The 114,027-nt window shown below is 70.7% G+C and carries 101 protein-coding genes, 3 tRNA genes and 4 pseudogenes (2 of these 108 running past the window's edge); 74 read left to right on the top strand and 34 right to left on the bottom strand.

The features are described from left to right. Positions 1-421, bottom strand: partial view of an SIP domain-containing protein gene (locus AC3D3D_RS10730; RefSeq protein ID WP_463662068.1) — the 5' portion only. 32 nt of this gene lie to the left of the window's left edge; 421 of the gene's 453 nt are visible here — the first part of the coding sequence; the start codon lies at positions 419-421; its stop codon lies beyond the left edge, outside the window. 259 nt (positions 422-680) lie between these two features. Here AC3D3D_RS10730 and AC3D3D_RS10735 point away from each other — a divergent pair, with 259 nt between their 5' ends. Next, positions 681-2,885, top strand: coding sequence for a malate synthase G (locus tag AC3D3D_RS10735; protein WP_463662069.1), 2,205 nt, complete (start codon positions 681-683; stop codon positions 2,883-2,885). 156 nt (positions 2,886-3,041) lie between these two features. Here AC3D3D_RS10735 and AC3D3D_RS10740 read toward each other — a convergent pair whose 3' ends face one another. From AC3D3D_RS10740 to AC3D3D_RS10755, 4 genes are all read right to left on the bottom strand, one after another. Next, positions 3,042-4,781 (bottom strand): ABC-F family ATP-binding cassette domain-containing protein, encoded by a 1,740-nt coding sequence (locus AC3D3D_RS10740; protein WP_463662070.1) that lies wholly within the window; start codon positions 4,779-4,781, stop codon positions 3,042-3,044. 239 nt (positions 4,782-5,020) lie between these two features. Then, complete coding sequence (locus tag AC3D3D_RS10745) at positions 5,021-5,983, bottom strand: MaoC/PaaZ C-terminal domain-containing protein (RefSeq protein ID WP_463662071.1); 963 nt, start codon at positions 5,981-5,983, stop codon at positions 5,021-5,023. Positions 5,984-6,143: 160 nt separating this feature from the next. Further along, positions 6,144-7,523 (bottom strand): 3-oxoacyl-ACP reductase, encoded by a 1,380-nt coding sequence (locus AC3D3D_RS10750; protein ID WP_463662072.1) that lies wholly within the window; start codon positions 7,521-7,523, stop codon positions 6,144-6,146. Further along, positions 7,520-8,842 (bottom strand): acetyl-CoA C-acetyltransferase, encoded by a 1,323-nt coding sequence (locus tag AC3D3D_RS10755; RefSeq protein ID WP_463662101.1) that lies wholly within the window; start codon positions 8,840-8,842, stop codon positions 7,520-7,522. The genes AC3D3D_RS10750 and AC3D3D_RS10755 overlap by 4 nt, the downstream gene beginning before the upstream one ends. A gap of 209 nt (positions 8,843-9,051) precedes the next feature. On the opposite strand from AC3D3D_RS10755, the gene AC3D3D_RS10760 reads away from it, so the two are divergent. The 8 genes from AC3D3D_RS10760 to AC3D3D_RS10795 all read left to right on the top strand — a co-directional run bounded on the left by AC3D3D_RS10760 (position 9,052) and on the right by AC3D3D_RS10795 (position 22,350). Continuing rightward, on the top strand, positions 9,052-9,939 hold the full coding sequence (locus AC3D3D_RS10760; RefSeq protein WP_463662073.1) for a TetR/AcrR family transcriptional regulator: 888 nt from the start codon (positions 9,052-9,054) through the stop codon (positions 9,937-9,939). After that, complete coding sequence (locus tag AC3D3D_RS10765; RefSeq protein ID WP_463662074.1) at positions 9,936-12,098, top strand: acyl-CoA dehydrogenase family protein; 2,163 nt, start codon at positions 9,936-9,938, stop codon at positions 12,096-12,098. The genes AC3D3D_RS10760 and AC3D3D_RS10765 overlap by 4 nt, the downstream gene beginning before the upstream one ends. Positions 12,099-12,527: 429 nt before the next feature. Continuing rightward, a complete protein-coding gene (gene purL, locus AC3D3D_RS10770) occupies positions 12,528-14,765 on the top strand; it encodes a phosphoribosylformylglycinamidine synthase subunit PurL (RefSeq protein ID WP_463662102.1) in 2,238 nt (745 codons plus the stop codon). A gap of 136 nt (positions 14,766-14,901) precedes the next feature. Continuing rightward, positions 14,902-16,236 carry an NADP-specific glutamate dehydrogenase gene (gene gdhA / locus AC3D3D_RS10775; RefSeq protein ID WP_463662075.1) on the top strand — a complete coding sequence of 445 codons (1,335 nt, stop codon included), beginning with the start codon at positions 14,902-14,904 and terminating at the stop codon, positions 16,234-16,236. 160 nt (positions 16,237-16,396) lie between these two features. Continuing rightward, entirely contained in the window at positions 16,397-17,167 is a 771-nt protein-coding gene (locus AC3D3D_RS10780; RefSeq protein ID WP_463662076.1) for a DsbA family protein, read from the top strand. 165 nt (positions 17,168-17,332) lie between these two features. Beyond that, complete coding sequence (locus AC3D3D_RS10785) at positions 17,333-19,915, top strand: 5'-nucleotidase C-terminal domain-containing protein (RefSeq protein WP_463662077.1); 2,583 nt, start codon at positions 17,333-17,335, stop codon at positions 19,913-19,915. A 299-nt stretch (positions 19,916-20,214) separates the two neighbouring features. Next, a complete protein-coding gene (locus tag AC3D3D_RS10790; RefSeq protein ID WP_463662078.1) occupies positions 20,215-21,612 on the top strand; it encodes an outer membrane protein assembly factor BamB family protein in 1,398 nt (465 codons plus the stop codon). A gap of 84 nt (positions 21,613-21,696) precedes the next feature. Continuing rightward, positions 21,697-22,350 carry a nucleoside/nucleotide kinase family protein gene (locus tag AC3D3D_RS10795; protein ID WP_463662079.1) on the top strand — a complete coding sequence of 218 codons (654 nt, stop codon included), beginning with the start codon at positions 21,697-21,699 and terminating at the stop codon, positions 22,348-22,350. Between the two features lie 20 nt (positions 22,351-22,370). Here AC3D3D_RS10795 and AC3D3D_RS10800 read toward each other — a convergent pair whose 3' ends face one another. Together AC3D3D_RS10800 and AC3D3D_RS10805 are read right to left on the bottom strand one after the other, a co-directional pair. After that, complete coding sequence (locus AC3D3D_RS10800; protein WP_463662080.1) at positions 22,371-22,907, bottom strand: HAAS signaling domain-containing protein; 537 nt, start codon at positions 22,905-22,907, stop codon at positions 22,371-22,373. Next, positions 22,904-23,284, bottom strand: coding sequence for a PadR family transcriptional regulator (locus AC3D3D_RS10805; RefSeq protein WP_463662081.1), 381 nt, complete (start codon positions 23,282-23,284; stop codon positions 22,904-22,906). The genes AC3D3D_RS10800 and AC3D3D_RS10805 overlap by 4 nt, the downstream gene beginning before the upstream one ends. A gap of 163 nt (positions 23,285-23,447) precedes the next feature. On the opposite strand from AC3D3D_RS10805, the gene AC3D3D_RS10810 reads away from it, so the two are divergent. From AC3D3D_RS10810 to AC3D3D_RS10830, 5 genes are all read left to right on the top strand, one after another. Further along, the gene (locus AC3D3D_RS10810; RefSeq protein WP_463662082.1) at positions 23,448-24,005 is read left to right on the top strand and encodes a hypothetical protein; all 558 of its coding nucleotides are present in this window, start codon (positions 23,448-23,450) and stop codon (positions 24,003-24,005) included. Beyond that, positions 24,002-24,607 carry a hypothetical protein gene (locus AC3D3D_RS10815; RefSeq protein WP_463662083.1) on the top strand — a complete coding sequence of 202 codons (606 nt, stop codon included), beginning with the start codon at positions 24,002-24,004 and terminating at the stop codon, positions 24,605-24,607. The genes AC3D3D_RS10810 and AC3D3D_RS10815 overlap by 4 nt, the downstream gene beginning before the upstream one ends. Before the next feature lie 333 nt (positions 24,608-24,940). After that, entirely contained in the window at positions 24,941-25,876 is a 936-nt protein-coding gene (locus AC3D3D_RS10820) for an AraC-like ligand-binding domain-containing protein (RefSeq protein WP_463662084.1), read from the top strand. Positions 25,877-26,093: 217 nt separating this feature from the next. Continuing rightward, positions 26,094-26,954 (top strand): isocitrate lyase/PEP mutase family protein, encoded by an 861-nt coding sequence (locus tag AC3D3D_RS10825; protein ID WP_463662085.1) that lies wholly within the window; start codon positions 26,094-26,096, stop codon positions 26,952-26,954. Positions 26,955-27,059: 105 nt separating this feature from the next. Continuing rightward, entirely contained in the window at positions 27,060-28,394 is a 1,335-nt protein-coding gene (locus AC3D3D_RS10830; RefSeq protein WP_463662086.1) for a sodium/glutamate symporter, read from the top strand. Here AC3D3D_RS10830 and AC3D3D_RS10835 read toward each other — a convergent pair. After that, entirely contained in the window at positions 28,391-29,539 is a 1,149-nt protein-coding gene (locus tag AC3D3D_RS10835; protein ID WP_463662103.1) for an acyltransferase family protein, read from the bottom strand. The two genes, AC3D3D_RS10830 and AC3D3D_RS10835, sit on opposite strands and share 4 nt — an antisense overlap. 101 nt (positions 29,540-29,640) lie before the next feature. Here AC3D3D_RS10835 and AC3D3D_RS10840 point away from each other — a divergent pair, with 101 nt between their 5' ends. From AC3D3D_RS10840 to AC3D3D_RS10855, 4 genes are all read left to right on the top strand, one after another. Then, complete coding sequence (locus AC3D3D_RS10840; RefSeq protein WP_463662087.1) at positions 29,641-30,021, top strand: sterol carrier family protein; 381 nt, start codon at positions 29,641-29,643, stop codon at positions 30,019-30,021. Next, the gene (locus AC3D3D_RS10845; protein ID WP_463662088.1) at positions 30,018-30,551 is read left to right on the top strand and encodes a hypothetical protein; all 534 of its coding nucleotides are present in this window, start codon (positions 30,018-30,020) and stop codon (positions 30,549-30,551) included. The genes AC3D3D_RS10840 and AC3D3D_RS10845 overlap by 4 nt, the downstream gene beginning before the upstream one ends. A 216-nt stretch (positions 30,552-30,767) precedes the next feature. After that, the gene (locus tag AC3D3D_RS10850) at positions 30,768-32,042 is read left to right on the top strand and encodes a nucleotide sugar dehydrogenase (RefSeq protein WP_463662089.1); all 1,275 of its coding nucleotides are present in this window, start codon (positions 30,768-30,770) and stop codon (positions 32,040-32,042) included. A gap of 48 nt (positions 32,043-32,090) precedes the next feature. After that, positions 32,091-33,209 (top strand): glycosyltransferase family 4 protein, encoded by a 1,119-nt coding sequence (locus AC3D3D_RS10855; protein ID WP_463662090.1) that lies wholly within the window; start codon positions 32,091-32,093, stop codon positions 33,207-33,209. Positions 33,210-33,227: 18 nt separating this feature from the next. On the opposite strand, the gene AC3D3D_RS10860 is transcribed toward AC3D3D_RS10855, so the two are convergent. After that, complete coding sequence (locus AC3D3D_RS10860; protein ID WP_463662091.1) at positions 33,228-34,208, bottom strand: beta propeller repeat protein; 981 nt, start codon at positions 34,206-34,208, stop codon at positions 33,228-33,230. A gap of 285 nt (positions 34,209-34,493) precedes the next feature. Here AC3D3D_RS10860 and AC3D3D_RS10865 point away from each other — a divergent pair, with 285 nt between their 5' ends. The 9 genes and pseudogenes from AC3D3D_RS10865 (at position 34,494) to AC3D3D_RS10905 (ending at position 46,067) form a co-directional block, all read left to right on the top strand. Beyond that, entirely contained in the window at positions 34,494-36,317 is a 1,824-nt protein-coding gene (locus AC3D3D_RS10865; protein WP_463662092.1) for a polysaccharide biosynthesis protein, read from the top strand. Between the two features lie 187 nt (positions 36,318-36,504). Continuing rightward, on the top strand, positions 36,505-37,320 hold the full coding sequence (locus tag AC3D3D_RS10870; RefSeq protein WP_463662093.1) for an MraY family glycosyltransferase: 816 nt from the start codon (positions 36,505-36,507) through the stop codon (positions 37,318-37,320). Next, positions 37,317-39,578: an NAD-dependent epimerase/dehydratase family protein gene (locus AC3D3D_RS10875; protein ID WP_463662094.1), complete on the top strand. Its 2,262-nt coding sequence runs from the start codon at positions 37,317-37,319 to the stop codon at positions 39,576-39,578. Before AC3D3D_RS10870 ends, AC3D3D_RS10875 begins: the two co-directional genes overlap by 4 nt. 420 nt (positions 39,579-39,998) lie before the next feature. Beyond that, positions 39,999-40,676, top strand: coding sequence for an ATP-grasp fold amidoligase family protein (locus tag AC3D3D_RS10880; RefSeq protein WP_488511988.1), 678 nt, complete (start codon positions 39,999-40,001; stop codon positions 40,674-40,676). 101 nt (positions 40,677-40,777) lie between these two features. Beyond that, positions 40,778-42,016: an O-antigen ligase family protein gene (locus AC3D3D_RS10885; protein ID WP_463662095.1), complete on the top strand. Its 1,239-nt coding sequence runs from the start codon at positions 40,778-40,780 to the stop codon at positions 42,014-42,016. 26 nt (positions 42,017-42,042) lie between these two features. Continuing rightward, on the top strand, positions 42,043-43,200 hold the full coding sequence (locus AC3D3D_RS10890; RefSeq protein ID WP_463662096.1) for a lipopolysaccharide biosynthesis protein: 1,158 nt from the start codon (positions 42,043-42,045) through the stop codon (positions 43,198-43,200). A 142-nt stretch (positions 43,201-43,342) separates the two neighbouring features. Then, a complete protein-coding gene (locus tag AC3D3D_RS10895; protein WP_463662097.1) occupies positions 43,343-43,468 on the top strand; it encodes a hypothetical protein in 126 nt (41 codons plus the stop codon). 30 nt (positions 43,469-43,498) lie between these two features. Continuing rightward, a pseudogene (locus AC3D3D_RS10900) lies at positions 43,499-44,685 on the top strand (IS3 family transposase). A gap of 371 nt (positions 44,686-45,056) precedes the next feature. Next, positions 45,057-46,067 carry a DUF3644 domain-containing protein gene (locus AC3D3D_RS10905; RefSeq protein WP_463663016.1) on the top strand — a complete coding sequence of 337 codons (1,011 nt, stop codon included), beginning with the start codon at positions 45,057-45,059 and terminating at the stop codon, positions 46,065-46,067. Positions 46,068-46,259: 192 nt separating this feature from the next. Here AC3D3D_RS10905 and AC3D3D_RS10910 read toward each other — a convergent pair. Beyond that, positions 46,260-46,759: pseudogene (locus AC3D3D_RS10910) on the bottom strand (IS1634 family transposase); the annotation flags it as partial. On the opposite strand from AC3D3D_RS10910, the pseudogene AC3D3D_RS10915 reads away from it, so the two are divergent. From AC3D3D_RS10915 to AC3D3D_RS10930, 4 genes and pseudogenes are all read left to right on the top strand, one after another. Further along, positions 46,738-47,658: pseudogene (locus tag AC3D3D_RS10915) on the top strand (amidohydrolase family protein); the annotation flags it as partial. The pseudogenes AC3D3D_RS10910 and AC3D3D_RS10915 sit on opposite strands and share 22 nt — an antisense overlap. Before the next feature lie 64 nt (positions 47,659-47,722). After that, positions 47,723-47,956, top strand: a complete 234-nt coding sequence (locus AC3D3D_RS10920; RefSeq protein ID WP_463663017.1) for a FitA-like ribbon-helix-helix domain-containing protein — start codon at positions 47,723-47,725, stop codon at positions 47,954-47,956. 124 nt (positions 47,957-48,080) lie between these two features. Beyond that, complete coding sequence (locus AC3D3D_RS10925) at positions 48,081-48,365, top strand: type II toxin-antitoxin system VapC family toxin (protein ID WP_488511991.1); 285 nt, start codon at positions 48,081-48,083, stop codon at positions 48,363-48,365. 634 nt (positions 48,366-48,999) lie between these two features. Further along, the gene (locus AC3D3D_RS10930) at positions 49,000-49,515 is read left to right on the top strand and encodes an O-antigen ligase family protein (protein WP_463663019.1); all 516 of its coding nucleotides are present in this window, start codon (positions 49,000-49,002) and stop codon (positions 49,513-49,515) included. Between the two features lie 5 nt (positions 49,516-49,520). On the opposite strand, the gene AC3D3D_RS10935 is transcribed toward AC3D3D_RS10930, so the two are convergent. The 4 genes from AC3D3D_RS10935 to AC3D3D_RS10950 form a co-directional block, all read right to left on the bottom strand. Then, positions 49,521-51,017, bottom strand: a complete 1,497-nt coding sequence (locus AC3D3D_RS10935) for a bifunctional PIG-L family deacetylase/class I SAM-dependent methyltransferase (protein WP_463663020.1) — start codon at positions 51,015-51,017, stop codon at positions 49,521-49,523. Continuing rightward, complete coding sequence (locus tag AC3D3D_RS10940) at positions 51,010-52,080, bottom strand: acyl-CoA dehydrogenase family protein (RefSeq protein WP_463663021.1); 1,071 nt, start codon at positions 52,078-52,080, stop codon at positions 51,010-51,012. The genes AC3D3D_RS10935 and AC3D3D_RS10940 overlap by 8 nt, the downstream gene beginning before the upstream one ends. After that, the gene (locus tag AC3D3D_RS10945) at positions 52,077-52,646 is read right to left on the bottom strand and encodes a CinA family protein (RefSeq protein WP_463663022.1); all 570 of its coding nucleotides are present in this window, start codon (positions 52,644-52,646) and stop codon (positions 52,077-52,079) included. The genes AC3D3D_RS10940 and AC3D3D_RS10945 overlap by 4 nt, the downstream gene beginning before the upstream one ends. A 128-nt stretch (positions 52,647-52,774) precedes the next feature. Continuing rightward, on the bottom strand, positions 52,775-53,503 hold the full coding sequence (locus AC3D3D_RS10950) for a glycosyltransferase family 2 protein (protein ID WP_463663023.1): 729 nt from the start codon (positions 53,501-53,503) through the stop codon (positions 52,775-52,777). A 134-nt stretch (positions 53,504-53,637) separates the two neighbouring features. Here AC3D3D_RS10950 and AC3D3D_RS10955 point away from each other — a divergent pair, with 134 nt between their 5' ends. Both AC3D3D_RS10955 and AC3D3D_RS10960 read left to right on the top strand, forming a co-directional pair. Continuing rightward, a complete protein-coding gene (locus AC3D3D_RS10955; RefSeq protein WP_463663024.1) occupies positions 53,638-54,738 on the top strand; it encodes an FUSC family protein in 1,101 nt (366 codons plus the stop codon). 83 nt (positions 54,739-54,821) lie between these two features. Beyond that, positions 54,822-55,664 carry a formate/nitrite transporter family protein gene (locus AC3D3D_RS10960; RefSeq protein WP_463663025.1) on the top strand — a complete coding sequence of 281 codons (843 nt, stop codon included), beginning with the start codon at positions 54,822-54,824 and terminating at the stop codon, positions 55,662-55,664. A gap of 47 nt (positions 55,665-55,711) precedes the next feature. On the opposite strand, the pseudogene AC3D3D_RS10965 reads toward AC3D3D_RS10960, so the two are convergent. Both AC3D3D_RS10965 and AC3D3D_RS10970 read right to left on the bottom strand, forming a co-directional pair. Continuing rightward, positions 55,712-55,909 (bottom strand): annotated as a pseudogene (locus tag AC3D3D_RS10965) (type II toxin-antitoxin system VapC family toxin); the annotation flags it as partial. A gap of 8 nt (positions 55,910-55,917) precedes the next feature. Beyond that, on the bottom strand, positions 55,918-56,145 hold the full coding sequence (locus tag AC3D3D_RS10970; protein ID WP_463663026.1) for an AbrB/MazE/SpoVT family DNA-binding domain-containing protein: 228 nt from the start codon (positions 56,143-56,145) through the stop codon (positions 55,918-55,920). 113 nt (positions 56,146-56,258) lie between these two features. Between AC3D3D_RS10970 and AC3D3D_RS10975 the strand changes: the two genes are divergently transcribed. From AC3D3D_RS10975 to AC3D3D_RS11085, 23 genes are all read left to right on the top strand, one after another. Next, entirely contained in the window at positions 56,259-56,576 is a 318-nt protein-coding gene (locus AC3D3D_RS10975) for an ArsR/SmtB family transcription factor (protein WP_463663027.1), read from the top strand. Between the two features lie 3 nt (positions 56,577-56,579). Continuing rightward, complete coding sequence (locus AC3D3D_RS10980; RefSeq protein WP_463663028.1) at positions 56,580-56,954, top strand: SRPBCC domain-containing protein; 375 nt, start codon at positions 56,580-56,582, stop codon at positions 56,952-56,954. 904 nt (positions 56,955-57,858) lie between these two features. Then, positions 57,859-59,154, top strand: a complete 1,296-nt coding sequence (locus AC3D3D_RS10985) for an aromatic ring-hydroxylating oxygenase subunit alpha (protein ID WP_463663029.1) — start codon at positions 57,859-57,861, stop codon at positions 59,152-59,154. A 33-nt stretch (positions 59,155-59,187) separates the two neighbouring features. Continuing rightward, positions 59,188-59,691: an aromatic-ring-hydroxylating dioxygenase subunit beta gene (locus tag AC3D3D_RS10990; RefSeq protein ID WP_463663030.1), complete on the top strand. Its 504-nt coding sequence runs from the start codon at positions 59,188-59,190 to the stop codon at positions 59,689-59,691. 14 nt (positions 59,692-59,705) lie between these two features. Then, on the top strand, positions 59,706-59,975 hold the full coding sequence (locus tag AC3D3D_RS10995; RefSeq protein ID WP_463647862.1) for a hypothetical protein: 270 nt from the start codon (positions 59,706-59,708) through the stop codon (positions 59,973-59,975). Then, on the top strand, positions 59,968-61,095 hold the full coding sequence (locus AC3D3D_RS11000; protein WP_463663031.1) for an ABC transporter ATP-binding protein: 1,128 nt from the start codon (positions 59,968-59,970) through the stop codon (positions 61,093-61,095). The genes AC3D3D_RS10995 and AC3D3D_RS11000 overlap by 8 nt, the downstream gene beginning before the upstream one ends. 37 nt (positions 61,096-61,132) lie before the next feature. Beyond that, positions 61,133-62,239, top strand: coding sequence for an ABC transporter substrate-binding protein (locus AC3D3D_RS11005; RefSeq protein ID WP_463663032.1), 1,107 nt, complete (start codon positions 61,133-61,135; stop codon positions 62,237-62,239). A gap of 139 nt (positions 62,240-62,378) precedes the next feature. Continuing rightward, entirely contained in the window at positions 62,379-63,287 is a 909-nt protein-coding gene (locus AC3D3D_RS11010; RefSeq protein WP_463663033.1) for an ABC transporter permease, read from the top strand. 3 nt (positions 63,288-63,290) lie between these two features. After that, positions 63,291-64,082, top strand: a complete 792-nt coding sequence (locus AC3D3D_RS11015; RefSeq protein WP_463663034.1) for an ABC transporter permease — start codon at positions 63,291-63,293, stop codon at positions 64,080-64,082. 62 nt (positions 64,083-64,144) lie between these two features. Then, positions 64,145-64,924 carry a creatininase family protein gene (locus tag AC3D3D_RS11020; protein WP_463663035.1) on the top strand — a complete coding sequence of 260 codons (780 nt, stop codon included), beginning with the start codon at positions 64,145-64,147 and terminating at the stop codon, positions 64,922-64,924. After that, positions 64,914-66,278, top strand: a complete 1,365-nt coding sequence (locus AC3D3D_RS11025) for an FAD-binding oxidoreductase (RefSeq protein WP_463663036.1) — start codon at positions 64,914-64,916, stop codon at positions 66,276-66,278. Before AC3D3D_RS11020 ends, AC3D3D_RS11025 begins: the two co-directional genes overlap by 11 nt. Positions 66,279-66,288: 10 nt before the next feature. Further along, on the top strand, positions 66,289-67,110 hold the full coding sequence (locus tag AC3D3D_RS11030) for an IclR family transcriptional regulator (RefSeq protein ID WP_463663037.1): 822 nt from the start codon (positions 66,289-66,291) through the stop codon (positions 67,108-67,110). A 54-nt stretch (positions 67,111-67,164) separates the two neighbouring features. Next, entirely contained in the window at positions 67,165-67,371 is a 207-nt protein-coding gene (locus AC3D3D_RS11035) for a ferredoxin (protein ID WP_463663038.1), read from the top strand. Further along, positions 67,368-68,618: an NAD(P)/FAD-dependent oxidoreductase gene (locus tag AC3D3D_RS11040; protein WP_463663039.1), complete on the top strand. Its 1,251-nt coding sequence runs from the start codon at positions 67,368-67,370 to the stop codon at positions 68,616-68,618. Before AC3D3D_RS11035 ends, AC3D3D_RS11040 begins: the two co-directional genes overlap by 4 nt. Positions 68,619-68,698: 80 nt before the next feature. After that, positions 68,699-69,922: an amidohydrolase family protein gene (locus AC3D3D_RS11045; protein ID WP_463663040.1), complete on the top strand. Its 1,224-nt coding sequence runs from the start codon at positions 68,699-68,701 to the stop codon at positions 69,920-69,922. Next, positions 69,919-71,172 (top strand): amidohydrolase family protein, encoded by a 1,254-nt coding sequence (locus AC3D3D_RS11050; RefSeq protein ID WP_463663041.1) that lies wholly within the window; start codon positions 69,919-69,921, stop codon positions 71,170-71,172. The genes AC3D3D_RS11045 and AC3D3D_RS11050 overlap by 4 nt, the downstream gene beginning before the upstream one ends. Positions 71,173-71,275: 103 nt before the next feature. Beyond that, the gene (locus AC3D3D_RS11055; protein WP_463663042.1) at positions 71,276-71,749 is read left to right on the top strand and encodes a RidA family protein; all 474 of its coding nucleotides are present in this window, start codon (positions 71,276-71,278) and stop codon (positions 71,747-71,749) included. Between the two features lie 38 nt (positions 71,750-71,787). Further along, positions 71,788-72,780, top strand: coding sequence for an ABC transporter substrate-binding protein (locus AC3D3D_RS11060; protein WP_463663043.1), 993 nt, complete (start codon positions 71,788-71,790; stop codon positions 72,778-72,780). Positions 72,781-73,172: 392 nt separating this feature from the next. Further along, positions 73,173-73,625, top strand: coding sequence for an SRPBCC domain-containing protein (locus AC3D3D_RS11065; RefSeq protein ID WP_463663044.1), 453 nt, complete (start codon positions 73,173-73,175; stop codon positions 73,623-73,625). A gap of 253 nt (positions 73,626-73,878) precedes the next feature. Next, positions 73,879-74,970, top strand: coding sequence for a 3-deoxy-7-phosphoheptulonate synthase (locus AC3D3D_RS11070; protein WP_463663045.1), 1,092 nt, complete (start codon positions 73,879-73,881; stop codon positions 74,968-74,970). 85 nt (positions 74,971-75,055) lie between these two features. Further along, a complete protein-coding gene (locus AC3D3D_RS11075) occupies positions 75,056-76,540 on the top strand; it encodes an RNB domain-containing ribonuclease (RefSeq protein ID WP_463663046.1) in 1,485 nt (494 codons plus the stop codon). Between the two features lie 321 nt (positions 76,541-76,861). Then, a complete protein-coding gene (locus tag AC3D3D_RS11080; protein WP_463663047.1) occupies positions 76,862-77,392 on the top strand; it encodes a helix-turn-helix domain-containing protein in 531 nt (176 codons plus the stop codon). 12 nt (positions 77,393-77,404) lie between these two features. Next, complete coding sequence (locus AC3D3D_RS11085; protein WP_463663048.1) at positions 77,405-78,001, top strand: PIN domain-containing protein; 597 nt, start codon at positions 77,405-77,407, stop codon at positions 77,999-78,001. Between the two features lie 286 nt (positions 78,002-78,287). On the opposite strand, the gene AC3D3D_RS11090 is transcribed toward AC3D3D_RS11085, so the two are convergent. Together AC3D3D_RS11090 and AC3D3D_RS11095 are read right to left on the bottom strand one after the other, a co-directional pair. Beyond that, the gene (locus AC3D3D_RS11090; RefSeq protein WP_463663049.1) at positions 78,288-80,318 is read right to left on the bottom strand and encodes a heavy metal translocating P-type ATPase; all 2,031 of its coding nucleotides are present in this window, start codon (positions 80,316-80,318) and stop codon (positions 78,288-78,290) included. A 128-nt stretch (positions 80,319-80,446) separates the two neighbouring features. After that, positions 80,447-80,683: a heavy-metal-associated domain-containing protein gene (locus tag AC3D3D_RS11095; RefSeq protein WP_463663050.1), complete on the bottom strand. Its 237-nt coding sequence runs from the start codon at positions 80,681-80,683 to the stop codon at positions 80,447-80,449. Between the two features lie 124 nt (positions 80,684-80,807). Between AC3D3D_RS11095 and AC3D3D_RS11100 the strand changes: the two genes are divergently transcribed. Both AC3D3D_RS11100 and AC3D3D_RS11105 read left to right on the top strand, forming a co-directional pair. Next, entirely contained in the window at positions 80,808-81,491 is a 684-nt protein-coding gene (locus AC3D3D_RS11100) for a Crp/Fnr family transcriptional regulator (RefSeq protein WP_463663051.1), read from the top strand. A 101-nt stretch (positions 81,492-81,592) separates the two neighbouring features. Beyond that, a complete protein-coding gene (locus AC3D3D_RS11105) occupies positions 81,593-82,342 on the top strand; it encodes a biliverdin-producing heme oxygenase (RefSeq protein WP_463663052.1) in 750 nt (249 codons plus the stop codon). A 193-nt stretch (positions 82,343-82,535) separates the two neighbouring features. Here the strand turns inward: AC3D3D_RS11105 and AC3D3D_RS11110 are convergent, their stop codons facing one another. Next, entirely contained in the window at positions 82,536-83,798 is a 1,263-nt protein-coding gene (locus tag AC3D3D_RS11110; RefSeq protein WP_463663053.1) for an O-antigen ligase family protein, read from the bottom strand. A 194-nt stretch (positions 83,799-83,992) separates the two neighbouring features. Between AC3D3D_RS11110 and AC3D3D_RS11115 the strand changes: the two genes are divergently transcribed. Both AC3D3D_RS11115 and AC3D3D_RS11120 read left to right on the top strand, forming a co-directional pair. Further along, positions 83,993-85,135 (top strand): MFS transporter, encoded by a 1,143-nt coding sequence (locus tag AC3D3D_RS11115; RefSeq protein WP_463663054.1) that lies wholly within the window; start codon positions 83,993-83,995, stop codon positions 85,133-85,135. A 109-nt stretch (positions 85,136-85,244) separates the two neighbouring features. Continuing rightward, positions 85,245-85,859 (top strand): histidine phosphatase family protein, encoded by a 615-nt coding sequence (locus AC3D3D_RS11120; protein WP_463663055.1) that lies wholly within the window; start codon positions 85,245-85,247, stop codon positions 85,857-85,859. Between the two features lie 32 nt (positions 85,860-85,891). On the opposite strand, the gene AC3D3D_RS11125 is transcribed toward AC3D3D_RS11120, so the two are convergent. The 6 genes from AC3D3D_RS11125 to AC3D3D_RS11150 form a co-directional block, all read right to left on the bottom strand. Next, the gene (locus AC3D3D_RS11125) at positions 85,892-86,467 is read right to left on the bottom strand and encodes a hypothetical protein (RefSeq protein WP_463663056.1); all 576 of its coding nucleotides are present in this window, start codon (positions 86,465-86,467) and stop codon (positions 85,892-85,894) included. A gap of 378 nt (positions 86,468-86,845) precedes the next feature. After that, the gene (locus tag AC3D3D_RS11130) at positions 86,846-87,850 is read right to left on the bottom strand and encodes a PfkB family carbohydrate kinase (RefSeq protein ID WP_463663057.1); all 1,005 of its coding nucleotides are present in this window, start codon (positions 87,848-87,850) and stop codon (positions 86,846-86,848) included. 92 nt (positions 87,851-87,942) lie between these two features. Continuing rightward, positions 87,943-89,433 (bottom strand): purine-cytosine permease family protein, encoded by a 1,491-nt coding sequence (locus tag AC3D3D_RS11135; RefSeq protein ID WP_463663058.1) that lies wholly within the window; start codon positions 89,431-89,433, stop codon positions 87,943-87,945. Between the two features lie 3 nt (positions 89,434-89,436). Next, complete coding sequence (locus AC3D3D_RS11140) at positions 89,437-90,468, bottom strand: ADP-ribosylglycohydrolase family protein (protein ID WP_463663059.1); 1,032 nt, start codon at positions 90,466-90,468, stop codon at positions 89,437-89,439. Next, on the bottom strand, positions 90,465-91,283 hold the full coding sequence (locus AC3D3D_RS11145; protein WP_463663060.1) for a GntR family transcriptional regulator: 819 nt from the start codon (positions 91,281-91,283) through the stop codon (positions 90,465-90,467). Before AC3D3D_RS11145 ends, AC3D3D_RS11140 begins: the two co-directional genes overlap by 4 nt. A gap of 278 nt (positions 91,284-91,561) precedes the next feature. Further along, positions 91,562-92,101: a putative glycolipid-binding domain-containing protein gene (locus AC3D3D_RS11150; protein WP_463663061.1), complete on the bottom strand. Its 540-nt coding sequence runs from the start codon at positions 92,099-92,101 to the stop codon at positions 91,562-91,564. Positions 92,102-92,327: 226 nt separating this feature from the next. Between AC3D3D_RS11150 and AC3D3D_RS11155 the strand changes: the two genes are divergently transcribed. Beyond that, on the top strand, positions 92,328-93,899 hold the full coding sequence (locus tag AC3D3D_RS11155) for an FGGY-family carbohydrate kinase (RefSeq protein WP_463663062.1): 1,572 nt from the start codon (positions 92,328-92,330) through the stop codon (positions 93,897-93,899). A gap of 106 nt (positions 93,900-94,005) precedes the next feature. Here the strand turns inward: AC3D3D_RS11155 and AC3D3D_RS11160 are convergent, their stop codons facing one another. Together AC3D3D_RS11160 and AC3D3D_RS11165 are read right to left on the bottom strand one after the other, a co-directional pair. After that, positions 94,006-94,944, bottom strand: coding sequence for a serine hydrolase domain-containing protein (locus tag AC3D3D_RS11160; protein ID WP_463663063.1), 939 nt, complete (start codon positions 94,942-94,944; stop codon positions 94,006-94,008). Between the two features lie 108 nt (positions 94,945-95,052). Then, positions 95,053-95,640, bottom strand: coding sequence for a GNAT family N-acetyltransferase (locus AC3D3D_RS11165; RefSeq protein WP_463663064.1), 588 nt, complete (start codon positions 95,638-95,640; stop codon positions 95,053-95,055). 293 nt (positions 95,641-95,933) lie between these two features. On the opposite strand from AC3D3D_RS11165, the gene AC3D3D_RS11170 reads away from it, so the two are divergent. From AC3D3D_RS11170 to purM, 4 genes are all read left to right on the top strand, one after another. Continuing rightward, positions 95,934-96,704 carry an SDR family NAD(P)-dependent oxidoreductase gene (locus AC3D3D_RS11170; protein ID WP_463663065.1) on the top strand — a complete coding sequence of 257 codons (771 nt, stop codon included), beginning with the start codon at positions 95,934-95,936 and terminating at the stop codon, positions 96,702-96,704. 74 nt (positions 96,705-96,778) lie between these two features. Further along, on the top strand, positions 96,779-97,318 hold the full coding sequence (locus tag AC3D3D_RS11175) for a hypothetical protein (protein ID WP_463663066.1): 540 nt from the start codon (positions 96,779-96,781) through the stop codon (positions 97,316-97,318). A gap of 120 nt (positions 97,319-97,438) precedes the next feature. After that, entirely contained in the window at positions 97,439-98,863 is a 1,425-nt protein-coding gene (gene purF / locus AC3D3D_RS11180; RefSeq protein ID WP_463663114.1) for an amidophosphoribosyltransferase, read from the top strand. Then, a complete protein-coding gene (gene purM / locus AC3D3D_RS11185) occupies positions 98,860-100,011 on the top strand; it encodes a phosphoribosylformylglycinamidine cyclo-ligase (protein WP_463663067.1) in 1,152 nt (383 codons plus the stop codon). Before purF ends, purM begins: the two co-directional genes overlap by 4 nt. A gap of 190 nt (positions 100,012-100,201) precedes the next feature. Here purM and AC3D3D_RS11190 read toward each other — a convergent pair whose 3' ends face one another. After that, a complete protein-coding gene (locus AC3D3D_RS11190) occupies positions 100,202-100,396 on the bottom strand; it encodes a DUF3073 domain-containing protein (RefSeq protein ID WP_463663068.1) in 195 nt (64 codons plus the stop codon). A 310-nt stretch (positions 100,397-100,706) separates the two neighbouring features. On the opposite strand from AC3D3D_RS11190, the gene AC3D3D_RS11195 reads away from it, so the two are divergent. Then, positions 100,707-100,919 (top strand): BldC family transcriptional regulator, encoded by a 213-nt coding sequence (locus AC3D3D_RS11195; RefSeq protein WP_463663069.1) that lies wholly within the window; start codon positions 100,707-100,709, stop codon positions 100,917-100,919. Positions 100,920-101,083: 164 nt separating this feature from the next. Here the strand turns inward: AC3D3D_RS11195 and AC3D3D_RS11200 are convergent, their stop codons facing one another. Beyond that, complete coding sequence (locus AC3D3D_RS11200; protein ID WP_463663070.1) at positions 101,084-101,959, bottom strand: sugar-binding transcriptional regulator; 876 nt, start codon at positions 101,957-101,959, stop codon at positions 101,084-101,086. A 221-nt stretch (positions 101,960-102,180) separates the two neighbouring features. Between AC3D3D_RS11200 and AC3D3D_RS11205 the strand changes: the two genes are divergently transcribed. Genes AC3D3D_RS11205 through AC3D3D_RS11215 form a run of 3 tightly spaced genes read left to right on the top strand, consistent with a single transcriptional unit; the run spans position 102,181 to position 105,408 of the window. Continuing rightward, positions 102,181-103,692, top strand: coding sequence for an FGGY family carbohydrate kinase (locus tag AC3D3D_RS11205; RefSeq protein WP_463663071.1), 1,512 nt, complete (start codon positions 102,181-102,183; stop codon positions 103,690-103,692). A gap of 29 nt (positions 103,693-103,721) precedes the next feature. Next, a complete protein-coding gene (locus tag AC3D3D_RS11210; protein ID WP_463663072.1) occupies positions 103,722-104,369 on the top strand; it encodes a class II aldolase/adducin family protein in 648 nt (215 codons plus the stop codon). Positions 104,370-104,382: 13 nt separating this feature from the next. Further along, positions 104,383-105,408, top strand: a complete 1,026-nt coding sequence (locus tag AC3D3D_RS11215; protein WP_463663073.1) for a 2-hydroxyacid dehydrogenase — start codon at positions 104,383-104,385, stop codon at positions 105,406-105,408. 211 nt (positions 105,409-105,619) lie between these two features. Here AC3D3D_RS11215 and AC3D3D_RS11220 read toward each other — a convergent pair whose 3' ends face one another. Beyond that, complete coding sequence (locus tag AC3D3D_RS11220) at positions 105,620-105,934, bottom strand: DUF3618 domain-containing protein (protein ID WP_463663074.1); 315 nt, start codon at positions 105,932-105,934, stop codon at positions 105,620-105,622. Further along, a complete protein-coding gene (locus tag AC3D3D_RS11225) occupies positions 105,931-106,416 on the bottom strand; it encodes a phage holin family protein (RefSeq protein ID WP_463663075.1) in 486 nt (161 codons plus the stop codon). The genes AC3D3D_RS11220 and AC3D3D_RS11225 overlap by 4 nt, the downstream gene beginning before the upstream one ends. A 291-nt stretch (positions 106,417-106,707) precedes the next feature. Here AC3D3D_RS11225 and AC3D3D_RS11230 point away from each other — a divergent pair, with 291 nt between their 5' ends. Next, a complete protein-coding gene (locus AC3D3D_RS11230) occupies positions 106,708-108,606 on the top strand; it encodes a peptidoglycan DD-metalloendopeptidase family protein (protein ID WP_463663076.1) in 1,899 nt (632 codons plus the stop codon). A gap of 181 nt (positions 108,607-108,787) precedes the next feature. Here AC3D3D_RS11230 and AC3D3D_RS11235 read toward each other — a convergent pair. The 3 genes from AC3D3D_RS11235 to AC3D3D_RS11245 all read right to left on the bottom strand — a co-directional run bounded on the left by AC3D3D_RS11235 (position 108,788) and on the right by AC3D3D_RS11245 (position 109,104). Beyond that, positions 108,788-108,860 (bottom strand) — tRNA-Phe (locus AC3D3D_RS11235). Positions 108,861-108,896: 36 nt separating this feature from the next. Further along, positions 108,897-108,970: transfer RNA gene (locus AC3D3D_RS11240), tRNA-Asp, on the bottom strand. Positions 108,971-109,031: 61 nt separating this feature from the next. Beyond that, positions 109,032-109,104 (bottom strand) — tRNA-Glu (locus AC3D3D_RS11245). 131 nt (positions 109,105-109,235) lie between these two features. Here AC3D3D_RS11245 and AC3D3D_RS11250 point away from each other — a divergent pair. The 4 genes from AC3D3D_RS11250 to AC3D3D_RS11265 form a co-directional block, all read left to right on the top strand. Beyond that, complete coding sequence (locus AC3D3D_RS11250; RefSeq protein ID WP_463663077.1) at positions 109,236-109,607, top strand: metallopeptidase family protein; 372 nt, start codon at positions 109,236-109,238, stop codon at positions 109,605-109,607. 132 nt (positions 109,608-109,739) lie between these two features. Then, the gene (locus AC3D3D_RS11255) at positions 109,740-112,811 is read left to right on the top strand and encodes a mechanosensitive ion channel family protein (protein WP_463663078.1); all 3,072 of its coding nucleotides are present in this window, start codon (positions 109,740-109,742) and stop codon (positions 112,809-112,811) included. Positions 112,812-112,892: 81 nt separating this feature from the next. Then, positions 112,893-113,348: a peptide-methionine (R)-S-oxide reductase MsrB gene (gene msrB / locus AC3D3D_RS11260; RefSeq protein ID WP_463663079.1), complete on the top strand. Its 456-nt coding sequence runs from the start codon at positions 112,893-112,895 to the stop codon at positions 113,346-113,348. Between the two features lie 20 nt (positions 113,349-113,368). Then, positions 113,369-114,027, top strand: partial view of an endonuclease/exonuclease/phosphatase family protein gene (locus AC3D3D_RS11265; protein ID WP_463663080.1) — the 5' portion only. Its footprint extends 325 nt past the window's final position; 659 of the gene's 984 nt are visible here — the first part of the coding sequence; its start codon is at positions 113,369-113,371; its stop codon lies beyond the right edge, outside the window.

Here is a 114,027-nt window from a genome sequence, read left to right on the forward strand (position 1 = left end):
GCTCGGCGCTGTTCTCGACCGATCGTCCGCAGTGGTGGTGGCGGCCGCGCAGCCGCACCTGCATCTGACGGTGCACGCCCGCGAGGCGGGGGTTCGCCGTCGCGCCCAGCCACACGACGAGCGGCGCGGGACCCTCGTCGTCGGGCGCCCACTCCGCGAGCCACCCGCGCAGGGAGCGGGCGAGGAGGTCGCCCTCGGGGACCGGGGCGTCGTCGGCGCGCCTCGTGCGCGCGAGCCACGTCGTCGTCATGCGCGCGGGGGCGTCGAGCTCGAGGGCCTGTTCGGGGGAGTCGATCTCGAGGAAGACCTGGCCGTAGGCGTCGGCCGGGAGGCGCTGCAGCGTGGCGCCGACGTACCCGACGTCGTCCCGGCCGCCGGCGAGCAGGAAGTGCGGCGTCGGATGGGCGTGGTGAAAGCGCATGAGTTCGACTGTAGGTAAGCCTTACCTAACTGGCAAGGGCGTCCGCTGCTTCCTGGACGCCCCCACCGGTACGTGGTCGGCGCCGTCGAGCCGGAACGCCGATTTCACGATGCGGATAGGAGGTCGCGGACGTGCCGCCTCGGTCCGTAGGCTGGTCCGACGGCGGCGGTTCGACGGTGCGCGGCCAGGTGACGGTGCCGTCGTCCAGCAGGTCGCCGTGCACGACCCCGCCGCCCTCCGCGACCCACAGGAGACACAGATGACGAGCACCGACCAGTCCTCCGCAGCCACCGGCGAGCGGGTCGAGCGGGCGGGGCTCGACGTCTACGCGCCGCTGGCCGCGTTCGTGGAGGACGTGGCGCTCACGGGCACCGGCATCGACGCCGACGCCTTCTGGGCCGGGCTCGCGTCGATCATCGCCGACCTCACGCCGACCAACCGCCGGCTCCTCGAGGTCCGCGACGAGCTGCAGGCTCGCATCGACCAGTACCACCGCGACCAGCCCGGCCTGCCCGACGCCGAGAAGTACAAAAACTTCCTCACCGAGATCGGCTACCTCGTCCCCGAGCCGGAGGAGTTCACGGTCACGACGACCGACGTCGACCCCGAGCTCGCCGATGTCGCCGGCCCCCAGCTCGTCGTCCCGCTGCTCAACGCGCGCTTTGCCATCAACGCCGCCAACGCCCGGTGGGGCTCGCTCTACGACGCGTTCTACGGCACCGACGCCATCCCCGACGACGGCGACCTCGCCCGCGGCGCGGAGTACAACACCGTGCGCGGCGCCGAGGTCATCGCCCGCGGCCGCGCCGTCCTCGACCAGGCAGCTCCGCTCGCGCAGGGCTCGCACGCGGACGCCACGCGCTACCACGTCGTCGACGGCGCCCTGGTCGTCGACCTCGAGGGCGGCGCCACCACCGGCCTCGCCGACCCCGCGGGCTTCGCCGGCTACACCGGTGAGCCGGACGCGCCGGACTCGGTCCTGCTCGTGCGGAACCGGCTGCACCTGGACGTCGTCATCGACCGGTCCGGGTCGATCGGCGCGGTCGACGGCGCGGGCGTGCAGGACATCGTCCTCGAGTCGGCCGTCTCGACGATCATGGACCTCGAGGACTCCGTGGCCGCCGTCGTGCCCGAGGACAAGGTGCTCGGCTACCGCAACTGGCGCGGGCTGGTCAGCGGCACCCTGACCGAGGAGGTCACCAAGGCCGGCCGCACCTTCACCCGCCGGCTCAACCCGGACCGCGAGTACACCGGCCCGGGTGGAGAGCCGGTCGTCCTGCCGGGGCGCTCGCTGCTGTGGATCCGCAACGTCGGCCACCTCATGCGCACCGACGCCGTGCGCGACGCCGAGGGCCAGGACGTCTACGAGGGCATCCTCGACGCCGTCATCACCGCGCTCGGCACCCTGCCCGACCTGTCGGGGGAGCGCGCCGGGACGAACTCCCGCACCGGCTCGATCTACGTCGTCAAGCCGAAGATGCACGGCCCCGAGGAGGTGGCCTTCGCCGTCGAGCTGTTCGCCCGTACCGAGGCCCTGCTCGGGCTCGCGCCGGGCACGATGAAGATGGGCATCATGGACGAGGAGCGCCGGACCACGGTCAACCTCCGCGCCAGCATCGCCGCCGCCGCCGACCGCGTCGCCTTCATCAACACCGGCTTCCTCGACCGCACGGGCGACGACATCCACACCTCGCTGCACGCCGGCGCCGTGGTGCCCAAGGGCGAGATGAAGGGTCTGCCGTTCATGGTGGCCTACGAGCGAGCCAACGTCGACGCGGGCCTGGGCGCCGGCTTCGACGGTCGCGCGCAGATCGGCAAGGGCATGTGGGCGATGCCGGACCTCATGGCCGACATGCTCGAGCAGAAGATCGCTCACCCGCGCACCGGGGCGAACACGGCCTGGGTGCCCTCGCCGACGGCGGCGACGCTGCACGCGCTGCACTACCTCGAGGTCGACGTCGAGGCCGTGCGCGCCGAGATCACCGGGCGCGAGCCGCAGTCGATCGACCCGATCCTCGTGCCGCCGCTGCTGGACAGGGAGCTGAGCGCCGAGGAGATCGCCTCCGAGCTCGACAACAACGTCCAGTCGATCCTCGGCTACGTGGTGCGCTGGGTCGACCAGGGGGTCGGCTGCTCGAAGGTGCCCGACATCCACGGCGTGGCCCTCATGGAGGACCGTGCGACGCTGCGGATCTCCAGCCAGCTGCTGGCCAGCTGGCTGCTGCACGGGATCGTCACCGAGGCGGAGGTCGACGACTCGCTGCGTCGGCTCTCGGCGGTGGTCGACGAGCAGAACGCCGGGGACCCGAACTACGAGGCGCTCATCGGCGCGGACGGTCCGGGTGTGGCCTACCGGGCGGCGCGGGCCCTGATCGTCGAGGGCGCCGCCCAGCCCAACGGGTACACCGAGCCGATCCTGCACCGCATGCGCCGCGAGAAGCTGGGCGCCCCGCCGCAGGTCTGAGGCTGCCTGGGCTGCGCGCCGCTTGCGGTGCCGCGCGCCGCCCTTGCCCTCGCAGACCCCTCGTGTCCTCGAGACATTGGGTTGTGTGTCGAGGCCATGCCCCCGGTCCGTCGTCTCGAGACACAAGGCATGTTCTCGATGAACGGGCGGGCCGAGTCAGTGGTCCTCAGTGAGGCGGCCCGCCGTCATCTGCCAGCGCCGCGTCGCCCGCATGCCGGCGAGCATCCGGCGGTCGTGCGTGACCAGCACGACGGTGCCGCCGAACGAGTTCACGGCCTGCTCGAGCTGCTCGACGGCGGGCAGGTCGAGGTGGTTGGTCGGCTCGTCGAGCACGAGCAGGTTGACGCCGCGCGCCTGCAGCAGCGCGAGCCCGGCACGCGTGCGCTCCCCGGGTGACAGGGAGGCGGCCGGCCGGGTCGCGCGGTCCCCGGCCAGCGCGAACTTGGCCAGCAGCGTGCGGGACTCCTCGGGATCCATCGAGGCCGCGTCGGCGAATGCCCTGGTCAAAGGTTCAGCCACGTCGAAAGCGTCGCGTGCCTGATCGATCTCCCCGACGACGACGCCCGACCCCAGTGAGGCCCGCCCCTCGTCCGGCGCGAGGCGTCCGAGCAGCAGACCGAGCAGTGTCGTCTTGCCCGAGCCGTTGGCGCCGGTGAGTACCACCCGGTCGCCCCAGGTGATCTCGGCGGTGACCGGGCCGAGGGTGAAGGCGTCGTCGGCGCTGCGGCGGGTGAGGGTAACGCCGTCGAGGGTGGCGACCACGGTCCCCGAACGCGGCGCCTCTGCCACGCTCATCCGCAGCTCCCACTCCTTGCGCGGCTCCTCGACCACCTCGAGCCGTTCGATCGCCCGCTCGGTCTGCGCGATCTTGCCCGCGAGCTTCTCGGTGCGGGCGCGGGCGGCGTGGATGATGTGCTTGTCGCCGTCGGTGGCCTTCTTGCGGGCGTTGCGGATGCCCGTCGCGGTCCACTCCTTCTGGCGCTGGTGGCGCGCCTTGAGCCCGGCCACCTGCTCGGCGTACTCCTCGTAGGCCTCCCGGTCCCGACGCCGTGCCAGCGCGCGTTCGTCCAGGTAGGAGTCGTAGCCGCCGTCGTAGACGGTGACCTTGTGCTGGGCGGCGTCGATCTCGACGATGCCGGTGGTGGTACGGGCGAGGAACTCGCGGTCGTGGCTGACCACGACGACGCCCTGCCGCGCGCCGGCGACGAGCTCCTCGAGCTGGGTCAGGCCGTCGAGGTCGAGGTCGTTGGTGGGCTCGTCGAGGAGGAGGACGTCGTAGCGCTGGAGCAGGAGCACCGCCAGCGAGGCGCGGGCGGCCTGCCCGCCGGACAGGGTGGTCATGTCGGCGTCGGGACCGACTCGCAGGCCGAGCCGGCCGAGGACCTCCTCGGTGCGTTCGGGCAGGTCGGCGCCCCCGAGGGCGAGCCAGCGTTCGAGGGCGACGGCATACCGGTCGTCCGCCGCGTGGCCGGTGGCCCCCTCGGCCAGGGCGGCCGCGGCGGCGTCCATCTCGGCCTCGGCGTCGGCGACGCCTGTGCGGCGCGCGATCATCGCCTCCATGGACTCGCCGTGACGGCGGTCGTGCTCCTGGGCGAGCAGTCCGACGGTCGCGGTGGGCGGCGCGAGGACGACCTGGCCGTCCGTCTCGAGGGCGTCGACCTCCGCGGACGTGTCCGCGCTCGCGGTCGGGAGGCCGGGACCGGAGGTGGCACCAGAGGTCGGCACGTGGCGGGCGTCCGCCGCGGCCAGCAGGGACAGCAGCGTGGACTTGCCCGCGCCGTTCGCGCCGACGAGACCCCAGACGTCACCGGGGGTGACCGTGAGGTCGAGGTCGGCGAACAGCTCGCGCTCGCCGTGGCCCGCACGCAGGCCGATCGCGCGCAGGGTGGCAGACATGGGTCAACCGTAGGTCGCGGGGGAGGCGGGGCCCCACCTTATTGCCGGCCACCGGGCGCCGGTGCGAACACTCACAATGCGGTTCGATCGGCGCCCGGTGGTGGAGACCCGCGCCACGTTCCCCCAGGTGTCCTCAGGGTGTCCCCGGGGTGACGACGCTTGATCCACAGGTCGAGCGGCCTGTCCACGCATCGGTGCACACGGGTGTGGACGCGGCCTGTGGACAGACCTCGCGCACGTCAGGTCGCGGCGTCGGTGACGGTGGCCGAGAGGTGGAGCTTGCGCTTCCTCGGCTCCCATGCCATCATTCGCCGCCCGCCCCGACCGTTCGAGGCATCGGCGTTCGTGGCTGCGTCGGAGACTGCCCCCCGATCACCAGTCGCACCATTGCTGACCTGCGCAAACGCTGCCTTCGCGGGAATGAGGACGGGTGTCCCGAACTCGACGTCCCAGGTGACGGCGTCGGGCACCGGACCGGCGTGCAGGGCCCGCGCGGCGGTGTACATCCCGTGCGCGATCCGGCGCGGGAAGCCGAAGGCCCGGGCCCCCAGCCACGAGGTGTGGATCGGGTTGCGGTCCCCCGAGACCTGTGCATATGTGTGGATGTCGGCCTCGGTGACGCTCCACAGCGCCTGCGGGCGCTCGGGGATCGCGATCACCTGCCGTTCACCTGCGGACGGGGCCCGCTCGAGCCCCTCGGGTGCGGGCGCCTTCGACAGGTACGTCGCCCGCCCGGTCCACACCACCTCGCCGCCCGCTGCGGCCTCGACCGTGAGCTCGACGGTGGTGCCGCGCCGGTGCTCGCGCGCGTCGTGCGCCCATGCCGTGACGGTGAGGGCCTCGCCGAGCCGCACCGGCCGGCGCTGGGTGACGTGGTTGGCCACGTGCACCATCCCCAGCGGTGAGAACGGGAAGTCCGCGCGCGCCATGAGCGAGATCGCCAGCGGGAAGGCCAGTACGTGCACGAGGCCCGGCGGGAGCGTGTCGTCCACCGGGGCCCCGACGACGTGCTGGTACTCGGTCAGGTGCGCCGGCTCGGCCGTCACGGGGCCGGCGCTGAGGGCCACCTGCGGCAGCCCGGCCGGGCTCGTGCGGGTGAGGACGCTCTGCGCGGTCCGGCTCAGCACGGTCCGGTAGGTCGCCCCCAGGCTCGGCACGGCGCCGACCTGCTCGACCCGGTACGACGACGGCACGGCGCTCATGCGCTCACCCTGCCGAGGGCGAGGGGTTCCGTCGAGGGGCGGGCGAGCAGAAAACTGCTCACTCGTCGAGAACGGCGGGGCGGGAGCATGGGTACGGGCAGAAAAGTGCTCACTCGTCGAGAGGGGCGGCGGTGGTAGAGACTGAGACCGTCGGCTGTCATCAGCGGCCCACGAGGAGCTGCCCGCACACGCGCAGCACCTCTCCGTTGACGCCACCGGCCTGCGGCGAGGCGAGGAACGCGATCGCCTCGGCCACGTCCACCGGTAGCCCGCCCTGCTGCAGGGAGGACATCCGCCGCGACATCTGCCGCGGCACCGGCGGGATCTTCGCCGTCATGTCGGTCTCGATGAAGCCCGGCGCCACGGCGTTCGCCGTGCCACCGGCTGCGGCCATGAGTGGTGCGAGCGCCTCGGTCATCCCGATGATCCCGGCCTTGGCGTAGCCGTAGTTGGTCTGGCCGCGGTTGCCGGCGATCCCCGACGTCGAGGCCAGCGAGATGATGCGCGGCGCGTGCTCGGCGTCGCCCAGCCTCCCCGGCTCGGCGAAGGTCTCGTTCATCGTCACCGGCGCGGTGATGTTGACGGCGAGGAGGTCGGCGAACCGGTCCTCGGTCATGTTGGCGAGCAGCTTGTCCCGCAGGATCCCGGCGTTGTGCACCACCACGTCCAGGCGTCCGTAGCGCCGGTGGGCGGCGGCGAGGATGGCCTCGGCGGCGTCGTCGCGCGTGACGTCGAGCTGCAGGGCCAGGCCGCCGGCCGCGTTCATCGTGCGGGCCAGTGCCTCGCCCGCCGCGGGGACGTCGACGCCGACCACGTGCGCGCCGTCGCGGGCCATGACCCCCGCGATCTGCTCGCCGATGCCGCGGGCGGCCCCGGTGACCGCCACGACGAGGCCGGTCAGCGGCCGCGCCCAGTCCTGCGGTGCGTTGCCGCCGGGGCCGGCGGTGAGGATCTGCCCGGAGACGAAGGCCGAGCGTGCCGAGAGGAGGAACCGCACGGCCCCCGCCGGCGAGGCGTCCCCGGCCGACGCGCCGGTGCCGAGCGCCACCGCGTTGCCCGTGGCGCCGTCGCGCAGCTCCTTGGCGAGCGAGCGCACGAAGCCCTCGACACCGGCGCGGGCGGCGGCCAGCCGCGGGCTGTCGCCCTCGGTGGCGGCCCGGTGCAGGACGATCACCCGGCCGGAGCGGCCCAGGTCGCGCAGCACGGACCCGACGGCGAGGGCCGGCGCGGTGAGGTCGGCGCTGGTGGTCAGGCCGGTCGCCACGAGCACGACGGCGCCGAGCTTTCGCTTGTCGCCGGGCGTGGCGTCGCGTCGGACGTCGGCGCCCCAGGCCAGCAGGTGCTCGACGAGCTCCTCGGCGTCCACCCGCGCGGCGTCGGACCCGTCGGTGAGGACGAGGACCGGCCCGGGCGCGAGCGGGGTGTCGACGTCGTCGAGGTCGGCGGTGCGGCGCAGGATCGCCGGCCGCGGCAGGCCGAGCTGCTTGGCGATGCCGGCCCCGGCACCGCCGGAGACGAAGGACAGGTACGCGTCACTCATGCCGCCTCCAGCACCATCGCCACGGCCTGACCGCCCGCGGCGCAGACCGAGATGAGGCCGAGGGCCCGCTCTCCGGGGCGGACCTGGGACTCGCCGCGCTCGGCGAGGAGCTTGGCCAGCGTGCCGATGATCCGGCCACCGGTGGCGGCGAAGGGGTGCCCGGCGGCCAGCGAGGAGCCGGCCACGTTGAGGCGGCTGCGGTCGACCGTGCCGACCGGCGCGCTGCGGCCCAGGCGCTCGCGTGCGAAGGTCTCGTCCTCGAGGGCGGCCAGGGTGGTGAGCACCGTGGAGGCGAAGGCCTCGTGGATCTCGACGAGGTCGAAGTCGGCCAGCGTGAGCCCGGTGCGCTCGAGGAGGGCGGGGATGGCGAAGGCCCCGCCCATGAGCAGGCCCTGGCTGCCGTCGGCGAAGGAGACCGCGGCGGGCTGGGCGTCGACGACGTGGGCGAGGACCGGCAGGCCCCGCTCGGCGGCCCACTCGTCGGAGGAGAGCAGGACGGCCGAGGCGCCGTCGGACAGGGGGGTGGAGTTGCCGGCGGTCATCGTCGGGGCGGGCGCGCCCTCGGGGAGGTTCCTCGTGCCGAAGACCGGCTTGAGCTTGGCGAGCTTCTCCATCGAGGTGTCGGCGCGCAGGGCCTCGTCGCGGGTGAGCCCCCGCAGCGGGGTGATGAGGTCGTCGAACAGGCCGCGCTCGTAGGCGGCGGCGAGGTTGCGGTGGGAGGCGAGGGCGAGCTCGTCCTGCGCCTCGCGGGTGATACCCCAGGCGGCGGTGGTCAGCGCCTGGTGCTCGCCCATCGACAGGCCGGTGCGCGGCTCGTTGACGTCAGGGGCGACCGGGGCGAGGTCCTTGGGCCGCAGCTTCGTGAACGCGGCGATGCGGTCCTTGGTCGAGCGGGCGCGGGAGGCGGCGAGCAGCACGCGGCGCAGCTTCTCGGTGACGACGATGGGGGCGTCGGAGGCGGAGTCGGTGCCGCCGGCGATGCCGGCCTCGATCTGCCCGAGCGCGATCTTGTTCGCGACCCCGACGGCGGCCTCCATGCCCGTGGCGCAGGCGCGCTGGACGTCGTAGGCGGGGGTGGTGGGGTCCAGCGCGGTGCCGAGGACCGACTCGCGGGTGAGGTTGAAGTCCTTGGGCTGCTTGAGGACCGCGCCGGCGACGACCTCGTCGAGGCGCTCGCCGGCCAGGCCGGTGCGGGCGACGAGCCCCTCGATCGCGGCGGTGAGCAGGTCCTTCGGGCTCAGCGCGTCGTAGGCGGAGCCGGCCTTGCCGAACGGGGTCCGGTTGGCGGCCACGACGGCGGCGCGGCGCGGGGTGGGCATGGGGATCACGTGAGGTCCTCGCTTCGCTGGGACGGACTGTCGGTCATCGGGCGTGCGGTGCGTTGCGTTGCGGCGTGGTCGAGCCCGCGGTCGGTGGTCACCGAGAGTCCGGTTCGTCGTCGTCGAGAGTGCGGTTCGTCGGCGCCCGACGTCGGGACCACGGTGTATCGGATCTGGCCGATACCGAAAGTACCTGATACTTTCGTTTCATGGTACCTGCCGAGGCCGAGGACGTCCGGGGGTTGGCCGCGACGGCCGACGACCCGCCGGCTCCGCGCGCGGACGGGCGGACCACCCGCTGGGACGACCACCGCGCGGCGAGGCGCCTCGAGCTCGTCCGTGCCGCCCGGCGCTGCGTCCACGAGCGCGGGCCGGACGTGTCCATGGACGAGCTGGCCACGCACATCGGCACCTCGAAGTCCATCCTCTACCGCTACTTCACGGACAAGTCCGGGCTGCAGCGGGCGGTCGGCCGGCACGTCCTCGACCGGATGCTGCGCGAGCTGACCGAGGCCGCGAGCCGCCTCGGCGGGCCGCGCGAGCGCATCCACTCGATGGTCGCGGTGTACCTGCAGATGGTCGACGACGCCCCGCACGTCTACGCCTTCGTCACCTCGCCCGCGGGGGAGGCCACGGGGGACGTGCGCAGCTTCGTCCAGGACGTCGACGCCGTCATCGCGCACACGCTCGTCCCGGCCGTCCTCGGTCTCGCCGAGGGGGAGAGCACCGACCGGATCACCCCCGAGCAGGCCACCCGCGCCACGCTGTGGGCCTCGGGCGTCACCGGCACCGTCCGGTCCGTGGCCGACCGCTGGCTCGCCGCCCGGGCGCACCTCGAGCGTGCCGAGTCCGAGCACCAGACCATCGAGGAGAGCAGCCCGGAGGGGGGTGCCGGGCCTGCGGGGCCGGGCGCTGTCGTCGGGGGACCGCTCCATCCCGACCTCGAACCGGCCGTGGCCGCGCTCGACCGCACCGAGCTCGCCGCCTTCATCGCCTCCTGGCTGTGGGACGGGGCTGTCGGCGTGCTGCGCCGTGCCCGCACCGACACCCAGCCGCGCACCGTTCCCACCTCACGAACCGACAAGGACGTCCAGTGACCCAGACACCGATCCGCCCCACCGCCACGCCCGGCGCCGCGCAGGAGACGAGCCCCTCGGCCCACACCCCGCCCTCGGCGGTGCGCGGTGACACCCGCGTCGACGTCGCCGAGCTCACGCGCCTGCTCGGCGGACGCTGGTGGGGCCTGCGCCAGGAGACGCGCCGCGTCGCCACCGACCCGCGCATGCGCAAGATCGAGGGCCTGGGGCACCTCGAGCACCGTGAGCGCGTGATGGACCAGCTCCGCCTCCTCACCGAGATCGGCGACCCGCTGCGGGCCTTCCCCTCCCGGCTCGGCGGCCACGACGACCACGGCGGGTCGCTCGCGGCCTTCGAGGAGCTCGTCGTCGCCGACCCCTCGCTGCAGATCAAGGCCGGCGTGCAGTGGGGCCTGTTCGCCTCGGCGATCCTGCACCTGGGCACCGCCGAGCAGCACGACCGCTTCCTGCCCGGCGCCATGGACCTCACCGTGCCCGGCGCCTTCGCCATGACCGAGCGCGGGCACGGCTCGGACGTCTCCGGCGTGCTGACCACCGCCACCTACGACAAGGAGACCGACGAGATCGTCGTGCACACCCCCGTCGAGGCGGCGCAGAAGGAGTACCTCGGCAACGCCGCGCAGCACGGGAAGGCGGCGGTGGTCTTCGCCCAGCTCGTCGTCGACGGCGTCAACCACGGCGTGCACTGCGTCTACGTCCCCATCCGCGAGGAGCGGCCCGACGGGACGCTGTGCTTCCTGCCCGGCGTCGGTGGCTCCGACGACGGTGTCAAGGGCGGGCTCAACGGCGTCGACAACGGTCGGCTGTGGTTCGACCAGGTGCGCGTCCCGCGGACGAACCTGCTGCCCCGCTACGGCGCGATCGACGACGAGGGCACCTACAGCTCGCCGATCGACTCGCCCGGGCGTCGCTTCTTCACCATGCTCTCCACCCTCGTCCAGGGGCGCGTCTCGCTGTCCAACGCCTCGACCGGTGCGGCCCGCATGGCGCTGACCATCGCCGTGCGGCACGCCGAGCAGCGCCGCCAGTTCACCGGCGGCGACCCCCGCGAGGAGGTCGTGCTGCTCGACTACCAGCGCCACCAGCGCCGGCTGCTGCCGCGCCTGGCCCGCACCTACGCGCTGACCTTCCTCGGCGCCGAGCTGCTCGAGCGCTTCGACGACGTCTTCTCCGGGCGGCACGACACCGACGAGGACCGCCAGGACCTGGAGACCCTGGCGGCGGCCACCAAGCCGCTGGCCACGTGGAACGCCCTGGACACCATCCAGGAGGCCCGCGAGGCCTGCGGCGGTGCCGGCTTCATGGCCGAGAACCGGCTCACCGGCCTGCACCACGACCTCGACGTCTACGCCACCTTCGAGGGCGACAACAACGTCCTGCTCCAGCTCGTCGGGAAGCGCCTGCTGACCGACCACGGCAAGGAGATGATGAAGATGGACGTGGCGGGCACGGCGCGGTGGGTCGCTGCCCGCGCTGCCGACACCGCGATGCACCGCACGCCGCTGCGCCGGGCTGCGCAGTCGATCCGGGACACCGGGTCCAAGGCCCGCTCGGCCGGGCACCTGCGCTCCGCCGACGCCCAGCGCGAGCTCCTCGAGGAACGCGTGGAGACGATGGTCGAGGAGATCACCCTCGGTCTGCGGGCCTCCCGCGGGGCCTCCGACGAGAAGGCCTTCGAGGTCTTCAACGCGCACCAGGACCGCATCATCGCCGCGGCCCGCGCGCACGCCGAGCTGCTGGCCTGGGAGGCCTTCACCGCCGCGCTGTCGCGGGTGCGCGACCGGGAGACCTTCGAGGTGCTGCGCACCGTGCGCGACCTGTACGGGCTCACCGTCATCGAGGCGGACCTCGCCTGGTACCTGGTCAACGGACGCATGACGGCGCAGCGCGCGAAGACGGTGACGAGTTACGTGGAGCGGCTGCTGGCCCGGCTCCGTCCGCACGCGTCCGCGCTGGTCGACGCCTTCGGGTACACCGAGGAGATGCTGGGGGCGACGATCGCCGGCCCGGGGGAGAAGCAGCGGCAGGACGAGGCGCGCGAGTACGGGCGGCGCATGCGGGCCACCGGTCAGGCCCCGGTCGACGAGAAGACCCTGCGCGCGCAGGCCAAGGCGCGGTCCCAGGACGCGCGGGCGGAGCAGCCGGGCGCGCCGGCGTAGCTGGGTGGGGGGGGGGAGGGGGAGGCGGGGAGGTCGGGCGGAGAGGCGGGGCCGGCGCAGGGCGACTCGGTCAGTGCACCAGCCGGGCCAGGGGGCTACCAGGGCCGGAGGATGGGCAGGGATGACCCGTTCGTGACCCGGACGGTAGATTCGGCCCAGTTCCCGACCGCGTGCGCTGACGGCGGTCCGTGCGTCGGCGCCGTCCAGCCGCACCGAGCCCCACCCGTGAGGTCCCAGATGTCCGCAGATGCCCCCGCACCCCGCAGCGCCCCTGACGGCGGCAGCGCAGCGGCTGCACCCACCACCACCGCATCCACGGCACCTGCCGGCATCTCCACCACCGGCGCGCCCACCACAACCTCAACCACCCCCCAGGCCCCCCGGCACGACGAAACGGTCGACGACGCCGCGGTCACCCCCTCCACCCCGATGCCCTACGCCGAGCTCGGGCTCAAAGACGACGAGTACGCCCGCATCGTCGACCTGCTCGGCCGCCGCCCCACCTCCGCCGAGCTCGCCATGTACTCGGTCATGTGGTCCGAGCACTGCAGCTACAAGTCCTCCAAGGCGCACCTGCGCCAGTTCGGCGCCAAGACCACCGACGCCATGCGCGAGCACCTCCTCGTCGGCATCGGCGAGAACGCGGGCGTCGTCGACGTCGGGGACGGCTGGGCGGTGACCTTCAAGGTCGAGTCCCACAACCACCCCAGCTACGTCGAGCCGTTCCAGGGCGCCGCGACCGGCGTCGGGGGCATCGTCCGCGACATCATCGCCATGGGCGCGCGCCCGATCGCGGTCATGGACCAGCTCCGTTTCGGCGCCCCGGACCACCCGGACACCGCGCGGGTGGCGCACGGCGTCGTCGCCGGCATCAGCTCCTACGGCAACAGCCTCGGCCTGCCCAACATCGGCGGCGAGCTCGACCTCGACCCCGTCTACCAGGGCAACCCGCTGGTCAATGCCCTCGCGATCGGCGTGCTCCGGCACGAGGACATCCACCTGGCCAACGCCTCGGGCACCGGCAACAAGGTGGTGCTGTTCGGGGCGCGCACCGGCGGCGACGGCATCGGCGGCGCCTCGATCCTCGCCTCGGAGACCTTCGACGAGGGCGGCCCCGTCAAGCGCCCGTCGGTCCAGGTCGGCGACCCCTTCATGGAGAAGGTCCTCATCGAGTGCTGCCTCGAGCTGTTCTCGAACCGCCTGGTCGAGGGCATCCAGGACCTCGGCGCCGCGGGCATCTCCTGCGCCACCTCCGAGCTGGCCTCCAACGGCGACGGCGGCATGCACGTCGACCTCGAGACCGTCCTCCTGCGCGACCCCAGCCTCACCGCCGGCGAGATCCTCATGAGCGAGTCGCAGGAGCGGATGATGGCGGTCGTCCACCCGGACAAGCTCGACGACTTCCTCGCCGTGACCGCCCGCTGGGAGGTCGAGACCTCCGTCATCGGCGAGGTCACGGGCACCGGCCGGCTGACGATCGACCACCACGGACGCCGGATCGTCGACGTCGACCCCCGCACCGTCGCCCACGACGGCCCCGTCTACGACCGCCCCTACGCCCGCCCCGACTGGCTCGACCCGATCGTGGCCGACACCGCCGCCGACCTGCCCCGCCCCACGGACCCGGAGCAGATCGCCGAGCAGGTCCGCGCCGTCGCCACCGACCCCAACCAGGCCGACAAGGGCTGGGTCACCGACCAGTACGACCGCTTCGTCCAGGGCCGCACGGCACTCGCCCAGCCCGACGACGCCGGCGTCGTGCGTGTCGACGAGTCCACGAACCGCGGCGTCGCGCTGGCCACGGACGCCAACCACCGGTACGCCTTCCTCGACCCGCGCACCGGCGCCGCGCAGGCCCTGGTGGAGGCGGCGCGCAACGTCGCCGTCGTCGGGGCCCGCCCGATGGCGGTGACCGACTGCCTCAACCTCGGCAACCCCGAGGACCCGGGCGCGATGTGGCAGCTCGTCGAGACCATCACCGGCCTCGCGGACGCCTGCCAGGAGTACGGCATCCCCGTCACCGGCGGCAACGTCTCCCTGTACAACTCCACCGGCGAGCCGGGCACGGCCACCTCCTCGATCCACCCCACCCCGGTGGTCGGGGTCCTCGGCCTGCTCGACGACGTCACCGCCACCACCGCCTCGGGCTGGCGCCGAGAGGGGCTGAGCGTGCTCCTCCTGGGCGCCACCGCCCTCGAGCTCGACGGCTCGGCCTGGGCGCAGACCGTGCACGGCCACCTCGGCGGGACGCCGCCGCGGGTCGACGTCGCCGCGGAGAAGGCGCTGGTCGAGGTCCTCCTCGCCGCGCACGCCGATCGCCTCCCGCGCGCCGCCCACGACCTGGCCACCGGCGGCCTCGCCCAGGCCTTCGTGGACGCGACCACCCGCTACGGCGTCGGGGCCGAGATCGATCTCACGTCGGTGCTCGACCGCGACGGCGTCGACGTTGCGACGGCGCTGTTCAGCGAGAGCCAGGCGCGGGCCCTGCTCGCCGTCGAGCCCGCCGACGCCGACCGCATCGCGGCACTGGCGCGCACGCACGGCGTACCCTGCGCGACGATCGGGACCACCGGCGGCGACCGGCTTGCCGTCGCAGAGGTGGCGACGATCGACGTCGCCGCGCTCGCCCAGGCCTCGGCCGCCGTCCTGCCCGACCTGTGGGACTGAGCGGGCGGACCGCGCAGGACGCGGGCCGCGCGCGCACCGCGTGCCCGCCACGTGACCAGCGCGTCGCACGCACGACCGAACGAACGCACGAACGGATCACCGCCCGGCCAGGCCCGGGCCCGACGACAGGAGCCGCATGATCGACACGCTGCAGGCGGTGTACGACGAGGTCGTCACCCGCGACCCGGCCCAGCCGGAGTTCCACCAGGCCGTCCACGAGGTCCTCGGGACGATCGCCGACGTCGCGGACGACCCCCGGTACCAGAGCGCGGCCATCGTGCGTCGGATGGTCGAGCCGGACCGCCAGATCATGTTCCGCGTGCCCTGGGTCGACGACCAGGGCGTCACCCGCGTCAACCGCGGCTACCGCGTGGAGTTCTCCTCGGCGCTGGGCCCCTACAAGGGCGGGCTCCGGTTCCACCCCTCGGTCAACCTCGGGGTCATCAAGTTCCTCGGCTTCGAGCAGATCTTCAAGAACGCGCTGACCGGCCAGGGTATCGGCGGCGGCAAGGGCGGCTCGGACTTCGACCCGCACGGCCGCTCCGACGGCGAGGTCATGCGCTTCTGCCAGTCCTTCATGACCGAGCTCTACCGCCACATCGGGGAGTACACCGACGTCCCCGCGGGTGACATCGGGGTCGGCGGCCGCGAGATCGGCTACATGTTCGGCCAGTACAAGCGCATCACCAACCGCTTCGAGTCCGGCGTGCTCACCGGCAAGGGCACCGGCTGGGGCGGCTCGTTCGGCCGAACCGAGGCCACCGGGTACGGCACCGTCTTCTTCACCGAGCGCATGCTCAGCCGCCGCGGGACCTCCCTGAGCGGCCAGCGGGTCGTCGTCTCGGGCTCGGGCAACGTGGCGATCTACGCCATCCAGAAGGCCCAGCAGCTCGGCGCACAGGTCGTGGCCTTCTCCGACTCCTCGGGGTACGTCGTCGACGAGCAGGGCATCGACGTCGAGCTGCTCCGCGAGGTCAAGGAGGTGCGCCGCGGCCGCGTGGCGGACTACGTCGAGGGCCGCCCCGGCGCGGTGCTGCACACCGAGGGCTCGGTGTGGGACGTGCCCTGCACGATCGCGCTGCCCTGCGCCACGCAGAACGAGCTCGACGAGCACCACGCCCGCACCCTGGTGGACAACGGGGTGCTCGCGGTCGCCGAGGGCGCGAACATGCCCTCGACGCCGGAGGCCGTGGACGTCTTCCAGGCCGCCGACATCGCGTTCGGGCCGGGCAAGGCCGCCAACGCCGGCGGGGTGGCCACCTCCGCGCTGGAGATGGAGCAGAACGCCTCGCGCGAGCAGTGGGGCTTCGACAAGACCGTCGCCAAGCTCGAGGTCGTCATGACCCACATCCACGACACGGTCGCGCGCACGGCCGAGCACCACGACGCCCCGGGCAACTACGTGCTCGGCGCGAACGTGGCCGGCTTCGTCAAGGTCGCCGACGCGATGCTCGCCCACGGGGTGGTCTGAGGCTCGACCGGCGCAGCGGGGTCCGCCCCCGGAGCACCGCAGCACCGCGCAGGGCACTCCTGCCCACCGATCACCGGCCGCCACCCCGCACGGGGTGGCGGCCGGCGGTCATACTGGGGGCGTTGCCCGGACCCCGCCCCCACCCGCACCGGAGGACACCATGACCCGTCTGCGCCCGCGCCTCACGCTCGTCGCCGGCACGCTGGCCGCCGCGGCGCTGCTCGCCGCGTGCGCCGACGACGAGCCGTTCCCGCCCCCGACGGCGGAGCAGGGCCCCGGCGCCGACGGCACCTCGGGGGAGGGTGACGCCGAGGCGGAGGAGCGGGAGGCCGAGCGCCGCGCGCTCGAGGCCGAGGAGTTCCTCGCCCGGCAGGACACGACCGACGTCGACGTCTCCCCGGACGCCGACCTTGCCACCGCCGTCGGGGACGCGGACGCCGAGGTGACGATGGTCGTCTTCGAGGACTACCTGTGCCACTACTGCCAGGACATGGCCACCGACTCCCTGCCGCAGCTGCAGGACCTCGTCGACGACGGCACCCTGCGCATCGAGTACCGCGACGTCGGCGTGCTCGCCGAGCAGTCCCTCGACCTCGCGGCCGCCGGCTGGGCGGCGGCGCAGCAGGACGGCTACCTCGAGCTGCACGACTCCCTCATGTCCGACCCGCTCGGGCCCGAGGAGGTCACCGAGGAGGCGCTCGTCGAGCGGGCCGGTGAGGTCGGGCTGGACACCGAGCAGTTCGCCGCGGACCTCACGGACCCGGCGACGACCCAGCAGGTCGAGGACAACGGTCGGCTCGCCCAGGAGATCGGGCTCTCGGGGACGCCGACCACCGTGATCGGGGGCCGGGTCATCGTCGGGCTGCAGGAGGCCGACGACCTGCGCCTGGCGGTCGAGGGCGTGGCCGCGGAGACCGGCCAGACGGTCTGAGCAGGGCGGACGCGGCGGTGCTGGGGGCGGGCCCGCGGCGGCTTCCCGACCGTGGGGTGAACACTCGGTGACGGGCGCGCGAAACAGGGTTTCGCCGTCGGGCGTAGGGCTAATCTGGCCGGGCCTGGTCCCTGTCGCTCGCACGAAAGATCGAGGTCTCCCCCCATGTCACGTCCTACCACAGTGAGGATCACGGCCAGCGCCGGGCTCCTCGCCCTCATCGGATCCGCGGTCGTCGCGGTGCCCGCCGTCGCGGTCGAGAACGAGGACGGCACGGTCACCATCGACCTCGCCGGCATCACCGACCTGCACGGCCACATCGAGAACGCCCCGCTCATCCAGACGGCGCTCAACGACCTCCGGGCCGAGAACGAGTCCGGGACCCTGTTCCTCACCGCCGGGGACAACATCGGTGGCTCCGCGTTCGTCTCCGCGATCGCCCAGGACGAGCCGACCATCGAGATCCTCAACGAGATGGGCCTCTTCGCCTCAGCCGTCGGCAATCACGAGTTCGACCAGGGCATCGACGACCTCGTCGACCGCGTCATCCCGCTGTCCCGGTTCCACCACCTCGGCGCGAACGTCGAGGGCGACCCTGCCGCGCCGATCAACGACCCGCGCTACGAGATCACGGAGATCGACGGCGTGCAGGTCGGCATCGTCGGCACCGTCACCGCCGACACCCCCAACGTCGTCTCGCCCGCCGGCATCGAGGGCCTCGAGTTCCTCAGTGAGGTCGACGTCGCCAACGACGTCGCCGCAGAGCTGACCGACGGGGACGAGGCGAACGGCGAGGCCGACGTGGTCGTGGCCCTCATCCACGAGGACGCCAACCTCATCGCCCCCGGACTGTCCGAGGACATCGACGCCGTCTTCGCCGGGCACTCCCACCTCGAGCAGATCACCGCGACGCCGTCCGGCGCCCCGGTCGTGCAGGCCGACCACTACGGCCTCCACCTCGGCCACATCCAGCTGACCGTGGACCCGGCGACCGGTGAGGTCGACGCCGAGCAGACCACGACCCAGAACATCCCGCTCGTCGACGACGAGGGGGCGGACCTCGTCGCGCGCGACGCCGACATCGAGGCGCTCTACCAGGCCGCAGAGGCCGAGGCCGAGGTTCTCGGCCAGGAGCCGGTCGGCGACGTCATCGCCCCCTTCAACCGCGCCGCCCGTGAGGGCCAGGACAACGGCACCAACCGTGGTGGCGAGTCGACCCTGGGCAACCTGCTCGGCGACGTCGCCCTGTTCGCGGCCAACGAGTTCAACCTGGGCGCGGACATCGGCGTCATCAACCCCGGCGGCATCCGTGCGGACCTCGACCCGGACGGCGACGGCATCGTCACCTACCGCGAGGCCTTCGACGTCCAGCCCTTCGGCAACACCATCGGTGCCGTGACGATCCCGGGCGCCGACCTCGAGCTCCTGCTCGAGCAGCAGTACCGCGGCTCCGGCGGCCACCCCTACCTCGCGCTGGGCTGGTCGGAGAACCTCGACTACGTCTACGACCCCGAGGCGCCCGCGGGTGAGCAGATCCTCCACGTGACGATCGACGGCGAGCCCGTCGCCGACGACCAGCCGGTCCGCATCGCCGGCAACTCCTTCCTCCTCGAGGGCGGCGACGCATTCTCGGCGTTCACCGACAACGCGACCGACTTCGTCGACGCCGGCATCCAGGACGTCCAGGGCCTCAACGACTACCTGGCCGCGAACGAGCAGCTGGCCCCGACCTACGAGCAGCGCTCGATCGGCTGGACCGGCCCGCAGCAGGCCGAGGCCGGCGAGACCATCGAGGTCGACCTGTCCGGTCTGGCCTTCACCACCGACGAGCCCGAGGTCACCGACGTCGAGGTCCTTCTCGGCGAGACCGTCGTGGGGGAGAGCGGCGAGGTCGACTCCACCCCCTCCGACGGCTACAACGACACCGGTCGCGCCACCGTCGAGATCACCGTCCCCGAGGGCGCCGAGGCCGGCGAGCAGTCGCTCACCGTCGTCGCGGGCCCGACCGAGGCCGAGGTTCCCTTCGAGGTCACGGGCGCCGAGGAGCCGGAGGAGCCGACGCTGCCCGCGCCGGGTCGTGGGTTCTTCCTCAACGACGGCTGGGACGCGACGGCGGACCACGTGTTCGCCTACGGCCGCTCGGGTGACGAGGTCCTGGTCGGTGACTGGGACGGCGATGGTTCCGACACCCTGGCCGTGCGTCGCGGGAACCGGTACTTCCTCAACAACACCCTGACCGGCGGTAACGCGGACGTCGAGCTCGGCTTCGGCCGCGCATCCGACACGGTCCTGGTGGGTGACTGGGACGGGGACGGCGTCGACACCTTCGCGATCCGCCGTGGGAACGCGTACTTCCTCACCAACACCCACGAGGGCGGCAACGCCGAGGTCGAGCTGAACTATGGCCGCTCGGGCGACGAGGTGCTCGTCGGCGACTTCGACGCCGACGGCGCGGACTCCTTCACCGTGCGCCGTGGCAACCGGTTCTACATCAACAACAGCCTCACCGGTGGCAACGCGGACGCCGAGCTGGGCTACGGCCGGGCCTCGGACGACGTGGTGGCCGGTGACTGGGACGGCGACGGTGCGGACTCCTTCGCGGTGCGTCGCGGGAACCTGTACCTCGTCTCCAACTCGCTGACCTCGACCCGTGCGGAGATCGAGCAGCGCTACGGCCGCGCGAGCGACGAGGTCTTCGTCGGCGACTGGAACGGCGACGGCACCGACACCCTCGGCATCCGCCGCTGAACCCACCGCACGCCCGTCACTGACACGTGGCGAGTGAGCAGTTTTCTGCTCCACGAGTGAGCGCCCGCCGGTCCGCATGGACCGGCGGGCGCTCACTCGTGAGTCACTTTTCCGCTCACTCGCGACACCGGCGAGTGAGCACTCATCGGTCGGCCACGCGAGCGCCCTCCCACCCCGCGCGGGGTGGGAGGGCGCTCCCATGTGTGTGCGAGGCGCGTCGCTGACGCGCACCCGGACGGCGCACGCGACCCGCGCTGCGCGCCGGGCGGTGCGTCGCCGGTCTTCGCTACGCTGCCCCGATGTCGTCCCACGACGAAGACGTCGGGACCGTGAGCGGCGACGACCGCACCCCGCAGCATCGCCGCCCCCGCGGTGGCATCGCCCTGGCCGCGGGCGTGCTGCTGGCCGGCGTGGCCCTGCTGGTCGCCACCTTCGCCGCAGGCCTCGGGCACCTGGCCTTCCTGGCCGCCCTGCTGCTGGTCGCGGTCGGGCTGATCTCGCTCCTCGTCCTTCTGGTGCGCGGTCGATTCCTCGCCGTCCGCCTGGCGGCCGCGGCGGTGGCCGTGCTCGGTCTCGCGGGCGCGCTCGTCGTGGTGGACCGCGGCGAGGAACAGGCCGGGTGGGAGGAGCCGGTCGGCACGCTCCCCGGGTGGTCCGCGCAGGTCGGCGGCATCGTCGTCGTGGACGGGGTCGGACGAGACGTCGAGACCGGCGATGTGCGCTGGAGCATCGGCGACGGTCGCTCGGAGCTGATGATGGTGAGCGAGGACGTGGTCGTCCTGGGCGTGGACGACGGGACGGTCGGCGTCGACCCGGCGACGGGCGTCGAGCGCTGGCACGCCCCCGTGCTCGGTTCCGGCGTCGCGCACGACGGCGAGATCCTCGTCGTGGAGGCGCGCCACGGCGACTTCCACTTCACCAGAGCACTGGACCTCACCGACGGGACCACGGTCTGGGAGGACGAGGGCCGCCCGGCGATGGAGTGCCGGCTGGACCCGGTCAACCTCCCGATCCCCGCGCCCGAGCAGCGGGCCGTGATCGTCGACGGGCCGGACGGAGGGACCAGCCTCGCCGCGGTCTCGGACGGCTCGACCGTCATCGACGACGTGGGGTGCGTCGTCCTCACGCGGGTGACCGGGGACGTCCTCGTCGAGGACACCGGCACGGCCGAGCTCACGGGCCGCTCGATCGACACCGGAGAGGTGCTGTGGACCGCCCCGGTGAGGGAACCGCGGCACGTCCAGGGTGGTCCGGAGAGCCTGTTCGACGTCGGCGGGGACGAGGTGCGCGAGATCGACATCGCCACCGGGGCCGTCACCCGCCACGTCGTGCCGGACGGTGTGCGCTCCGTCGACCCCGTCGCCCTCCAGCGCACCGACTCTCTCTGGCTCTCGGTGGCCACGGACGACGGCACGGGACTGTGGTCGCCCGGGTCCGATCACGTCGTGCTGCCGCCGGACGCCGCGCACGACCTGACGACCGCCACCATCGACCCGACCTCGGGCTGGGTGGCGCTCAGCGGCGCCACGCGGGACGTCACCGGCGAGGAGGACGGACGCTGCTGGGCCGTCTCTCCCAGCGGGAACGTGCACGGCCCGGTCGACGACGGGGGCCGGGGGCGCTGCCAGGTCGTCGAGGGGCTGCTCTCCTCCGACGCCGGCAACCATCCCCTCGAGCTCCGCACCCCGCGGCGCTAGACGCATCCGGCCATCACGTCGGTGACGGCCGGCCCGGCGGACACACTGCTGCTCACTCGCCGTGGCGGGGGAGAGGATGTCCCCATGACCACGACGACGCCGCCCGCCGCGCCCGCGCACCTTATCGACGCCGCGGCGGCCCTCGTCAGCGCCTCGGCCGACGGCACCCGCCCCGTCCTCGGCATCACCGGCGCACCGGGCGCCGGCAAGTCGACGCTGGCCGCCACTCTTGCCGCCGGCCTGAACAACCGGGGGATCCCGACGGCGATCCTGCCGATGGACGGCTTCCACCTCGCCGACGTCGAGCTCACCCGCCTGGGCAGCCTGAGCCGCAAGGGCGCCATCGACACCTTCGACGGCTGGGGCTACCTCTCCGCCGTCGAGCGCGTGGCCGCCGGCGGCGACCACACCGTCTACGTCCCGCTGTTCGAGCGCGAGCTCGAGCAGCCGATCGCCGGCGGCATCCCCGTCGACCCCGACGCCCGGCTGGTCATCACCGAGGGCAACTACCTCCTCCACGACGCCGCCCCCTGGTCCCGCCTGCGCGAGGTCCTCACCCAGACGTGGTTCGTCGAGGTGCCCGACGACGTGCGGCGCGACCGGCTCGTCGCCCGCCACATCGAGTTCGGCAAGTCCCCGCAGGCCGCGCGGGACTGGGTCCGCGACGTCGACGAGCCCAACGCGCAGGCGATCCAGGCCCGGCGTGCGGCGGCGGACCGGGTGGTGGAGGTCGGCTGACGGCGGGAGGGGTCCCTCCCTCACCCCCGCAGCGCGCCGACCACCACCACGACCGCGGCGAAGGCGGGGAATAACCAGGGCACGGCGATCGCCAGCGGCGCCCACCGCCCCCACGTCGGGGCCTGGGCGCCGGAGAACCGTTCCCGCACGGCGGCGTCGACGACGTGCCGGCCGATCGCGATGCTCGCCCCGACCGATGCCGCCAGCAACACCGCGGCCCCGCCCACGGTCCAGCCGATGATGGCGGGCGTCGCCTCGCCGTCGAGCCATCGGGTGACCGCGACGCCGAAGATCACGAAGGACACGACGGCGAGGGCGATCGCGGTGAGGGCGCCCGCGCGGCCGGGGGCGTCGTCGTCGGTGGGAAGGGCCAGGCTCGCGGCGTAGTCGCGCGGGTCGCCGAAGGCGTCCTCGGGGCTCTCGCCGGAGTCCTCGAGATGCTCGCGGACGGTGGCCACGGCGTCGTCGATGTGCTCCTGGGCGACCCGGCGCACCCGCAGCTCGCCCGCGAGCTGCGCGATCCAGTCGGTACGGGAGTCGTGGCTGGTCCGGCTCATCGCGGCGAGTCCCTTCCGTCGGCGAGGTGGTCGGTGACGACGGCGGAGAACCGCGCCCACGCGTCGCGCTGGCGGTCGAGGGTGGCGCGGCCGTCGTCGGTGAGGGTGAAGGACTTCCGGCCCGGGCCGGCCTCGCCTGGGAGCCATTCGACGGTGATGAGGCCGGCGCTCTCGAGCCTGCCCAGCAGCGGGTAGAGGGTGCCGCCCTTGATCGTGCCGAAGCCGGCGTCGGCCAGCGCGGCGATCATCGCGTACCCGTAGGACGGGCCGTCCTCGAGCGTGCGCAGCGCGGCGAGCCCGAGGGTGGCGCGCAGCCAGTCACTCGGCCAGGGGGCGCCGTGCGCTGGTGGCGGCGTGGTGCGCGGGCTGTCGGTCATCATCTAGATCGTGAGCCTAACTAGTCGGGCGTGTCAAGGTAGCGGCGGGTACCGCCGTTGCGCCTCCGTGCCACGCGCCTCTCCGAGGCCACCTCGACGGGCACCTCTACCGGGGTGACCTCTGCCGATGGTCCGGTCGCCCGCCACCCCCTACGGTCGGGTCATGGCAGAGCAGCCGACGTCCCCACGACACCGCTGGCGCCGACCCCTGCTCGGCGTCGTCGCCGGTGCACTCGCCGCCACCCTGGCCTTTCTCACCCTCGGACTGGTCCGCAGCGACCCGGTCGAGGACATCGTCGCCGGCTACCGGCTCAGCGACGAGGACGCCCTCGCCCCCGGCCCCGTCTCGCTCGTGTCCGTGTGGGACGTGCGCCAGCCGACCTCCGTCCCGGGCCTCGCGGCTCCCACCGGCGACCGCTACGTCACCCTGATCGTCGCGCTTGACAGCCCCGATGACACCGAGGACGACTGGTACGACCTCGACGAGCTCACCCTCACGCTCGACGCCGTCGACGGCTCCGGCGAGCGCGAGGAGCTCACCCCCACCGACCGTGGCAGCCGCACGCTCGCCGGCATCGGCGGCCAGGTCCGCGGCGTGGACCCGTACTGGATCCGGCTCTCCTACGAGCCGGCCGCCCTCGAGGCCGAGCACTACGAGGCCACGATCGCCGTCGGCGGCGAGGAGTACACGCTCACCGCACGGGACGGAGAGGCGGCATGAGCGACACCGACCGCCACCAGGACGCGCCCGCCGGCCCGGGGGAGACCGGGGACGCCCCTGACGCGCACGCGCCCGTCGCCACGTGGTGGCCGTTCACGGCGACGGCGCTGGTCACCTTCGTCCTCGTCCTCACCGCCCTGGTCCTGCTCCCGCGCGGCGGCGCCCCCTCGCAGGCGGCGCCCGGCGACGAGGTGAGCGTCGAGCTGACCGACGGCGTCACCGCTCACCTCGAGCCGGAGCTGCGCGAGCTGGGGTGGCGGGCGCAGTCCTCGGCGCGCCCGTACTCGCTGGACCTGCGCCTGACGGTCGTCAACGACTCCGAGGAGCTCTACCCGCGCTGGTACCGGGTGGAGGTGTTCGAGGCGGACGACGTCGTCGAGGGGGAGGACCTGCGGGGGCGCGAGACGGACAGCCTGCAGACCGCGCACGTGCCGGCGGGCGGGCAGGTGTCCACCGACCTCGTCTACGACTACGACCGGCCGTGCGGGGAGTTCGTCGCCCGCATCTCCGTGCACGTCGCGCTCGACGGCGACGACGACCTGCCCTACGCCGAGGTCCCCTTCACCGTCGGCGACGAGGAGTGCCTGGCCGACGAGGGGTGATGCTCTCGGTCGGTGACGCCGACTTGCTGAGTCGCCGCGCTCACTCGCGAGAGGTGGGGCGGGGCGCAGTGTCGGCCCGCCGGCTTGCGTGGCTGCGCACATCCCTGGCCTGGCTGCGCACCGACGGCGCGAAGTGGGCGTCACCGGCACTCGCGGCAGAGCGCCTTCCGTAGCATCGACACGTCGAGCGGCACCGGGATCGAACCGCCACAGCGGTCGGACGGAAGGTGCCGGACGGCGGTCACCAACGTGGTGACCGGTCAGGACGGACGAAGGAGTTCGTGAGTGCATACACACGGAACCCTCCAGCACGATCGCGCGTCGAGCCCGCGGATGCAGCAGATGGAGGCGCGCACGGTTCGGGGCTGGCAGGAGCACGTCGGACGTTCGTTCCTGTCCGCCGGGAGTCGCACGGCGACGGTCAGCAGTGCCCGCGAGGCGTTCGTGGGCAAGCTCCGCTCGACCGTCGCGGGAGGTGTTCCCTTCGCGGACGTCCTCGCCGGTCCTCACGAGGTCGTTCGCACGCCGATCGACGCCGAGGCGCCGACCCACGACTACCTCAAGGCCGGCGTCATGCTGTCGGGGAGAGCGACCTTCGAGCAGCACGACCGTCAGCTCAGGTTCGACCCGGGGGACATGGTCGTCATCAACCCGCGGCACCCGTACACGTTCGGGTTCGCCGAGGACTTTCGATGCCTCACCTTCGCTTTCCCCACCGGCGTGCTCGGCGGGGCGATGCCGTCCGGCGAGCAGCTCCCCAGCCTCACGGCCTCGTTGGCTGACCCGAAGGGGCTCATCGCGTGGGGGATGCTGTCCCAGGTCTGCGAGAACCTCGACGCTCTCGACGGCCCGTTCGGTGTGCGAGTCAGCCAGCTCACCGCCGAGATCCTCACCGAGTTCCTGCGCGCCGAGCTCGGACTGGACTCACGCCGCGTGCGTGAGCCGCAGCTGCTGGCCGGGATCAAGCGGTACCTGACGGATCACCTCGGTGACCGCGAACTCTCGCTGGACATGGTCTCGTCCCACTTCTACGTCTCGCGCCGGCACGTCCAGGACCTCTTCCAGGGAGAGGGGTCGACCTTCACCGGCTGGCTGCGCGAGAAGCGGCTCGACGCGTGCTGGACCGCGCTCGGAAGCGGTGACCCGTCCGAGCCGGTCGCCGCCGTCGGTGCGCGGTTCGGCATCGCCAGTCCCGCGCACTTCAGCCGCCTCTTCCGCGAACGCTTCGGCATGACGCCACTTCAGCGGCGGGAGCAGTCGGCCATCTGACACCACTCACGCTGCGGGACCGGCGGGCGCAGATCACGTCGACGAGCCGGCACCCGGGGCGGCGCCTGGACCCGAGGCCCGGGCACGCAACCACACGCAACGACACACCTGTGGGCCTGCAGGGCCACGTGCTGCAAGCATCCGACGCCGTGGCCGTGGCCGAGCGCGCCCACACACCCGACCACCGCATGCAACGACGACGGAAGGACGACCATCCATGCACCCCTCCACCAGGCTCAAGGCGCTCATCAACGACCCACAGCTGCTCGTCATGCCCGGCGCCTACGACGCGCTGTCGGCCCGCGTCATCGAACGAGCGGGATTCGATGCCGTCCAGGTGTCCGGGTTCGGCGTCAGCGCGTCCTCGCTCGGTCAGATCGACGCCAGCTTCACCTCGCTGACCGACGTCGTCAACGCCACCCGTCGCATCGTCGACGCCGTCGACATCCCGGTGATGAGCGACGTCGACACCGGGTACGGCAACGCGGTCAACACCCACTGGAGCATCCGCCAGATCGGGCTGGCAGGTGCCGCCGGTGCCAACCTCGAGGACCAGGTCTTCCCGAAGATCTGTGGCTTCACCAACCGTCAGCAGCTCATCGACGCCGAGGAGATGGTCAAGAAGATCGAGGCCGCCGCGGATGCGCGCGTGCACCCCGACTTCGTCATCAACGCGCGCACCGACGCGCTCGTCTCGCACGGCGTCGACGAGGCCGTCCGGCGCGGGAACGCCTATGCAGCCGCCGGTGCCGACCTCATCTACGTCCTGGTCCCGACCTTCGACCGAGAGCTCATCGCCGATCTCGTCGAGCGGATCGATGCGCCGGTGTCGATGGCGCTTCACGAGGCCACGGAGGGCGAGAAGCCCAGCGTCGAGGACTACCAGAACCTGGGACTCGCGCGACTGAGCGCCCCGCTCAGCCCCGTGCTGGCCGTGGTCGACGCCCTCGAGCGGGCGATGGGCGACCTGCGCACAGGCTCGACCGGCTACCTGCGTGACGTGGCCACCTTCGAGCGGTTCAACGAGGTCCTCGGTGAGGCCGACGTCCTCGCGCTCGAGCAGAAGTACGCCCTCTGACCCTCGACGCCGGATCTGCCGCCTCCTCGGCGGTGCATCGACGCACCCGACCGACCAGGGGGTGCGCCCCGTGCGGGCGCACCCCCTAGACAGAACGGACCGCTCATGGACATCGTCATCTCCGACCTGATGTTTCTCTGCCTGCTCCTGCTCGCCGGCTTCGTGCTGCGCGAGCTGGTCAAGCCCATCCAGAAGGCATTCATCCCCGCGTGCCTGCTCGGTGGGACGATCGCCCTTCTCGCCGGTGAGCAGGTGCTCGGCCTCATCACCATCCCGGAATCGTTCACCGCGATCCCGGGCGTGCTGATCGCGGTCGTCATGACCGGTCTGCTGCTCGGCATCGAGTTCAACGTGAAGAACGCGCGCTCGTTCCTCGACTACGCCGCGGTCAACTTCGCGACCGTCGGTGTCCAGATCGCGCTCGGTGTGATGCTCGGTATCGCCCTTGCCTGGCTGTGGCCCGCCCTGCCCGAGGGTTGGGGTCTCATGGGTGTCTGGGCGTTCTACGGCGGGCACGGGCAGGCGGCCGCCGCGGGCGAGGCGTTCAACGAGGCAGGCGTGTCGGGCAACTTCGAGATCGGCATGCTGCTGGCGACGATCGGGCTGGTCGTGAGCATCGTCATCGGTATGTTCATGGTCAATCACGGCATCCGCCGGGGAAAGGCGAACTATGTCGCCGACCCCAGCGCGCTCGAGTCCTGGTCGCTGGGGGGAAAGATCCCGGAGGACAAGCGCAAGCCCATCGGGTACGAACGTGTGACGCAGGCGAACATCAATGCGCTCGCCCTCCAGCTGGCCTGGATCATGCTCGCTCTCGCCGTCGGCGGACAGATCTTCCGGGGCCTCGAGCAGCTGTGGTCCGACGCGGCGGCGATCCCGTCGCTCGTGCACGGCATGGTCGGTGCCATCGTCGTCACCGTGGTGCTCCGGGTGCTGGGGCTCGACCACTACCTCGACAAGCGGACCATCTCCTCACTGGTCGGACTGACGTTGGAGCTGCTCATCGTCGCAGCGATCGCGACCCTGAGCCTGGAGCTGGCCGCACAGTTCGCCGTCCCGATCGCGATCTACTCGCTCGTCATCGTCCTGGTGACCACCTGGATGTCGTTCTCCCTGTTCAAGCGTTTCACGAACATCGACCGCTTCGAGAAGACGATGATGGCCTGGGGCGCGAACACCGGGACGACGAGCACCGGTCTCGCCCTGGTGCGGGCCATGGACCCGGACAACAAGAGCTCCGCACCGGAGGCTCAGGGCGTCTTCGGTGGCCTCGGGTTCTGGGTCGGATTCCTTCCGGTGCTGCTCCCGGCGCTCCTCGTCGAGCGTGGAGCCGGCATCCCGATCGCCGTCGGAGTCGCCATGGCGGTTGCTGCGATCGGACTTGGTTGGCTGTTCTTCGGCAGGACGAGGACGCGGTCCACGGTGGATGTGGGGTCCTAGGTGCGTCGGGCGGAGCCCGGTCGCGGCGCCGGCTGCGGCCCCCACGACCGCAGCCACTTCTCGGCCGGGTGCTCCACCAGCGTGTACAGCAGCCAGGCGGCCAGCAGGCTGAGCACGATCAGGGCTGCCCACTCGATGGCCACGGAGGCCGCCGGGACGCCGTCGGGCACCACCTCGTTCCACGCACGGATGACGGGCTCATGGATGAGGTACCAGGCGTAGGACCAGTTGCCGAGCCGGATTGACCACGGCCCGCGCACCAGGGTGGGGCGGCCGTCGATGTCGCGCTGCGCGGCGGCGACGATGAGCAGGGCGAACACCGGCGTCGAGAACCACTGCGAGCCCGAGTACGGGCCGAGCAGCGCGTCCCCGACCTCGTGGTGCCACAGCGCCAGCCCCGCGTGGAAGGCCACCACCAGGCCCACGGCCGGCCAGTACCCCACCGGCGATCGCGCGCCCCGCTTCACCATCACGGCGCACAGCACCCCGACGACGAACTGCACCAGCCTGGCGGGCGGGAAGTAGTCGATCCAGAACGGCTCCCAGCCGCCGTGGCCGAAGAGCAGCCACACGCCGACAAGGACGAGCCCGCAGGCCACCCACATCGCCGGGCGCCACCGTCGGTCGGCCGTCAGGGCCAGCAGCACGGGGAACAGCAGATAGAAGAAGGCCTCGTCGCTCAGCGACCAGGAGGCGGGGTTCGCGCCGCTGGCCCACTCCGGGTGCCATGCCTGGAGGAAGAGGAACGTCGACGCCGCCTCGCCCCGCGCGGGCAGGGCGTTCATCCAGGCGTAGATCGCCAGGGAGATCGCCCCGGTGACGGCCACCAGCGGCCACAGGCGGGCGAACCGTCGCCAGACGAAGACCGAGAACCGCACGGGCCGGTCGAGGTAGGTCCAGGCGAGCACGAACCCCGACAGGACGAAGAAGAACGTCACGCCGCTGCGGCCGAACATCGTCAGCTGGGTGAGCACCGGCAGCTCGCCGATCTGGTCGGACAGGTGGTAGCCCACCACGAGCAGGGCCGCCCAGAACCGCAGGCCGGTCAGCGAGCCCAGGCGCGAGGGGAGGTCACGGGTGCGGTCGCGCCCGTCCGCGGGCGCCCCGCGGTGCCTGCCGTGACGCCCTGCCCCCGGGCCGTTCATGTTCGACACGAGCGGACACGCTACGGGCCCGTCGCGCGCCCCGCAGCACCGGTGGTGGGACCCCCCGGCCGCGCCGCGCCCGGGCGGCCTACCCTGGCTCCATGCCCCGACGCCGTATCGACCCCACGATCGGGCTCGCCGCCGTGCGGGCCTGGCAGGCGGACCCTGACGCGCTCACGCAGGCCGACCTCATGACGGCGGTGCGCTTCACCCTCGAGGAGCTGGCCGTCTCCTCCCCGGGCGGGGCGCTGGAGGTGCGGGTCCCGCCGGCCGGGGCCGTGCAGGCACTGGCCGGCCCCAAGCACACCCGCGGCACGCCCCCGGGGGTGGTCGAGACCGACCCGGCCACCTGGCTCGCGCTCGCCAGTGGCGACCTGGCCTGGGACGAGGCGCTCGCCGCGCACCGGGTGGCGGCGTCGGGGGAGCGAGCCGACCTGGCCGCCTGCCTGCCGCTCGTGCGCCGGGGTAGGTTCGAGCAGTGACGCAGCCCGACCCCGACAGCCTCCCCCCGGCCACGCCCCAGGCACCCACGGGCGACGACGAGAGCGCCCGCCCCGAGACCGAGCAGGCCGCCCCGGACGACGACGCTGCAGCCACGACCGACGACGGCGCGCCGACCGCCGCAACGGTCGATGGCGAGGCGACCGGCGCGACCGACGACGAAACCGAAGGAAACGCCGGTGACGAGCCGGCCGCACAGCCCACGACGGTCGGCCACGTCCGCCGCGCCCCGCGCTACGGGCGGTTCATGTGGGTGGGCTTCCTGCTCGGGGTGCTGGTGAGCATCCTGCTCGTGGCGTTCACCGACGGCAGCTCGTTCAGCGACCAGTACGCCGAGCCCGCCGGCAACGACCAGTTCTTCACCGATCGGCTCTCCGACTCCAACGCCATCGGCCTGCTCGTCCTCTCGCTGGGGCCGCTGGGTATCCTGCTGGGTGCGCTCGTTGCCTATGTGCTCGACCGCCGCTCGCTGCGCCGCCGCGAGCGCGCGACGCGTGGGCTGACGGACTGATCGGCGGCCGCCGATCCCCACATCTTGGTGCACTCCACCAACGCCCTCGGACTCAGAGACCCGACGCCGAACTGCGGACTCGGCCTTCAGCCGCTGACTACACTGATTTCGGCGTAGCTACTGCCTCCCGGGTGAGTCACGCCGAGGAACAACCAGCCACCAGCACACGACATGCGGCGCGCACTGACGCCGCAGCTCACCGGAAGAAGGTCGCGCGTGGACACACCCCGTCAGCTTGATGCCGTCATTGTGGGGCTGGGCTACGTAGGACTCCCGATCGCGAGAGAGGCGACGCTCGCGGGGCTTCGTGTCGGCGGATTCGATGTGTCGTCCGTTGTCACGGAAAGGCTGGCGCTGGGACTTTCCCATGTTGACGACCTCTCGGACGCGGACGTCGCCGAGATGATCGCCGCGGGCTTTGAGCCGACGAGTGACCCGAACGTGCTTGGACGCGCTCGAACGGTTGTGATCTGTGTTCCGACGCCGCTCAACGAGGACGGGGGACCCGACCTCAGTGCGGTGAAGTCGGCGTCGGCGACCATCGCAGAACACCTCACTGAGGGTCAGACAGTCATCCTTGAGTCCACGACGTACCCCGGTACCACGGAGGAACTCGTCGGACCACTCCTGGAGACGAGCGGCCTCCGGGCCGGCGTGGACTTTCATCTCGCGTTCTCTCCGGAGCGAATCGACCCGGGCAACAAGACGTTCGGCGCCAAGAACACCCCCAAGGTTGTAGGTGGGGTCAACAGCGGGTCAGCGGACGCCGCTGCCGATTTCTACGGGAGATTTGTCGACCAGGTCGTTCGCACGCGTGGGACGCGCGAGGCTGAGATGACGAAGCTCCTCGAGAACACCTATCGTCACATCAATATCGCACTCGTTAACGAGATGGCGAAGTTCTGCCACGAGTTGGATATCGATCTCTGGGACGTCATACGTGCAGCCTCAACCAAGCCATTCGGGTTTCAGGCCTTCTACCCGGGGCCGGGCGTCGGTGGTCACTGCATCCCGATCGACCCCAACTATCTCTCCTACAACGTGCAGTCACGCCTCGGATATCCCTTCCGATTCGTCGAACTGGCACAGGAGATCAACGACAGTATGCCGGGCTATGTCGTTCGACGTGTGCAGGACCTCCTGAACGAGGACTCGATCGCGATCAAGGGCTCCAAGGTCCTCCTGCTAGGTGTGACGTACAAGGCCAACATCGCCGACCAGCGGGAGTCGCCCGCCCGTGATGTTGCGCGTCACCTGCGCGATAAGGGCGCAATCGTGCTCTATCACGACCCCCATGTGGAGGGCTGGGAAGTCGACGGTGCTGCCGTTCCAAGGATCGAGAGTCTTGACGCGCGGCTCACCGACGCCGATGTTGTCGTGCTATTGCAGAAGCATGCCGACTACGACGTGAATGAGCTCGCTCCTCGAGTGAAGCGCATGCTCGACACCCGAGGGTCTTCTGACGGCAGCACAGGCGTGCATAACCTCTAGAACAGGACTCATGAAGTTGATCGGGTTCACTGAGGTAGGGTGCTGGCGATGGAATCAATGAAGGTCTTGCAGATCTGTTCCTACTACGCGGGAACGGAACTGTATAGAAGGCTATTCGACAAGCTCGAGCAGCGTGCTTTCGAGCAGGAGGTCCTGTATTTCACGTCCAAGGGGTCGGAGGTGCCTGAGTTGCCATCGGATGTGGTGGTGACTCAACCGTACGCCTCCTGGCGGCGCCCCTTCTTTCCGTTGAAGCACAAGCCTGTCTACCGCGACGCGCGCGATCTAATGGATGTCTCCGGCGCATCGTTGAGCCATGCGCACTCGCTTATGTCGAACGGGTATGTCTCCTGGCGGCTTTGGAAGGAGTTCGGCCTTCCGTACCTGGTTGCTGTGAGGAACACTGATGTCAACATGTTCTTCAAATACAAGCCACATCTGATTCCCCTAGCGAGACGAATTCTCGCTGATGCGTCCGCTGTTGTCTTCCTCTCGCCCGAATATCAGAAGAAGGTTGAAAGACTAGCGATCCCGCCCAGCAGCCTGCAGGAGTTTCGGTCGAAGTCTCGAGTGCTTCCCAATGGTATTGATGACGAGTTTCTTGGCGCCGAGTACTCGCTGCGCGACAATCGCGAATTGACAGTCATCCAGGTCGCGCGCGATCTTGCTGATCCCAACAAGAATGTGCAAACCACTATCGCGGCATGCCAGGATCTGCAACGTCAAGGTGAGGTTGTTCGACTGCGACTGGTGGGAAGGAACTCGTCGGATCGGTTGGCGGATCACCTCGGTTCCCTTGATTTCGTTGACGTGCATGAAGGGCTGTCGCGCGACGAGATCCGGACGTGTCTGCGCTCCAGCGATGTTTTCGTGATGCCTTCAAAGCACGAGTCATTTGGCCTTGTGTATGCGGAAGCGATGTCGCAGGGGACGCCTGTGGTGTACACGCGGGGCCAGGGTTTTGACGGTCAGTTTCCCGACGGTGACGTGGGATACGCGGTAGATCATCGAGACCATGAGGAGATCGCACGTCGCATCAGTGACCTGAAGGAGAGGTCACCCGGCGTTGGCAAGCGTGCTCTCCAGGCTGCGCAGAAGTTTAGCTGGGCGAACATCGCGGACGAGTACGCGAGCCTCTACCGAGGGGTCGCTCGTCAGGTCGTATGAGCCGCTGGCAGGCATTGACTACCAGGTGGCCCCACCGTCGGTGGACACCAGCGTCTCCTCGCCGGCCCACAGCCACACGGCGGATCCCGCCCCGGCGACGGCGGTCTGTCCCGGTTCGGGCTCGGCGTCCTCGGCGCAGCCCAGCGGGGCGGTGTCGCCCTCGAGTCCGGCGGTGGAGACCGCGATGCCCTCGCAGTCCTCGCTCGAGCCGGCGAGCACGTAGCCCTCGAGCGTGAGCCCGATGGCCACGGCCCCGGTCTCCTCGGCGGCGGTGGTCCAGCTGGCGCCGGCGTCGGTGGAGACGCTCAGGTTGCCGTCGGTGCACACGATCGCGGCGGCGTTGTCGTCGAAGCCGGCGAGCCCGGCGATCTCGCAGGGCGCGTCGACCTCGCCGACGCCGGTGCCGACGAGGGCCCGGTCGGCCGGGTGTACGTACCAGTTGCCCTCGGTCAGCTCGGGTGCCTGCTCCCAGACGCTGCCGCCGTCGACGGACCCGGCGTAGGTGGGGGAGCAGTCGGGGTCCGCGCCGCCGATGGCGAACACGGCGGTCGGCGTGAGGGCCTTGATCCTGGAGATCGGGGCCAGGCCGGTGTCGGAGCCGGTCCAGGTGGCGCCGCCGTCGCTGGTGTACTCCATCGTCCCGGGGTTCTCGCAGTCACCGACGACGACCCGCCAGGCCAGGTCACCGTTCGCGGCGGTGATCAGACGTTCGGCAGGGAGTGGAGCGGCCGCGTCAGCGGCGGGTGTATCCGAGGAAGACTCGCCGTCCTCCGCGGGCACCTCGTCGGTAACGTCCGACGCCGACTCCTCGGCCACGTCGGCAGCGTCACCAACAGTGCGGCTCTCCGTCAGACCGCCGGCAGGCGGCGGGACGTAGGGAGTCTCGCCGGCGTCGGCGGCGGGTTCCCTGACCATGAGGATGACGAGGAGGACGACGTTGACCACCGCGAGCACCGCGAGGCCGACGTACGGCAGCACGGATCTGCGGCGGGTGGACATGCGGCGAGCATAGGCGATCCGCTCCTTGCAGAACCTGCGCCCGAACGCGGATCTATGGGCTCCGGGCGGCGGTCCGAGCAGGGTGTCTCACGAGACAATATCGCGCGATGAATCGTGAATATTCATGCGTCGGCGGGCATACGATGCAACGACGGACCGTGTTCACCCTGTGCTTCACCCCGTCTGCCACCCCCGTGGTTCTCCCTCCCCCTCACCCCCACGGAGCGATCGAACGATATGGACCTTCCCCCTCTCACACGTCGCCTGCTCAGGGTGTTGTGGGACGTGGCCAGCTGGTTCCTCGCCATCGGCGCGGTCGTGCTCACCCGGTACGACTTCTACTTGGCAGCCGACCAGTGGAACTGGGTGGCGCTGTACGCAGGCGTGGCCGCGGTCCTGCAACTCGTCGTCGGCTGGGTCCTCAAGCTCTACCTCGGGCGATACCGGATCGGCAGCTTCGACGAGATCCTCGGCCTGGTGGTCACCGTCGGGATCGTCACCTTCCTTACCGGCGCCACGTTCCTCGCGGTGCGACCGCTCAACGAGTTCCCGCGCGGGACGGCGATCCTCGCGCCGCCGCTGGCGCTGTTGCTCATGGCCGCCGCCCGGTGGGCGTACCGCGCCTGGCAGTCCCGCAACCGCGTGGTGCGCGACGACGCCGAACCCACGCTCATCTACGGGGCCGGTGACGCGGGCTACCAGCTCGTGCGTCTGCTCAAGATGGACGCCGCGTCCCCGTTCCGCCCGGTCGGCTTCATCGACGACGATCCGAGCAAGCGCAACCTGGCCCTGACCGGGGTGCCGGTCCTCGGGAACCGGGAGCATCTGGCCGACGCGGCCCGGGCGACGGACGCGACAAGCGTCATCTTCGCCATCTCGGCCGCAGGGCCGGAGATGATTCGGGAGGTCTCCGAGCTGGTCCAGGAGGCGGGGATGAAGTTCCTCCTCCTGCCGCCGGTGAGTCAGATGGTCGGCGGGCGGGTGAGCCTGACCGACGTCAAGGAGCTCGACATCGCCGACATCCTCGGGCGCCGGCAGGTCGACCTGGACCTGGACCAGATCGCCGGCTACCTCACCGGCAAGCGGGTGCTCGTCACCGGGGCCGGTGGATCGATCGGTTCCGAGCTCGCCCGGCAGGTGCACCGCTTCGGGCCCGCCGAGCTCGCGCTGCTGGACCGCGACGAGTCGGCCCTGCACTCCGTGCAGCTCTCGATCTATGGCCGGGCGCTGCTGGACTCGCGGGACACCGTGCTCGTGTCGATCCGGGACGAGGACTCCCTGCGGGCGGCGTTCGCCGAGCACCGCCCCGAGGTCGTCTTCCACGCGGCGGCGCTCAAGCACCAGCCGATGCTCGAGCAGTACCCCGAGGAGGGGTGGAAGACCAACGTCCTCGGCACCCTCAACGTGCTCAAGGCGGCCGAGGAGTTCGGCGTGGAGCAGTTCGTCAACGTCTCTACCGACAAGGCCGCAGCCCCGGTCAGCGTGCTCGGGCACACGAAGCGAGTCGCCGAGCAGCTGACCTCCTGGTACGGCGAGCACGCCACGGGGACGTACATCTCGGTGCGGTTCGGCAACGTGCTCGGGTCGCGCGGCTCGATGCTCCACACCTTCCGGGGGCAGATCGAGAAGGGCGGACCGGTCACCGTCACCCACCCGGAGATCACCCGGTACTTCATGACGATCCCCGAGGCGGCCCAGCTGGTCATCCAGGCCGCCGCGATCGGCAACGACGGCGAGGTGCTCGTCCTCGACATGGGCGAGCCCGTGAGCATCCTCGACGTGGCCAATCGCCTCATCGCGGCGTCGGGCAAGAACATCGACATCGTGTTCACGGGGCTGCGGCCCAATGAAAAGATGCACGAAGTCCTCCTCAGCGAGACCGAGACGGCGACCCGCTCGCACCACCCGCTGATTTCCCAGGTCCCGGTGCCGGCGTTGGCGCCGTCGGAGCTGGACGCAGTTCATTCCGCCACTGCGACCGACTCGTCGTCGACCACCGTGGTCGACAACGCTCGTAGCGTGAATGCTGAGTCCGGCTTGACCAATGGCAACTTCCTGGCTGGCGACACCGAACCGGTCGGGCGATCCCCCCGGGACTCGCATGCCTGAGGCAGGTGCCCACGTCGTACTAGTACTTGTCACAGCCGTGATCGCAGGTGCTCTTGTCGGCCCGGTCCGAGCGCTCATGACTCGGGGCGGCGTGGTGGACTCTCCGAACCACCGGTCCTCTCACCGCGTCGTCACACCGCGAGGCGGAGGCGTCGCGTGCCTCGGCGCCGTTGCCGTGGGTGCATGCGTGGCCGCAGTCGTTGGGCTCGACGTCGAGTGGATCGCTCTGAGTTCCGCCGCACTTCTCGCACTGCTCGGACTGGCGGACGACTACCTGCGACTCCCCGCGCTTCCCCGACTCGGTGGGCAGCTGCTTCTCGGCGCCGCCACGGGGTGGTATCTCGGTGGGCCGGTCTGGGCGCTGATCGGAGCCGTTGTCACAGTCGTGCTGGTCAATGCCGTGAACTTCATGGACGGGATCAACGGCATCACGGCACTGACAATGGCCGTGTGGGGCGTCGCGGTCGCCGTCGTCGGGCTGTCGACCTCGGTCGACGAGCTCGCAGTGACAGGCAGCCTGACGGCCGGTGCCGCGCTCGGCTTCCTCCCGTGGAACGCGCCGACCGCACGCATCTTCCTCGGCGACGTGGGCAGCTACCTGTTCGGCGGACTTGCCGCGAGTGGCGTGGTCATCGCCGGGACCGCGGAGTCCTCGACCCGTCCGGCTCTGGCGGCCGTCGTGACTGCCGCCGCTCCGTTGACCATCTACCTCGTGGACGTCCTCGCCACCTTGGTCCGCCGTGCCGTGCGCGGGGCCCCGTTGCTCGAGGCGCACCGTGAGCACGTGTACCAGCTTCTCGCGGCACGCTTCGGTCACCACCTCCCGGTGTCGGTCACTGTCGCCGCTCAGGGAGCCGTCGCCTCGGTCGTCGCGATCACCTCCCCGCTCACCGTGACGCTCGTGGTCCTACCGGTTCTCGGGATCCTCTACCTGTGCGTCCCGACCGTTCTCTCCCGTCGGGACCGGCGTCGCGGACCCGTGCACGAGGAGGGGCGACGATGAGCGAGAACTCCCGTGCGGCGTCGCCCCTGGACGGCCCGCTCGTCGTACTCGGTGGGTCGGGGTTCGTCGGTTCGGCCATCGTCCGCCGCGCTCGAGAGCTCGGGCTCTCGGTCCGCACGATTCCCGCTCCGCGCCTGTCCTTCGCGGCGGGTGACGCGGGTCAGCGTCCTCGGGCGGAGGACTGGGCCGCCGAGATCGATCGCCTGGCGGCCGCGTTGCCGCCTGGTGCGCTCGTGGTGAATGCCGCCGGGGTCGCCGAGGCAGCCTCGGAAGACGCCCCGCGACTGTTCGGTGCCAACGCCCTTCTGCCGTGGCTGCTCGCGCACGCAGCGGCGTCCGCGGAAGCGCGGCGACTCGTCCACATCAGCTCCGCGGCGGTCAAGGGTCCCCTGCCCCTCGATTCGTCCATGGTGACGGCATCGTTCTCCACCTACTCCCGCAGCAAGGAGCTCGGTGAGGCGTGGCTCCGTGGCGTCGACGGGATCGAGGTGACGATCCTTCGCCCGACGTCGGTGCACGGCCTGGGCAGGCCCGTCACCGAGACGCTGCGTCGGGTGGCGCGCAGTCCCCTGTCCTCGGTCGCCGGACGGGGGAACCGACCGACGGCCCAGGTCCAGGTCGAGACCGTCGCCCGCAGCGCGATCGTGCTGGCCCGGCACCCGGGCACCCCGCCGCCCGTCACGCTCACCCCTGACGAGCAAATCGAGACGGGACGTTTCATGGAGCTGCTCGGCGGGCGGGCGCCGCTGCGGGTGCCGGAGCCGCTTGCACGGTTCGTGGTCTCAGGTGCATCGCGGGTCGGTCGCCGGAGCGGAGCGGTGGCGGCCAATGCCCGCCGCCTCGAGGTCATGTGGTTCGGGCAGCCGCAGGCCAGGACCTGGCTCGATGACTACCCTGAGGCGCGGGCACCACGTACCGGATGGCTCGCGCTTTCTCCCGCAGCAGGCGCCCCACCCGCACGACTACGGCTGGCCGTGCCGGCCCCAGAGGCCCTCAGCGGTGACCGTGACGACAATGATTGCGAGACGCACGTGCCCAAGCGAGTCGTAGTGCTCAACCAGTTCGCACTTCCCAGCCGGCAAGGGGGGTTCACGAGGAACGAGGACTTGTTCAGCCGGGCGGATGGCGTCGACTACCGGATTATCGCCGGCGACCGCCACCACTACACCCAGGAGAGTTACACCTCCGACGACCCGAGGTTCACGCTCGTCGGCGTGCCACGCGCCGGTGCGTCGCTGCGGGAGCGCCTTGTCCCCTGGCTGACGTACTCAGCGAAGGCGTTCGTCGCCACGCTCCGGGAGCGCGACGTCGACGCCGTCTTCGCCTCGAGCCCGCACCTCATCACCCCGATTGTCGGGCTCGTCGCGGCGCGTCTCAAGCGCGCCGCGTTCGTGCTCGAGGTTCGCGACCACTGGCCGGACTCGCTCCTGTCGGCCGGGATGCTCAGCGAGAACTCGCCCATCTACAAGATCCTCAAGCAGGTCGAGATCACGCTCGTCCGCTCGGCCGATGCCGTCGTCGGGGTGTCGCCTGCGTGGCGGCAGTACTTCGCGGCGCTGGGACTCGAGCCCGAGCGCTACTGGGGCGTACCCAATGGCACCCAGGCGGAGCTGTTCCAGGTGGACGAGCACCGAAATGCTCTCCGCGAGGAGCTCGGGATCAACGGATTCACCGCGATCTACGCGGGCGCCCACGGAGCCGTCAACGGGATCGACAGGATCCTTGACGCAGCAGCGGAGCTTCCCGACGTCAAGGTCCTACTGGTGGGAGACGGCACGGAGAAGCAGGCAGCGATCGACCGGGCCGCCCGCGAAGCACTGACGAATGTCGAGTTCCGGGACTGGGTTCCGAAGTCGGAGCTTCCGCGTCTGCTTACCGCGTGCGACGTGGGTCTGCACTCGATCCTTCCCTTGGAGGTCCTAGAGCACGGAATGAGCCCGAACAAGCTCTTCGACTACCTCGCCGCTGGGCTGCCGGTGGTGTCCAATGCGGCTGGACCGTTGGCCGGTGTCCTCGGGCCCGACGAGTGCGGGGCGCTCGGTGGCCCGAACGACCTCGCGCGGTGCCTCGCTATTGTGCGGGATGCCGATGCGTCCACCCGCGCCCGATGGAAAGCGCGCGCGAACGAACTGATCTCGGGAACCTACTCGCGCACCGCCGCTTCGTCGACGCTTAGTTCCGCGTTGACGGATGCAATCTCGCGACCACACAATGTTCGAACTCGTAAACGTTTGCGCAGTTCACGCTCCTTGAAGTAACTCGCGCGAGTGCGTCACGTGAAATGAGTGATCGCAAAAAACTCGTTGCCCCCGTGGGCGAATGTCAAAACATGAATCCCGACTGCCGTGAAACCAACAACAGTACGCGACAATAAATTTCTGTGAATCAGCGAGGTCGTCAATGAGTAGTCGGCAGCCTTGGCAGGCGAATATCGATCGCAAAAGCCCTAGGCTAAAGGATAATCACTCACCAGCTTAAGAGGAAAGATGACTGCGAAAGCCTCTGGCGGAACCCTCAAAAACGCCATTCGACGCATAATCGTAGGGCTGCCGCTTAAGCCCGCAAGGTGGCTGCTCTTTGTGGCAAACTATGGACGCCCACCTCGGGTCAGAAACCCGAGAACGTTTCACGATTGGATGCATAGGCGGATCACGCGTGATCGAAACCCGCTGTTGGTTATGGCCAGCTCCAAGGTTGCCTCAAAAGAGTATGTTCGGGCGGTGGCGCCAAGCGTGAGAATGCCGGAGACGCTATGGCATGGAAGTGACATCGAGGAACTCAAATCCCTGAAAGTCAGCGGGGATTGGGTGCTGAAAGCAAGTCACCGTAGCGGCAAGACGGCGTTCGGGTCTGGAGGATTGCACCGATATGCACTTCCTGACGCTCTAGATGAATGGCTTGACGAAGACGGTTGGCGCACAAGCAAACTGTGGGCGTACAGCCAGGTCGACCGCGAACTAATCCTCGAAAGAAGGATCGGCCGTGCAGGAGATGATCTGCCAGACCTCAAGTTCTTCGTTTTTCAGGGAAAAGTTGCCATGATCCAGGCTGACTATGACCGATCGATGCAACATACGCGAGTTCTGTACGATCACTCCTGGAACGTCCTGCCGTGGACATACACGGTACCTCGCGGAGAGCCTCGATCGCGACCAGGTGCATTGGATGAGCTACTCCGAGCCGCATCCAATATCGGTAAAGAATTTGACTTCGCTCGAGTTGATCTATACGAAAATGACGGCCATGTATACTTCGGCGAGATTACGGTCTATCCAGCGGCGGGGTTGTCGCATTGGCCCACCGCCCTTGATGAATGGCTCGGGAGTGTCTGGTCGGAACGAGCCGCTCCGAACTAGAGGCTTCGTGATGAGTCGTGGAGACGACTCTTTGCGCGTCTTAGCGTGTCCTGCCTCCACTTCACATTGGCTGGCTCATAGGTACGAAGGAGGAAGGCTGTATGGCGGTACTGCTCGTACTCGTTCTATGCGCTGCGGCATTCGCGATCGTAAGTCCTGTACGTCTGCTCGCCGGCGTGCTTGGCATACTTTTACCAATTGATGAACTCGGCGGACTAGATCCCCTCTTCTTTGACGGTATTCGATACTTGTTCGCACTGTCGCTGGTGGTGCGTGTGGGAAGGGACGCACGGCTCTTACGTCCGGTAACGCTTGTTTGGTGTCTACTTGCGGCAGCTGCAGCAGTGATCCTCATCTCTGGTGTGGCTTCCGGAGACGCAAACCTCGCTGTGCAAGGTGCAACTGCGGGAGCCTCGATCACTCTCGCTGCATTATTGGCGCAACGGCGTTCGCTCCACCGGGCGATTGTCGTTGGCATGCTGATTGGGATTGCTTGGAGTGCTATCGATATTGTGTTTCAGTGGCAGGGGCTTCCGTTCCTAGGCGCTGAGAGCCAGTGGGGAAATTCGTACAGCGGTTTTAGCGAGAACCGTACGCACGCAGCGCCATTCTTGGCCATGGGGGTATTGATCTTCTTAGCGCCGTTCCCGAGATCCGAGGACGGTCTGAGCTTCGCAGCGGTGTCGTCCTGGACCTGGAGGGCGCCGGGTGCTGCAGTGTGCTTGCTCGGGTTGGTACTTACCGCTGGACGAGGTGGCCTCTTGGCACTAGCGGTGGCAGCAGCTGTGTGGTTGTGTCAGGAAGCGCGTAAAAGCCCAGTCCTATCGATTCTCGTAGGAGTGGCAGGTGTTCTGGTGTTGTACGCACTTCGCGATAGTTTCCTGTTCACGCGTTTTAACGCAGAGGCAATTGCGTCATCAGGACGGGCCGAACGAAACTGGGCCGCGTGGCATGCGTTCAGTTCCAGTCCAGTATTTGGTCCGACTCCAGATTCCTTTGCAGCAACCGCTGGCGCAAACGCGCATACGCCGGTGTTATCGTTCGCGGTGGACGCTGGAGTTGTGGGTCTCGTTGCAGCGCTAATTTCGAGCGGGGTGCTGATCGCCGCTTCGATTCTGGGAGCAGTTCGCTGGCGAAGCGGCTCGGAATTTGCTGTTCTAATGGGAATTGTAATGTCAGTCACGCTGTTCCTTGAACCATACGGTTTCTTTGTAGGTATCGGAAAGACAATACCGTTGATGATTGCTTTGCAATGGATCCTGGGATCAGTGTCGAATGAAACCCGCAGTGATCTGGCGGCAGTTCGTCGAAGCAAATTCCGTCCTGTCAGCCCGTACTGACGCTGTGCTATGCGATCGGGGAATCCTTGTTTGGTAAAGTTTCGGCGTACTTTGTGGTGCGTCTATTGGCCTCGGGTTTGCAAGCGGTTGCGATCGTCATGCTTGCGCGATCGTTGGGGCCGTTAGAGTTTGGTTTGTTTGTGGCGATTTCGGCCGTCGGAAGCGTGGCCTCGGTGTTGTCCAGTTTTGGATCGCAGTCCCAAGCTCTCAGACTGTTGGCTTCGAACGGGCCGAGCAGGCTTGCTTCTACTCTTCTTGGGCTGCGGCTTGTTACTGCGGCACTTGTCGGAATCTGTCTTGGAGTTTTCTTCCATCTTGTTCTGGATGTGCCAACAGCATTTGCAGGCGTAACGTCGCTTTACGTTATTAGCGAATCGTTGAGCATTCTTTTGCAGAGTATTCTTGTTGGTCTGCAGCGGCGACGTCTCGCAAATATGCTAGCGCTCGCCAGGCCATTACTGGTTGGCCTCGGGATGATCGTCGGATCTGCTGCAAATGTTGAAATCCTGTACGGTTTCGTCGCCGGTGCGTGCGTATCGGCATTAATTGCTCTGTTCTCTGCCACTCCACACCTGTCTGCCCCGTATCCGGTAAGACCAGTAGTGAGGGCTTCATTGCCCTACTGGTCTTCGACCAGTCTCGCGGCTCTGCAGCAATTGGATGTCCCTATCGTAGGCATGGGGGCGTCGACTGCTATTGCGGGTAATTATGCCGGTGCCGTGCGGATTACGAATCCGCTAAATCTTGCCACTACATCATTGCTGGCGATTGTGACTCCCGAGCTGTCTGCGGAGAGTGAGCATGCGTTGCGGCGTCGCGCATTCCGGCAGGCATTGGTCCTTGCACGGTTCCTGTTTCTTGGCTTTTGGGTGTTCGCCGCAGTGGCGGGTTTTGTGGGCCCGATGGTGCTGGGTCCGCAGTATTCCGGCTCCGGTCCTATTTTCGCCGGTCTTTCAGTAGGCCTTGGCATTAACGCAATTTCTCAGGTGTATGCGAGTTGGTTGTATGCGCAAAATGAAGCTTCATTGCTGACAAGAGTTCGACTGTTCACAATCCCCTTGTCTCTCTGTATCGTGTTCGCCTGTTCACTTTCGGGTAGTGTTTGGGTTCTGGCGTTGGCTGTGCCCCTAGGTCGCGCGATAGAGACGCTCTCGCTCGCGCTGGCAGTTCGATACCGGTTGTAATCAGTCACTGCGTGACCTTGGGTTGTTGTGGTGGGCTGGATCTACATTCAGCGCGATTCTATTCGGCTGTCTATTGTTTCATTGAGGCGTGAAGCGCTCCAGGTAACGCGTTGTATCCCCGTGAGTTGGAAGGATTCAGATCATGCCGAAGAAGATCGATCCCAAGGTCAATGAGCGGTGCGTGCGCCAGGTGCGGGAGCAGTTGCCGGAGTACCCGTCGCGGACAGCGGCTGTTGAGGGTCTGCTGAAGGTCTGGTTGACTTCCTGACTGCTCTGCGGAGCGGAGAGGATGGTCCTCGTGCCGAAGATCTACTCAGAAGAGCTCAAGGCCAGCGCGCTGGAGCTGCTGGATCAGGGAATGACTCAGAAGCAGGTGTGCCAAGACCTGGGGATGTCGAAGTCGGCGCTGCAGGCCTGGGTCAACGAGTCTCGCCTGCGAGAACGCGGCTTCGAGCCCGCTCACGGGCAGAGCGCCGGGGACGGTGGCGAGCAGACGAGGATGCTGAAACGGATCCGGGAACTGGAGCAGGAGAACGAGATCCTGCGCAAGGCGACCGCGTATCTCTCGCAGGCCAACCTCGCCCCTGGGCAGTCGCGCCCAAAATGATCTACCCGCTGGTCCTTGACCTTGCTGCTGCCGGGATCCCGGTCGCGGTGACCTGTCGGGTACTCGGCTTCTCCAAGCAGGGGTTCTACCAGTGGCGCGCGAACCCTGTCAGTGCTCGGGACATCGACGAGGCCTATCTGCTCAATGCGGCCTATGACATCCACGCCGACGATCCGGAGTTCGGGCACCGGTTCATCGCCGACGAGCTCCAGGCCGCCGGTCACGTGGTCTCGGAGCGGCGCGTATGGCGGCTGTGCTCCCAGCAGCGGCTCTTCTCTGCCACCGTCCGACGAAAGAAGCGCTACGGCCGACCCGGCCCACCGGTATGCGATGACCTGCTCGAGCGGGACTTCACCGCCGAGAGCGTCAATGCCAAGTGGTTGACCGATATCACCGAGCACCGCACCGGTGAGGGCAAGGTCTACCTGTGCGCTGTCAAGGACGCCTGCTCGGGCAGGATCGTCGGCTACGCCATCGACGCCCGTATGACATCGGACCTGGCCGTCGCAGCCGTGCAGGACGCGGTCGCACGCCGCCATGGAGCAGCCGCGGTGGCTGGCTGCATCGTCCATAGCGACAGAGGGTCGCAATTTCGTTCCCGGAAATTTCAGCTCGCTCTCAAGCATCGCGGTCTTGTCGGTTCCATGGGGCGGGTGGGGGCTGCCGGGGACAACGCGGCGATGGAGAGCTTCTTCGCCACGCTGCAGAACAACGTGCTCGACCGGAAGCGATGGACTACCCGCGACGAGCTCCGACTCGCGATCGTGCACTGGATCGAGCGGACCTACCACCGTCGCCGACGGCAACGTCGACTCGGCAAGCTCACTCCGATTGAATACGAACTCGCCCACCACCAGGCCGTCACACTGGCGGCCTAACCCCGAAGTCAACAGAACCTTCAGCAGACCCACTGGTACTACTACAGGCGCCTGCCCTCCACCCTTGAGATAATGACCTCAGTGGAGTACGAGCAAGCCCACTACGCGGCCCTCAACCGAGTGCCGCAAGCCGCAAAGGAGCGTCTCAGAACCTGAAGTGCTTCACCTCGTGGTGCTCTAGGCGATCCGGAACACGCCCAGATCTTCTGAATCGGGCCACCCAGCATTGCGCCCGTGGAGGCGACCAGGGTATGCACTGCTTCTTCGCGGCGCTGGCGATACGCGTTACCAGGGCCGCCTCACTGCCGTACGATAGGCGTGGCAAGGCGCCCTGTGCGTCGTGACTGAGTTGCCAACCAGAGAGGGTATATATGGGCGCGCCCTACGTCTCGATCAAGCGCCTGGTCGACAACTCGCTGTCGGCAATGCTCGCTGCAGTCGAGGTATACAACAAGCCGCGGATGATGTACCGCGACGAGATCACGGTCGTGCTCGTCGTGAACGCGTGGGAACTCGCACTCAAGGCGACCTTGCGGCAAAGAAACCTATCGATCTTCTACCCGAAGAAGCGCGGCGAGACTTACCGTTCCATCGCGATCGACGATGCCCTCGGCCGAGTCGGCGCCAACAATCTATGGCCTCCCGGTATGGACGGACCTGCCGTGACCGCGAATGTGAAGGCGCTCGCGAAGTACCGAGACCGTGCGATCCACCTGTACAACGCTAAAGGGTTGGGTGCAGTTATCTACCCCTTTATGCAGCAGAACGTCCTCAACTATCGAGACTTTGTGTTCGACAGGTTCAAGAAGGACCTTGCTGACTCGATAACCTGGCAACTGTTGCCACTTGGCGGGAAAGCTCCAGCCGACGCAGTGCAGTTCATGAAGGTCGATCAGAGTGCCACGATGGTCGCCGAAGTGGAGGAATTCATCAACGAGCTGAGAAGCTTCATGGGCGAGGCCGAATCGACTGGGAGCGACATGACGCGCGTGGCGACCGTCTATGATATTAACATGCAGTCTGTGAAGAAGATGACAAGTGCCGACCTTGTTGTCGCTGTCTCGCCCACCGCAGACGGGCGCGTTGTGACTCACAAGACCGATCCGAATCAGACGCATCCCTACAGTATGACGGAGCTGCTCAAGCGGGTAAACGAGAAGCGCGCTGGACGAATGCTGACGTCACGCGATCACCAGGCGATCTGCTGGAAGGAAGCGCTGCGAGACAATACGAAGTACGCTTGGAAGCACAGCAACGGTGCGTCTCACGTCTGGTCAGGCGACGCGATTAACTATCTGGTGTCGCTCACTGATGACCGATATGACATGGCCAGGGACGAGTACACGGCTCACCTGCAACAAGTAAATGGTGAGAGCAAGTAGCTCTCCGCTCTGCGTCGCAGTGCATCATGGTACTTTGGGATATGGGATTCCGATCAGCATGTCTTGACTAGGCTCCTATCGGTCGACTATTGCCAGGGCAGATCGTTCCACCGCGCGCAATTACCGCTGGCGCTCAGCCTCGCTACTGACTCCGAGTCGCACAGCGATCTGACCTGAATTGGGTCATTTGTTCTAATTCCTTGGGCTGGGGCATTCGAGTGCGTCCAGGAGGGTGTTGATCTCGGGTAGGAGGGTCGAGATCTCGCCGTTGAACTCGATCGTTGCGGATCTGAGGGGCCTGATCGTCCGCAGGAATCGGCGATCGATAGGCTGGTGCGGTTCTGCACGGCGCGGGAGACCGCGAGCGCGGCGAACACGATGGTCACGTGGGCCTCGATCGCGTCGCGGGTCCTGGCGAACATGGGGCCTGTTCGGAGGTCGGTCTTGCTCATCCGGAAGGACTGCTTGACGTGCCACAGGTCGTGATACGAGCTGATCACCTCGCCGGCTGGCATCAACCACGAGGGGGATGTTGGTGACGTTGCCCTTCAGGCCGACCAGCCCGCGGGCGCGCTCGACGGCGGCGGTGTCCAGGCTCTGCCGGCGGGCGTGGTCTTGACGAACTTGGCGGCCTTGACACTTTTGTCGCCGCTGGTGATGCTCCGGGTTCGGTGTTCCTGCTTGGCCAGGCTGGTTCAGCTTACACAAACCATCTGACAGGCCCTTCGAGGTCGCTCGTGACCTCGACGTCCGCGGGACCACGCACGCCGGCGTGTGGGGCGCGACCAACGACGACGGCCTGCGGCTCATGCACGAGCACGGCTTCATGGAGCCCGGCACCGTGTACGTCCACGCGGCCACGCTCAGCGAGGACTCCTACCAGCGGATCGCCGCGACCGGCGGCATCGTGTCGCTCTCGACCGAGAGCGAGCAGGGCTGCGGCCAGGGCTACCCGCCCTCCCACGCGCTGCGCGCGCACGACATCCCGGTGTCCCTGTCCGTCGACACGAGCGCGTGGTTCAGCGCCGACCTGTTCTCCGCGATGCGCACCACCCTGGGCGCCGACCGCTCCTGGGAGCACCTGACCGCCCACGAGCACGGCGACACCGTGACGCACTCGCACCTGCGCAGCCAGCACGTGGTCGAGTGGGCCACGCGCGGTGGGGCGAAGGCCGTGGGGCGCGAAGGTGAGCTCGGATCTCTGGAGGTCGGCAAGCTCGCCGACGTCGTGCTGCTGAAGAACGACCACTCGCCGACGATGTTCCCTGTTCTCAACCCGTACGGGCACATCGCCATGCAGGCCAGCCGCGGGGACGTGCACACGGTGCTCGTCGGCGGGGACGTGAAGAAGTTCGAGGGCCGGCTCGTGGGCGTGGACCTGCCAGCGATGCGCTCGCGGCTCGAGGACACGGTCGAGCACCTGCGATCGACGCTCGGGGACGACGTGTGGCAGGCCGGGATGAACCCGGACATCCCCGAGACCAAGGTCCTCGACAACCCCCACATGTACACCGAGTACCGCGACAGCTCGACGCGCGAGGCCTACGAGACGCAGGCGGCGTCGCGTGGGGTTGTGGGTGGGGAGGGGTGAGCTGAGTTGAGCCAACCTGGGGCGGGCGATGCGCTCTTAGTTGAGTGCGAGGCATGCTGGGTGCATGGCGTCGCTGGTGCAGATCAGGAACGTGCCCGACGACGCGCGTCGGACGCTCGAGGCGCGGGCCGCCGCTCGTGGTGAGTCCCTCAACGCCTACCTGTTGAGGCTGATCGATCAGGAGGTCGCTCGGCCGACCGTCGCCGAGGTGCTCGACCGCGCGGCCGGCCGCAGCGAACGAGCGACGGCGTCGGCCGTCACCGTGCTCGACGAGGCGCGGGCCGAGCGTGACGGGTAGCTCCCGCAGGTCTTGCCGGAGTGATCGTGGTGGCAGCGCTGCGATGGTCGATGCGCATACGGCGGTGGCAGGGACCGACGAACTACGCGCTCGGCTTGCACGGGACGAGCTGCATGCCCCCAGCTTGATCGACGTCGAGGTGGTCTCTGCCCTGCGGGGGCTTACGCTCGGTGGTCACCTCAGCGCGGCCCGGGTGGAGGACCTGCTCACCGATTTCGACGACCTGCCCCTGCGTCGTTGGCCGTCCGACCATGCACTGCGACGGCGCGCCTTCCAGCTGAGGGACAACGTCTCCGCCTACGACGCCGCCTACGTCGCCCTGGCCGAGGCGATGGACTGCCCGCTGGTGACGCGCGACGGCCGCTTGGCTCGCTCGAGCGGTCACGGTGCGCGGATCGTGGTCCTGTAGCCGATCCGTGACGGGCGCGTCGGCGCGCGGGGGCGCTGGCGAGGTGGGGGTGATCGCGTGAGTGGGCGCAGGTGGTCGGTGACGCGGCGGAGGTCGAGCTGACCTACCGTTCATAGCGTGCTCGTTCCTCGCGGTCGCCGCCCGGTGGCGGACCGGTACCTGCTGGGGGCCGCGCTTCTCTGGGTGGCGTGGGTGTTCGCCGCCTCGATCCTTGCGGCGTCGACGGTCGGCTCATGGGTGCCCTACGTGGTGGCGCCGCTCGTCCTCCTTCTCGGTGTGCTCATCGGTGGGCGGCTGGTGACGGGCTGGGAGCGGTGGTGGGTCGCGCCGGTAGTAGTGGTGGGCGCGCTCGCGGTGCTCGCGGCCGACGCGTTCTACGCCAACGCGCAGGCGGCCATCGGGGTCCAGGCCGTGGCGCTCGGCGTGCTCATGCTGGTCTCCGTCCTGCGCCTGGGGTTCAGCGAGCGGACTCCGCTCAGCGTCATCTCGGCTGTCCTACTGGTCGTTCTCGGGGTCCTGCTCGCCTCGCGGTCGCAGTCGGCGCTCCTGCTCGCCGTCGTCGGGGCGGTGGCTGTGGTGGTCGCCCGGTGGCGGGGCGGACGCGCGCGGGGCGGACGCGTGCGGGCGCGGACGCGTGCGGGCGCGGAGGTGGGCCTGGGGCGGCGGCGCGATCGTCGGGCTGGCCGGCGTCGTCGTCGTGTGGCTCGAGACCCGCGACGCGTGGCCGGGGTTCCTCACCGGGAGCGGCAGCCTGAGCGGCGCGCGGCACACGCTGTGGGCCGACGCGCTCGAGCTGTGGGCGCAGGCGCCGGTCGCGGGCGCGGGGCCGGGCTCGTTCGTCGAGCACTCCCCGCTCGCGGCGTCCGACCCGAGCCTGTCCGAGGTGCACTCGGCGATCCTGCAGGTCGGCTCGGAGCTCGGTGTCATCGGAGTCGGGCTATTCCTCTGCCTGCTCGCGGCCGGCCTGTCGGTGGCGGTGCGGGGGAGCGGGGTGTCCGGCGTCGTCGGGGTGGTGGCGTGGACCGCGCTCGGCGTGCACGCGATGATCGACCACCTCTACGAGTTCCCGCCGGTGGTGCTCCTCGCGGGCGTGGTCATCGGGTGGGCGGGGCAGATGACGGGCGCGGGCGAGGTCGACCGCAGGGGCTGACGGTCCTACCCGCCGCCGAAGAACTCCTCGCTCGCCACGCTCGGGCGCGGCGGACCGAACGTCTCGATGAGCACGTCCTCGTCCCGGTAGGACGCGAGCAGCGTCCAGCCCGGCTGGTCGGCCAGCGCACGATGGATCGCTTCGGCTTCGCGGTACGCGCCGGGGATCGGGCGCCGCCAGTGGGCCGCCGCGAGCACCCCGTCGACCGTGAGGGACTTGTGCGAGTAGCGGAGGGCGTCCTCGAACTCGCTGTCGCTGAGGTAGTACGCGAGCTCGCTGAGCACGACGAGGTCGAGCTCGCCCGCGGGCCAGTCGGCGATGCCGCCGACCCGGAAGTCCACGTGCGGGTGCGGGACGCGTTTGCGCGCGGTCTCCAGCGCGGCGGGGATGACGTCGGTGGCGAGGAGCTGCTCGCAGCGGTGCGCCAGCAGCTCCGTGAGCCCGCCGATCGAGCAGTCCGGCTCGTATCCCCGCCGGAACGTCCGCCGCGGCAGCATGGTCACCGCCAGGGCGTGCTTACGCTCCTCGTACCACCGCGCGTTGACCGACCACGGGTCCTCCCCGCGGTCGTAGATCGCGTCGAAACCGGCCGCGCCGTGGGGGAAGACGACCTGGCGGCGGCGCAGCATCCGGCCTCGCACCCGGCGGGGCAGGACCACCTGGTGCTCCGGGTCCGCGCTGGCGCGGCCGGCGGGCACGCCGAGGTCGAGGCTGATCTGCGAGCGGAACGCGTCGATGGCTGCAAAGCGTGCGCGGTCGAGCTCGTCGTCGACGACCAGCGCCCGGGCAGAGTCCCAGTCGACACCCGGGTGCTCGCGCGGCAGCGTGTGCTGCCACAGCCACACCGGGTATTCGACGAGTCGCGCCGTGGGGACGCGGGCCAGGGCGCGGCGCGCGGCGCGCCCGGTGGCGTCATGGTCCGGGTGCCCGTCGTGGCGCAGCGGTGCGGCCACCCACGTCCCCGGCGGGAGCTGGCCGAGCGCCTCGGCGATGCGCTCGGCGAGAGCGTCCTCGTGCTCGGCGACTCGCCCGTCGGGCAGCCGCAGCCGACTGCGCCGGATCTCGTGCTCCGGATCGGCATCGAGCTCCGCTAGCGTCGCGAGCGCGACGTCGGACTCCGCGGAGCGGACCTCGGCGAGGTCCTCCGGCGAGATGAGCTCGGGCGGGTGGGAGGCGTTGCCGTCGGTAACCGCGAGCACGAGCGTGGGGATCCCGGCGCGGGCGGCCGTGCCGAGCAGGGCGCCGGCGCCGAGCACCTCGTCGTCGGGGTGCGGGGAGACGACGACCAGCGCGGGTGCCTCGGCGGACTCGGTGGTCCCGGCGGACTCGTTCGCTCTGACGGGCCCGATTGTCGCGGCGCCGCCGGAGGCAAGGTCGGCGGGGCGGTCGTCGCCGGTCGTCGCCGCGCGCAGGGTCCACGGCTCGAGCCCGTCCTCGAATTCCCGCAGCACCGCCTCCGACGTGGCCGGCGCGGCGTCACCGCGGAACAGCGGTTCAGGCATCGCCGTCGGCGATCGCCGGCATGCCCGCCCCCGGGCGTCGCTCCGGGGTGTCCCCGCCGTTGGGGTCGAAGCCGATGATCGACCCCCACAGGACGGACGCGTCCTCGCCCGCCTCGGCGCGGGCGGCGACCTCGGCGGCGATCTGGGCCTCGTCGGCCTCGGCGTGGGTCTGGCGGATGTAGACGCCGAGATCGGCCACGCGCCGTGCGTGCTCGCCGTCCGCGCACAGGGGGCCGGCGCCGAGGCCCCGGCCGACGCGCTCGATGACGGTGGTGGCGAGGCGATCGATCCGGGTGCGCACCGCGAGCGCCCGCGCCGCGCGCACGTCGGCCCGGTCGTCGGGGTCGGCGTCGATCCCCGCGGCGGCCTCGGCGAGCATCGCCCACCCGGCCCTGAGCTCCGCGGCGGTCGCGCCGGCGTGCGCGCGGACCAGTTCCGAGGCGCCAGGGCGGGCGGCCCGGGCCAGGAGGGGAGCCGCGACGCCCGCGGCCCCGCCGAACCAGCAGGCCGCCACGCCGGCCCCGCCGTGCCAGAAGCCGGGCCGGTCGAGGTAGTCGGCGTGGCTGCCGAGGCGGCGCGCGGGGACGTCCGCGAGCTCCACCCATCCCGAGTCGCTGTCCGCCATGCCCACGGCCGGCCACGTGTCCGCCACGGCGCGCACCCCGGGCCGGCGCAGGTCGACGGCGAACAGCGCCACCGCACCGCCGTCCGCGTCGACGGTGGCCGTGACGAGCGCGTGCGTGCACAGCGAGGCGCCCGAGCACCACGGCTTGGTGCCGGACAGCGCCCAGCTGCTGCCCGCCTCGGCGGCGTAGAGCCGGGGGCTGGGTGGCTCGGCCGCCCAGACGCCCCAGTGGGAGCCGGGCTCCACCAGCTCGGGGGCGCCGAGGTCGGTGGTGATCGCCACGGCGTCGGCGTGTGCCTCGGCGAGCCGGCCGGTCACGACGTTCCGCGCCGTCAGCCGCGCGAGGGCGCGCCATCGGGCGAGGGTGTCCCCGCGGCCCGGCAGAGGGAGCTCCAGCTCCGTGAGCAGCGGACCGTAGGTGCCGCGCGCGGGGCTCACGGGTGCGCCGCCGTCGGGTCGGTCGCGTTTGTCGACCCTGCGGAGGGGCGCTGATGGTGCCGCTCGTCGTCGGGCCCCCAGCGCGTGGCGGCCTCCCACAGGATCTCGAGCGCGCGCTCCTCGGCCCGGGTGAGGATCTCGAGCGGCTCGCCGTCGAAGTGGTGCAGCTCCGAGTGCAACTGGTCCCCGGCGAGGACGGCGAGCCAGGTGGTGCCCGGGCCCTGCCCCTCCTGGCTTGACGGGCTGGCGGCACCGGAGGCTGCGACCGCGAGGTCGGCGGCCATCAGGACGCCCACCGAGCGCACCTTCGTCTCCACCGCCTGCCGGGAGATGACCGGTCCGGGCGGGACGTCGAGGCCCCGGCGCGTGACCTCGGAGGTGTAGCAGACCACGGCGCCGCCGAACCACGCACCGGAGTCGGGCGCCGACGCCTGCCGGGTAGCGATCGCGCCGCCCGTGAGGGACTCGGCCACGGCGGCCCTGAGGTCGTTCGGCAGCTGGACGGCGGCCGGGCGCTCGGCGATCCCTCCGGCTCGCTCCTCGTGCTCCTGCGAATAGGTCACCATCGCGGTCCTTCCTGTGCTCGGGCGGTGCTTCTGTCGATCGCTGCTCGGAGCGCGCGTGCCGGTGCCTTGCGCTCCGATCGTCGCCGAGCGAGGGCGAGGGGCCGCCGGACCCGTCGTTACGGCGGCGCTCAGCTGCTTCGCACCCTGGTCGGGGCGAGCGCGCCGGCCAGGTGGGCGAGATCGTCCGCGAAGCCGGCGGGTGCGCGGCCGGCGGTGCGGCGGGAGGTGACGACGGGCATGTCCAGGGCGCGCACCGTGCACAGCCCGCGGGCCGTGGCGCGGCGCACGAGGTCGACGTCCTCGCCGGTCCGCAGCGGTCGGAAGCCGCCGAGGAGCCGCAAGGCCTGCGCGGATAGGCCGAGGTTGGCGCCGTGCACGTGGTCGTGGCCGCGCGCGCTGACGGCGCTCGCGTACTGCTCGGCCCAGGCGCGGGCGAGGGGGTCCTCGGCGTGACCGCCCTCCAGCGCGACGGTCCCCACCACGAGGTCGACCTGCCTCGACCGATATCGATGGTGCGCCGCGACCCAGTCCTCGGGGACCACGGAATCCGCGTCCGTCGTCGCGATCCAGGAGCGCGGGTCCGATGCGGCGCCGGACAGCAGGGCGCGGTCGCAGCCGGCCTGGCGGGCGGCACCGACGTTGCGCGCCTCGATCTCGAGTACCGCCGAGCCGCGGGCCCGGGCGATCGCCGCAGTGCCGTCGGTGCACGAGTCGGCGACGACGATGACGCTCACCTCCGCCCCGGCCGCTCCGGCGGCCGCCCGCAGGGAGTCGAGCGTGCGCCCGATCAGCGCCTCCTCGTCACGCGCGGGGACGACGACGCAGACGTCGGGCCGGCGCGCAGGAGCCACGTTCACGACTGGCCTCCTCACGGTGTGCCGGGTCGACGCGCGCGAGCGCACGCCGTCATGGGCAGTGCACCACAGCGCGGACCGTCTCGCACGGCGAGGTGGCCGGCAGGGGCGGCGCCGGGTGCAGGGACGATGGGCGGATGCGTCCACTGCGAGAGCTGACCCTGCGGCCACAGTTCACGACCGACCTGCTGCAGATCCTCAAGAGCGTCGCCGCGGCCACCGCGGCGTGGTGGGTCTCAACCACCGTGCTCAGCTCCCCGCTGCCCTTCCTCGCTCCGTGGACGGCGCTTCTGACCGTGCACGCCACGGTCCACCGATCGCTGTCGCGCGGGGTGCAGTCGACGGTGGCCTCGGCGCTGGGCGTCGGGCTGTCGTTCCTGGTGGGCGCCTACCTCGGCGTGAGCGTGTGGACCTTCGCTCTCGCACTGTTCGTCGGGCTGGCCGGAGCGCGGATCACCTGGATCCGGGACGAGGGCGTCGCGATCGCAACCACCGCGATCTTCGTCCTCGGCAGCGGATTCTCCGAGCAACAACCGCTGCTGCTCGACCGCATCATCGAGGTCGGACTCGGCGTGGGCATCGGGGTGGCGGTCAACCTGCTGGTCATCCCGCCGCTGCGCGATCAGCAGGCGTCGCGCTACGTGGACAGCATCAACCGCCGGATCGGAAACGTCCTGGTCAACATGGCCGACGAGTTCTCGAACTCTTGGGAGACCGACAAGGCTGAAGCGTGGCGGGACGAGATCGAGTCGATGACCCACGAGCTGAACACCGCGTGGCAGTCGGTGCGCTTCGCCACCGAGAGCCGGCGGTACAACCCCCGGGAGCGCCTCGCTCGTCGGTCGAGGGCAGGCGTGGAGGTCAGCTACGAGAACATCCTCGAGCGCGTCGACGAGGGGATCTCGCACCTGCGTCACCTGGCTCGGACCCTGTACGAGGCCGCCTACGCCGAGGGCGCCTGGGACGAGAACTTCCGCGAGCGGTGGACCGCGATCGTGCGCGACACGGGTCACGCCGTCGCCGATCCCGACGCGGACGTGGAGCCGGTCCTCGGCCGGCTGACCGCCCTGGCACGGGACGTGTCCCACGAGCACGAGCTGCCGGCGGAGAGCTGGCCGCTCTACGGCTCCCTCCTGTCGGGCATACGGCACATCGTCGTCATCATCGACGACGTCGCCTCGGCCCGCGAGGCGCGCGAGGCCGGGGCGAGCAATCCACGAACCAGCGGTTCGTCTTAGGCACGCGTCGACGGGGGCCGGTGCTCGCCGGCAGGTAGGCGGCCCGGACGGCGAGTCCCGACGTGCGTCCCTACGCTTGCCCGATGGATCAGAGCGAGCAGCGGCGGCGCCTCGGCAGCACGGACTTCGACATCGAGGACGGGCTGGCCCAGGAGGCCGCCGCCACCGTCGTCAAGGGCTCGGAACGGCTCAACCGGACCTGGTCCGAGCTCGTCGTCACCGGGTTGTTCGGCGGCATCGACGTCGGGCTCGGGATCCTCGCCATGCTGCTCGTCAAGCAGGCCACGGGCTCCGACATCCTCGCCGGCATGGCCTTCGGCATCGGCCTGCTGGCGCTCCGGCTCGCGCACTCCGAGCTGTTCACCGAGGAGTTCCTCCTCCCCATCAACGCGGTGCTCGCCGGCCAGGGGACCTGGCTGCAGATCGTCAGGCTGTGGTCGGTCAGCCTCGTCACCAACCTCATGGGCGGGGTGGTGTTCGCCTGGCTCATCGTGCTCGCGCTGCCCGGCTATCACTCCACCATCATCGCCAGCGCGCTGGGCTACCTCGAGCAACCGTCGATGGCCGTGACGATCGCCCTGGCCGTGCTCGCCGGGGCCACGATCACCCTGTCGACGCGGATGCAGCAGGGCACCTCCAACGACGTCGTCGCCGCGGTGACCTGCATGGCCTCCGGGCTCCTGCTCATCGGGTTCGGCATGCTGCACGGCGCGCTCAACGCGCTGGTCATCTTCGCGGCGATGTTCGCCGGCGCGGAGATCTCGGTGGGGGACTTCCTGCAGTGGTTCGGTCTCGTCATCCCGTTCAACATGCTCGGCGGCCTGCTCATCATCACGCTGCCCCGTGTGGTACGGACGTGGCGGCTGCTGCGGGGGCTGAAGCGCGGTGACTTCACGCTCGAGGAGCTCGAGCGGCAGGTGGGGTGAGGTGGGCGTGCCGAGTCCGGGTCGGACCGGTGGCACGACCGGCCGGGCTACTCCGTCGTCGGCGCCAGGAGGGTGATGCCCGGGAAGTAGGTGCGGTACCGGCGCGCGTCCCGGGTGAGGAGCTGGTAGCCCGCGGCAGCGGCATGTGCGCCGATGTAGAAGTCGGGCATCGGCGACGACTTCGTTCCGCCGCGACGGCGGTAGTCGACAAACGCCTTCCCGGCAAGGAAGCCCGCCGTGCACGGGTGCGCGCTCACTCGCCACGCAGCAGCGTCATCAGCTCGTCGGTGCACCGGGTTGTGGTCGCGGTACCGCGCATCCTGCCGACCACGCGCTCGCCCCTGCTCCCGCCCGGCGAGCTGTGCACGATGCGCAGCGTGCCGCCGTCGTCGACGACGTCGACCTCGTCCCCCACGGAGAATCCGTGCCTGTGCCGCAGATCGGCCGGGATGGTGACCTGACCCTTGCTGTTGAGCCTCATCGCGCCTCCTGACACGTTGCGGATGACTGCATCATGCGCCGGGCTGGCGCGTGCGGTTGCGGCTGCGAACATATGCCTTGACGGGCATATGCGTGCAGAGGAATATCGGGCGCATGGCCGAGCGCGAGGTGTTCACGGCGATCGGGGACCCGACCCGACGCCGCATCCTCGAGCTGCTGCGCGACGGTGAGCGGTCGGCCGGCGACCTCGTCGCCGCCCTGGAGGTCCCGCAGCCCAACGTGTCCAAGCACCTGCGCGTGCTGGGGGAGGCGGAGCTGGTCCGCGTCCGCGTCGAGGGCCCCTGGCGCCGCTACCGGCTCGACCCGGCGGGGCTGCGCGATCTCGACTCGTGGCTGCAGCCGTTCCGCGAGATCTGGGCCGACCGGCTCGACGCGCTCGAGCGACACCTGGACGAGACGACCAAGGAGTAGGCCGTGGACGACGAGCATGGACGACTGGGCGACGAGGCCGGTGTCGACACCTCCGCCATGGATCCCGGCGAGGTGCTCCCCGGCCTCATCCGCGCCTTCGACCCGCTGACGCTCTTCGAGCTCGTCTGGGGCAACCCGGACGGCGAGGCGGACGTCCTGCGGTTCGAGCTCGAGCCCACGGGCGGCGGGACCCGGCTGGTGTTCACCACGTGGCCCGGCGAGCCTGGGCCGCTCGGGCACGCCGGGTCGGCCGCGGGCTGCCACGCGTGCCTGGATGAGCTGGCGTCGCTGCTGGACTCCGGCGCGGCGGATACTCCCGACCCGGCGGCCGTGGAGCGGCTGCGGGCCGAGTACGCCGCCCGGCTGTCCGAGGTCTGACGGGCTCGGGGCAGGTCGGCTCGGGCGCTGACCGCCCCGAGTCCTGCACGCCTTGACGGCTGGGTAGCGGGTGGGAAGCTTGGACAAGCTGTCGACTTGACTGAGTGCAGCTCCAGGCGTCGGTGCTCTTCCAGCAGCGCCAGGGGTAGGGCACTCCTACCGGCTTGCACTCTCACAACGGGTGCACCAGAGCCGTGCTTCTCGTGTGTCGACGGCGCTCGGTCGTGAGGAGCAGCACCCTCGGAGCCGGAGCCCACGGCGGAGTCCTCGGTGGGGAAGGATCTCGAGCGACTTCTTCGTGCAGTGGTGCAGGGAGGAACCAAGGTCTGCGGACAGGGACGCGCGGCCGCCCGCGTGCCGTCGGCGGGAGTCCCGGGTCGTGGATTCAGGTCGTGGGGGCCTGTGCCCTCTCCGCAAGCCCTGATGACGCGAGGCGGAGCTGGCTCTCTCCGCCCCGGTGTGCGACGCGCCAGCTTGCTCGATCACGGTCGACCGCACCAGGAGCGTGGGAGCAACTTCCCGAAGAGCAGCAAGTCTGTCGCTACAGCGCGCTCTTGCTCTCACGAGAAATGGGGGTCGAGCGGGTGATGCTCCCTGCCGCTCGTGCCGATGTGACGTGGGGGTTTGACAGACATAGACGGCGTCAATCGGTGATTCTCTCTAAGCCCCGTTCTTTCGATTTACGGCACGACCTTGTGATGTTTCCCGGTCATCGGGAACAAGCGTTGACAGTGCAGGTAGGGGCGCGCAGTATCGATGTAACGCCGAGCGCAGCCGACACGCAGGAGTGACACGGAGGTCGCTCCTACCTGGTCCGCGTGGCGTCGCCCGTCATTGATGACTCCGTGGAGAACCGCCGCGCCGTTGCGTCGGTGCTCACCTGATCCGTGAAGGAAGCGAACCAGTGACCCAGCAGCAGGAGATCGCCGAGGAGGCCGGGACGCATAAATACGTCCTCGACGAGCCGAACCGTTTCAGCGTGCACCGCGACGTCTACACCGATCCGATGGTGTTCAACCACGAGCTGACCTATATCTTCCACCGGCAGTGGATCTACGTCGGTCACACCTCGGAGATTCCGGAGAAGGGCGACTACGTCGTCCGTTCAGTCGGCACGCAGCCGCTCATCGTGAGCCGGGATCAGGAAGGACAGATTCACGTCCTGCACAATCGGTGTTCGCACCGCGGCGCGGCCGTCTGCCGTGCGGAACGTGGAAACTCGAACTTCTTCCGCTGCTTCTACCACAACTGGATCTACGACAATTCCGGAAAGTTCGTGGGCCTCTCGCAGGCCTCCGGGTACGGTCCCGAATTCGATCGCAGCAACCTCTCGCTCGCCGCTCTGCCGAACGTCGAGGAGTACCGCGGGCTGATCTTCGCCAGCATGGCCGAGGAGATCGAGCCGCTCGAGGAGCGACTGGCCGAGGTCAAGGACTACATCGACATGTGGATCGACCGCGCGCCCGACCGAACCATCACTGTTGTCACGCGCCCCGAGCGGTACGACTACCCGGCGAACTGGAAGTTCCAGGCCGAGAACGGCGTCGACGGCTACCACGGGAACTTCGTCCACGAGTCGTACGCGCAGATCATCGAGCGGTCCGGTGGCGCGACCGTCGACGAGATCCGCACCTCGCGCAACCGCGTCGGAATCGACAACTACGCCAAGGGGTTCAGCTCCGGCGACGCGCTGCTCGAGCGGACGGGCACGATGCTCGGCGCCTTCGACACCTCCGACCAGCAGGACTACGCGGACAAGCTCAACGAGATCCACGGTGAGGAGCGAGCCGCCCGCATCAACATGATGCGCAACATCTTCGTCTTCCCGAACCTGTACCTGTTCGAGTCGCACCTGCGCATCCTGCGGCCGACGGCCCACAACCACACCGTCGCGGAGAACTTCTTCGTCAACCTCGACGGACTGCCCGACGAGATCAACACCGCACGACTGCGCGAGCACGAGCGCTTCTTCGGCACAGCCGGGTTCGGCGCAGCCGACGACGTCGAGGTCTTCGTCTACAACCAGACCGGCCTGCAGTCGCAAGGCAAGGATTGGGTGGACCTGTCCCGCGGCCTGCACCGGGAGGTCACCGGCCCCGGCGGCGAACGCATCGGCCACTCCAGCGACGAGCAGCCCCAGCGCGCCCTCTACCGGCGCTGGAACCAGCTCATCTCGAACGGCCTTGCCCGCCGCCGGTGACGGCGCGACGAAGAACCAGGAGCTGACCCGGACATGACCATGCAGACCACTTTCGACGTCACCGAGTTCCTCGCCGCCGAGGCCGCCTGCCTCGACAGCCGCGAGTTCAGGCGCTGGCTGGCGTTCTACAGCGACGAGACTCTCTACTGGGTGACGGGATGGAGCGACGATCCGGACGCCGGGATCGCCATCATCTACGACGACCGCGAGCGGATGGAGGAGCGGGTCTTCCGCCTGCTCGACACCTCGGCGTACGCGCAGATGCCGCCCTCTCGCACGGTGCACACCCTCGGCGTCGTCTCCCACGTGACCGAGGACGAGGACTCCGGGACGATCACCGCCCAGGGCACGATGATCGTCGCGGAGATGCGCCCCGGAGACCTGTCCCAGGTGGGGCTCGCGCAGCAGCGAGCTATCCACGGGCGGTACGAGGTCGAGCTGCGCCGCGGGGGCGAGCACGGCTTCCAGATCACGAAGAAGATCATCCGGCTCCTCGACCGGGAGCAGCCCATCTACAACCTCACGTTCATCCTCTAGGCCGGGAGCTGCACATGTCGATGCCCGGTGCCAGGTACCAGCTCAGGAGCGAGTTCGCGATGGTCGAGCTCGAGATCAAGGAAGTCCCCATCCGTGCTCGCGACGAGAACGACCGGTACAGCGTGACCATCACCGACCTGGAGACCAACGACTCCATCACCCTCGACGTCCTTGAGCTCGAGAGCCTCACTCGGATGAAGCACGAGGACTTCGGCCCGATGATCGTCGACCACTACCCGACGCCGGAAGGCGCTGATGACTGGACGGGACCCGAGTATGAGTAAGCTCCTGGCCCCGCCCGAGCCGGACGTCACCAGCGAGGACACCGAGCGCGACGTCGTGATCGATCAGGTCACCAAGTCCTTCGGAGACATCGTGGCCCTCGAGGGGATCGACCTCTCGATCCGGCGCGGAGAGTTCGTCACCCTGCTCGGCCCGAGCGGCTGCGGGAAGACCACCCTGCTGCGCATCATCGCCGGCCTGGAGACCCACGATTCCGGGCGCGTCTACCTCGCCGACAAGGAGATGTCCCGCGTCCCGCCACACCGCCGTCCGGTGTCCCTCGTCTTCCAGAACCTGGCGCTGTTCCCCCACCTGACCGTCGAGGAGAACATCGCGTTCCCCTTGCGGATGGCGAAGACTCCGAAGTCGGAGATCCCGACCCGGGTGGCGGAGTACCTCAGCCTTGTCCAGCTTGAGGACCACGAGACGCGTGCCGTCTCCGAGCTCTCCGGCGGCCAGCGGCAGCGGGTCGCACTGGCCCGCGCGCTGGCTCACCGGCCAGCGGTGCTGCTCCTCGACGAACCGCTCTCGGCGCTCGACGAGAAGCTCCGCAAGGCCATGCAGGTCGAGCTGAAGAACTTTCAGCGTCAGATGGGCACGACGTTCGTCTACGTCACCCACGACCAGGAGGAGGCCCTGGTGATGAGCGACCGCATCGCCGTCTTCAGCAAGGGCCACGTCGAGCAGTTCGGTGGCCCGCTCGAGATCTACAACCACCCGACCACCGCCTTCGTGGCGGACTTCATCGGGGAGACGAACCTCTTCCGGTGCAGCGTGGTCCGCGACGATGCCGACTGGGTCCTCGACGCCGGCTTCACCCGGTTCCCCGTCGCCGAGCCGGTCCGCACGGGCGACGACCTCGTCGCCTCGCTGCGCCCGGAGCACATCGGCGTGGTCCGGGCCTCCGAACCGCCAGCGGACAAGGAAGTCGCCGTCGAGGCCGAGGTCGTCGACGTCCTCTTCTACGGGTCCGACGTCAAGGTCGCCGTCGAGGTCACCGGAGGCCTGCGGATCCTCGCGCGTGTACCCGTGAACTCGTTCGGCAAGCGGCTCGTCCCCGGAGAAAGCGTCCGGATCTCGTGGCGCGCCGAGACCGTCGCCGTCGTCGACAGCGACAACTGACAACAGCTCCACATCTATCGAGAACTCGGAGACGGACATGAACGCTCGAGTACAGCGTGGTACTTCATACGGCGTGGTGTTGGCGGCCTCCGCCCTCGTCCTCGCGGCCTGCGGGGGCGGCGCGGAGGCCGAGGGCGACGGTGACGGCAACGGAGAGATCTCTGGCCAGCTCGCGGTGGCGGTCTACGGCGGACCGACCGCGGAGACCTGGAACGACACGTTCGGCACCGGGTTCAGCGAGGCGTACCCGGACGTCGACCTCAGCATCTCCGGCGTGCCGAACCCCTCCAGCCTCCTGCACACGCAGGAGGGCGACGTGCAGTTCGACCTCATCCTGGGCACCGCGTCCGACGTCGCCCAGCTTGCCGACTCTGGCGACGACCTCTACACGGTCGTCGATCCGGCGGACCTCGAACGCTCGGACCAGGTCTTCGACGAGCTGATCCACGAGAGCGACGGCGGCTGGACCGCGGTGCCGGTGGCGCTGACCTATTACGGCATCGTCATCAACACCGAGGTCCACGAGGCCTCCTCGATCCAGTCATGGGCGGACCTGGCGAACCCGGAGTTCGCGGGGCGCTACCTGATGAACGGCCCGTCGTTCTTCTCCACGACGGACCTGCCGATGTTCGCACTGGCCAACGGCGGCTCCGACACCGACCTCGACCTGGGCATGGAGCTCCTCGAGGAGACGCTGCCGAACGTGCGCGGCGTCGTCACGGACCTCGCCAACGCGGCCGCCCAGATGGAGAGCCAGGCCGCGACCGTCTCGCCCTTCTTCTTCTCGCAGTACTCCCAGCTCCTGGACTCCGACGTCCCCGTGGAGATGGTGCTGCCCGAGGAGGGCGGCTACGCCAGCCCGCTGTATCTCGTGATGAGCCCCGACGCGGCCAACGAGGAGGCTGCTCTGGCCTTCCTCGACACGGTGCTCAGCGAGGACCTGCAGGTCGAGGTCCAGGAGCCGTCGGCCTACGTGCCGGTCGTGCAGGACGCCGGCCTCATCGACAAGCTCCAGGAGCGCTCCGGGTTCGACTCGCCCCAGGACATCATCGACAACCTCGTCTTCCCCGACTACGGCTATCTCGCCGAGCACCGCGACGAGTACACCAGCCGGATCGAGGACCTGCTCGCCTCGTCCTCCTGAGGTTCCCGACGCCGCCGGGGTGGGCAGACACCCCGGATCGAGCGTCAGCTCGCGGGACAGAGCCACGCCGCACCGTCCTTTCTGCCACGGGACGGTGCGGCGAACATCAGACGATGAGGAGTAGACGATGGCGTCAGGCGTGACCGAAAAGCCACGGGTGGTCCAGCCGCGCATCGAGCCCGACCTGCGGACCTCGACGAGGTTCGAGGAGCTCCTGCGGCACCGGGGCTGGGTCATCCTCGCCCTGCCCGCGTTCCTCTTCCTGGCGATCGTGTTCGTCATCGGGTTCGTCGGCCTGGTCTCCACCAGCCTGCAGCCCGCCGACGACGGATCGCGGTTCGGCGTCTACCTCGACCTTTTCCGGAGTCCTGCCTTCCAGGACGCGCTGTGGCGCACCCTGCGACTGTCGTTCCTCACGGTCATCATCTCGCTGCTCATTTCCTACCCGATCGCGTACTTCATCGCCCGCAGCCCCGAGTCCAAGCGGGACAAGCTGCTGCTGCTCGTCGTGGTGCCGTGGCTCTCGAGCATCGTCGTGCGCAGCTTCGGCTGGCAGATCATCCTCGGCGACCGGGGCCCGATCAACCAGCTGCTCATGTTCTTCGGGATCGTCGATGATCCCGTCCTGCTCGTGCAGAACGAGTTCGGCATCCTCGTCGGACTCGTGCACGTGCTCTCGCCGTTCATGATCTTCACGCTGCTCACGGTCCTCGTGGGCATCGACGTGCGGCTCGAGGAGGCGGCGACGCTCCTCGGCGCGGGCCCGTGGCGGACGTTCACCAAGGTGGTCTTCCCGCTCAGCCGGCGCGGCGTCGCCACCGGCTGCGTGCTCGTCTTCCTCATGTCCAACGCCGTCGTGGTCACCCCCCTCATGCTCGGGGGAGTCAGGAGCCAGACCATCGCCACGATGATGTACTCCCAGCTGCTCGAGCTCTACAACTTCCAGCGGGGCGCCGCCCTGGCGTTCGTCCTCGTCATCCTCGTCGTCCCGCCGACCCTGCTCATGACCTGGTGGGGTCAGCGGGGCCCGCGCAGGAAGGGGCGCTGATCCGTGCTGTACAAGTCCCGCCTGCTGCGCATCGCCGTCGTCCTCATCTTCGTCTTCATGCTCGCGCCGCTCGTCATCGTGGTCGCGGCATCCGTCAACTCCTCCGGCGTGCTGTCCTTCCCGCCGAAGGGGTTCTCCCTCGAGTGGTACGGGGCGATCCTGGAGGACGACCGTTGGGTGAGCTCGGCGATCACGAGCGTCCAGCTCGCGCTCGCGACGACGCTGGCCAGCGTCGCACTCTCGTTCGCCGCGGGACTGAGCATCACGTGGTGGCGATGGAAGGGGTCCGGCGCGTACGGCTTCTTCCTCATCCTCCCGCTCATCTTCCCGTTCACCGCCACGGGCGTGGCCATGGTGCTGGTCTTCCGCGAGTGGGGACTGCTGGGCTCGTTCACCGGCTTCCTGCTCGCGCACATCGTCATCACCATGCCGTTCGCCTTCCGGGCCGTACTCATGAGCCTCGAGGAGCTCGACCGCAGCTACTTCGAGGCGGGCATGATGCTCGGCGCGAGCCCGGTGGTCTCCTTCTTCCGGATCGTCATGCCGCTCCTCGTCCCGGGGATCGCCGCGGGAGCCGTCTTTGCGTTCCTGCTCTCGTTCGACGAGGCCACGGTCAGCCTGCTGCTCGTCGGCCCGTTCATCAGCACGCTGCCGGTGGAGCTGTACGGACAGGCGGCGGAGAGCGCCAGCCCGGTGGTCGCCGCCGTCGCCACGTTGCAGATCCTCGCCGTCCTCGTGATCGTCTTCGTCGTCCGCAGGCTCTTCGGACTGCGTGTCTTCACGAACTCGTACTGACCATGCCGGGGCATGACGCCGGCTCCGGCGTCATGCCCCGGCCATCGACGAAAGGGGAACCGGTGGGATCCATCGAGCTCGCCGACCTGGCAGTCGGGCCCGAGGCCGAGCGACTGGCCTCGCGCGCCATGTGCGTGATGCCCGTCTCCGCATGCGAGCAGCACGGCCCTCACCTGCCTGCGGGCACCGACGCCGCCATCCTCGACGGACTCAAGGACCGCGTCGTCGCCCGTCTCGCCGAGGACGTCGACCTTGTCTGGCTCCCGCACCTGCGCTACGGGAGCTCCGAGGAGCACGTGGGGCTGCCGGGCACGGTCAGCCTGCGCCCCGAGACGTTCCTCGCGGTGGTCGACGACGTGTGCCGGTCGCTCGCCGCCGGCGGCGTACGCAGCGTGGTCCTGTTCAACGGCCATGGCGGGAACGCCCCGCTCCTGCAGGTCGCCGCGCGGCAGGCACGCCTGCGCCACGACCTGCGCGTGTCGGTCGTCCGCCCGCTCGCCGGTCTGCCGGGCACCGCGGACGGCGAGCTCGACATGCACGCGGGCTGCTGGGAGACGTCCGTGATGCTCCACCTGGCGCCGCATGCGGTCAGGGAGGACCTGGTGCCGGACGCCGACGCCATGGCGTCGGCGCGCACCGGGCTCGCGACGCGGCTCGGGGCCGGGGGCGGGCCGCAGGTGGGGTGGCGGACGACGGACCTGTCGTCCAACGGAGTGATCGGCCTGCCGCACCTGGCGTCGGCCGAGCAGGGCGAGCAGCTCGTGGCGTCGATCGTGGACAGGATCGTCGGCGAGCTGGAGGCAGCAACGAGCATGAACGGGACGGATTCGGATGAGGAATGAATCGATGCGCGACGACGCCCAGGCGACGGGGCCCGCGCCGACGATGATCGACGACAGCCGACCCGAGCTCGTGGCTGAACTCGCGGCCGAGCTCGCCCGGGTGCTGCCTGAAAGTGACCTCTCGGTCGAGCCCGGCGTGCGGGAGCGCTCCTCGCGCGACCGGTACGACCTCTCGCCCGTCCTGCGGGAGGCGATGCCCGAGACCCTGGCCGACGTCGTCGTCTGGCCCCGCGACACCCGGACGGTCGAGCAGATCCTCGCGATCGCCCACGCGAGAGGCGTGCCGGTGACCACCCGAGGGATGGGCACGGGCAACTACGGCCAGGCCGTCCCGTTCGAGCGCGGCATCGTCCTCGACACCAGCAGGATGAGCGGTGTCATCGAGGTCGGGGACGGGTGGTTGCGAGCCAAGGCAGGCACGCGGATCCTCCAACTGGAGCGGGCCGCCCACCGGGAGGGCCAAGAGCTCGCGCTCATGCCCTCCACCGTCGGCAGCACGATCGGCGGCTTCCTCGGCGGCGGGTCCGGTGGCGCCGGCTCCATCGAGCACGGGTGGATCTGGGACGGCTTCGCCCAGGAGGTCACGGTCGTGCCGTGCGTGGCGAACCCGGCGGCGTTCGTCTCGCCCACGCCCGACAACCGGCCGTTCCTGCACGCCTACGGCACCACGGGCGTCATCACGGAGGCCCGCGTCCGTCTCGTCCCGGCGCAGCAGCGTCGCGGCATCTTCGCCGAGTTCGAGACCCTCGAGGCCGCCGCCGCGGCCGGTGCGGAGATCATGACGGGCCGCGTCAAGCCGCGCCTGCTCAGTATCGACAGCCCCGAGGTCGCCCGGGTGCTCGCCGAGACGAACGAACTCATCTCGCCGGACGGCGTCAACATGCGGGTCCTCATCGGGGCGGACACCGTGCCGGACGCGACACGGCGCGTCGAGGCTCACGGCGGCCGGGTGACCGCCGTCGAGGAGGGCGTGGACGGCATGCTCGTGTCGCTGGGATTCAACCACGTCACCGAACGCGTCCTGGCGGCGGTTCCGGACTACTGCCACCTACAGGCCTCCGGCGACGGTCTCGTCGCGGCGAAGGAGCGCCTGCGTGAGGAGATCCCCGGCCTGTTCGTCCACCTCGACGGCTTCCACCTGCGCGGGAGACCGGCGTTCGTCAGCATCCTCTTCCACCCCTTCCACGGCGTGGAGGACATCACGCGGTCCAAGGCGTTGCTCGCCGATGTCGACGTCCGGGTCAACGACCCGCACACGTGGGGGATCCACCGCGACGTCGACCTCTATCGCCAGGCCGCCGGCAGGCACGACCCGCTCGGTCTGCTCAACCCGGGCAAGCTCCCGACGACGTGAACGGGGCGCCGTGACACTCTCCGACACGAAGCATGCCGACGAAGCGAGCCGGCTCGCTCAGGGCAGGCCGCCGATCCCCACCTCGGTGACCGGCCGGCTCATGCTCATCCTCGAGTGCTTCCGCGACAGCCGCCGCCACCTCACGCTCACCGACATCTGCCGCCGCACGGGGCTGCCCACGTCGACGGCGCACCGCCTGCTGTCCGAGCTGTGCGAGTGGAACGCACTCGTGCGGTCCGACGGCGGCTACCGGGTAAGCCTGCGGCTCTTCGAGATCGGGGTCGGCGCCTTCACGCAGGAGAACATCTACCGGCTCGCGACGCCGATCATGCAGGACATCTTCAGCGTGACCGACGAGAACGTGCACCTGTGCATGCTCGACGACCTCGACGTCGTGTTCATCGCCAAGCTCATTGGGCGGCGCTCGCGCGCGCTCATGACGCGACCAGGCAGCCGGTTGCCGGCCTACGTCACCGCGAGCGGACGCGTGATGGTGGCCCACGCCGGCGAGGAGATCATCGAGCGGGTGCTGCGCTCGGAGAAAAAGATGTTCACCGAGCACACGATCACCGACGAGGCCGTGCTCCGGGAGAGCTTCCGTGACGCCGCCGAGAAGGGCTTCGCCACCTCCGTCGACGAGCTGCGCATCGGCACGATGTCCATCGCGGCACCGGTGTTCGACGCGGATGGGCACATCCTCGCCGCGCTCTCGGTGGTGGGCAACGTCGGCACGCTCGCCCAGCGCCGGGTCGCCCCCGCACTCCGTACGGCCGCCATGTCCCTCTCGCGCTCGTTGGCCACGCACGCGGCCGTGCCACCGCTTTATCTCTGAGCCCCGGCGCGAGGCACGAACCTCAGGTACGAGATCACTCAAGGAAGAGGCAACATGTACAGGATCACCGCCAACCTCAGTGCCTGCGAGGCGTACGCCAACTGCGTGGTCGCAGCTCCCGAGTACTTCGACATCGACGACGAGGCCGGGGTCGTGGAGGTGCTCGAGGAGAACGTCACAGTGGAGCGCAGGGCCTATGTCGAGAACGCGGTCCGCAGCTGCCCGGTCTCTGCTCTGTCGCTCACCGAGGTGGCGCCGTGAGCGGTGTCGTCGTCGTCGGCAGCTCGGTCGGCGGGGTGCGTACCGCGCAGACACTGCGCTCCGAGGGGTACGACGGCCGGATCACCGTCATCGGTGAGGAGGCCGAGCCGCCCTACGACAAGCCCCCGCTGTCGAAGGACTACCTGCTCGGCGCGTCCGACCGGGCGGCGATCACCCTCCTGAGCGAGCTGGACGCGGCCGCGCACGAGATCGACCTTGTGCTCGGCTCGGCGGCGACGGGCCTCGATGTCGCCGGCCGCACCGTCTCCCTGGCCTCGGGCGCCGACGTGCACTACGACCGACTCGTCATCGCCACCGGGAGCACGGCGCGGCCCTCGCCCTGGGGGCAGCCGCCGGGTGTCCACGTCCTCCGCACGCGCGCCGACGCCGACGCCCTGCGGTCGCATGCGGCCGGAGGAGGCCCGGTCGTCATCATCGGTGCGGGCTTCATCGGCGCCGAGGTCGCCGCCTCACTGCGACGGACCGACGCAGACGTCACCCTGATCGACCCGCTCCCGCTGCCGATGCAGCGCGGCCTCGACCAGCGGGTCGGGGGGTGGTTCCGCGACCTCCACGCGCAGCGGGGGGTGCGCATGGAACTCGGCGTCGGCGTCGTGGCGGTCAAGGGCACGGAGGGCGACTTCACGGTGGAGCTCAGCGACGGTAGGCGGCTGCCCGCAGCCGTCGTCGTCGTCGGGCTCGGCGCAGTGCCGACCACCGGGTGGCTCGAGGCGTCTGGCGTGCAGCTACGGGACGGCGTCGTCACCGACGAGTTCTGCCGAGTCGCCGATGCCGAGGGGGTGTACGCCATCGGCGACGTCGCCCGCTGGTACTCGGTCGCCGACGACACGCACGTGCGGCTCGAGCACTGGACGAACGCTGTCGACCAGGCTGCGTTCGTGGCCCGGCAGATCGCGGGCGTCTCGGTGACCGACGGTTACTCGCCGGTCCGATACGTGTGGAGCGACCAGTACGACTGGAAGCTCCAGATCGTGGGCGTGCAGGGGCCGAGGTCCTGGTTGGTCGGCGGTCCCGAGGACGGGCGGGCGGCCGTTCTGTTCGGGACGCAGGAGGGGGCCTTCACCGGCTCGATCACCCTCAACTGGCCTCGGGCGCTCGTACGTTGCCGCCAGGCCGCCGCGCGCGGTGCCCGCGTCCCTGAGCTCGCCGAGATGCTCGAGGCAGCCCTCGATACCCCCGTCCCCACCCGTGCGAAGGTCGTCGCGGGGGAGGGGGCGCACCGATGACGGCCGGCTCGGCGCCGGCCCAGGACGCTCGGCCACTGCCGGCGGCATCCGCGACGGCGCCGTCGGGGCCGGAGTCGCGGGTGCGCGACCTCTACCTCCGGAACTGCGCGGTCGTCGATGCGACCACGCGGGCGCCTCGGGAGGGCGTGTCGATCTCGGTCGTCGACGGATGGATCGAATCGATCCATCCCGCTGGCGAGAATCGCAGGCATCCCTCCCAACGCCCGATCGACGGCCGGGGGCGCTGGGTGCTGCCCGGCCTGTGGGACGTCCACTCCCACCCGGGAACGGCCGGACCGCGGGACCTGGCCGCCGACCCCGAGGCACGGCGATCGCGCGTGCGGAAGAATCTGGATGCCTCCCTGGTCTCTGGCGTCGCGGGCGTTCGGATCCTCGGCGAGGCACTCGGCGCGGACGTGCGGGCCCGCACGGAGCTGTCCGGAACCGATCGTCCGGCGGCCGTCGTCAAGGTGGCCGGTCCCGCGCTCAAACCCACCGGCGGGCACGGCCATGTCACCCTGCCGCCGGGCGCCGATCCCCGCACGAGCCTGACCGACCAGTGGGGCAGCACCGAGGCCGACACCCCCCAGGAACTGCGCGAGCAGGTGCGCGTGCTCGCGACCGAGCACCGGGTCGACTGGATCAAGATTTTTGTCTCCGGCGGGATCGCGGGCGAGCGGGAGGGCCATCTCGACACCCACATGTCGTACGAGCAGTTGCGAGCCGTGTGCGACGAGGCCCGTCGTCACGGCGTGCCGGTCGCCGCCCACGCCGGCAACCCGGAAGCGGTGGCGCTCGCCGTCGAGGGGGGCGTGACCTCGATCGAGCACGGCTACGAGATGACCCGGGACAATGCCGAGGCCATGGCCGCGCGGGGCGTCTGGTACGTGCCGACGCTCTCGATCACCCACAACGTCGAGCGGATGCGGACCATGGGGTGGAGCGCCGGCACCATCGCCAAGGCTGAGGCGATGCAGCCCGTCCATCGGGCCTCGCTCGATCACGCCCGGCGCGCGGGGGTGCGCATCGCCTGCGGGTCCGACATGCGGCCGGTCGGCCCCGCGTCCGTCGACGAGGTGATCGTGCTCCACGAGCTCGGTTTCTCCGCGTGGGACGCCCTGCGGATCGCGACCGCCGAGTCTGCCGAGCTGTGCGGCGAGCTCGACACGATGGGCACGCTCGAGGTGGGCAAGCGCGCCGACCTCGTGATGGTCGACGACGACCCCCTCGAGGCTCTCGACGCGCTGCGGCGACCGGTGCTTGTCGTCTGCGCCGGGCACATCGTTCCGGGGGTGGTCCCATGACCGTGCCGTCGGACGAGAATCTCCGGCTGACGGGTGCCCTCATCGCCGGGGAGACGACCAGACGAGACATCGACATCGAGGGCGGCACCATCGCGCGGGTCCGCGTGGCGGGCGAGGAGCGAGGGGCCGGTGCTGGTGAGTCGATCGACCTTTCGGGGTATGTGCTGTTCCCGGCATTCGTCGAGCCGCACACTCACCTGGACAAGACGCTGCTCATCGACGAGGGCGTCGAGCCGGGTGACCTGCGATCGGCGATCGACGTCTTCCGCCGCTCGCACTACGCGCAGATGTCCCCCGAGGGCGTGCGCGACCGTGCCTGGCGCGCGATACGGATCGCGATCGCGAAGGGCTACACCGCCATCCGGACGCACGTCGACTGCGGCGGACCCGCGGGCACGGTGGCCCTGGAGCCGGTCCTCGAGCTTCGCGACCGGCTTCGCGGGGTCGTCGACCTCCAGGTCGTGGCGCTCGTGCTGCCGCCCCTGACCGGACCCGACCGCGCGCCGCAGCTCGACCTGCTCGACGAGGTGGCCGGGTACGGCGTCGACCTCATCGGTGGGTGCCCGGCCTTCGACCCGGACCCCGCTGAGGCGATCGGCTGCTTGCTCGATGCGGCGGAGTCCGCCGGCATAGGGGTTGACCTGCACCTGGACGAGACGACCGACCCCGCCAGCACCGAGCTCCTCGAACTGGCGTCCGTGCTGGGGGAGCGGCCGTTGCTCACCCCGGTCACGGCGTCGCACTGCGTGAGTCTCGGTCAGCACTCCGCCGCGGACATCGAGCGTGTCTTGCGGCTGGCACGGCGCGCGGGCCTCGGGATCGTCACCTTGCCTCAGACCAATCTCCTGCTCCAGGGACGGGCGACCGACAGCCCGGTGCCCAGGTCCCTGCCACCTCTCCGTGCCGTGCTGGACGCGCAGGTACCACTCGCGGCGGGAGGCGACAACTGGCGCGACGCGTTCAACCCGCTCAGTCGCATCGACCCGCTGGAGACGATCAGCTTGCTCGTCTCCGTCGGCCACCTGACGCCCGCCGAGGCGATCGACGCCGTCACCGCGGGGCCCCGACGGGTGATGGGGCTGCCGCCGGTGGCCGTAGCGGCGGAGTCACCGGCCGACCTGGTCGCCGTGCGCGGACGGTCGACGTGGGAGGCGCTGGCCGATGCGAGCGACGAGCGGATCGTCCTCAAGGCCGGGCGCGTCCTCAGCGACACGCGGGTGACCCGCCGACTCGAGATCCCCGAGCTATGAACACATGACGCGGGCCAGGGCAGGGGTTGATGGCGGGCGTCGTCCGTGCTCGCGTGCACGGGAGCGGGTGTGGCGGCGATTCGTCTGTGACGAGCCATAGGAGATGGAGGAGAGAACCGTGAGTACTGACCGATCGACTGGGGCCGTTCCACTGGCCCGGTACGCGCCCTACCGCAGGGCCGGGGACCTGGTCATCCTGTCCGGGATCATCGCCGTGGATCCGGTGGCGAGAAAAGTCGTGACCGGGTATGGCGATCTGCACGAGGACGTGCGGCAGGCGGCGGGCGAGACCGGCGAGATGTCGGTCGACGCGAAGGATGGACCGATCCAGGCGCAGTCCTGGTACATCATGGAACTCATCGAGCGAACGCTCAAAGCTGCGGGAGGAACGCTCGAGGATGTGGTTCACCTGGTGCAGTACTTCACAGACCTGAACGAGTATCCAGGGTACAACCGGGTTCGATCGCAGTTCTTTGATGACCCACCCGCCAGCACAGTCGTCGGGGTCTCAGAACTTTTGCCCAACAAATTGACGCGGGTCGAGGTTCAGGCGACGGCATTTATTCCGAGGTCGTGATTATGCAGCGATGTCCAAGCGTGAGGAAGGAAAATCGCGTGGTCGTGAATAGAATTCGCCGGCTGTGTGCGCTGATGGGCGTCTACGCCCTGGGAGCAGTCGTTTCCGCGTGCTCCTCCGGAAGCTCGTCAGAGTCGGTGGACGCCGAGGGTGGGGCCGTTTCGGTAAGCGTCGGTGTGATTCCGAACATCGGGGTTGCGCCCATCTATCTCGCCGTCGAAGAGGGGTTCTTTGAGGATCACGGCTTGGACGTCACGCTCGAACAGTCGCAGGGTGGGGCGGAGGTGGTTCCGGCCGTGACCTCGGGGGAGTACCAGTTCGGTTACTCCAACCCGATGTCTCTCCTGAGGGCCCAGGCTGGAGGTATCGAGATCGAGGTGGTGGCGCCCGGTGAAGCGTCTTCTGGTGACGTCGAGGCGGACTCGGGTTACCTCTACGTCGCTGCCGGGAGTGACATCGAGGACGTCTCGGAGCTGACGGGACGCTCGATCGCGGTCAACACGCTCGGGTCGCTCCTTGATCCGCTCATCAGGGAAGCGATCACCGAGGCGGGCGGTGATGGGAGCAGGGTCGAGCTTGTGGAGATGCCGTTCCCAGAGATGGGTGCTGCCCTCGCCGGAGACTCGGTTGATGCGATCTATCAGGGCGAGCCGTTCGGAACAATCGTCCAGCAGGACAACATCGGCGATCAGCTCCATGCGTTGTATGCGAACGCGTACCCGGGTCTTCAGCTCGCTGCGTACTTCACGTCGGTCGAATATGCTGCCGACAATCCCGACGTGGTGGAGAGTTTCCGCGAGGCGATGGTAGATGCCGTCCAGCATGCTGAGCAGAATCCCGACGCAGTGCGGGAGATTATCAGTGAGTACACAGAAATATCGGAAGACGTGCGTGGTGAGATGATCATGCCGGACTATCCTGCTGCCGTTGACAGTGGGTCGTTCGAGTACATTTCGGATGTCGGGGTGACGTGGGGTTACTTTTCCGAGGACCAGGTTGATCTTGATGTGCTGCTCGGCGGAGTTGAGTGAATTCGCTCAAGCCTGATGCCCTGGTGTGGACCTGTGTAGTTGAGCGTGTGTCGGGAGTTCGCGCTTCGCTGATGAGGTGGGGGGGTGGCCCCTTGCCCTATGGAAAGTTTCGGCGCCGCCGGTCCGGCTATCATAGACGCGTTCCACGCCAATTTCGTGCCGCCTTTCCTGGCCGCGTTCGGCAGTATTTAAGAGCTCGGCTCGGAGCTTGCCGTCTCGCGTCTCATCACGGTCGAACGGTGTTGTGATGATGCAGAATCAGAGCCGATTCGTGTTGCTGCGATTCTGGTGTTGAAGGCGTGTCGCGCGGCATGTTGGCGTGTCGATGTCGGTGTCAGTATCGGCTCGACGCGCTCGAGCGCCATCTGGAAGAGACGACCAAGGAGTAGGCCATGGGCGACGAGCACGGACTGCTGGGCAGCGTCGAGCGGGTCGCCGGGGCCGAGGTCCGGCTGCCGTTCTGGCCCGAGGGGGCCCGCGAGTGCATGGAGATGCTCGACGAGGCCGGCGTCGACACCTCCGCCATGGATCCTGGCGAGGTGCTCCCCGGCCTCATCCGCGCCTTCGACCCGCTGACGCTCTTCGAGCTCGTCTGGGGCAACCCGGACGGCGAGGCGGACGTCCTGCGGTTCGAGCTCGAGCCCACGGGCGGCGGGACCCGGCTGGTGTTCACCACGTGGCCCGGGGAGCCTGGGCCGCTCGGGCAGGCCGGGACGGCCGCGGGCTGGCACGCGTGCCTGGATGAGCTGGAGTCGTACCTGGGCTCGGGTGCGGCGGCTGTGTCCGACCCGGCGGCCGTGGAGCGGCTGCGGGCCGAGTACGCCGCCCGGCTGGGCGAGGCCTGACGGCGTCGGAGCGGCGACGTCGCGTTCTCACATGGTGACACGCACGTGACGCCCACCGGTGGCGGGGACGTAGGTTCCACACGTGAATACCGCCCGCCAGTATTGGTTTGACGTGTCGGCCCCGGCCGCCGCGTTCATCCGCTGACGCGCGCAACCGGAGCCGACAGGGCGTGGACCACTGGGTCCGCGCCCTTTGCCATTCATGGCGGGCGCTCCGGACGGGGACGACCCGCCCCCGTCCGAGGAGAGCCCCATGACCGCCACCACCGCCGAACGCACGCTCGACCTGCGGGTGCGCCGCACGGCACCCCTGCCCACGCCCCGCGAGGTCGTCGCCGAGCAGCCGCTGCCCGGCGACGCTGCCGCTCTCGTCTCGCGCTCCCGTCGCGAGGTCCAGGACATCCTGCACGGGCGGGACGACCGCCTGCTCGTCGTCGTCGGTCCGTGCTCCGTGCACGACCCGGTGGCCGCGATCGAGTACGCGCACCTCCTGGCCGCCTCGTCGGAGCGGTTCGGTGGTGAGCTCGACCTCGTCATGCGCGTGTACTTCGAGAAGCCGCGCACCACGGTGGGCTGGAAGGGCCTCATCAACGACCCCGGCCTCGACGGCGGCCACGACGTCCCCCGCGGCCTGCGCACCGCCCGGCGCGTCCTGCTCGACGTCCTGGACGCCGGCGTCCCCGCCGGCTGCGAGTTCCTCGAGACCACCTCACCGCAGTACATCGCCGACACCGTCACCTACGGCGCCGTCGGCGCGCGCACCGTCGAGTCCCAGGTGCACCGCCAGCTGGCGTCCGGGCTCTCCATGCCGGTCGGCTTCAAGAACGGCACCGACGGCGACGTCCAGGTCGCGATCGACGCCTCCGTCGCCGCCGCGGCCGAGCAGACCTTCTTCGGTGTCGACGACGGCGGACGGGCCGTGCTCGTGGACACCGCCGGCAACCCCGACGGCCACGTCATCCTGCGCGGCGGGCGGGGCGGCCCCAACCACGGGCCGGCGGATGTCGAGGCGGCCCTGGGCCTGCTGCGTCGTGCGGGGCGGAGCGCGGGGCTCGTCGTGGACGCCAGCCACGGCAACAGCGGTAAGGACCACGTGCGCCAGGCGCAGGTGGCCGGCGAGATCGCTGAGGCCGTCGGGGCGGGGGAGCGGGGCGTCGTCGGGGTGATGCTGGAGAGCTTCCTCGTGGCCGGCCGCCAGGAGCCGGCGCCGAGCGGCCTTATCTACGGCCAGTCCGTCACCGACGCGTGCATGTCCTGGCAGACCACCGAGGACGTGCTCGAGCGGCTCGCCCGGGCGGTGGTGGCGCGGCGCATGCTGGGTGCGGGGCGCGTGGGGCGCGGCTGACTGCGGCGGGGCTCGGGGCGGAGGTGCGTCGGGTTCGTCGAGGCTGAGCGCGCCGCAGTGACCGCGGTCTCGTTACTGTCTGACTGTGCCCACACGCCACCTGCGGATCAACACCGCCGCCCCCGACGAGCTCATCGCCGCGCTCGACGCCCTCGCCGCCGAGCTGGAGCTGCCCACCGCGTTCTCCCCGGAGGTGCTCGCCGAGGCGGAGGCCGCCGTCCGCGACGTCGCGGCGCCGTCGCGCGACCTCACCGACCTCGACCTGGTGACGATCGACCCGCCCGGTGCACGGGACCTCGACCAGGCCGTCCTCATCGAGCCCGACGGCGACGGGCACCGCATCCGGTACGCGATCGCCTCCGTCGGGTCCTTCGTCACGCCGGGCGGGGCGCTGGACGCGGAGGTTCGGCGTCGGGCGATGACCGTCTACGGACCCACCGGGTCCGTGCCCCTGCACCCCGAGGTGCTCTCCGCGGGGGCGGCGAGCCTGCTGCCCGACCAGGTCGCGCCCGCGTGCGTGTGGGACGTGCGGATCGACTCCACCGGGGAGGTGCGGTCGTACGCGGTGGAGCGGGCGCTCGTGCGCTCGCGCGCGCAGCTGACCTACGACCAGGTCCAGGACGCCCTCGACGGGCGCGCCGCCCTGCCCGCGGGTGCACCGGCCGACCTGCCGGGTCGGCTGGCGGAGGTCGGGCGGGCGCGGCAGGCGCAGGAGATCGCCCGCGGTGCCGTCTCCCTCGACCTGCCCGAGCAGGTCGTCGAGCTCGGCGACGCCGGACGATACGTCCTCGACCATCGCAGCGTCCTCGAGGTCGAGGGGTACAACGCGCAGATCTCTCTGCTGACCGGCATTGTCGCGGCCGAGATGATGCTGGGGGCGGGCGTCGGTGTGCTGCGTACGCTGCCGGCCGCGCGGGAGAAGGACGTGGCGAGGCTGCGGCGGACCGCCCACGCGCTGGGGGTGCCGTGGCCGGACGGGATGACGTATCCGGACCTCGTGCGGTCCGTCGCCGCCGACACCCCGGCGGGGGCCGCGTTCCTCAACGAGGCGACGACGCTGTTCCGGGGGGCGGGGTACCTGGCGTTGCCTGTGGAGCCTGATGAGGGCGGGGGCGATGGCGGGGACCGGGATGTGGTGTCGACCCAGCACGCCGCGATCGCGTCCGACTACGCGCACGTCACCGCGCCGCTGCGACGGCTGGTCGACCGGTACGGCCTCGAGGCGTGCCTGGCGATCGCGGCCGACGAGGAGGTGCCGGGCTGGGTGACGGAGGTGCTGCCGGAGCTGCCCAGCGCCATGGGCGCCGGCGGGCGGAGGGCCGGTGCGTACGAGCGCGGTGCCGTCGACGCGATGGAGGCCCTCGTCCTGCGCGGCCGCGAGGGCGAGGAGCTGCGCGGGGTGGTCGTCGACGTCGACGAGAAGAAGTCCCAGCGCGGTGAGGTGCAGGTGGCCGAGCCGGCCGTGCACGCCGTCGTCGAGGGGGGCGGGCTCGAGCTGGGCGCCGAGGTGACCGTGCGCGTGTCCGAGGTGGATGTGCAGAAGCGGCGGGTCGTGGTGCAGGTGGTGTGAGGCGGGGGGCGGGCCGCTCCGCCTGCCCCCTGGTGCGCCGCTCTGCCCGCGCCCTCCTCCGCCGAGACATTGGGTTGTGTCTCGAGCGCACGGACTGAGGGCATCGTCTCGAGACGCAACCCATTGTCTCGATGAAGCGAAGGGGCCGGGACCGGCGTCGTGGCTGGTGGCGCGCGTCGTCGTGCGCGTGGCGGCAGGTGCCGAGGTCGGTGTCTGTTGAGACGCGGTCCAACCATCTGAGGGTGGCGTACGCAGGCGCCGAACCGGTAGCGTAATCGAAGCAATCGCACGGGGGTGCGATTTTTTCGTCTAGGGAGGCCCATGATGCGCGGAGCAGAGGCGCTGGCGTCGTCCACGCACAGCATCAGCGACTCGACTCGGCTGGAGCCGGTCGTCGATGCGTTGTCCGCCATCGACGCGTCCGAGCTTGGTACGGGGTGCTTCCTCGTCGGACCGGGGCGCGACGACCAGGTCGAGCTTCCTGAGGAGATCTATGTCGTCCTTCGGACGGTGGTCGATGCGATGCGTCGGGGACTGTCCGTGACGATCTCGCCGACCTCGCAACAGCTGACCACTCAGCAGGCCGCCGACCTGCTCGGTATCAGTCGCCCCACGCTCATCCGGGCCCTGGACGAGGGCAAGGTGCCATACACGCGAGCGGGCACGCATCGTCGGCTGGCATTGGCCGATGTCCTCGACTATCGCGACGAGCGGCGTCGAGAGCAGTACGCGGCGATCGAAGCGCTATCCGTCGGGATCGAAGATGAGGAGGACGTCGAGTCGGCACTTCGGGACCTGAAGGAGGCGCGAACGGCACGTGCGGCGAACCGCCGTCTTCGTGAGGAACGCTGACACACTGTTCTGGTGTTCGCAGCCGTCCTCGACACCAGCGTGCTCTGGCCCAGTCTTCAGCGCGACCTGCTCCTCTCGCTGGCTGCCGAGAGGACGTACCGGCCCCTCTGGAGCACGGCGATCCTCGACGAGCTCGTCTACCACGAGGCGCAGAAGCTGATCGGCCGTGGCGAGGAGTCTGCCGGCGCCTCGCAGCGTGCCGCTCGCCTGATCGGCGAGATGACCCGTGCGTTCGACGACGCACTCGTGACCGACTGGGAGCCGCTGGAGGGGACCTACGGACTCCCGGATCCAGACGATGAGCACGTCGTCGCCGCGGCGGTCGTCGGACGGGCCGAGGTGATCGTGACGAGCAACCTGTCGGACTTTCCTGGCGGTCTGCTCCCGGAGAACGTTCGGGCGATCTCGCCGCAGGAGTTCGTCAACGACACGGTCCGGCACCACCTGACGCGTGCGTGCCGCGCGGTGCTCGAGATCTGCGATCGGAGCGGCAGGTTCGGTACCAAGCTGGAGGTCGCGGATGTGTTGTCGGCCCTTGAACGGCGGTACAGGATGTTCGAGGCGGTAGAGGTCTTATCTGGCGCGCCCGAGTTGCGCGATTACCTCTGACCCGAAGCTCCGTCGCCAGATGGCAGCGGAGTCGAGCCCTATCGGCGGGGCTCGGGATCGCGTGACGCCCTCGAGCCGTCGAGGGCGGGTTCAGGGGGGGCAGGTGTCAGATCGTGGTGCTCGGCGGCCCTGGACCCGGCCTTGAGCGGCCCGAGGCGGCGAGAGCATGGGTTGTGCCTCGAGACGATGGCCTGAGGGCATCGTCTCGAGGCACAACCCAATGTGTTGATGAAGCGGGGGCCGGTGGCGTGCCCGCGGGAGCTGGCGCGCCAGCGCCCGCCAGGGCTCAGCGGGCGGCGGCGCGGTCCTCGGTCGCAGCCTGCGGGCCCGGGGTCTGCTCCGTCCGCCGGTCTGAGGTGCGGCCGGCGGCCGGGCCCGCACCGGCGCGGTGCCGGAGCAGCCGCATGGCGTTGGCGATGACCACCAGCACCGAGGCCTCGTGGACGAGCATGCCCACCGACATCGTCACGCCGCCGGCGAAGACACCGGCCAGCAGCGCGACCACCGTGACCAGGGCGATGGCGATGTTCTGCCGCATGATCCGCGCGGTGCGCCGCGCCAGGTCGATGGCCTGGGGGAGCTTGAGCAGGTCGTCGGCCATGAGGGCGATGTCGGCGGTCTCCACCGCCACCGCCGAGCCGGCGGCGCCCATCGCCACGCCGATGTCCGCGGTGGCCAGCGCGGGGGCGTCGTTGACGCCGTCGCCGACCATCGCCACGGTGTGGCCCCGGCGCTGGAGCTGCGCGACGGCGTCGAGCTTGTCCTCCGGGAGCAGCGAGGCGCGGACCTCGTCGACGCCGGTCGCCGCGCCGACGGACTCGGCGACCAGCTGGGTGTCGCCGGTGAGCATGACGACCGTCGACACGCCCGCGCGGTGCAGGCGCTCGACCATCTCGGGGGCGTTGGTGCGGACCTGGTCGGCCACCGCCAGGACACCGATGACGGCGCCGTCGAGCGCGATGATCATCGGGGTCTTCCCCTGAGCGGCGAGCGAGTCGGCGACCTGCTCGGCGTCGGGCTGCTCGGGGACCCCGTGGTGCGCCAGGAGCGCGGCGTTCCCGATGAGGACCTGGCGGCCGTCGACGACCGAGGCGATGCCTTTGCCGGGGACCGGGGTGACGGCGCCGTCGATGGCGTCCGGGGCGACGCTCTCGGCCGCGGCCGCCTCGAGGATCGGGCGGGCGAGCGGGTGCTCGGAGCCGGCTTCGGCGGCAGCGGCCCAGGCCAGCACCGCGGTGCGGTCCAGCGCGGGGTCGAGGACGACGACGTCGGTCAGCTCGGGGCGACCCTCGGTGAGGGTGCCGGTCTTGTCGACGGCGACCGCGGAGATCCGCGCCGACGTCTCGAGGTACTCGCCGCCCTTGATGAGGATGCCGGAACGGGCGGCGCGGCCGATGCCGGCGACGATGGCGACCGGGATGGAGATGACCAGGGCGCCGGGGCAGCCGATGACCAGCAGCGTCAGGGCCAGGACGATGTCACCGGTGATCAGGCCGGCGACCAGCGCCAGCACCATGACGCCGGGGGTGTACCAGCGGGAGAAGCGGTCGATGAAGGTCTGGGTGGCGGCCTTGGCGTCCTGGGCCTCCTCGACCCGGTGGATGATGCGGGCGAGCGTGGTGTCGGCGCCGATCCCGGTGGCGCGTACCTGGAGGAAGCCGCCGCGGGAGACGGTGCCGGCGAAGACGTGGTCGCCGACGGACTTCTCGACGGGGATCGACTCACCGGTGATGGAGGCCTCGTCCAGGGCGCCGGTACCGGAGACGACCTCGCCGTCGACGGGGACCTTGGCGCCGTTCTTCACCAGGACGACCTCGCCCGTCTCGACCTGAACGGCGGGGATCTCCTGCTGCGCGCCGTCGCGGACGACGATCGCGGTGTCCGGGGCGACGGCGACCAGCTCGGCCAGCGCCGAGCGGGTCTTGTTGAGCGTGGCCGACTCGAGCGCGTGCCCGACGGCGAACAGGAAGGTGACGGCGGCGGACTCCCAGAAGTTGCCGATGACGACGGCGCCGATCGCCGCGACGGAGACCAGCAGGTCGATGCCGATGACGCGGGCGGACAGGGCGCGGAGGGCCTTGACCACGATGGGGTACCCGGCGACGACGGCCGCGGTCAGCATGAACACGTCGGCCAGGGTGAAGACGCCGGTGGCGTGGGTGGCGTGCCGGCCGGCGTCGAGCCACCACTGGGGCGTCAGCGCGGGGTTCGCAGCGCCGTCGGCGAGGTGCTGCAGGGCGAAGGAGATGAGGATGAGCGCACCGGAGATCGCGGGAACCGCCCAGTTCCCGCGCAGCCAGCGCTGAAGCGTGTGCACGTGAGTCACGACCTTTCCCGTCGCGAGGTGGAGAAGCTGGTGATGGGTGGGTGGAGGAGGACCGGGGCGATGAGGAGAGGGAGGGCGGGGAACCCTCCCTCTCCTGGCGTGGAGTGAGTGGCCGGGGGTCAGAACGCCGAGGGGGCGGCGCTGTAGCCCGCCTTGGCCACGGCCGCGACGAGGTCCTCGACGGACGCCAGGGCCGGGTCGTGGTCGATCTCGATGCGGGCGGAGGCGAAGTGCACGGTGACGCTCTCGACGCCGTCGAGCCGACCGACCTGCTTCTCGATCTTGGCCACGCACGACGGGCAGGAGAAGCCCTCGGCCCGGAGGATCGTGCGGGTGGTGGCGGCGGTGGTGGTCATGTCGATCTCACCTGTCCTTTCGTCGTGGATTGCGGTGTCCTCGCAATCTAGGAAGGTGGCGCGGAGATCTCCTTGACGCAGGTCAAGTCCGTGCGAGGCGAGGGGCGCGGGGTAGATTCCGGGCATGTCCGAGCCTGATCTGTGCGTGGTCCGGGTGCCGATCTTCCAGGGGCTGACGCGCGCCGAGCAGGAGACGGTGGCCGAGGTCGTCCGCCCCCTGCGGGTGGCCAGGGGCGAGGTCGTGCACCTGCCCGGGCAGCCGGTGACCCGGGTGCTTGTGGTGCACAGCGGACGGCTCAAGGTCAGTCAGACCTCGGCCAACGGGCACGAGCAGGTGCTGCGGACCGCCGGTACGGGCGAGGTGGTGGGGGAGCGGGCCTTCCTCACCGGGCAGCGGTCCGAGGACCTCGTCGTCGCGATCGAGGACAGCCAGATGTGCGCGCTGGACCACGACGACCTCTCGGCGCTGCTCGGGCGCTACCCCGACATCACCCAACGGATCCTGCGCACGCTGTCCGATCGGCTGCACTCGACCGAACGGCTGCTGGCCGCGGTCACCTCCAGCGACGTCGGGGCGCGCGTGGCGGCCTACCTGCTGGATCTGCCGGTGAGCGTGCGCGACTCGGTGGTGGCGGTGCGGCTCCCGATGGCCAAGCAGGACATCGCGGGCTACCTGGGCACGACGCCGGAGACCCTGAGCCGGCGCCTGGCGGCGCTGTCCGACCGCGGGATCATTCGCCTGCGGGGGCGGCGGGACGTGGAGCTGCTGGACATCGACGCGCTCGAGGAGGTCGCGGAGCTGGGGTGAGCGGTGGTGGCCGGCGAGGTAAGGCTTGCCTGACCGGTGGGTTGACGACAGACTGTCAGCACACTTGATCGTGACGCGCCGTCAGCAACCCAGGAGCCCTCATGGCCACCACCACCCAGCCGCTGTCCGAGGTCCTGCGGGTCGCCACCCGGCCGCAGCACGAGCACGCCGAGACGCGCTCCTTCGTCAGCGACCTCATGGGCGGGCGCCTGGGCCGTGCGGCGTATGTCGACCTGGCCCGTCAGCACCACGCGATCTACACCGCGCTCGAGGCCGCCGGCGACCGGCTGGCTGGCGATGGGCCGGACGGTGACGGTGTGGCGGCTGGCGACGGGGCGACGGCTGGCCCGGTGGCGGAGGCTGATCCGGTCGCGTCGGTCTTCGTGCTGCCCGAGCTGCGTCGGGTGCCGAGCCTCGAGGCAGACCTGGCCACGCTCGCCGGCCCTGCGTGGCGCGAGGACCTGTCCGTGCTGGCGGCGACCAAGGAGTACGTGGCGCGGCTCGAGGGGATCGACGACGCGGCCACCTACCTGGCGCACGCCTACACCCGCTACCTCGGCGACCTCTCCGGCGGCCAGGCCATCGCACGGATGCTCCAGCGCCACTACGGCATGACCGCCGAGGAACTGACCTTCTACACCTTCACCGGGATCGAGAAGGTCAAGCCGTTCAAGGACCACTACCGCGCCCTCATCGACGCCGCCCCCTTCACGCCCGAGGAGCGCGATCGGGTGGTCGATGAGGCCAAGGTGGCCTTCGACCTCAACGCGGCGGTGTTCGTCGCACTGGGCGAGAGGCACGTGGCCGCGGCGGAGGGCGTGCGCGAGACGGCGTCGTCGGGGGCGGCCTGAGTTGCATCCCTTACCTCGCGCGTCGGGACTCAGACCGTCTCTCCCGCTTCGAGAGGATGGGTTGTGTCACGAGGGGATGCCCTCTGCCCATCCTTTCGTGACAGAACCCATCCTTTCGATGAAGTGGTGGGGCTGCGGAGGAGGGGGATGGGGCTGAGCGGGGTACGTGGCCGGTCGGACAGTGGGCGCGTGGTCAAGCAGGTCGGTGGTGCGGGGCCGAGGCCCAGCCGAGGACGAGGCCCGCGGCCAGGGTGACGGGCGGGAACTCGTAGAGATGGTCGATCATCGAGTGCACCGCCAGAGCGGTCCAGGCCGTGGTGGCCATGAGCGCCGCCCGACCTCCGCGTTGCGCCCCGACGGCCAGGCCCGCGGCAAGTAGGCCCGCCAGCATCAGGACGCCGACCAGGCCGAGCTCGGCAGCGACCTGCAGGACCGAGGAGTGCACCTCGGACAGGTCGGGACGCGACGCCGCGATCGGCGAGGAGGCCACGAAGGAGCCCGGCCCCGACCCGGCCTGCGGACGCTGCGACCACAGCTCGAGGGCGTCGGCCCACAGGGCGTGGCGGGCACCGCTGAGGCTGCCGGAGGTGGACAGCCAGTGCGGCCAGGACGACAGGCTGCCGAGCCAGATCACCGCCGCGGCGCAGACGGCGATGACGGCACCACCGGCGATGACCAGGGTGCGCGGGGCGGTCAGGCGGCGTCGGGACGGCAGGTCGCGGCGGATGAGCGCGAGGTTGAGGACGAGCGCGAGCACGACGACGAGCACGCCGGCAGCCTGGGCGCGACCCGCGAGGAGCACGCCGAGCACGACGGCGACGAGCGTCGGGACGGGCAGCGTGAGGTGGGTGACGCGGGTCGGTGCGAGGGTGTCTGGTTCGTGCCGCTCGTTGCTCAGCGCGAGCAGACCGGCCAGGGCGACGAGCTGGAGGCCGAACGCCGCCTGGGCGTTGGCGTAGAACGGGACGAGCAGGGCCAGGCCGGCGACGAGCGCGACGGCGGCGCTCAGGTGCGTGGTGGTGACCCCTCGTCGGGGAGCTGGTGCGTCGGTGGTGTCGTCGTCGGGGGAGCGACTGGGGTCGACGTGCGTGGAACGTGAGGCGAGCACCCGCCCCGCCGCGACGCCGGCGAGGATGACGACCGGCGCGATGAGGAAGGGCAGGGCGTCGGTGGGCGGGCCGCCGTGGGCGAGCGAAGCGATCGTCGTGGATCCGAGCCACAGCGCGACCGCGAGCACCAGCAGGAGGTCGGCGCGCGAGTCCAGGCCGAGGTGGGACAGGCCACGACGGGCGGAGCGCTCGGCGGCGGCGAGGCGGGAGCGGGCGGTGGACTGGGAGGTCGCGCCGGTGCGCCGCTCGGCAGAGGACAGGTCTGCGCGGGAGCTGTCACCGGTGCGCGGCTCGCTCGGTGCGGAGTCCTCGGACCGGGGGAGTCCATGAGGCGCGTATGGGGGCACGTAGGACGACGCTAGCGAAGTCGGGCTGTCCTGGGGGCGATGGTGATCTGCGGCGGGAGGAGCCGGCAGTGCGATCCGGGGCGTCACTGCGTCAAGCGGATGGGTGGGGCCAAGGGAGGATGTGCTGAGGGCGTCTGCTCGTGACACACACCAACCCCTTGTGAGGGGGACGAAGATCGGGGGTCGGAAGCGCCGTGGGAGATCCTCGCCGGCTGGGGCTGCTGCACCTGGCGGTCTTCTTCAGCTCCTTCGACCGCCTCGTCATCGCCACGATGCTGCTGGCGATCGCCGGTGAGTTCGAGATCTCCCTGACGGAGGCGGGCGTGATCGCCTCCGTCTACCTGGTCGGGTACGGGGTGATGCAGATCGTCTGGGGGATGATCTCGGACCGGCTCGGGCGGGTGCGGACGATGCGTGTCGCGCTGTCCATCGCCGCAGCAGCCGGAGTCGTCAGTGCCGTGTCGCCGGGCGTCGTGGTCCTGACCGTCGCGCGCATCGTCGCTGGCGGGGCCTACGCCGCCGTCGTCCCCGGTGCGCTGATCTACATCGGGGACACGGTCCCGGTCGAGCGCCGGCACGGCCCGTTGACCGACGTCATGATGATGACGGCGAGCGGTATGGCGGCGGCCACCCTCGTCGGCGCGGCTCTGGCGGACCTTCTCAGCTGGCGGGTGGCGTTCGGTGTCCCAGCCATCCTGGTGATCGGCGTCGTCGTGCTGATGAGGCGACTTCCTGAGGTGGTGCTGGACGGGGAGCCGCGCTCGGTGCGTGACTCGCTGGTGCGGGTGCTGGGACATCGGTGGGCGGTCGTGGTGTTCGCCTGCGCCTTCGTCGAGGGCGCGGTCCTGCTCGGCGTGCTCAACTTCCTGCCGACCGTCCTGCAGGGGCAGGGGATGAGCACGACGCTGTCCGGCGTCGTCACCGCGGCGTACGGCGTCGCCGTCGTCGGCGCGACCAGGGTCGTCAAGCGCGTGTCCGACCGGATGAGCCAGGCGGGCCTGATCGCGGTCGGGGGGTTGTCCGGCGCCGGCGCCTACGTCGCCCTGGTGGTCGATCCCGCCACCGTCGGGGTCCTCGTGGGCTGTGTCCTCCTGGCCGTCTCCTGGGCATTCATGCACTCCACGCTGCAGAAGTGGGCCACCGAGGTCACGCCCGACGCGCGAGCGACCAGCGTCAGTCTCTTCGCCTCGTCGCTGTTCCTCGGCAGCGCGGTGGGGACCGCCCTCGGCGCGGGACTCGCCGACCGGGGCGACTTCGTCACCCTGTTCTCGATCGGTCTGGCGATCATGGTCGTCCTGGGTGCGTCGGCGTCGGTGCTCCGCGCCCGTAGCGAATGAGGCGACCCGTTGGCGTCTGTGCGATGGGCGGGGCGCCTCCCCTGACCACCGAGCTTGGGTCCGGTCCGACCCGACGGTGCCCACAGCTGCGCCCCGTAGCGTGACCGGCATGCGCAACCTGTACGTCGTCACCCATCCCGAGGCGACGCATCACGTCGACGGCCTCGTCGGCGGCTGGTACGACTCCGCGCTCACGGAACGCGGCCTGGCGGACGCGCGGGCGCTCGCGACCAGGGTCCGCGGTCTCGTCCCCGACGGCGCGACGGTGGAGGTCATCAGCTCCGACCTGCGCCGCACCGCGCAGACCGCGCACGTCATCGGTGCGGTGCTCGGCGTCGAGCCGGTCCTCACGGCCGACCTGCGCGAGCGCTCCTACGGGGAGGCCGAGGGGCGCCCGCAGGCATGGCTGGACGAGTGGTACGTGCCTGCGCCGGCGTCGGGCGACCGGATGACCCACGACCACGGGGTGGCCGGCGCCGAGCGGACGATCGACGTCGCCGGCCGGGTCTACCGGGCGATGGACCAGGTCACCGCCCGCGACTGCGAGCACCAGGTGATCGTCACCCATGGCGGGGCGCTGACCTACGTGATCGCCGCGTGGATCCGGATGCCGCTCGACGCCGTCGGGCACGTCGCGTTCCGGGCGACCAGCGGGGGCCTCACCCACCTGCGCGAGCACCCCCGTTTCCGCAGCCGTGAGGTGGTCACGCTCAGCAGCGTGTGAGGCGGGGGCGCCGGACTCGCGCGCTCCGGTTCTCAGCTCCCGACCGGCGCGGCCGGGATGCCGCCGTGGCCACCGACCACCTTCATCGTGAACACCGGTCCGAACCAGCGTTGCCGCGAGCTGTCGGTCGCGAGGTCCACCAGGCTCAGGGTGGCGGCGACGCCGTTGGCGATCAGGCGGCGGCAGGGTGAGCGGGGAGCGAGGCGCTCCAGCGCGACGGTGCTCGCGACGGCGGTCGAGTAGCGCAGTCCCGCACGCCTCCAGGATCCTTCGCCCAGCAGCGGCAGCGCGAACGGCTGGACGTGGGCCAGGGCGAAGGTGAGGCGCGAGCGCATGGCCTTCATCGAGTAGCGCTCGCGGGTGGCCGGGAGCTGGAACGCGACGAGCCCACCGACGAGGTCGAAGGCGACGGCGCCGACGAGCGAGCCGCGCAGCCATCCCGATCGTCGTGCGGTCCGAACGCCGACGGCGAGGGCCGAGGCGGTCGCCATGCCCAGTACTGCGGCCGACTCGCCGCGGCCCAGCGGGCCCACCAGCGACGTCCACGCCGAGGCGGGGCGCGTCGTGTCGGCGGGGCGGGTCGAAGCGCGTCGTGCGGGCGAGAACATGGCTGCCTCTCAGGTCGGGATGTCGTGGCCGGCTGTGCGGTGGGAGCGGCTGAGCCGTGCGGCCGTCGCGGACCGGATGCTCAGCGGTGCGGAGCGCGAGGTGCTCCGCCTCGGTCGATTCGGCACGTCGTCGACCCCTGCTCACGAGGCCGTCGATGAGGAGCCCCAGGACGATGCCGAGCGTGACTGCGACGGCGGCGTCGAGCAAGCGATATTCGTCGGACCGGTGGCCGGCGAAGGTCCCGATGCCGAGGCGCACGCCCGTCCTCCGGCGACCAGCCGGTTACACGTTCTTCGAGACGATGGACCCGGGGCATGTTCTCGAGACACCACCCATGCTCCCGACGCGAGCAGCGGGGAGGGGAGTGGGTCAGGCGGTCAGTCGCGGGTCAGCAACTGGTCGATCTCCTCGGCCGTCGGCGAGGTCGCCGGGCCGCGGCGGGTGACCGCGATGCCGGCCGCGACGTTGGCCCGCCGCACCGCCTCCGCGAGCGGCACGCCGGCGGCGAGGTCCGCGCACAGCACGCCGGTGTGGGCGTCACCGGCACCGTTGGTGTCCACCGCCTCGACGTCGATGCCCGGCACGTGTACCGCAGCCTCTCCCGGCCGGGCGACCCAGCAGCCGCCCGCCCCGACGCGCACGAGTACCACCGCCTCGAGCTCCCGGCTCAGGGCGGCGGCGAGCTCGTCCGCACCGACGCTCGCCACGTCAGTGCCCGCCGCACCGGCGCCCGCAGCGTCCTCGGGCACATCCGCAGGATTCCGCTCTCCCGCGCCGTCCCGCTCACGGAGCACCCGCCCCGCGAGGATGTCGGCCTCGCGCTCGTTGACCGACCACAGCGTCGCCGCGCCGCGCACCGCCGCCAGCGCCTCGCCCGCCACCTCACCGATGACCGGCGAGGCGTCGACGACGACCTGCGCCGCCTCCGCCATCATCGGCAGCGCCCGGGCAAGCATCGCGGCGTTGTCGGGGTGCAGGAGCGAGTAGCCGCTGACGTAGACGACGTCGCCCGGCCCCACCGGCACGCCGTCGAGTGCGTCCACCGCGACGTGTCCCTCCGCGCCGAGTGTGGAGACGAAGGTGCGCTCGGCGTCGTCGTCGACCAGGGCCACGCAGAAGCCGGAGTCCATCCCGGGACGGGCGGCCAGGAGCACCTCGATCCCCTCTGCGGCCAGCGCCTCGCGCACCCGGTCGCCGAACGGCCCGGTGCCGTGCCCTCCCGCGTAGAGCACCTCGGCGCCCTCGCGTCGGGCGGCGGCCATGACGTTGAAGCCGCCGCCCACCTCGAGCGCGTGCTCGGAGGCGAAGACGTCCTCGCCGGCGGCCGGCACGCGGCCGACCTGCATGACGACGTCGACGATCGCCTGCCCGGTGTGGATCACCCGTCCGGTGGTCCCGGTCGAGCGAGCGGCCCCGGCTGCCCCGGCCGCGTCGACCGCCCCGGCCGCCCCGAGTCTTCCGTCAACCCCGCGGCTCACCGCCCCACCGCCGACGGGTCGCGCCGGCCGGCCGTCGCCCCGCCGAGCACCGCGTACAGCCCCGCGGCCACGACGAAGGTCGCCACCCAGGCGAGCCCGTTGGACCCGATCCAGGTCTTGGCCAGCGCGCCGGTGAACCACACCTCCTCGGAGCTCACGCGCGCCGTCGTGAACAGGAAGCCGACGACGATCGCCGCCGCCCACGCGAGCGTCGAGCGCCACTCGACGCCCCCGCGGTACCAGTAGCCCGACGTCTTGCCCAGGTCCAACAGCGAGTCGCCGTGGTAGGTGCGGCGCCCGATCATGTCGACGACGAACACGCCCACCCACGCCGTGATCGGCACCGCGAGCAGCGAGATGAAGGTGATGAACGGCCCGTAGAAGCTCTCCGAGATCAGCATGAAGTAGATGGCGCCGACGGTGGTGACCACGACGTCGAGGATGACGGCGTTGACCCGCTTGATGCGGATGCCGAGGGTGAGGGTGGTCAGGCCCGCGGAGTACACGGACAGGTGGTTGGACAGCAGCAGGCCGCCGAAGGCGGTGACGAGGTAGGGGATGGCCACCCAGGCCGGCAGCACCGAGCGGACCGCGGCGACGGGGTCGCCGGCGCTCGCGAGACCGGAGTCGCCGGCGCCGAGGATCGCGCCGAGGCCGATGATGACGACCAGCGGGATGCCGGCGCCCGCGGAGGCCGACAGCACGAGGTGACCGGCCTTCGCGCGCGGGGACTGGTAGCGGGCCATGTCCGCGCCGGCGTTGGCCCAGCCGATGCCGGTGCCCGCGGCGATGGTGCCGATGCCGATGACGACCGCGGAGGCCGGGCCGGCCGGTGCGGCCAGCACCGCGTCCCAGTCGACGGTGGTCACCAGGTAGGCGGCGACGAACAGGTTGAGCGCCCCGAAGATCCAGGTCGCCCACTTCTGCACGAGCACGAGGAAGGCGTGGCCCATGCCGGACACCGCGACGGTGCAGGCCACGAAGATGCCGATGCACACCAGCGCCAGCACCGGGGTGTCCTTCGCGTTGGGGTTGGTGCCGAGCAGCAGCGTGGACAGCGAGAGCAGCGCGAACGCGCCGGTCGTGGTGTTGACCGTCTCCCAGCCGAGCCGGGAGGCCAGCGAGACCAGCGTGGGCCCGACGTTGCCGCGCACCCCGAAGATCGCCCGCGACAGCGTGAGGCTCGGCGCCCCGCCGCGGCGACCCGCGATGGAGATGACGCCGACGATCGCGAAGGAGCCGAACGCGCCCAGCGCGGCGGCGAGCAGCGCCTGCCAGACGTTCATCCCCAGCGCCACGAGCGTGACGCCCAGCGGGATGCCGAGGATCGAGAGGTTGGCGGCGAACCACACCCAGAACAGCTCGAGCGGGTTGCCCTTCTGCTCCTCGACGGGGACCGGCTCGATGCCGCGCTGCTCGTACTTCGACAGGATCGCTGCCTGGGCCTGCTCGGTCGTGGTCTGCGGTGACTCGTCACGGGAGGTCATTGCTCACCCTTCGTCGGATGCGTGGCGGTTCGGGTCGTGCGCGGCGCGCAGCGCCAGGAGCTCGTCGGCGACCGACGGCAGGTCCAGGCCCGAGACCTCGGCGACCTGCTGGACCGCGTGGGCGGGGAAGGCGGCGTCGCCGTGCACGGCCCCGAGGATCGCCCCGGCCATCGCGGCCACGGTGTCGGTGTCGCCGCCGATGCTCGCCGCCAGGCACAGCCCGTCGTAGGGCTCCTCGCGGAAGTGGGCGGCGATGACCAGCGCGCTGACCACCGACTCCTGCGAGGCCACCGACGTGCCGACCACCCGTTCGAGGAAGTCGGCGAGCTGGGCGGCGGTCATCGTCCGGGCCTCGTGCAGGGCCCAGTCGGCCCGCTCGGGCACCGACGCCCCGGCCACCCAGCGGCCCAGCCGTTCGGCGCGGGTGGCGAGCGCGACCCCGACGTCGAGCGCGGCGTCGACGTCGGCGCCGTCGAGCGCGGCCGAGACCGCCCCGGCGACGGCGGCCGCCCCGGCCAGCCCGAGCCCGGTGTTGTGCGTGACCAGGCTGAGCTCGTGGACGGCGGTGAGCAGGGCGCCGGGGTCGGTCGAGGGCACCGCGACGGCCACCGGCGTGATGCGCATGGCCGCCCCGTTGGTGGTCCCGCCCGAGCCGGCCTCGGCGGGGTCGGTGCCCGCGGCGATGGCCCGGATCGCGGCCGAGGTCGAGGGACCGAGCAGGTCGAGCGAGCCCTTCTCCCGCATGGTCTGCTCCCAGGCCATGAGCGCGTCGGCAAAGGCGCGCGGGTCGACCCGACCACCGCCGTCGACGAGGAGCCGGGCGACCAGCAGGGTCTGCTCGGTGTCGTCGGTGACGGCGCCGGCGGGCATCCCCGGCGCGATCGGCTGGTCGGCGGGGGCGTCGACGAGCCCGGTGATCGGCCCGGTCTCGCGGGCGATCCGCTCCCGGGACATCGACTGGGTGGGCATCCCGAGCGCGTCGCCGAGCGCGAGGCCGGTGAGCGCGCCGAGGGCGCGGTGCTGCAGCGTGGTCATGCGGGGGTGTCTCCGAACGTCAGGTGCAGGCTGAAGTGGGCCGGGTCGAGGTAGGACACGACGTGCTCGACGACGTCGCCGGCCGCGGTGAAGGACAGCCGGGTGGTGTGCAGCACGACGGTGCCGGGGGCGTGCGCGAGGTGCGCGGCGACGTCGGGGGAGGTGGGCAGGGCGAGGGCGTCCTGCGTGCCGTGGTGGGCGACGAGCCCGGCCGCGCGCAGGGTCGCGGTGAGCGAGCCGTCGACGAGCCCGGTGCTGGGCAGGTCGCGCAGCGTTCCGGTCGCGGGGACGGTGGCGCGCTCGTAGGAGATCGGCCTCCCGCCCAGGAGGCGGCGCCGGGCGAGCACGACGACGTCGCGGCCACGCAGCTCGGCGGGCAGCTCCGGGGCGGGGTCGGCCGGGGGCTGCGCACCGGCGGAGGGGGCACCGGTGATGGACGCGCTGGTGGCCGTGCCGGTGTCAGTGTCCGTCTCTGTGCCAGTGCCGTTGGCCGGGACGAGGCGCAGGTCGAGAAGCTCGGTCTCGACGTCGGCGCCGGTGCCGGTCAGTGCGGCGGTCCAGCCGGCGTGGGCGTCGAGCGGGCGACCGTCGAAGGTGACGAAGGAGCCCAGCCCCGCGCGGGTGGCGATGAGGTCGCGGCGCTGGAGCTCGGCCAGGGCCTGCCGGACGGTGCCGCGCGAGACGCCGAACTCCGCGGCGATCGCCGACTCGCTCTCGAGGCGCTCGCCGGTACGCAGCGCGCCGGCGTTGATGCGCTCGGTGAGGGTGGCGACGATGCGTTCGCGGCGCGTCATCGCGGCGGGGTGCCGGGGCATGCGGAACATGTTCATACCTGTCCACTCGGCCCGTCAACCCCCGCCCGTGGGGAGTCCCCACCACCGCGACGAGTGAGCGGAGTTCTGCCCGACGAGTGAGCAGGACATGGTCGCCGTCCGCGTCGTGCGACCCTCCGCCGGGCTGCCCCGCTCGCTCATCGACACATTGGGTCGTGCCTCGAGACGATGGACCGGCAGTCCATGCTCTCGACACACGACCCATTGCCTCACGGAGGATTGGACGGACGGACGCGGTGGCGGATGTGGCGCCGACCAGCTCAGCCTGTCGGCTCCGTCCGCTCGAACAGGCCCGGGTAGGTGACGACGAGCTCGGCGTCGTCGATGGTGACGGTGCGCCGGAAGTCGGAGTCGGAGTCGCGCGAATCGTAGAGGTAGTCCCGCTCGCCGGTGCGGGTGTAGCGCTGAGGGTCGGTCGTCACCTCGAGCTCGGGCACGGTGACGTAGGCGGTGACGATGTCGGCGCTCTCGCCCACCGCGAGACCCTGGCGACGCACGGGCAGAGTGTTGCTCAGTGGAGATACGGCGAGGTCGACCTCGCGAGCCTCGCCCAGGTCGGGGCGGGCTGCGTCGTCGACCGTCCAGCCGCCGTCGGGCGAGAGGGAGACCGCGAGCGTGCGGCCCGCGGTCGTGACGGTGAGCTCGCGGAACTGCCAGCCGGCGTCGGCGCGGAGCGTGTAGTCGCACGCGCCCCAGGTGTCCTCGACGACGCCGCGCACGACGACGCCGTCCGGCCCCTCGTTCACGTGGCACCGCTCGGTGCCGGGTGAGGTGAGGCTCCGCCACGCGATCTCGGTCATCCCTCCACGATGGGGACGGGCCGGTGGGGCTGCAAGCGGGGAGCCACGGTGTGCGTGGCGGCCGGTGGGCGCCCGCCCCGCCCACCTGCTTGTGCCCCCTCCGGCGCCGCACCCGACGCCGCGCGCTCGTATGTGCAGAGTCGCGCGGGCCCCGGGGCCCGCCCCGAGCGGCCCCAGGCACCCGGCTAGCATCGGGGCGCGACGACGCGACGCTGTGGAGGCTCCGATGGAGAAGTACTTTGCCGGTATCGACGCCGGGACGACGGGTGCCACCGTCATGATCTTCGACGGGCACGGCAACGTCATGAGCAGCGGGTACTGCGAGTACCGCACCAAGCACCCGCACCCCGGGTGGGTCGACCAGGACATGCACGAGCTGTGGGACGGGATCTGCATCGCCGCGAAGCAGGCCACCAGCCGGTTCCGTGGAGACGTCTCGAACGTCGTGTCGATCGGCGTCTCCTCGCAGCGCGGGTCGTTCGTCCCCGTCGACGAGAGCTGGGAGCCGTTGAGCGATGCCATCGTGTGGTCGGACGGGCGCGCCACCACGGAGACGCAATGGATCAAGGACGAGTTCGGCCACGACGGCTACTGCCGGATCACCGGTCTCAACCCCTCGAGCCTGTGGGTCTACCCCAAGCTCAAGTGGCTGAAGGACCGGCGCCCGGAGATCTACGACCGCACGTGGAAGATCCTCAACGGCCAGGAGTGGCTCCTGCACAAGCTCGGGTCGGCCGAGCTGTTCGCGAACCCGTCGGCGCTCAACTACAACGGGATGTTCGACATCACCACGCTCGACTACTCCGCCGAGCTCTTCGACCGGGCGGGGCTCGACATCGACCTCATGCCGCCGATCGTCCACGACCTGCGCCCCGTGGGTGCCGTGTCGGCGGCCGGCGCAGCGGCCACGGGGTTCGCCGAGGGGACGGTCCTGGCTCCCGGCGGCGGCGACCAGCAGTGCGCGGCGGTCGGCTCCGGCGTCAACAAGGCAGGTATGGCGGAGCTGTCGCTCGGCACGGCGGCCGTCATGGTCGCCCAGCTCGACGAGGCGCCCGACATGGAGGCCAACCTGCACTCGGGCGTCTCCTTCGGCGCGCACGCGATCCCTCACCGTTGGGACATGGAGGGCACCGCCCACGCCGCCGGCGTGGTCCTGCGGTGGTGGCGGGACACGTACGGGCAGCCGGAGAAGACGGCGGCGGAGGCGCTCGACCTCAGCCCGTACGAGATCATCACGCTGCAGGCCTCCCAGGCGCCGGTCGGGTCGGACGGCCTGCTGTTCTTCCCGTTCTTCAACTCGCAGGCCAACCCGCACTTCCACGACAACGCGCGCGGCGGGATGCTCGGGCTGACCCAGATCCACACCCGCAAGCACGCCGCCCGTGCCGTGCTCGAGGGCGTCGTCTTCGAGCTGAGGATGGCGGTCGAGGCGATGGAGGGCGCGCTGGGGCGCCCGTTCGACACGATCCGGCTCTCCGGCGGCGGCGCCAAGTCGCCGTTCTGGACCCAGATGCAGGCGGACATCTACGGGCGCCGGGTGGAACGGCTCAAGGTCTCCGAGTGCGCCGTGCTCGGCGCGGCGATCCTCGGCGGCGTCGGCTCCGGCGAGCTGGCGGACCTGGACTCGGCGATCGACGCGATGGTGCACACGCACGGCTTCGTCGAGCCGGACATGGAGGCCCACGCCGTCTACAGCGACTACTTCGAGGTGTTCGAGAAGGCGTTCCTCGCACTGGTGCGCGCCGACGTCTACAACGACCTCGCCGAGGTCAACAAGCGCCACAGCGGCGAGGACTGAGCGGAGCGGGTCGGCGCCCCGCTCGGGCGGGCGCCGGTCCGTTCGGGTGGCACTCCGGCCCGACGGCGTACGGCTCGACGGCGAACAGCCCGACCGCGGGCGCCGCTCAGTCCAGCAGGGTGATCGCCTTGTCCACGAGCTCCTCGAGGCGGACGACGTCGACCTGGTGTGCCAGGGTGATGATGACGGCCTCCCGGTCGGGGATGATCGCGAGCGACTGCCCGTCAGTCCCGTGGCCGAAGAAGATGCCTCGCCGGTTGCTCAGCCAGAGGCTGGACCCGTAGGCCCAGCGGCGGAAGAGCGGGTTCGTCGGGGTGTCGACGGCGGGCGTGAAGTCGGTGAACTGCTTCATGCGCTCGATCCACGCGGGCGAGACGATGCCCTGCCCGCCATGGAGCAGCACCTCACCGACGGCGAGCAGGTCCCGGGGCGACAGCCACAGTCGCGTGGCGCCCGCGAGGTAGGCGCCGTACCGCTCCCACGTGTAGTCGGTGATGCCGAGCGGCCCGAAGAGCACGCGGTCGGCATAGTTCTGCAGGTCCTCGCCGAGCAGCTCCTGCAGCACGATCGACAGGAGATAGAAACCAGCGTTCGAATAGAGGTAGTGCGTTCCCGGATCGTGCACGATCGGGGCATTGACGATGTAGTCGAGATATTCGGCCGGGTCCATCCCGGCGATATCCCCGCGCATCATGAGAATCTTGTCGAAACCGATCGTGTGGTTGAGCAGGTGCTTGATCTTCACCCGCTCGAGCCTGTCCCGGTTCTCCTCGAGCGTGAGCGTGCACAGCGGTTCGAGGATCGGCCACACCGGCGTGTCCTCGTTGACGTCCTCGCGGCTCTCGACGATCGTTCCCGTGATGATCGCCATGATGGTCTTCGACAGCGACCGGATGTCCGACGGTTCGGTGCGCCCGTCGAAGGCGTGGAAATGTTCGTTCCCGCCCTGCTTCACCAGCAGATAATGCATGTTGAGCGGGTCGCCGTCGCGATCGCGTGCCGACCTGAAAAGTTCGACGAGTCCGTCGAACTGCTGATTGTCCATCGTTTTCATCGCGCTTTCGGGTGAGGGAGCGACCAGCCTAGCACCGGCATTGTGGCGCTTTTCGGCCGGGTCCGCAGGTACCGGCCCCGATGATCGGTGGCGACCCGCCTACGAGGGCTGCGACCCGCCGTCGGGGGAGCGAGCAGCGAGCGCGTGCAGGGAGCCGGCACCGAGCCACTGCTCCGTGTCGAACTCGACGAAGCCGCCGACGTGCTCGAAGCCGAGCCGCTCGGCCAGGGCGATCGCCGCCGCGTTCGCGGCCTGGGTGACGACGAGGACGGATTCGTCGTCGAGGTGCTCGGCCGCGGTGCGGAGCAGGAGCCCGGCGGCCTCGCGCGCCAGTCCGCGCCCCCAGCCCGAGCTGCGCAGCAGGTAGGACAGCTCGAGCTCCTCGCCGTTGCGGGTGACGTGGCCGGGCCGGCGCGCGGGGCGACGCTCGAGATGGATGGTCCCGATCAGCTCGTCGGAGGCGGCGTCGGCCACGACGAAGTCGCCGGACCCGGCCGTCGCCCAGGACACGGAGCGCTCGAGCAGCCGGGTGCGGGCCAGGTCGGCGGAGACCGCGCCGCCGAGGAAGCGCCGCACCTCGGGGTCCGAGCGCAGCTCGACGAGCCCGTCGAGGTCACCGCCGACCGCCTTGCGCAGGACGACGCGGTCGCCGCGCGCCGAGCGGAAGGGCAGGTCGAGGTCGGGCACCGCTCGATTGTGCGCGGCCTCGTGCCGCCGTGCCCACGGTTGACGGGAGTTTCCAGCCCGTGGGCGGGTGGCGCCCGCCACCAGCACCGGCTACCCCCGCCACCACCCACCACTCCCATCGTCAGCACCCGCCACGATCCGCGCCGGACCGTCGGTGTACCGTCCGACGCGGCGCCCTCCCCGACGCCACCGGCCGGCCCGCGCACCGGGCAGGGACGCGACGTCGGGGGACGGCGCGAGCCGCCCCGGGAACGGACCCGGGCGCGGGCAGACGATGCGACGAAGGAGTGGGCATGTCAGACATCAGCACCCGGTTCTCCCTCGAGGGGAAGAAGGTCGTCCTCACGGGCGCGTCGCGGGGCATCGGCGAGGCGATCGCGGAGGTGCTCGCCGAGGCCGGCGCCGACCTCGTGCTCTCGGGCCGCGACGAGGAGGCCCTGCGCGAGACCGCCGCGAAGGTCGAGGCGCGCGGTCGCACGGCGCACCTGGTCCCGGCCGACCTCACCACGGCCGAGGGCGCCCGTGAGCTCGGCCGCCGCTCGCTCGAGCTCCTCGGCAACGTCGACGTCCTCGTCAACAACGCCGGGGTCGCCAAGGTCGCGCCCTACACCGAGCTCTCGCAGGAGGACTGGGACCTCACGCTCGCGGTCAACCTCACCGCCCCGTTCGCGCTCACGCAGGAGATCGCGCCGAGCATGATCGCCCAGGGGCACGGCAAGATCATCAACATCGCCTCGCAGACCGGCGTCATCGCCGCCGACGACCACGCCGCCTACGCCGCCTCCAAGGGCGGGCTCGTCTCTCTGACGAAGGTCCTCGCCGGCGAGCTCGGCCGGTACAACATCCAGGTCAACGCCGTCGCCCCCACCGTCATCCTCACGCCCATGGGCGAGCAGGTGTGGGGCCCGCCGGAGAAGGGCGACCCGATGAAGGCGAAGATCCCGCTGGGCCGCTTCGGCCAGCCCGTCGAGGCCGCGGACATGGTGCTCTACCTCGCGGCCCCGGCGTCGGACTTCGTCACCGGCGCCACCCTCATGCTCGACGGCGGCTACACCGCGATGTGACCGGGCCGGGGCGGGGGAGCATCGACGAGGCAGGCCCCCTTGAGTCCTGCGCGCGCCGGGTGTGCGATGAGGGCATGCCCGACACACCCCGCCCGACGGCGAACCCCGCGCTCGAGGGGCTCGACCTCCTCGTCGACGACTCCGCCTGCGACCCGAACGACCTGGCCCAGTGCGGCGGCGTCGAGGTGACCGCGCCGGGGGACGCCGACTGGGACGCGCTCGTCGAGCGGGCGGTGGCCTCGGGGTGGCCGGGCTTCGAGCTGCTCGGCGGTGCGGCGGCCACCGTCGCGGACGCGGTGCGCGGGAACGTGGCCCGGTTCGGCCAGTCGGTGGGCGACGTCGTGGCCTCGGTCCGTGCCCGCGACGGCCAGGCGGACCGGGTGCGCTCACTGGCCTGGATCGAGTGCGGGTTCGGGCTCGGGACCTCCCTGCTCGCCGAGCGTCTGCCCGACGGCGGCCACCGCTACGACATCGTGCACGTGACCTTCCTGCTCCAGCAGGGTGACCTCACCGCGCCGATCCGGGACGCGGAGCTGATGGAGCTGCTCGGCGTCGAGCCCTGGACCCGCCTCCCGCTCGCCGAGGCCGCCCGACGCGTGCCCGTCGTCGGATAGCCGTGCCCGCCGCAGGATAGCCCCGCACACCCCCCCGCGGACACCCCCGCCGCCCCTCCACCACCGCGTGAGACACTGCCCGGCGTGGCACGCGCGGACGGACGGCTCTCCCACGAGCTCATGCCGGGGGAGAAGGGCCCGCAGGACGCCTGCGGGGTGTTCGGCGTATGGGCCCCCGGCGAGGAGGTCGCGCGACTGACCTACTTCGGCCTGTACGCCCTGCAGCACCGCGGGCAGGAGGCCGCCGGCATCGCCGCATCCGACGGCGAGTCGATCCTCGTCTACAAGGACACCGGGCTCGTCTCCCAGGTCTTCGACGACCAGGCGCTCGAGTCCCTCCAGGGCCATCTCGCCGTCGGGCACACCCGCTACGCGACGGCGGGCGGCCGCTCCTGGCAGAACGCCCAGCCCACGCTGGGCCCCACCGCCACCGGCACCGTGGCGCTCGGCCACAACGGCAACCTCACCAACGTCCGCGAGCTGATGGAGATCGTGCGCGAGCGCTCCGGCGAGGACCTCACCGGCGACCTGGGCAAGGGCTCGTCCACCGACACCTCGATCATCACCCACCTGCTGGGCACCGTGCCGGCGTCGGACGGGGGGCTGACCGACGCCGCGATGGAGATCCTCCCGCTGCTGCGCGGCGCGTTCTCGCTGGCCTTCATGGACGAGCACACGCTCTACGCCGCCCGCGACCCGCACGGCATCCGTCCCCTCGTGCTCGGCCGGCTCGAGCGCGGCTGGGCGGTGGCCTCGGAGACCGCGGCCCTGGACATCGTCGGCGCCACCTACGTGCGCGAGGTCGAGCCCGGCGAGCTCCTCGTCATCGACGAGAGCGGCCTGCGCTCGCAGTACTTCGCCACCCCCGAGCCCAAGGGCTGCATCTTCGAGTACGTCTACCTCGCCCGCCCCGACACCACCATCGCCGGCCGCCCGGTCAACTCCGCGCGCACCGAGATGGGCCGGGTCCTCGCCCGGGAGGCCCCCGCCGAGGCCGACCTCGTCATCCCCACCCCCGACTCCGGCACGCCGGCCGCGATCGGCTACGCGCAGGCCTCGGGCATCCCCTTCGCGCAGGGGCTCGTGAAGAACGCGTACGTGGGGCGGACCTTCATCCAGCCCACGCAGACGATCCGCCAGCTCGGCATCCGCCTCAAGCTCAACCCCATGCGGGAGGTCATCGCGGGCAAGCGCCTGGTCGTCGTCGACGACTCGATCGTGCGCGGCAACACCCAGCGCGCGCTCGTGCGGATGCTGCGCGAGGCCGGTGCCGCGGAGGTGCACGTGCGCATCTCGTCGCCGCCGGTGAAGTGGCCCTGCTACTACGGCATCGACTTCGCCAGCCGCGCCGAGCTCATCGCCAACGGCCTGACGATCGACCAGATCCGCGACTCCGTCGGCGCCGACTCCCTCGGCTACATCTCGGTCGACGGCATGGTCGAGGCCACCAGCGTCCCGGCCGAGCGGTTGTGCACGGCCTGCTTCACCGGCTCCTACCCCGTCCGGCACGAGAACGCCGACCTGACCCCGATGGTGACCGCATGACCCCGACGACGCCGCCCCCCTCCGCAGTCCCCGCCGACGACGGGGGCCTCACCTACGCCTCCGCCGGGGTCGACACCGAGGCGGGGGACCGCGCCGTCGAGCTGATGAAGTCCGCGGTGCGGCGGACGCTGACCCCCGAGGTGGTCGGCGGCGTCGGGGGCTTCGCCGGGCTCGTCGACGCGAGCGCGCTCAAGGACTACGACCGGCCGCTGCTGGCCACCTCCACCGACGGCGTGGGCACGAAGATCGCCATCGCGCGGGCGATGGACGTCCACGACACCATCGGCCAGGACCTCGTGGCCATGGTCGTCGACGACATCGTGGTGGTCGGCGCCCGACCGCTGCTGATGACCGACTACATCGCCTGCGGCAAGGTCGAGCCCACGCGGATCGCGGACATCGTGCGCGGCATCGCGCAGGCCTGCGAGGTCGCCGGCGTGCCGCTGCTCGGCGGGGAGACCGCCGAGCATCCCGGGCTCATGGCACCGGACGAGTACGACGTCGCCGGCGCGGCCACCGGGGTGGTCGAGGCCGAGGCCGTCCTGGGGGCCGAGCGCGTGCGCGCCGGGGACGTCCTGCTGGCCATGTCCTCCTCGGGCCTGCACTCCAACGGGTACTCGCTGGTGCGCCGCGTCGTCGAGCATGCCGGCTGGGGCCTCGAGCGCGAGGTCCCCGAGCTGGGCCGGACCCTGGGCGAGGAGCTGCTCGAGCCGACGGCCCTGTACACGCGGCCCTCGCTCGAGCTGGCCGGCGCGCTCGGGGCGGACCTGCACGCCTTCACGCACGTCACCGGCGGCGGGCTCGCCGCGAACCTCGCCCGCGTGCTGCCGGACTCGCTGGTCGCCGACGTCGACCGGGCCGCCTGGGACGTCCCGCCGATCTTTGGCCTCCTCCAGGGGCTCGGGCGGGTGCCGTGGGACGACCTCGAGGGCACGCTCAACCTCGGCGTCGGCATGGTCGCCGTGCTCGCGGCCGAGCGGCTCGACGAGGCGACGGCGCTGCTGGCCCGCGCCGGGATCGCCTCCCGCGTGATCGGCGAGGTCCGGGCCGACGACGGCACGGTCGCCGACGGCGTGCGCGTGGTCAGCGGCACCAAGGGCGTGGCCGGTGGAGCCGTGCACATGCGTGGGAGCTACCGGCTCGGCTGACGGGCCGGTTGGGCGGCACGTCTGCTTGCCGGTCGTGCCGGCGTGCTGCCTCGGCGAGGACGTCGACGCGACGGTCGCTCCCGGACACGCACGTGGGCGTGCGAGGGCGACCGATCAGGTCACTGGTGGTGCCGAACCGGTCCGAGGCCGACCTTCCTGAGCCCGCGCGGCTCGCACTGCGCGTTGGATGTCAGGAACGGTTGGCGTACTCGTCCCATTCGTCGTCGTCCGTCGCCGGAGTGGTCTCGTACGACCTCAGGCCGTCGGAACCGTCCTCGCGGGTGGCGAGCTCTCGCTCGAGCGCCGCGTAGTCGGTCTCCGGGCTGAAGTACTTCAGCCTCCGAGCAACCTTGGTCTGCTTTGCCTTCTGACGGCCGCGCCCCATGGAGCCGACCCCCTCCAACGTAGGAACCGGGGCAAGCATCGCGAACGATGGGGTCCCGGCTGAGTGGTCATGTATCTGTCGTGGGGCCACCGTACCCCGCGGCGACTCCCGGTGCCCAACCCTTCCGAGGCGTCGTTCGGCACATCCCGGACGGTGCGCGGGGTCCGTCGTCGTCGGGCAGCGAGTGGAGCGCACGGCCCATTCCTCCGATTTGTCGGGACCATCGGCCCAGGCCCGGCGCTGTCTGCGAGGCGACGATGGAGTCCGGACACGGCAGATGCTGACCGGCACGGAGGGCGGAGGGACAGCGATGGACACGACGACGGACGACCTGATGACGCCGGCAGAGGTGGCGGCGCGCTTCCGGGTGGACCCGAAGACGGTGACGCGGTGGTCGAACGCCGGCAAGCTCCGGGCGGTGCGCACGCTCGGCGGGCACCGGCGGTTCCACCGCGCGGAGGTCGAGGAGCTCATGCGCGCCTCGGGCCTGGACCCCCAGGGCTGGGTGGAGCGAGCCGGCTGAGGGGGCGACGCCCACGCCCTGCCACCTCAGCTTTCATCGGGGCTGCCCGCCCCCACCTGTCATCGAGACGATGGGTTGTGTCTCGAGAGCATGCCCTCGGCGCATCGTCTCGATACGCAACCCGATGTCTCGATGCCCTACCGGACCCCGGGCGTCCCGGTCGCTCAGGACGCGGTCAGGGCCAGCGCAGTCGCATGGTCGGTGATGAGGTGGGTAGCAAGCCCGGCCGCCAGTGCGCCCCGAAGAGCTGCGACCTTGTTCTCGCCGTGGGCGACGACGACGCGCGTCGGAATCCCCTGCATCTGTTCGATCGACAGCCCCACGACTCGTCGGTCAAGCATGCTGTCGATCGCGTTACCCGCGGCGTCGAAGAAGCGCCCTGACGAGTCACCGACGGCGCCGCGCGCCGTGAGCTCCGTGCGTTCCGCCGCAGTCACCGCGGACTCGAGGGCGCTCGCGGACCACGTCATGCCGCCGACCCCGGTCAGCAGCGTGTCTGCCTGCGCCGCGCGCTCGAGCCCTGTTCGCACTGCCTCGTCCGACCGGAACACCTCGGCGATCTCGGTGTTCGTCGCCAACAACGGCGCGAGCAAGTTGTATGACGTCGCCCCGGTCTTCAGCGAGATGCGTGCCGCGAGCTCCTCGGGATTGAGCCCGACCGACGGCCCTGCCCAACCGCCGGCAGCGGGCATGACCGAGAGACCGTCGACGTCGAGCGCAGGCATGACGTCGACCGCTGCCCCTACCGTCGACGACAGTCCAAGCGCGAGCAGACGGGACTCGTGCAGCGTCTCGGCAAAGACCTCTGCGGCGAGTATCGCGACCGAGCGCCGGGTTCGCGCCTCGTCCGGAAGCGTGGGGGCGACGAGTGCGCGTACCAGTCCGTAGGTTCCGGTGAGCCGCGCTCCGAGCTCGGGGAACGGGTCCGCGGAACCGTGAATCGTGACCTCGACGATTCCGATGCGTCTCGCCTCGGCGAGCATGCGGGTCACCCGGACGCGTGAGGTGCCGAGCGACTCCGCGATCTCGCGGTGGGTCATGCCGTGGTCGTAATGGAGGCGTGCGACCTCGATGAGAGCCCTGTTGCCAGATCGTGCGGGCATCGCTGATCGACTGCTCCGGGTCTCGGCTGACCGAAGCTCTGGCAGCTGTCGCGGCGAGGTATCCACCGGGAGATCATAAGGTGTACCGTTGTGCATGTAGTGGAACCATGGTGCATGGGTGAATGGTCATCCAACACGGATCAAGGGAGAGACGTCTCATGGTGGAAGCGAAGAAGTACGTCATCGGCGTCGATGGCGGCACGACGGCTGTCAAGGCAGTGGCGTTCGAGCTCGACGGCACCATCGCCCACGCGCACAGCGAGGGCGTGCCGGTCGAGTACGGCAACCGCGGCGAGGCCGAGCAGGACATGGACGCCATCTGGGAAGCCGTCGCGACATGTCTGAGGGGTGTCGTCGCTGAGCTCGGGGAGGACGCGAGGATCGTTGCGGTCGGGCTGACCGGCCAGGGCGACGGGCTGTGGCTCGTCGACGCCGACGGCCGGCCGATCCGCAAGGCGCCCACGTGGCTCGACGGCCGCGCCGCCGATCGCGTCCAGGCGTGGAACGCGGACGGTCGTACCGAGGCGCTGCTGGCGACGACGGGCACCGCCACCTTCCCCGGCCTTGCGCCGGTGCTCCTCGCGGAGCTGCGGGAGGCGGAGCCTGAGACGTTGGGACGAGCCGCGCACCTGCTCTTCTGCAAGGACTGGCTCCGCTACCGGCTGACCGGCGAGATCCTCACCGACTTCACCGAGGCGTCCCGCTCCTTCCTCGACGTGCTCTCGTCCGGCGGGTACTCGACGGAGCTGCCCGAGACGCTCGGGCTCGACGACGCGCTCGGCCTCGTGCCCGAGATCCGGCCCTCCGAGGCGCCCGGCGGCACGGTGACGGCGGAGGCTGCCCGCGCGACCGGACTCCCCGAGGGGACACCGGTCGGGATCGGGATGATCGACGTCGCCGTGACGGGCGCGGGACTCGGCGCGATCGACGACGGCCAGGGATGGCTCATCCTGGGCACCACGGGCTTCGTCGGCACCCTCCTGCCCAGCGCGAAGGACCGCCGGTCGGAGCACTCGATGGTGCTCGCGACGGGCCGCGGTGGCCAGGTCCTCGAGTTCCTCCCGCCGATGACCGGAACGCCCGCGCTCGAGTGGATCCGCACGACCCTTGGGAAGGAGGACCAGGACTGGTCCGCGATCGAGGCGGAGGCGCGGACGGCACCCGTTGGCAGCAACGGGATCATCTACCTCCCCTACGCATCGCCGGGCGGCGAGCGTGCACCGTTCCAGGACACGAACGCCTCGGCGTCGTGGATGGGCATGTCGATCACGACGACGCCCGCCGACATCCTGCGCAGCGTCTACGAAGGAGTGGCGTACTCGCTCGTCGAGTGCATCGACGTCCTCGGGCTGGACACGGACCTCGTGGTCTCCGGTGGCGGATTCCGGTCCGACCTCATGTGCGAGATCATCGCCGACACCACCGGCCTGCGGGTCGTGCGCCAGGACGCTCCGGAGGCAGGTGCACGCGGTGCCGCCGTCCTCGCCCTCGTCGGCTCGGGAGAGGTCGAGGACCTCGAGACCGCGTCGAGGATGCTCGCGACCGACCTGTCGGCGTTCGAGCCGAACACCGACAACAGCGAGACGTACCGCCGCGCGCACGACGTCTACGTCGCCGCGCGCGACGCCGTCCAACCGGTGTGGCCGCGTATGCGCGAGCTGCGCTCGTGACCACCAGCGACCTACGAGGGAGATTCCAGATGAACGTGGACGATGCCGAGATCGACGCGCGGGTGGCCGAGCTGGCCGACGTCGGCGCGACGGCGGTGCAGCAAGGGCTCGCGCTCGCGAGCGGGGGCAACCTCTCCGTGAGGATCGGCGAGGACAGCGACCGCCTCATGCTCATGAGCGGGAAGGGCACATGGCTCAACAGGCTCGACCGGTCGAGCTTCGCCATCATGCGGCTGGACGGGACCGTCGTTGAGGGGGCGACGCCGTCGAGCGAGTGGAAGCTCCACGCGCGCACCTACGAGGCGCGCCCCGACTCGCGGGCGGTGGTGCACGTGCACCCGCAGTACGCGCTGCTGCTCACCGCCCTCGGCAAGGAGATCCGGTTCCTCACGCAGGACCACGCCTTCTACGTCGGCAGCTACGGGTACACGCCCTACTACGTCAACGGGTCCGACGAGCTCGCGGACACCGCGGCCGACCAGGTGCGCGACGGGAGCCACGACGTCGTCGTCCTCGGGAACCACGGGATCTCCGCGCTCGGTGACTCGGTGTCCTCGGCGTTCCGCCGGGCGCTCAACATCGAGGAGGCCGCCACGATGACCTACCGGGCGATCCTGCTCGGCGACACCGACACGGTGTTCCCCGCCGACAAGCTCGCCGAGCTCCACCACCAGTGAAGGGAGGCCAGACATGGTGAAGGTGCTGCTGGCAGGGGACGCGTTCGTCACCCCGGACGTGCTGGCCGAGGCCCTTGGTCGTCACGTGCCGGACGCGGAGACGACGTCGATCGTCAACGACTGGCCGTCGACGGCCGTCGGGCCGATCGGGGAGGTGCAGGAGGCGCAGGGGGACGAGGACGCTCTCATCGACGCGTTGCAGGGCGTCGACGTCTGCTTCACGCACACGTTCCCGTTCACGGAGAAGGTCCTTGCCGCGGCGACCGGGCTCCGGATGGTCACCGTGTGCCGCGGGGGACCCGTCAACGTGAGCGCCGAGGCGGCGGCCCGGCACGGTGTGACCGTCTCGTTCACCCCGGGACGCAACGCCACCGCAACTACGGAGCACACGATCGCCATGCTCATGGCGGCCGTGCGTCAGGTCGCCCAGCGGCACGGCGAGCTGCGGGCCGGTGACTGGCGTGGCGACTACTACCAGTTCGACCAGGTCGGGCCCGAGGTGAAGGGCTCGACGGTCGGGCTCGTGGGGTACGGCGCCATCGGCGCGCGGGTGGCGCACGTGATGCAGGCGATGGGCGCGCGGGTGGTCGTCTACGACCCGTTCGTCGACGCCGGCAGGCTGGCGGCGGGCGTGGAGAAGGTCGACGAGCTGGACGATCTGCTGACGCGGTCGAGCATCCTCACCCTGCACGCCCGCCTCACGCCGGAGAACCAGGGGCTCATCGGGGCGCGTGAGATCGGGCTGCTGCCGGAGGGGGCCGTGCTCGTCAACTGTGCCCGCGGCGGGCTGCTCGACTACGACGCCCTGTGCGACGCGCTGGACTCCGGACACCTGTACGCCGCCGCGTGCGACGTCCTGCCGATGGAGCCGCTGCCCGACGGCCACCGCATCCTCACGACGCCGCGCCTGACGATCACCCCGCACCTCGCCGGCGCCAGCAAGCAGGCCGCCGAGCTGGCGGCAGAGATCGGCGCCCGCGACATCGCGAGGTTCCTCGCCGGGGAGCAGGTCGAGCACCGGATGACCGCGGGCGACTGAAGCGGGCCCCCACTCGGCCCTGCTCCGTTCATCGAGACGATGGGTTGTGTCTCGAGCGCATGCCCTCGGCGCATCGTCTCGAGACACAACCCCATGTCTCGCCGCGAGAGTGGGCCGGCACCGGCGCCCCAGCTCCCCTCGGACATGACGAAGGGCCGGCCCGGCGACTCGTGTCGCCGGGCCGGCCCTCGTGGCTGGTCGGACCTGCCGGTCAGTCCTTCTTGCCGCGGATGGCGGCGATGACGAACACACCCACCACGGCGGCGGCCACGCCGGCCACCGTCAGCGCGCCGGAGTCGCCCTCCTTGACGCCCTTGGCGAAGCCGGTGGCCTTGTCCTTCACGCCGTCGACGGCGTCCTTGGCCCCGGCCTTGGCCGCCTCGACCTGACGCTTGGGATCGAGCTTGTAGGACAGCTCGCCGACGGTCGAGGTCAGCTCGGCGCGCGTGCGCTCGATCTCGGCCTGGATCTCCTCGGCCGACTGCTTCTTCTTCTCCGGCTGCGAGCCGTTCGTGCCAGCGCTCATCGCTGCGCCCCTTCGTCAGAGTCGTTCTTGCCGAGGCCCTGCTTGACGGCCTCGACGTCCTCCTTGAGGCCCTCCTGCGGGGCGACCTCGAACTGCTTGTGCTTGTTGAGCGTCTTGATGCCGACCAGCGCCAGGATGCCCACGACGACGAAGATGCCCACCGTCACGATGAGCGCGGACAGCCAGAGCGGCAGGGCCTCGGCGATGCCCCACGTGGCGGTGAGGAAGACCATCCCCAGGCCGTACAGGGCAAGCACGCCGGCGATCGCGAGGAAGACCGCGCCCTTGGAGATCTTCGAGACCTTCTCGGTGGCCTGCGCCTTGGCGAGGTTGATCTCGCCCTTGACGAGCGTGCTCACCTGCTGCGACATGCGGCTGAAGAGCTCACCGATCGACGGCTCCTCCTGCGGGTTGCTCGAGGCGAACCCGGGCGCCTGGCGCGCTTCCGTCGGGTCGATGCCTTCCTGCGCGGAATGGCTCACCGTGGATCATCTCCTCCGTGTCGCTGCACTGTCGGCGGGGACTGCCGCCGCGTGTGACTCCCGCTCAGCGTAATGGGGCGGAGCGTGCGGCCCCAACCGGGGGCGGATCCATCTTCCGACGTCAGGGCGCAGCCCGCATCCGCTCGACCTTGCGCATAACGACTTTCCGTGCGCGCAACGGTGACACGCTGTCCGCGGCCCACCCGCCCGGCGGCCCACCGACCGCCATCGCACACCCCGCACGACCACCCGCACCACCACTCGCAGCACCGCCTTCCCCAGAGGTCCACCATGCGCACTTCCCGCCCGATCCCGCGCCCGGGGCGACGCCGCCCCACCGGCCTGACCGCCGTCGTCGGGCTGGGTCTGGTGCTCTCGCTCGCGGCGCCGGCCGCGGCGGAGCCCGAGACCCCCTCGGACGACCCCGCACCCGGCACGGTCCCGGGCGACGTCGCCCCCGACGACGTGACCCCCGACGTCGTGGACACCCCCGACGAGCTGCCCGACGACCCGGCCCCCTCCGACGACCCGCTCCTCGAGGGCGAGCTCGTCCCGCAAACGGGCCGGGCCGCCCCGCTGACCTCGGCGCCGCTGGCCACGACCGACGCCCCGCCGGCCGGCAACAGGGGCATCGTCGGCCCGCTGGGCACCGACACCTACGCGCTGACCTCGTACATGGGCGAGCGCTGCATACCGATCATGTACGGCTCGACGAACCACGGCGGTGTGGACTTCGGTGCCGCCTCGGGCACGCCGCTGTACGCGATCGCCGACGGCGTGGTGGTCAACCAGCTCAACGACCCGGTCGCGGGGGAGTGGCTGCTCGTGCGCCACACCATCGACGGCCGCCACGTCTTCGCCAGCTACTCACACACCCTGGATCGCGACCGGTACGTGCGGGTGGGGGACACCGTGCGGCGCGGGCAGCGCATCGCCGACGTCGGCACCACCGGCGTCTCGACCGGCCCCCACCTGCACCTGGAGATCTGGCTGGACGCCTACCTGCGCGGCACCCGCGTCGAGCCGATCTCCTGGTTCGCCGACCGCGGGGTCGACCTGCGTGCGGCGGCGGTGCGCGCGGTGCCGATGACGACGCCGTCGACGTGCCGGTACTACGCCATCGGCTCCACGCCCATCCGCTCGGCGGCCTCCTCCAGCGCCCCGGCGCTGACGACGGTCCCCCACTTCACGCCGATGACGGGCCGGCCCGGCGACAAGACCGGCGACTGGCTGCGCGTCACCGTCAACGGCGTCACCGGCTGGGCGCACGCCTCCGACGTCTCGCCGGTGCGCTCCGGCGAGCCCCAGGGCCGCACGAACGCCGCGACGATCCTGCGCTCCTCGCGGGCGTTCGTCGACGACAACCACCTCGCCTCCCTGTCCAACGGGACGCGCCTCGAGGTCGTCGACGCCCTGGTCGACGGCTGGTACCGGGTCACCGCCGGGTCCCGCTCGGGCTGGCTGCACCACTCGACGGTGACCATCACCGACGGCGTGCGGCACGGCATCGACGAGGGCTTCTTCCTCGCGGACACCTTCACCACGAACGCGACGTCGATCTTCAGCCTCGGCAGCTACTACGACCGCTTCTACGTGGGCGACTGGGACGGCAACGGCACGGACACCATCGCCTTCCGTCGCGAGGGGACGTACCACATCCGGCAGAGCAACACTCCCGGCCACCCGGACGTGACGATCAACTACGGGCGGGGCGGCGACGAGGTCTACGTCGGCGACTGGGACGGCAACGGCACCGACACCCTGGCGGTGCGCCGCGGCAACGAGTTCCACATCCGCAACTCACTGACCTCCGGGCCGGCCGACGTCGTCATCCGCTACGGGCGCGCGGGCGACGAGGTGCTCGTGGGCGACTGGGACGGCGACGGCACCGACACCTTCGCCGTGCGCCGCGGCTCGGACTTCTTCGTCTCGAACACCATGCGCTCCGGCCCGGCCGACGTCGAGCTCTCCTACGGCCGGACCGGCGACGACGTCTACGTGGGCGACTGGGACGGTGACGGCGAGGACTCCTTCGCGGTCCGGCGCGGCAACATGTACTACGTGCGCAACACCATCGACGGCGGCTGGGCCGACACCCAGATCGGCTTCGGCCGGGCGACCGACGAGACCTACGTGGGCGACTGGGACGGCGACGGCAGCGACACCCTGGGCCTGTACCGGTTCTCCTGAGCGCGGCCCGGGCCGGGGCGGTCCGCGCCGGCCGGGTCGGCCCGCGCCCTCCGCGAGGCTGCAAGCCGGCGACGCCCGCGAGCCCGCGCCCGGCGTGAGGCCCGCTCGCCCGGCGTGGCCGCGCGTCCGCAGGCATGACGAAGGGGCCGGATCCTGGTGAGGATCCGGCCCCTTCATGCAGTGGCTCCGACCGGGGTCGATCCGGTGACCTTCCGATTTTCAGTCGGACGCTCTACCAACTGAGCTACAGAGCCCTGCGCCGACGCGCGGCCGTTCGACCGGCTCGACTGCGACCCTGACGGGACTTGAACCCGCGACCTCCGCCGTGACAGGGCGGCGCGCTAACCAACTGCGCTACAGGGCCTTGCTGTGTACTTCTGGTGGTGCTGGTACTGCTGCGCTCGGGACGCACCGGTGAGGGAGCGTACCCCCAACGGGATTCGAACCCGTGCTACCGCCGTGAAAGGGCGGGGTCCTAGGCCGCTAGACGATGGGGGCCGGAGACTCCCGTCGCCCAGGCGTCCTGAGGCCTGGTCAAGCATAGGTGGCTTCCGAGGGTGGTTCCAACCAGATCAGGTGTGCGCTCCGTCATGCCCGCGCCTGAGGGCCACGTCCGGGACAATGGGGTGATGGTCGAGATGAGCGAGCAGGAGTTCGAGGACGCCGTGGCCGACGCCCTGGACCTCGTCCCGCCCGAGCTCGCCGCAGCGATGGACAACGTCGTGGTGCTCGTGGCCGAGGAGGCCACGGCCGAGCAGCTCGACGGCGTCGAGGAGGGCGAGCTGTTCGGCCTCTACGAGGGCACGCCCCTGACCGACCGCGACGACGGATGGGCCGCCGGTTCCCTGCCCGACCGCATCACCATCTTCCGCGGCCCCACCCTGCGCTGGTGCGAGGACGTGGAGGAGGTCGTCGAGGAGGTGGCGGTGACCGTGGTCCACGAGATCGCCCACCACTTCGGCATCTCCGACGAGCGCCTGCACGAGCTCGGCTGGGGCTGACCGGTCGGGCGACGCCACCGGCCCAGGGGCGCAACCGCCCTCGACGGCGCCACCGGCCCCCGACGTCGCACCCGCCCATGGGGGCAGGCCCGACGACGGCGGGGCGCCGACGTCGGGCCGTAGCCTGGTTCCATGAACGCGGAGTCGGCCACTGACGAAGCCCTCGCGACGACGCTCGACGTCCTCTCGGTGGTGCTGTACTCCGCGGCCGGGGCGGGCGCGGGCCTGGCGCTGGCCCTGCTCCTGGGGGCGGTGGCCATCGGCCTGGGGCGCTCGCGCCAGGCGGTGCGCATGGTCTACGACCGGATCAAGACGCCGCTGAGGACCCTGCTGGTCGTCGTCGGGATCATGGTCGGCTTCTACGTGGCCACCCGGCTACCCCCGGACGTCCAGGTGCCCGGCTGGCGCGGTGCCGTCCAGCACGGGCTCCTCGTGGCGATCATCCTGGCGGTCACGTGGATGGTCGCGGCGCTGGCGAAGGTCCTCGAGGACTTCGCCGTCCGCGCGGTGCGGGACAACGCCGTCGACGGGGAGCCGAGCACGCACGGCCGGCGCGTGATGACCCAGTCGGCCATGCTGCGCCGCGTCGGCGTGGTGGTCATCTGGATCATCGGCCTCGCGGTCGTCCTGCTCACCTTCCCGGCCGCCCGCGCCGCCGGCGCCTCGATGCTGGCCTCGGCGGGCATTCTCTCCGTGGTCGCCGGTATCGCCGCGCAGAGCACGCTCGCCAACCTCTTCGCCGGGATCCAGCTCGCCTTCACCGACGCGATCCGCGTGGACGACACCATCGTCATCGAGGGGGAGTACGGCTACATCGAGGAGATCACGCTGACCTACGTGGTCGTCCTGACCTGGGACAACCGGCGGATCATCCTGCCGTCCTCGCACTTCACCACCAACCCCTTCGAGAACTGGACCCGCCGGGAGACGAGCATCCTCGGCACGGTGGCCTTCGACGTCGACTGGCGCGTCCCTGTGCCCGCGATGCGTGCCGAGATGCAGCGCCTGCTCGACAAGACGCCGCTGTGGGACAAGAACCTGGGGCTCTTCCAGGTCTTCGACGCCGAGGGCGGGTTCGTCACGGTCCGGGCGCTGGTCTCGGCGAAGGACCCGGGCACGCTCGTCGACCTGCGCTACTACCTGCGCGAGGAGCTGCTCGACTTCCTGCAGACCCGTGCCCCGTACGCGCTGCCGCGTCATCGTCTCGAGGACATCGATCCGCCCCACGAGGCGATCACGCCGCCGCGGGCGCACGACCTGGACGAGCGGGCCGCCCTCGACGCCGACCTGCAGGAGCTCGCCGAGATCGAGAAGGACTACCGCGACCGCGAGCAGGTGCGGGCCGCGGAGGCGGCGCGTGCCCGGGCCGGGGAGTCGGCCGAGGCCCGGCGACGGCGGGAGGCCGCCTCGCGGCGGGCCCGGCGTCGGGCGGCGCGGGAGGACCGGCGCCGGGCCCAGCGCGACGGCGGTGGGCTGGGTCGGCGCGGACAGGTCCCCCTGCACGACGACACGTCGTCGCAGACCACGGTGATGAGCAAGGAGGCGCTCGACGACGCGCTGGCCGCCTCCGCGCCGTCGGCCGCCCGGGCGGCGTCGGCCGGGGCCGGCGACCTGGGCGTTGCGGGTGCCGCGCGCGGTGCCGCTACGAGCGGTGCCGCCGCGGGCGGGAAGGATGCGGCCGCGAAGGGTGCGCCGGCGAAGGGCGCAGCAGCGAAGGGCGCGAAGGGCAAGGCGCCGGGCGGTCGCCGTCGCGGGGACCGGGACGAGCGGGGCGGTCGCCGTGGCGCGTCGGGCACCCGTGCGGGTGCCGGGACCGCGAGGGACCTCGACGCCGAGCGGCCCTCGCCCGCGACCGCCGGGTCCCCGGGGAGCGGCTCCGCGGGCGGTAGGCCCACGGGCAACAGTGCGGACCAGGAGTCGGTGGCCGGCAGGGGGTGGACGGCGCGGACGCACCGCTCGGCGGTGTCGGCCATCTCGGCAGGTTCGGCCAACGCCGCGGCGGTCTACCCGCCCGGCTACCCGGACGACATGAGCATCGGCGACCGCGGCGACGCGCTGCCGGGCTACCCCGACGAGTACCCGTCGGGTCCGCTGCGGCGCAGCCTGGTCTACCGGTTCAGCCCGGGCCGGCCGGGCCGCCCGGTGGTCGGTACCGCCTACCCCACGGACAGCGCCTACTCCACCGGGAGCGCGTACTCCACGGACAGCGCCTACTCGACCGGCAGCTCGTACTCCACGGTCAGTGCCTACTCCACCGGGAGCGCGTACTCGACGGACAGTGCCTACTCGACCGGCAGCGCGCTCTCCGCGGGGGAGCCGGTCGCGGCCTCCGCGCCGGCGGTGACGGAGACCGGCGCCCACGCCTCCTCGATGTACACGGGGACACCCGAGAACGAGGCCCGCGGCGCGAAGTTCACCGGGCCCGACGAGGCCGTGCAGGCCGAGACCGAGGCGAACGTCGAGCGTCGTCGCGCGGCGAGCACCGGCGAGCACCCGTCCGACGACGGGTCGTACGGGCGCTCGGAGACCGACGCCGCGACGACCACCTTCGGTGCGATCGGTCGCGCCATGGCGGGTGACCGCGACGAGGACGAGGCCACCACCGGTTCGGGGGTCATCGAGCTCACCGGGGAGGACGCCGCGGAGCCGGCCGCGTCCGGTGACGTCCCGCTCGAGGACGAGCCCCGTATCGAGGGTCCGGTCGAGCTCACCGGTGACCTGGGCGAGCCGGCGTCGGCCGACGTGCTGCCCGCCCGCTCGGGCGAGACGGCGCTTCTGCCGGCGATCGAGATCGACGAGACGCCCGACGGCGAGGTGTCCGACGGCGAGGCGCTCGACGACGGCGCCTACCCGGACGAGACGCTCGACGACGTGGCGGCGGTCGACGGTGGTGACGACTCCTGGCCGGCCGAGGAGGACGACCTGCTCAACGGCCCCGACCTGGTCGACGACGGGCGGCCGAGCCGCGAGGCGCTCGAGCGCGCCGCGCAGGAGCGCGAGGAGCTCGACCGTGCCGTGCAGGAGCGGGAGGAAGCCGACCGCCTGGAGCTCGAGCGCGCGGAGCGTGAGCGCCGGGAGGCCACCCATCGTGCCGTGCACGGCCGCGACGCCTCGGACCTCGGCGGCGGACCCGCCGAGGGCGGGGCCGGGCCGGGCGGTGCCGGCCGTGACGGCGGGGGCGACGGCGGCCCGGGCGGCGACTGACGTCCGCCGCGACCGGCCCGCACCCGTACGCCGACCGTGGACGGGCGTGACGGATCGCGTCACGAGGCGCACGATGGAGCCATGACGACTTCCTCCGACGGGTACGCGGTGTCCCGGACCGACGACGAGTGGCGGACGGTCCTCGACCCCGACGAGTTCCAGGTCCTGCGCCTCGCGGGCACCGAGCGCCCCTTCACCGGCGCCCTGCTCGACGAGCAGCGCGAGGGCATCTACTCCTGCCGCGCGTGCGGCGCCGAGCTCTTCCGCTCGGAGACCAAGTTCGACGCCCACTGCGGCTGGCCCTCGTTCTACGCGCCGCAGGACTCCGAGGCCGTCGAGCTGCTCGAGGACCGCTCGCTGGGCATGGTCCGCACCGAGGTGCGGTGCCGACGCTGCGGCTCGCACCTCGGCCACGTCTTCGACGACGCCCCGCAGACCCCCACCGGCGATCGGTTCTGCATGAACTCGATCTCGCTGTCCTTCGCCCCCGCCGAGCACGACGTCGAGCCCTCCGCCGACACCTCGACCGACCGTTGAGGCCCGGCCGCCCGCTCCGGGTGGCCACGGTCAACCTCCAGCACGGGACGCCGACGCGCGGGGGAGGGCCGGGCCTGTCCGGCGACCCCGGGCACGCCGACCCCGCGCACGCCGACCCCGCTCACGCAGGTCCCGCACGCCCGACCGACGCCCTGCGCGCGGCAGCCGCCGCCCTGGCGGACCTCGACCTCGACGTCGTCGCCCTCCAGGAGGTCGACCGCGGTCAGCGCCGCTCCGGCTACGTCGACCAGGCCCGCGTGCTGGCCCGCCTGCTCGGCATGCCCCACCACCGGCTCGCCGCCGCCGAGGTCGGGCCGCGCGGCGGCCCCCGGCTCCGCCTCCCGCTCCCGACGGCGCCCTGGGTGCCCGCCTACGGCGTCGCCCTGCTCAGCCGCGTCCCCGTGCGCGCGTGGCGGGCCTGGACCTACCCCTCCCGCCTCCTCGTCCTGCCTGCCGACCACCCCCTGGCCGCGGGCGGCCCCGTCCTGCGGACGGGCCGGCTCGCCGTGCGCCGCGACGAGTCCCGCGCCGTGCTCGTCGCCGAGCTGGACGCCCCCGGCGGCCCGCTCGCCGTCGCCGCCACCCACCTCGCCACCGACGGCGCCGTCGCCCGCGCCCAGCTCGCCGACCTCACCACCCGGCTCACCCGGCACGGCGGCGAGCACCTCCTCGCCGGCGA

This window comes from Georgenia sp. X1117 (genome assembly GCF_057784635.1).

Coding starts and splice junctions, on each gene's coding strand:
- AC3D3D_RS10735 (WP_463662069.1), top strand. CDS start 681: ATGACGAGCACCGACCAGTCCTCCGCAGCCACCGGCGAGCGGGTCGAG.
- AC3D3D_RS10740 (WP_463662070.1), bottom strand. CDS start 4,781: ATGTCTGCCACCCTGCGCGCGATCGGCCTGCGTGCGGGCCACGGCGAG.
- AC3D3D_RS10745 (WP_463662071.1), bottom strand. CDS start 5,983: ATGAGCGCCGTGCCGTCGTCGTACCGGGTCGAGCAGGTCGGCGCCGTG.
- AC3D3D_RS10750 (WP_463662072.1), bottom strand. CDS start 7,523: ATGAGTGACGCGTACCTGTCCTTCGTCTCCGGCGGTGCCGGGGCCGGC.
- AC3D3D_RS10755 (WP_463662101.1), bottom strand. CDS start 8,842: ATGCCCACCCCGCGCCGCGCCGCCGTCGTGGCCGCCAACCGGACCCCG.
- AC3D3D_RS10760 (WP_463662073.1), top strand. CDS start 9,052: ATGGTACCTGCCGAGGCCGAGGACGTCCGGGGGTTGGCCGCGACGGCC.
- purL (WP_463662102.1), top strand. CDS start 12,528: ATGCCCTACGCCGAGCTCGGGCTCAAAGACGACGAGTACGCCCGCATC.
- gdhA (WP_463662075.1), top strand. CDS start 14,902: ATGATCGACACGCTGCAGGCGGTGTACGACGAGGTCGTCACCCGCGAC.
- AC3D3D_RS10780 (WP_463662076.1), top strand. CDS start 16,397: ATGACCCGTCTGCGCCCGCGCCTCACGCTCGTCGCCGGCACGCTGGCC.
- AC3D3D_RS10785 (WP_463662077.1), top strand. CDS start 17,333: ATGTCACGTCCTACCACAGTGAGGATCACGGCCAGCGCCGGGCTCCTC.
- AC3D3D_RS10790 (WP_463662078.1), top strand. CDS start 20,215: ATGTCGTCCCACGACGAAGACGTCGGGACCGTGAGCGGCGACGACCGC.
- AC3D3D_RS10795 (WP_463662079.1), top strand. CDS start 21,697: ATGACCACGACGACGCCGCCCGCCGCGCCCGCGCACCTTATCGACGCC.
- AC3D3D_RS10800 (WP_463662080.1), bottom strand. CDS start 22,907: ATGAGCCGGACCAGCCACGACTCCCGTACCGACTGGATCGCGCAGCTC.
- AC3D3D_RS10805 (WP_463662081.1), bottom strand. CDS start 23,284: ATGACCGACAGCCCGCGCACCACGCCGCCACCAGCGCACGGCGCCCCC.
- AC3D3D_RS10810 (WP_463662082.1), top strand. CDS start 23,448: ATGGCAGAGCAGCCGACGTCCCCACGACACCGCTGGCGCCGACCCCTG.
- AC3D3D_RS10815 (WP_463662083.1), top strand. CDS start 24,002: ATGAGCGACACCGACCGCCACCAGGACGCGCCCGCCGGCCCGGGGGAG.
- AC3D3D_RS10820 (WP_463662084.1), top strand. CDS start 24,941: ATGCAGCAGATGGAGGCGCGCACGGTTCGGGGCTGGCAGGAGCACGTC.
- AC3D3D_RS10825 (WP_463662085.1), top strand. CDS start 26,094: ATGCACCCCTCCACCAGGCTCAAGGCGCTCATCAACGACCCACAGCTG.
- AC3D3D_RS10830 (WP_463662086.1), top strand. CDS start 27,060: ATGGACATCGTCATCTCCGACCTGATGTTTCTCTGCCTGCTCCTGCTC.
- AC3D3D_RS10835 (WP_463662103.1), bottom strand. CDS start 29,539: ATGAACGGCCCGGGGGCAGGGCGTCACGGCAGGCACCGCGGGGCGCCC.
- AC3D3D_RS10840 (WP_463662087.1), top strand. CDS start 29,641: ATGCCCCGACGCCGTATCGACCCCACGATCGGGCTCGCCGCCGTGCGG.
- AC3D3D_RS10855 (WP_463662090.1), top strand. CDS start 32,091: ATGGAATCAATGAAGGTCTTGCAGATCTGTTCCTACTACGCGGGAACG.
- AC3D3D_RS10860 (WP_463662091.1), bottom strand. CDS start 34,208: ATGTCCACCCGCCGCAGATCCGTGCTGCCGTACGTCGGCCTCGCGGTG.
- AC3D3D_RS10875 (WP_463662094.1), top strand. CDS start 37,317: ATGAGCGAGAACTCCCGTGCGGCGTCGCCCCTGGACGGCCCGCTCGTC.
- AC3D3D_RS10880 (WP_488511988.1), top strand. CDS start 39,999: ATGGCCAGCTCCAAGGTTGCCTCAAAAGAGTATGTTCGGGCGGTGGCG.
- AC3D3D_RS10885 (WP_463662095.1), top strand. CDS start 40,778: ATGGCGGTACTGCTCGTACTCGTTCTATGCGCTGCGGCATTCGCGATC.
- AC3D3D_RS10895 (WP_463662097.1), top strand. CDS start 43,343: ATGCCGAAGAAGATCGATCCCAAGGTCAATGAGCGGTGCGTGCGCCAG.
- AC3D3D_RS10905 (WP_463663016.1), top strand. CDS start 45,057: ATGGGCGCGCCCTACGTCTCGATCAAGCGCCTGGTCGACAACTCGCTG.
- AC3D3D_RS10920 (WP_463663017.1), top strand. CDS start 47,723: ATGGCGTCGCTGGTGCAGATCAGGAACGTGCCCGACGACGCGCGTCGG.
- AC3D3D_RS10935 (WP_463663020.1), bottom strand. CDS start 51,017: ATGCCTGAACCGCTGTTCCGCGGTGACGCCGCGCCGGCCACGTCGGAG.
- AC3D3D_RS10945 (WP_463663022.1), bottom strand. CDS start 52,646: ATGGTGACCTATTCGCAGGAGCACGAGGAGCGAGCCGGAGGGATCGCC.
- AC3D3D_RS10955 (WP_463663024.1), top strand. CDS start 53,638: ATGCGTCCACTGCGAGAGCTGACCCTGCGGCCACAGTTCACGACCGAC.
- AC3D3D_RS10960 (WP_463663025.1), top strand. CDS start 54,822: ATGGATCAGAGCGAGCAGCGGCGGCGCCTCGGCAGCACGGACTTCGAC.
- AC3D3D_RS10970 (WP_463663026.1), bottom strand. CDS start 56,145: ATGAGGCTCAACAGCAAGGGTCAGGTCACCATCCCGGCCGATCTGCGG.
- AC3D3D_RS10975 (WP_463663027.1), top strand. CDS start 56,259: ATGGCCGAGCGCGAGGTGTTCACGGCGATCGGGGACCCGACCCGACGC.
- AC3D3D_RS10990 (WP_463663030.1), top strand. CDS start 59,188: ATGACCATGCAGACCACTTTCGACGTCACCGAGTTCCTCGCCGCCGAG.
- AC3D3D_RS10995 (WP_463647862.1), top strand. CDS start 59,706: ATGTCGATGCCCGGTGCCAGGTACCAGCTCAGGAGCGAGTTCGCGATG.
- AC3D3D_RS11000 (WP_463663031.1), top strand. CDS start 59,968: ATGAGTAAGCTCCTGGCCCCGCCCGAGCCGGACGTCACCAGCGAGGAC.
- AC3D3D_RS11005 (WP_463663032.1), top strand. CDS start 61,133: ATGAACGCTCGAGTACAGCGTGGTACTTCATACGGCGTGGTGTTGGCG.
- AC3D3D_RS11025 (WP_463663036.1), top strand. CDS start 64,914: ATGAGGAATGAATCGATGCGCGACGACGCCCAGGCGACGGGGCCCGCG.
- AC3D3D_RS11035 (WP_463663038.1), top strand. CDS start 67,165: ATGTACAGGATCACCGCCAACCTCAGTGCCTGCGAGGCGTACGCCAAC.
- AC3D3D_RS11050 (WP_463663041.1), top strand. CDS start 69,919: ATGACCGTGCCGTCGGACGAGAATCTCCGGCTGACGGGTGCCCTCATC.
- AC3D3D_RS11055 (WP_463663042.1), top strand. CDS start 71,276: ATGGAGGAGAGAACCGTGAGTACTGACCGATCGACTGGGGCCGTTCCA.
- AC3D3D_RS11065 (WP_463663044.1), top strand. CDS start 73,173: ATGGGCGACGAGCACGGACTGCTGGGCAGCGTCGAGCGGGTCGCCGGG.
- AC3D3D_RS11070 (WP_463663045.1), top strand. CDS start 73,879: ATGACCGCCACCACCGCCGAACGCACGCTCGACCTGCGGGTGCGCCGC.
- AC3D3D_RS11080 (WP_463663047.1), top strand. CDS start 76,862: ATGATGCGCGGAGCAGAGGCGCTGGCGTCGTCCACGCACAGCATCAGC.
- AC3D3D_RS11095 (WP_463663050.1), bottom strand. CDS start 80,683: ATGACCACCACCGCCGCCACCACCCGCACGATCCTCCGGGCCGAGGGC.
- AC3D3D_RS11100 (WP_463663051.1), top strand. CDS start 80,808: ATGTCCGAGCCTGATCTGTGCGTGGTCCGGGTGCCGATCTTCCAGGGG.
- AC3D3D_RS11105 (WP_463663052.1), top strand. CDS start 81,593: ATGGCCACCACCACCCAGCCGCTGTCCGAGGTCCTGCGGGTCGCCACC.
- AC3D3D_RS11120 (WP_463663055.1), top strand. CDS start 85,245: ATGCGCAACCTGTACGTCGTCACCCATCCCGAGGCGACGCATCACGTC.
- AC3D3D_RS11125 (WP_463663056.1), bottom strand. CDS start 86,467: ATGTTCTCGCCCGCACGACGCGCTTCGACCCGCCCCGCCGACACGACG.
- AC3D3D_RS11135 (WP_463663058.1), bottom strand. CDS start 89,433: ATGACCTCCCGTGACGAGTCACCGCAGACCACGACCGAGCAGGCCCAG.
- AC3D3D_RS11140 (WP_463663059.1), bottom strand. CDS start 90,468: ATGACCACGCTGCAGCACCGCGCCCTCGGCGCGCTCACCGGCCTCGCG.
- AC3D3D_RS11145 (WP_463663060.1), bottom strand. CDS start 91,283: ATGCCCCGGCACCCCGCCGCGATGACGCGCCGCGAACGCATCGTCGCC.
- AC3D3D_RS11150 (WP_463663061.1), bottom strand. CDS start 92,101: ATGACCGAGATCGCGTGGCGGAGCCTCACCTCACCCGGCACCGAGCGG.
- AC3D3D_RS11155 (WP_463663062.1), top strand. CDS start 92,328: ATGGAGAAGTACTTTGCCGGTATCGACGCCGGGACGACGGGTGCCACC.
- AC3D3D_RS11160 (WP_463663063.1), bottom strand. CDS start 94,944: ATGGACAATCAGCAGTTCGACGGACTCGTCGAACTTTTCAGGTCGGCA.
- AC3D3D_RS11170 (WP_463663065.1), top strand. CDS start 95,934: ATGTCAGACATCAGCACCCGGTTCTCCCTCGAGGGGAAGAAGGTCGTC.
- AC3D3D_RS11175 (WP_463663066.1), top strand. CDS start 96,779: ATGCCCGACACACCCCGCCCGACGGCGAACCCCGCGCTCGAGGGGCTC.
- purF (WP_463663114.1), top strand. CDS start 97,439: ATGCCGGGGGAGAAGGGCCCGCAGGACGCCTGCGGGGTGTTCGGCGTA.
- purM (WP_463663067.1), top strand. CDS start 98,860: ATGACCCCGACGACGCCGCCCCCCTCCGCAGTCCCCGCCGACGACGGG.
- AC3D3D_RS11190 (WP_463663068.1), bottom strand. CDS start 100,396: ATGGGGCGCGGCCGTCAGAAGGCAAAGCAGACCAAGGTTGCTCGGAGG.
- AC3D3D_RS11195 (WP_463663069.1), top strand. CDS start 100,707: ATGGACACGACGACGGACGACCTGATGACGCCGGCAGAGGTGGCGGCG.
- AC3D3D_RS11200 (WP_463663070.1), bottom strand. CDS start 101,959: ATGACCCACCGCGAGATCGCGGAGTCGCTCGGCACCTCACGCGTCCGG.
- AC3D3D_RS11205 (WP_463663071.1), top strand. CDS start 102,181: ATGGTGGAAGCGAAGAAGTACGTCATCGGCGTCGATGGCGGCACGACG.
- AC3D3D_RS11210 (WP_463663072.1), top strand. CDS start 103,722: ATGAACGTGGACGATGCCGAGATCGACGCGCGGGTGGCCGAGCTGGCC.
- AC3D3D_RS11215 (WP_463663073.1), top strand. CDS start 104,383: ATGGTGAAGGTGCTGCTGGCAGGGGACGCGTTCGTCACCCCGGACGTG.
- AC3D3D_RS11220 (WP_463663074.1), bottom strand. CDS start 105,934: ATGAGCGCTGGCACGAACGGCTCGCAGCCGGAGAAGAAGAAGCAGTCG.
- AC3D3D_RS11230 (WP_463663076.1), top strand. CDS start 106,708: ATGCGCACTTCCCGCCCGATCCCGCGCCCGGGGCGACGCCGCCCCACC.
- AC3D3D_RS11250 (WP_463663077.1), top strand. CDS start 109,236: ATGGTCGAGATGAGCGAGCAGGAGTTCGAGGACGCCGTGGCCGACGCC.
- AC3D3D_RS11255 (WP_463663078.1), top strand. CDS start 109,740: ATGAACGCGGAGTCGGCCACTGACGAAGCCCTCGCGACGACGCTCGAC.
- msrB (WP_463663079.1), top strand. CDS start 112,893: ATGACGACTTCCTCCGACGGGTACGCGGTGTCCCGGACCGACGACGAG.